Annotated in this window: 94 protein-coding genes, 1 tRNA gene and 2 rRNA genes; 47 read left to right on the top strand and 50 right to left on the bottom strand. The window is 65.3% G+C overall.

Going from position 1 to position 115,343, the window contains the following annotated elements; genetic code table 11:
• Positions 1-86 precede the first annotated feature (86 nt).
• The 6 genes from ACSBOB_RS10360 (at position 87) to ACSBOB_RS10335 (ending at position 7,595) form a co-directional block, all read left to right on the top strand.
• Positions 87-1,343, top strand: a complete 1,257-nt coding sequence (locus tag ACSBOB_RS10360; protein WP_442582314.1) for a phenylacetate--CoA ligase family protein — start codon at positions 87-89, stop codon at positions 1,341-1,343.
• A 189-nt stretch (positions 1,344-1,532) separates the two neighbouring features.
• Positions 1,533-3,590: a 5'-nucleotidase C-terminal domain-containing protein gene (locus ACSBOB_RS10355; protein ID WP_442582313.1), complete on the top strand. Its 2,058-nt coding sequence runs from the start codon at positions 1,533-1,535 to the stop codon at positions 3,588-3,590.
• A 167-nt stretch (positions 3,591-3,757) separates the two neighbouring features.
• On the top strand, positions 3,758-4,777 hold the full coding sequence (gene hemH / locus ACSBOB_RS10350; RefSeq protein ID WP_442582312.1) for a ferrochelatase: 1,020 nt from the start codon (positions 3,758-3,760) through the stop codon (positions 4,775-4,777).
• A gap of 73 nt (positions 4,778-4,850) precedes the next feature.
• A complete protein-coding gene (locus ACSBOB_RS10345) occupies positions 4,851-6,062 on the top strand; it encodes an NAD(P)/FAD-dependent oxidoreductase (RefSeq protein ID WP_442582311.1) in 1,212 nt (403 codons plus the stop codon).
• A gap of 113 nt (positions 6,063-6,175) precedes the next feature.
• Positions 6,176-7,126: an SPFH domain-containing protein gene (locus ACSBOB_RS10340; protein WP_442582310.1), complete on the top strand. Its 951-nt coding sequence runs from the start codon at positions 6,176-6,178 to the stop codon at positions 7,124-7,126.
• A gap of 10 nt (positions 7,127-7,136) precedes the next feature.
• Positions 7,137-7,595 (top strand): NfeD family protein, encoded by a 459-nt coding sequence (locus ACSBOB_RS10335; protein ID WP_442582309.1) that lies wholly within the window; start codon positions 7,137-7,139, stop codon positions 7,593-7,595.
• A gap of 6 nt (positions 7,596-7,601) precedes the next feature.
• Here ACSBOB_RS10335 and ACSBOB_RS10330 read toward each other — a convergent pair whose 3' ends face one another.
• A complete protein-coding gene (locus ACSBOB_RS10330) occupies positions 7,602-8,600 on the bottom strand; it encodes a KpsF/GutQ family sugar-phosphate isomerase (protein WP_442582308.1) in 999 nt (332 codons plus the stop codon).
• A gap of 146 nt (positions 8,601-8,746) precedes the next feature.
• On the opposite strand from ACSBOB_RS10330, the gene ACSBOB_RS10325 reads away from it, so the two are divergent.
• Complete coding sequence (locus ACSBOB_RS10325) at positions 8,747-10,435, top strand: outer membrane beta-barrel protein (protein WP_442582307.1); 1,689 nt, start codon at positions 8,747-8,749, stop codon at positions 10,433-10,435.
• A gap of 34 nt (positions 10,436-10,469) precedes the next feature.
• Here the strand turns inward: ACSBOB_RS10325 and galU are convergent, their stop codons facing one another.
• Positions 10,470-11,363 (bottom strand): UTP--glucose-1-phosphate uridylyltransferase GalU, encoded by an 894-nt coding sequence (gene galU, locus ACSBOB_RS10320; RefSeq protein WP_442582306.1) that lies wholly within the window; start codon positions 11,361-11,363, stop codon positions 10,470-10,472.
• Between the two features lie 212 nt (positions 11,364-11,575).
• Between galU and ACSBOB_RS10315 the strand changes: the two genes are divergently transcribed.
• Both ACSBOB_RS10315 and ACSBOB_RS10310 read left to right on the top strand, forming a co-directional pair.
• Positions 11,576-12,802 (top strand): lytic murein transglycosylase, encoded by a 1,227-nt coding sequence (locus ACSBOB_RS10315; RefSeq protein WP_442582305.1) that lies wholly within the window; start codon positions 11,576-11,578, stop codon positions 12,800-12,802.
• A 16-nt stretch (positions 12,803-12,818) separates the two neighbouring features.
• On the top strand, positions 12,819-14,078 hold the full coding sequence (locus tag ACSBOB_RS10310; RefSeq protein ID WP_442582304.1) for an SGNH/GDSL hydrolase family protein: 1,260 nt from the start codon (positions 12,819-12,821) through the stop codon (positions 14,076-14,078).
• Between the two features lie 10 nt (positions 14,079-14,088).
• Here ACSBOB_RS10310 and ACSBOB_RS10305 read toward each other — a convergent pair whose 3' ends face one another.
• The 4 genes from ACSBOB_RS10305 to gltB all read right to left on the bottom strand — a co-directional run bounded on the left by ACSBOB_RS10305 (position 14,089) and on the right by gltB (position 20,945).
• On the bottom strand, positions 14,089-15,543 hold the full coding sequence (locus tag ACSBOB_RS10305) for a glutamate synthase subunit beta (RefSeq protein ID WP_442582303.1): 1,455 nt from the start codon (positions 15,541-15,543) through the stop codon (positions 14,089-14,091).
• Position 15,544: 1 nt separating this feature from the next.
• Positions 15,545-15,886 (bottom strand): DUF5615 family PIN-like protein, encoded by a 342-nt coding sequence (locus ACSBOB_RS10300; RefSeq protein WP_442582302.1) that lies wholly within the window; start codon positions 15,884-15,886, stop codon positions 15,545-15,547.
• Between the two features lie 41 nt (positions 15,887-15,927).
• A complete protein-coding gene (locus ACSBOB_RS10295; RefSeq protein ID WP_442582301.1) occupies positions 15,928-16,173 on the bottom strand; it encodes a DUF433 domain-containing protein in 246 nt (81 codons plus the stop codon).
• Between the two features lie 68 nt (positions 16,174-16,241).
• The gene (gltB, locus tag ACSBOB_RS10290) at positions 16,242-20,945 is read right to left on the bottom strand and encodes a glutamate synthase large subunit (RefSeq protein ID WP_442582300.1); all 4,704 of its coding nucleotides are present in this window, start codon (positions 20,943-20,945) and stop codon (positions 16,242-16,244) included.
• A gap of 462 nt (positions 20,946-21,407) precedes the next feature.
• Here gltB and ACSBOB_RS10285 point away from each other — a divergent pair, with 462 nt between their 5' ends.
• A complete protein-coding gene (locus ACSBOB_RS10285; protein ID WP_442583704.1) occupies positions 21,408-22,460 on the top strand; it encodes a threonine aldolase family protein in 1,053 nt (350 codons plus the stop codon).
• 104 nt (positions 22,461-22,564) lie between these two features.
• Here ACSBOB_RS10285 and ACSBOB_RS10280 read toward each other — a convergent pair whose 3' ends face one another.
• From ACSBOB_RS10280 to ACSBOB_RS10270, 3 genes are all read right to left on the bottom strand, one after another.
• The gene (locus ACSBOB_RS10280) at positions 22,565-23,035 is read right to left on the bottom strand and encodes an Hsp20 family protein (protein WP_442582299.1); all 471 of its coding nucleotides are present in this window, start codon (positions 23,033-23,035) and stop codon (positions 22,565-22,567) included.
• 448 nt (positions 23,036-23,483) lie between these two features.
• Complete coding sequence (locus ACSBOB_RS10275) at positions 23,484-24,410, bottom strand: hypothetical protein (RefSeq protein WP_442582298.1); 927 nt, start codon at positions 24,408-24,410, stop codon at positions 23,484-23,486.
• A gap of 342 nt (positions 24,411-24,752) precedes the next feature.
• Positions 24,753-26,240: a winged helix-turn-helix domain-containing tetratricopeptide repeat protein gene (locus ACSBOB_RS10270; protein WP_442582297.1), complete on the bottom strand. Its 1,488-nt coding sequence runs from the start codon at positions 26,238-26,240 to the stop codon at positions 24,753-24,755.
• A gap of 135 nt (positions 26,241-26,375) precedes the next feature.
• Here ACSBOB_RS10270 and ACSBOB_RS10265 point away from each other — a divergent pair, with 135 nt between their 5' ends.
• The 4 genes from ACSBOB_RS10265 (at position 26,376) to ACSBOB_RS10250 (ending at position 28,595) form a co-directional block, all read left to right on the top strand.
• Positions 26,376-26,591 (top strand): hypothetical protein, encoded by a 216-nt coding sequence (locus tag ACSBOB_RS10265; RefSeq protein WP_442582296.1) that lies wholly within the window; start codon positions 26,376-26,378, stop codon positions 26,589-26,591.
• Between the two features lie 154 nt (positions 26,592-26,745).
• Entirely contained in the window at positions 26,746-27,750 is a 1,005-nt protein-coding gene (locus ACSBOB_RS10260; protein ID WP_442582295.1) for an alpha/beta fold hydrolase, read from the top strand.
• A gap of 136 nt (positions 27,751-27,886) precedes the next feature.
• Positions 27,887-28,144, top strand: coding sequence for a type II toxin-antitoxin system Phd/YefM family antitoxin (locus ACSBOB_RS10255; RefSeq protein WP_442582294.1), 258 nt, complete (start codon positions 27,887-27,889; stop codon positions 28,142-28,144).
• Between the two features lie 4 nt (positions 28,145-28,148).
• Entirely contained in the window at positions 28,149-28,595 is a 447-nt protein-coding gene (locus tag ACSBOB_RS10250; RefSeq protein WP_442582293.1) for a type II toxin-antitoxin system PemK/MazF family toxin, read from the top strand.
• Positions 28,596-28,614: 19 nt separating this feature from the next.
• Here the strand turns inward: ACSBOB_RS10250 and hisN are convergent, their stop codons facing one another.
• Positions 28,615-29,391: a histidinol-phosphatase gene (gene hisN / locus ACSBOB_RS10245; protein WP_442582292.1), complete on the bottom strand. Its 777-nt coding sequence runs from the start codon at positions 29,389-29,391 to the stop codon at positions 28,615-28,617.
• 265 nt (positions 29,392-29,656) lie between these two features.
• A complete protein-coding gene (locus ACSBOB_RS10240; RefSeq protein WP_442582291.1) occupies positions 29,657-30,598 on the bottom strand; it encodes an N-formylglutamate amidohydrolase in 942 nt (313 codons plus the stop codon).
• A 138-nt stretch (positions 30,599-30,736) separates the two neighbouring features.
• Here ACSBOB_RS10240 and cpdR point away from each other — a divergent pair, with 138 nt between their 5' ends.
• The 10 genes from cpdR to ACSBOB_RS10190 all read left to right on the top strand — a co-directional run bounded on the left by cpdR (position 30,737) and on the right by ACSBOB_RS10190 (position 49,397).
• A complete protein-coding gene (cpdR, locus tag ACSBOB_RS10235) occupies positions 30,737-31,099 on the top strand; it encodes a cell cycle two-component system response regulator CpdR (RefSeq protein WP_442582290.1) in 363 nt (120 codons plus the stop codon).
• A gap of 147 nt (positions 31,100-31,246) precedes the next feature.
• Positions 31,247-31,321 (top strand) — tRNA-Val (locus tag ACSBOB_RS10230).
• Positions 31,322-31,749: 428 nt separating this feature from the next.
• Positions 31,750-36,411 carry a DUF6603 domain-containing protein gene (locus ACSBOB_RS10225; protein WP_442582289.1) on the top strand — a complete coding sequence of 1,554 codons (4,662 nt, stop codon included), beginning with the start codon at positions 31,750-31,752 and terminating at the stop codon, positions 36,409-36,411.
• Positions 36,408-38,009 carry a hypothetical protein gene (locus tag ACSBOB_RS10220; RefSeq protein WP_442582288.1) on the top strand — a complete coding sequence of 534 codons (1,602 nt, stop codon included), beginning with the start codon at positions 36,408-36,410 and terminating at the stop codon, positions 38,007-38,009. Before ACSBOB_RS10225 ends, ACSBOB_RS10220 begins: the two co-directional genes overlap by 4 nt.
• Position 38,010: 1 nt before the next feature.
• A complete protein-coding gene (locus ACSBOB_RS10215) occupies positions 38,011-38,973 on the top strand; it encodes a hypothetical protein (protein ID WP_442582287.1) in 963 nt (320 codons plus the stop codon).
• Entirely contained in the window at positions 38,970-43,259 is a 4,290-nt protein-coding gene (locus ACSBOB_RS10210; RefSeq protein ID WP_442582286.1) for a hypothetical protein, read from the top strand. Before ACSBOB_RS10215 ends, ACSBOB_RS10210 begins: the two co-directional genes overlap by 4 nt.
• Positions 43,256-45,025 (top strand): FISUMP domain-containing protein, encoded by a 1,770-nt coding sequence (locus ACSBOB_RS10205; RefSeq protein WP_442582285.1) that lies wholly within the window; start codon positions 43,256-43,258, stop codon positions 45,023-45,025. Before ACSBOB_RS10210 ends, ACSBOB_RS10205 begins: the two co-directional genes overlap by 4 nt.
• A gap of 7 nt (positions 45,026-45,032) precedes the next feature.
• On the top strand, positions 45,033-46,925 hold the full coding sequence (locus tag ACSBOB_RS10200; RefSeq protein WP_442582284.1) for a glycosyltransferase: 1,893 nt from the start codon (positions 45,033-45,035) through the stop codon (positions 46,923-46,925).
• Entirely contained in the window at positions 46,916-48,217 is a 1,302-nt protein-coding gene (locus ACSBOB_RS10195) for a hypothetical protein (protein WP_442582283.1), read from the top strand. The genes ACSBOB_RS10200 and ACSBOB_RS10195 overlap by 10 nt, the downstream gene beginning before the upstream one ends.
• Positions 48,204-49,397, top strand: coding sequence for a hypothetical protein (locus ACSBOB_RS10190; RefSeq protein ID WP_442582282.1), 1,194 nt, complete (start codon positions 48,204-48,206; stop codon positions 49,395-49,397). The genes ACSBOB_RS10195 and ACSBOB_RS10190 overlap by 14 nt, the downstream gene beginning before the upstream one ends.
• A gap of 76 nt (positions 49,398-49,473) precedes the next feature.
• On the opposite strand, the gene ACSBOB_RS10185 is transcribed toward ACSBOB_RS10190, so the two are convergent.
• The 20 genes from ACSBOB_RS10185 to ACSBOB_RS10090 all read right to left on the bottom strand — a co-directional run bounded on the left by ACSBOB_RS10185 (position 49,474) and on the right by ACSBOB_RS10090 (position 76,076).
• On the bottom strand, positions 49,474-51,171 hold the full coding sequence (locus tag ACSBOB_RS10185) for a hypothetical protein (RefSeq protein ID WP_442582281.1): 1,698 nt from the start codon (positions 51,169-51,171) through the stop codon (positions 49,474-49,476).
• A 256-nt stretch (positions 51,172-51,427) separates the two neighbouring features.
• Complete coding sequence (locus tag ACSBOB_RS10180) at positions 51,428-58,084, bottom strand: autotransporter outer membrane beta-barrel domain-containing protein (RefSeq protein WP_442582280.1); 6,657 nt, start codon at positions 58,082-58,084, stop codon at positions 51,428-51,430.
• 501 nt (positions 58,085-58,585) lie between these two features.
• On the bottom strand, positions 58,586-59,728 hold the full coding sequence (locus tag ACSBOB_RS10175) for a tetratricopeptide repeat protein (RefSeq protein WP_442582279.1): 1,143 nt from the start codon (positions 59,726-59,728) through the stop codon (positions 58,586-58,588).
• Positions 59,729-59,816: 88 nt separating this feature from the next.
• Positions 59,817-60,110, bottom strand: a complete 294-nt coding sequence (locus ACSBOB_RS10170) for a hypothetical protein (protein WP_442582278.1) — start codon at positions 60,108-60,110, stop codon at positions 59,817-59,819.
• Positions 60,111-60,236: 126 nt separating this feature from the next.
• Entirely contained in the window at positions 60,237-60,926 is a 690-nt protein-coding gene (locus tag ACSBOB_RS10165; protein ID WP_442582277.1) for a response regulator transcription factor, read from the bottom strand.
• A complete protein-coding gene (locus tag ACSBOB_RS10160) occupies positions 60,923-63,625 on the bottom strand; it encodes a DUF4118 domain-containing protein (protein ID WP_442582276.1) in 2,703 nt (900 codons plus the stop codon). The genes ACSBOB_RS10165 and ACSBOB_RS10160 overlap by 4 nt, the downstream gene beginning before the upstream one ends.
• 200 nt (positions 63,626-63,825) lie before the next feature.
• Entirely contained in the window at positions 63,826-64,395 is a 570-nt protein-coding gene (gene kdpC / locus ACSBOB_RS10155; RefSeq protein ID WP_442582275.1) for a potassium-transporting ATPase subunit KdpC, read from the bottom strand.
• Between the two features lie 12 nt (positions 64,396-64,407).
• On the bottom strand, positions 64,408-66,480 hold the full coding sequence (gene kdpB, locus ACSBOB_RS10150) for a potassium-transporting ATPase subunit KdpB (RefSeq protein ID WP_442582274.1): 2,073 nt from the start codon (positions 66,478-66,480) through the stop codon (positions 64,408-64,410).
• A 42-nt stretch (positions 66,481-66,522) separates the two neighbouring features.
• Positions 66,523-66,690, bottom strand: coding sequence for a hypothetical protein (locus ACSBOB_RS10145; protein WP_442582273.1), 168 nt, complete (start codon positions 66,688-66,690; stop codon positions 66,523-66,525).
• A 10-nt stretch (positions 66,691-66,700) separates the two neighbouring features.
• Positions 66,701-68,404 carry a potassium-transporting ATPase subunit KdpA gene (kdpA, locus tag ACSBOB_RS10140; protein ID WP_442582272.1) on the bottom strand — a complete coding sequence of 568 codons (1,704 nt, stop codon included), beginning with the start codon at positions 68,402-68,404 and terminating at the stop codon, positions 66,701-66,703.
• A gap of 25 nt (positions 68,405-68,429) precedes the next feature.
• Complete coding sequence (gene kdpF, locus ACSBOB_RS10135; protein WP_308055878.1) at positions 68,430-68,519, bottom strand: K(+)-transporting ATPase subunit F; 90 nt, start codon at positions 68,517-68,519, stop codon at positions 68,430-68,432.
• Between the two features lie 786 nt (positions 68,520-69,305).
• Positions 69,306-71,840: a protein translocase subunit SecD gene (secD, locus tag ACSBOB_RS10130; RefSeq protein WP_442582271.1), complete on the bottom strand. Its 2,535-nt coding sequence runs from the start codon at positions 71,838-71,840 to the stop codon at positions 69,306-69,308.
• A 103-nt stretch (positions 71,841-71,943) separates the two neighbouring features.
• Positions 71,944-72,333, bottom strand: a complete 390-nt coding sequence (locus ACSBOB_RS10125; RefSeq protein WP_442582270.1) for a hypothetical protein — start codon at positions 72,331-72,333, stop codon at positions 71,944-71,946.
• Between the two features lie 156 nt (positions 72,334-72,489).
• Positions 72,490-73,407, bottom strand: coding sequence for a hypothetical protein (locus tag ACSBOB_RS10120; RefSeq protein ID WP_442582269.1), 918 nt, complete (start codon positions 73,405-73,407; stop codon positions 72,490-72,492).
• 146 nt (positions 73,408-73,553) lie between these two features.
• Positions 73,554-73,814: a hypothetical protein gene (locus ACSBOB_RS10115; protein WP_442582268.1), complete on the bottom strand. Its 261-nt coding sequence runs from the start codon at positions 73,812-73,814 to the stop codon at positions 73,554-73,556.
• 33 nt (positions 73,815-73,847) lie between these two features.
• Positions 73,848-74,045 carry a hypothetical protein gene (locus tag ACSBOB_RS10110; RefSeq protein ID WP_442582267.1) on the bottom strand — a complete coding sequence of 66 codons (198 nt, stop codon included), beginning with the start codon at positions 74,043-74,045 and terminating at the stop codon, positions 73,848-73,850.
• A gap of 223 nt (positions 74,046-74,268) precedes the next feature.
• Positions 74,269-75,189: a 4-hydroxy-tetrahydrodipicolinate synthase gene (gene dapA / locus ACSBOB_RS10105; RefSeq protein ID WP_442582266.1), complete on the bottom strand. Its 921-nt coding sequence runs from the start codon at positions 75,187-75,189 to the stop codon at positions 74,269-74,271.
• A complete protein-coding gene (locus tag ACSBOB_RS10100; RefSeq protein ID WP_442582265.1) occupies positions 75,186-75,611 on the bottom strand; it encodes a hypothetical protein in 426 nt (141 codons plus the stop codon). The genes dapA and ACSBOB_RS10100 overlap by 4 nt, the downstream gene beginning before the upstream one ends.
• A gap of 8 nt (positions 75,612-75,619) precedes the next feature.
• Entirely contained in the window at positions 75,620-75,889 is a 270-nt protein-coding gene (locus tag ACSBOB_RS10095) for a hypothetical protein (RefSeq protein ID WP_442582264.1), read from the bottom strand.
• A 13-nt stretch (positions 75,890-75,902) separates the two neighbouring features.
• Positions 75,903-76,076 carry a hypothetical protein gene (locus ACSBOB_RS10090; protein ID WP_442582263.1) on the bottom strand — a complete coding sequence of 58 codons (174 nt, stop codon included), beginning with the start codon at positions 76,074-76,076 and terminating at the stop codon, positions 75,903-75,905.
• 368 nt (positions 76,077-76,444) lie between these two features.
• Here ACSBOB_RS10090 and ACSBOB_RS10085 point away from each other — a divergent pair, with 368 nt between their 5' ends.
• The 3 genes from ACSBOB_RS10085 (at position 76,445) to ACSBOB_RS10075 (ending at position 79,132) form a co-directional block, all read left to right on the top strand.
• A complete protein-coding gene (locus tag ACSBOB_RS10085; protein ID WP_442582262.1) occupies positions 76,445-76,756 on the top strand; it encodes a zf-TFIIB domain-containing protein in 312 nt (103 codons plus the stop codon).
• Positions 76,757-76,882: 126 nt separating this feature from the next.
• Complete coding sequence (locus ACSBOB_RS10080; RefSeq protein ID WP_442582261.1) at positions 76,883-77,902, top strand: Tim44 domain-containing protein; 1,020 nt, start codon at positions 76,883-76,885, stop codon at positions 77,900-77,902.
• A 105-nt stretch (positions 77,903-78,007) separates the two neighbouring features.
• Complete coding sequence (locus tag ACSBOB_RS10075) at positions 78,008-79,132, top strand: DmpA family aminopeptidase (protein WP_442582260.1); 1,125 nt, start codon at positions 78,008-78,010, stop codon at positions 79,130-79,132.
• Between the two features lie 233 nt (positions 79,133-79,365).
• On the opposite strand, the gene ACSBOB_RS10070 is transcribed toward ACSBOB_RS10075, so the two are convergent.
• Positions 79,366-80,940 carry an alkaline phosphatase family protein gene (locus ACSBOB_RS10070; protein WP_442583703.1) on the bottom strand — a complete coding sequence of 525 codons (1,575 nt, stop codon included), beginning with the start codon at positions 80,938-80,940 and terminating at the stop codon, positions 79,366-79,368.
• Positions 80,941-81,082: 142 nt separating this feature from the next.
• On the opposite strand from ACSBOB_RS10070, the gene ACSBOB_RS10065 reads away from it, so the two are divergent.
• The 6 genes from ACSBOB_RS10065 (at position 81,083) to ACSBOB_RS10040 (ending at position 85,786) form a co-directional block, all read left to right on the top strand.
• The gene (locus ACSBOB_RS10065) at positions 81,083-82,015 is read left to right on the top strand and encodes a VOC family protein (RefSeq protein WP_442582259.1); all 933 of its coding nucleotides are present in this window, start codon (positions 81,083-81,085) and stop codon (positions 82,013-82,015) included.
• A gap of 13 nt (positions 82,016-82,028) precedes the next feature.
• Positions 82,029-82,661: an alpha/beta hydrolase gene (locus ACSBOB_RS10060; RefSeq protein ID WP_442582258.1), complete on the top strand. Its 633-nt coding sequence runs from the start codon at positions 82,029-82,031 to the stop codon at positions 82,659-82,661.
• Positions 82,654-82,950, top strand: coding sequence for a GNAT family N-acetyltransferase (locus ACSBOB_RS10055; protein WP_442582257.1), 297 nt, complete (start codon positions 82,654-82,656; stop codon positions 82,948-82,950). The genes ACSBOB_RS10060 and ACSBOB_RS10055 overlap by 8 nt, the downstream gene beginning before the upstream one ends.
• 70 nt (positions 82,951-83,020) lie before the next feature.
• Positions 83,021-84,010 (top strand): proline racemase family protein, encoded by a 990-nt coding sequence (locus ACSBOB_RS10050; protein WP_442583702.1) that lies wholly within the window; start codon positions 83,021-83,023, stop codon positions 84,008-84,010.
• 294 nt (positions 84,011-84,304) lie between these two features.
• Positions 84,305-84,754 carry an OsmC family protein gene (locus ACSBOB_RS10045; RefSeq protein ID WP_442582256.1) on the top strand — a complete coding sequence of 150 codons (450 nt, stop codon included), beginning with the start codon at positions 84,305-84,307 and terminating at the stop codon, positions 84,752-84,754.
• A 12-nt stretch (positions 84,755-84,766) separates the two neighbouring features.
• Positions 84,767-85,786: an NADP-dependent oxidoreductase gene (locus ACSBOB_RS10040; RefSeq protein ID WP_442582255.1), complete on the top strand. Its 1,020-nt coding sequence runs from the start codon at positions 84,767-84,769 to the stop codon at positions 85,784-85,786.
• 137 nt (positions 85,787-85,923) lie between these two features.
• Here the strand turns inward: ACSBOB_RS10040 and ACSBOB_RS10035 are convergent, their stop codons facing one another.
• Positions 85,924-86,847, bottom strand: a complete 924-nt coding sequence (locus tag ACSBOB_RS10035) for a PRC-barrel domain-containing protein (protein ID WP_442582254.1) — start codon at positions 86,845-86,847, stop codon at positions 85,924-85,926.
• Positions 86,848-87,101: 254 nt separating this feature from the next.
• On the opposite strand from ACSBOB_RS10035, the gene ACSBOB_RS10030 reads away from it, so the two are divergent.
• Positions 87,102-88,022 carry a diacylglycerol/lipid kinase family protein gene (locus tag ACSBOB_RS10030; protein WP_442582253.1) on the top strand — a complete coding sequence of 307 codons (921 nt, stop codon included), beginning with the start codon at positions 87,102-87,104 and terminating at the stop codon, positions 88,020-88,022.
• Positions 88,023-88,032: 10 nt separating this feature from the next.
• Here the strand turns inward: ACSBOB_RS10030 and ACSBOB_RS10025 are convergent, their stop codons facing one another.
• Positions 88,033-88,236: a hypothetical protein gene (locus ACSBOB_RS10025; protein ID WP_442582252.1), complete on the bottom strand. Its 204-nt coding sequence runs from the start codon at positions 88,234-88,236 to the stop codon at positions 88,033-88,035.
• 126 nt (positions 88,237-88,362) lie between these two features.
• Between ACSBOB_RS10025 and ACSBOB_RS10020 the strand changes: the two genes are divergently transcribed.
• The gene (locus ACSBOB_RS10020; protein ID WP_442582251.1) at positions 88,363-89,910 is read left to right on the top strand and encodes a sensor histidine kinase; all 1,548 of its coding nucleotides are present in this window, start codon (positions 88,363-88,365) and stop codon (positions 89,908-89,910) included.
• A 10-nt stretch (positions 89,911-89,920) separates the two neighbouring features.
• Here ACSBOB_RS10020 and ACSBOB_RS10015 read toward each other — a convergent pair whose 3' ends face one another.
• The gene (locus ACSBOB_RS10015; protein WP_442582250.1) at positions 89,921-90,364 is read right to left on the bottom strand and encodes a hypothetical protein; all 444 of its coding nucleotides are present in this window, start codon (positions 90,362-90,364) and stop codon (positions 89,921-89,923) included.
• Between the two features lie 21 nt (positions 90,365-90,385).
• The gene (locus ACSBOB_RS10010) at positions 90,386-90,727 is read right to left on the bottom strand and encodes a DUF883 family protein (protein WP_442582249.1); all 342 of its coding nucleotides are present in this window, start codon (positions 90,725-90,727) and stop codon (positions 90,386-90,388) included.
• Positions 90,728-90,843: 116 nt separating this feature from the next.
• On the opposite strand from ACSBOB_RS10010, the gene ACSBOB_RS10005 reads away from it, so the two are divergent.
• Positions 90,844-91,959 carry an AI-2E family transporter gene (locus ACSBOB_RS10005; protein WP_442582248.1) on the top strand — a complete coding sequence of 372 codons (1,116 nt, stop codon included), beginning with the start codon at positions 90,844-90,846 and terminating at the stop codon, positions 91,957-91,959.
• Positions 91,960-91,980: 21 nt separating this feature from the next.
• Here ACSBOB_RS10005 and ACSBOB_RS10000 read toward each other — a convergent pair whose 3' ends face one another.
• Positions 91,981-92,673: a Crp/Fnr family transcriptional regulator gene (locus ACSBOB_RS10000; protein ID WP_442583701.1), complete on the bottom strand. Its 693-nt coding sequence runs from the start codon at positions 92,671-92,673 to the stop codon at positions 91,981-91,983.
• Positions 92,674-92,883: 210 nt separating this feature from the next.
• Here ACSBOB_RS10000 and ACSBOB_RS09995 point away from each other — a divergent pair, with 210 nt between their 5' ends.
• The gene (locus tag ACSBOB_RS09995) at positions 92,884-93,258 is read left to right on the top strand and encodes a response regulator (RefSeq protein WP_442582247.1); all 375 of its coding nucleotides are present in this window, start codon (positions 92,884-92,886) and stop codon (positions 93,256-93,258) included.
• A gap of 22 nt (positions 93,259-93,280) precedes the next feature.
• On the opposite strand, the gene ACSBOB_RS09990 is transcribed toward ACSBOB_RS09995, so the two are convergent.
• On the bottom strand, positions 93,281-93,829 hold the full coding sequence (locus ACSBOB_RS09990; protein ID WP_442582246.1) for an RNA polymerase sigma factor: 549 nt from the start codon (positions 93,827-93,829) through the stop codon (positions 93,281-93,283).
• A 4-nt stretch (positions 93,830-93,833) separates the two neighbouring features.
• Complete coding sequence (locus ACSBOB_RS09985; protein WP_442583700.1) at positions 93,834-93,992, bottom strand: NepR family anti-sigma factor; 159 nt, start codon at positions 93,990-93,992, stop codon at positions 93,834-93,836.
• Positions 93,993-94,226: 234 nt separating this feature from the next.
• Here ACSBOB_RS09985 and ACSBOB_RS09980 point away from each other — a divergent pair, with 234 nt between their 5' ends.
• The 3 genes from ACSBOB_RS09980 (at position 94,227) to ACSBOB_RS09970 (ending at position 96,476) form a co-directional block, all read left to right on the top strand.
• Positions 94,227-95,021 (top strand): response regulator, encoded by a 795-nt coding sequence (locus tag ACSBOB_RS09980; RefSeq protein ID WP_442583699.1) that lies wholly within the window; start codon positions 94,227-94,229, stop codon positions 95,019-95,021.
• A 116-nt stretch (positions 95,022-95,137) separates the two neighbouring features.
• Positions 95,138-95,302: a DUF1328 domain-containing protein gene (locus ACSBOB_RS09975; RefSeq protein ID WP_442582245.1), complete on the top strand. Its 165-nt coding sequence runs from the start codon at positions 95,138-95,140 to the stop codon at positions 95,300-95,302.
• A 184-nt stretch (positions 95,303-95,486) separates the two neighbouring features.
• Positions 95,487-96,476: a sensor histidine kinase gene (locus tag ACSBOB_RS09970; RefSeq protein WP_442582244.1), complete on the top strand. Its 990-nt coding sequence runs from the start codon at positions 95,487-95,489 to the stop codon at positions 96,474-96,476.
• 85 nt (positions 96,477-96,561) lie between these two features.
• Here ACSBOB_RS09970 and ACSBOB_RS09965 read toward each other — a convergent pair whose 3' ends face one another.
• Positions 96,562-97,017 (bottom strand): hypothetical protein, encoded by a 456-nt coding sequence (locus ACSBOB_RS09965; protein WP_442582243.1) that lies wholly within the window; start codon positions 97,015-97,017, stop codon positions 96,562-96,564.
• A gap of 30 nt (positions 97,018-97,047) precedes the next feature.
• Here ACSBOB_RS09965 and ACSBOB_RS09960 point away from each other — a divergent pair, with 30 nt between their 5' ends.
• Together ACSBOB_RS09960 and ACSBOB_RS09955 are read left to right on the top strand one after the other, a co-directional pair.
• Complete coding sequence (locus ACSBOB_RS09960; RefSeq protein WP_442582242.1) at positions 97,048-97,266, top strand: hypothetical protein; 219 nt, start codon at positions 97,048-97,050, stop codon at positions 97,264-97,266.
• Between the two features lie 187 nt (positions 97,267-97,453).
• On the top strand, positions 97,454-98,461 hold the full coding sequence (locus ACSBOB_RS09955; RefSeq protein ID WP_442582241.1) for a serine hydrolase domain-containing protein: 1,008 nt from the start codon (positions 97,454-97,456) through the stop codon (positions 98,459-98,461).
• Positions 98,462-98,537: 76 nt separating this feature from the next.
• Here the strand turns inward: ACSBOB_RS09955 and ACSBOB_RS09950 are convergent, their stop codons facing one another.
• The 4 genes from ACSBOB_RS09950 to xylF form a co-directional block, all read right to left on the bottom strand.
• Positions 98,538-100,208, bottom strand: coding sequence for a CHASE domain-containing protein (locus tag ACSBOB_RS09950; protein ID WP_442582240.1), 1,671 nt, complete (start codon positions 100,206-100,208; stop codon positions 98,538-98,540).
• Between the two features lie 129 nt (positions 100,209-100,337).
• Complete coding sequence (locus ACSBOB_RS09945; RefSeq protein ID WP_442582239.1) at positions 100,338-101,144, bottom strand: ATP-binding cassette domain-containing protein; 807 nt, start codon at positions 101,142-101,144, stop codon at positions 100,338-100,340.
• A gap of 10 nt (positions 101,145-101,154) precedes the next feature.
• Complete coding sequence (locus ACSBOB_RS09940; RefSeq protein ID WP_442582238.1) at positions 101,155-102,510, bottom strand: sugar ABC transporter permease; 1,356 nt, start codon at positions 102,508-102,510, stop codon at positions 101,155-101,157.
• Positions 102,511-102,627: 117 nt separating this feature from the next.
• On the bottom strand, positions 102,628-103,668 hold the full coding sequence (xylF, locus tag ACSBOB_RS09935; protein ID WP_442582237.1) for a D-xylose ABC transporter substrate-binding protein: 1,041 nt from the start codon (positions 103,666-103,668) through the stop codon (positions 102,628-102,630).
• Positions 103,669-103,899: 231 nt separating this feature from the next.
• Between xylF and ACSBOB_RS09930 the strand changes: the two genes are divergently transcribed.
• The 4 genes from ACSBOB_RS09930 to ACSBOB_RS09915 all read left to right on the top strand — a co-directional run bounded on the left by ACSBOB_RS09930 (position 103,900) and on the right by ACSBOB_RS09915 (position 105,911).
• A complete protein-coding gene (locus tag ACSBOB_RS09930; protein ID WP_442582236.1) occupies positions 103,900-105,141 on the top strand; it encodes an ROK family protein in 1,242 nt (413 codons plus the stop codon).
• A gap of 203 nt (positions 105,142-105,344) precedes the next feature.
• The gene (locus ACSBOB_RS09925; RefSeq protein ID WP_442582235.1) at positions 105,345-105,599 is read left to right on the top strand and encodes a type II toxin-antitoxin system ParD family antitoxin; all 255 of its coding nucleotides are present in this window, start codon (positions 105,345-105,347) and stop codon (positions 105,597-105,599) included.
• A complete protein-coding gene (locus tag ACSBOB_RS09920; protein WP_442582234.1) occupies positions 105,600-105,722 on the top strand; it encodes a hypothetical protein in 123 nt (40 codons plus the stop codon). It abuts the gene before it with no gap.
• Positions 105,723-105,740: 18 nt separating this feature from the next.
• On the top strand, positions 105,741-105,911 hold the full coding sequence (locus ACSBOB_RS09915) for a type II toxin-antitoxin system RelE/ParE family toxin (protein WP_442582233.1): 171 nt from the start codon (positions 105,741-105,743) through the stop codon (positions 105,909-105,911).
• A gap of 71 nt (positions 105,912-105,982) precedes the next feature.
• Here ACSBOB_RS09915 and ACSBOB_RS09910 read toward each other — a convergent pair whose 3' ends face one another.
• From ACSBOB_RS09910 to exbB, 3 genes are read right to left on the bottom strand one after another with little or no spacing between them, the layout of a single operon-like run.
• Positions 105,983-107,080, bottom strand: a complete 1,098-nt coding sequence (locus ACSBOB_RS09910) for a TonB family protein (RefSeq protein WP_442582232.1) — start codon at positions 107,078-107,080, stop codon at positions 105,983-105,985.
• Positions 107,077-107,547 carry a TonB system transport protein ExbD gene (gene exbD / locus ACSBOB_RS09905; RefSeq protein WP_442582231.1) on the bottom strand — a complete coding sequence of 157 codons (471 nt, stop codon included), beginning with the start codon at positions 107,545-107,547 and terminating at the stop codon, positions 107,077-107,079. Before exbD ends, ACSBOB_RS09910 begins: the two co-directional genes overlap by 4 nt.
• Before the next feature lie 10 nt (positions 107,548-107,557).
• Entirely contained in the window at positions 107,558-108,541 is a 984-nt protein-coding gene (exbB, locus tag ACSBOB_RS09900) for a tonB-system energizer ExbB (RefSeq protein WP_442583698.1), read from the bottom strand.
• A 414-nt stretch (positions 108,542-108,955) separates the two neighbouring features.
• Here exbB and ACSBOB_RS09895 point away from each other — a divergent pair, with 414 nt between their 5' ends.
• The gene (locus ACSBOB_RS09895) at positions 108,956-109,708 is read left to right on the top strand and encodes an SDR family oxidoreductase (RefSeq protein WP_442582230.1); all 753 of its coding nucleotides are present in this window, start codon (positions 108,956-108,958) and stop codon (positions 109,706-109,708) included.
• Between the two features lie 10 nt (positions 109,709-109,718).
• On the opposite strand, the gene ACSBOB_RS09890 is transcribed toward ACSBOB_RS09895, so the two are convergent.
• The 3 genes from ACSBOB_RS09890 to ACSBOB_RS09880 all read right to left on the bottom strand — a co-directional run bounded on the left by ACSBOB_RS09890 (position 109,719) and on the right by ACSBOB_RS09880 (position 115,224).
• On the bottom strand, positions 109,719-111,572 hold the full coding sequence (locus ACSBOB_RS09890) for an ABC transporter ATP-binding protein/permease (RefSeq protein ID WP_442582229.1): 1,854 nt from the start codon (positions 111,570-111,572) through the stop codon (positions 109,719-109,721).
• Positions 111,573-112,028: 456 nt separating this feature from the next.
• Positions 112,029-112,143 (bottom strand): 5S ribosomal RNA (gene rrf / locus ACSBOB_RS09885).
• A gap of 283 nt (positions 112,144-112,426) precedes the next feature.
• Positions 112,427-115,224: ribosomal RNA gene (locus ACSBOB_RS09880) — 23S ribosomal RNA — on the bottom strand.
• Positions 115,225-115,343: the final 119 nt, after the last annotated feature.

Below are 115,343 nucleotides of genomic sequence, written 5' to 3'. Positions count from 1 at the left end.
AGGTGCCGGCAGGTGGATGAGGGGCGGAGCCGACGGTCAAGCAAAATGACCCTTGGCATAACACCCCCGATCCGGAGGAACGGCCGATGACGGAATTCTTCGACGCGCTTGAAACACGATCCCACGACCAACGTGAGGACGCGCTGTTTTCCGCATTGCCCGTCTTCCTTGCCGGGGCCAAGCAAGCCGCCCCTGCCTTCGCCAAACGGCTTGGCGGCATCGATCCCGCCACCATAGCCGACCGCGCGGCGCTGGCGAAACTCGCCGTCCTGCGCAAGTCGGACATCATGACGAGCCAGGCGAAGGACCCGCCCTTCGGCGGACTTGCCGACCCGGCCGCGCTCGCAGGCCGGCGCGTCTTCCAGTCGCCCGGCCCGATCTGGGTGCCGGAAGACGACCGCCCGGAGGCGGGGCGCGCTACGGCGCGCGCCTTTTTCGCGGCCGGCGTCCGGCGAGGCGACATCGTCCACAACACCTTCAGCCATCACATGACGCCCGGCGGTTTCCTGCTCGACGCCGGCGCCCGCGCGCTGGGCTGTTCCGTCTTCCCCGCCGGCGTCGGCAGCACCGACCTGCAGGTCGAGGCGGCCGCCGGGCTGAAGCCGTCGGTCTATTGCGGCACGCCAGATTTTCTGAAAGTGCTGCTCGACCGTGCCGCCGAGATGGGCAAGGACCTGTCCTCGTTCCGCAAGGCGCTGGTAACGGCGGGCGCCCTGTTCCCGTCGCTTAGAAGTGAATATCTGTCGCGTGGCGTCTCGGTCATGCAGTGCTACGCGACCGCCGAATTCGGCGTCATCGCCTACGAGGCCGCGGGGCCGAACGGCGCGCCCAATCCCGGAATGGTCGTCAACGAACACATCATCGTCGAGATCGTGCGGCCGGGCACCGGCGATCCCGTGCCCGAAGGCGAGGTCGGCGAGGTGGTGGTCACCGGCTTCAATCCCGCCTATCCGCTGGTCCGCCTCGGCACCGGCGACCTCTCGGCTGTGCTTGCCGGTCCCTCGCCTTGCGGCCGCACCAACACTCGCATCCGCGGCTGGATGGGCCGCGCCGACCAACGCACCAAGGTCAAGGGCATGTTCGTCGACCCCGCGCAGATCGCTGACGTAACGCGCCGGCAGCCCGGGATTGCCCGCGCCCGGCTGGTGGTGACCCGCAATGGCGAGATGGACGCGATGACGCTGCATGTCGAACCCAAGGCGGGACACGGGCTGGACGCCAACGCAGTAGCCATGGCCCTGCGCGACGCAACGCGCCTCGGCGGCAGCGTGACCGTGGTGAAGCCGGGCGCCTTGCCCAATGACGGCAAGGTGATTTCCGACGAGCGGGATTATGCAAAATAGGCCTGCCGTCGGGTCACCCGCACGGGACCGCTTCATTCCGGCAACAGGCCGGCGCCCATCACGCTTAGCGCCCTGATTCCGCTTGCATCCGCCGGACGCCGGTGAAAACATGCCCAGCATCGGCCGTGTCAGAAAACGGTCAAGGCGGCGCGCTATGAGCTTACCGCCAGCCGTATCCGGGAGACAAAAATGAAGAAACTCGCCGCCCTCGCCGCATTGTCGGCCTCGACGCTTGCGATGTCCGCCAGCGCCTCCTTTGCCGACTACACATTGAACATCCTCCACATCAACGACTGGCACAGCCGCATCGAGAGCAACAACAAATACGAATCGACCTGCTCGGCGGAGGAGGAGACGAAAGGCGAATGTTTCGGCGGCGCGGCGCGGCTGATCACAGCCATTGCCCAGGAGCGCGACAAGCTCAAGGACCAGAACGTCGTCCTGCTGTCAGCGGGCGACAATTTCCAGGGATCGCTTTTCTACACGACCTACAAGGGCAAGGCCGAGGAGGAGTTCCTCAACCAGATGGGCTTTGACGCCATGGCGCTCGGCAACCACGAATTCGACGATGGCGAGGACGCGCTGGTGCCCTTCATCGACAACGCGAAATTCCCGATCCTCGGCGTCAACATCAAGCCGAACAACCAGTCGAAGGCCAACGGCAAGATCAAGCCGTCCGTGGTGCTGGACGTCGGCGGCCAGAAGATCGGCATCATCGGCGCGGTGACCACCGACACCCCGGAGATCGCCTCGCCCGGCCCGAACATCCAGATCGAGGACGACGTCGCCAACATCGCGGCCGAGGTGAAGAAGCTGACGGACGAGGGCGTCGACAAGATCATCGCCCTCACCCACATCGGCTATCCCCGCGAGATGGAGATGATCGCCAAGATTCCGGGCGTCGACGTGGTGGTGGGCGGCCATTCGCACACGCTGCTGTCGAACAAGCCCGAGGACAAGGCGGCAGGCCCCTACCCGACCTGGGTCGACAATCCGCAGGGCTACAAGGTGCCCGTCGTCCAGGCAGCTTCCTACTCCAAGGTGCTGGGCGAGTTGCAGGTCACCTTCGACGATGCAGGCGTCGTCAAGGAAGCCAGGGGCGATCCGATCTGGCTCGACAAGTCGATCACGCCGGACGCAGCCACGCTGACGCGCATCGCCGAACTCGGCGCGCCGATCGAGGAACTGAAGAACAAGGAAGTCTCCGAGACGACCAAGGCGATCGACGGCAGCCGCGACAGCTGCCGCACCCGCGAATGCGAGATGGGCAACCTCGTCGCCGACGCCATCCTCGACCGCGTCAAGGGCCAGGGCGTGCAGATCGTCTTCCAGAATGGCGGCGGCCTGCGCGCCTCGATCGACCAGGGTGTGGTGACCATGGGCGAAGTGCTGACCGTCCTGCCCTTCCAGAATACGCTCGCCACCTTCCAGCTTCCCGGCAAGGACATCACCGCAGCACTTGAAAGCGGCCTCGGCCAGATCGAGGAAGGCGCCGGCCGCTTCCCGCAGGTCGCCGGCCTGAAATATGCCTTCGACAAGACGGCGCCGGCCGGCAGCCGCGTCAAGTCGGTCGAGGTCATGGAGAACGGCGCCTGGGGGCCGATCGACCCGAACAAGACCTACATCGCAGCCACCAACAACTATGTCCGCCAGGGCGGCGACGGCTACAAGATCTTCGCCACCGATGCCAAGAACGCCTATGACTACGGTCCGGGCCTCGAACAGGTGGTGGCCGACTACCTCGCCGCGCATCGCCCCTATACGCCGGCGATCGACGGCCGCATCACCGAGGTCGCCGCGGCCGCACCGGCCGATGCCGCCCAGCCCGCTCCTGCCGCGGAACCCGCTCCCGCGCAGCCGGCGCCGGCTGCCGAGCCTGCCCCCGCGGCAACGGCTCCGGCTGCTCCCGCCCCCGAAGTGAAGCTGCCGGAACTTCCGGCCGGATCGGCCGACATCACCAAGGCGCCGCCGGCCGCTGGCGAGCCCGCACCTGCCGATCCCGCCGAGGCCGCGACACCCGCCGCTCCCGCGGAGGCTCCGGCAACCGCCGCCGCGCCTGCCGAGACCACGCCTCCGGCCGCCAAGCCCGAGACCTCGCATGTGGTCGTTGCCGGCGACAACTACTGGGACATCGCCGAGAAGGTGTATGGCGACGGGGCCAAATGGCACCTGATCGGCGACGCCAATCCCTTCAAGCCGCGCTTCATTCCGGTTGGCGCAACGCTGACCATTCCGCCGGCGAACTGAGGTGGGATGAATGGAATGCCAACGGCCCGGCCTCCCGCCGGGCCGTTTTCATGTGCGGCCACAGGCTGCATTGAATTCGGCGGGTTTGCGGCTACGTATCGGCGGTCGGAGAGCACAGCCTTATGACTTCAGCCACTGCCGGACCGAGAGCAAGGCAACCGTCCGCCATGACAACGGGGGATGATGCGCGTCCCGTCGCTCCTTCGAAGATCGGCGTCATGCTGGTCAATCTCGGCACGCCGGACGGCACCGATTTCTGGCCGATGTGGCGCTATTTGCGCGAGTTCCTGTCCGACCCGCGCGTCATCGAACTGCCGCGTTTCGTCTGGTATCCGATCCTCTACGGCGCGGTGCTCACCACCCGCCCGCGCAAATCCGGCGCCAACTACGCGAAGATCTGGAACCGCGAGAGGAACGAGTCGCCGCTGCGAACCATCACCCGCGCCCAGGGCGAAAAGCTGGCGGCGGTCTTTGCCGGCGACGACCGGATCGTCGTCGACTGGGCAATGCGCTATGGCAATCCCTCGACCAAAAGCGTCGTCGACAAGCTGGTTGCGCAAGGCTGCGATCGTATCCTGACCTTCCCGCTCTATCCGCAATATTCGGCAACGACGACGGCGACGGCCAACGACAAGCTGTTCGACGCGCTGGCAAAAATGCGCAACGCGCCCGCAGTGCGCACGGTGCCGCCCTACTATCACGAGCCGGTCTATATCGAAGCCCTCGCCCGCTCCATCGAGGCGCATCTGAAAACGCTGCCGTTCGAACCGGAGGTTGTGCTCGCCTCCTTTCACGGCATCCCAAAACCCTATTCAGACAAGGGCGACCCCTATCGCGGCCATTGCCTGGAGACGATCCGGCTGCTGCGCGAAAAACTCGGGTGGAGCGAGCAGAAGATCGTCACCACTTTCCAGTCACGTTTCGGCGCGCAGGAATGGCTGCAGCCCTACACCGACAAGACAGTGGAGAAGCTGGCGCGCGACGGCGTGAAGTCCATCGCCGTCATCAATCCCGGCTTTTCCGCCGACTGCATCGAGACGCTGGAGGAGATCGCGGTCGAGGCGGCGGAGATTTTCCATCACGCCGGCGGGCAGAATTTTTCGCATATCCCATGCCTCAACGATTCCGTCGAAGGCATGCAGGTCGTCGAGACGATGGTCCGCCGCGAACTTTCCGGCTGGATCTGAGCACGCTTTCGAGCATTGCGGAACACCTGCGATGCTGCGCCGTTGACGCTTGCCTCCGACCTGGAACTTTCTCATGCAGCGCAAACTCGATCTTCGTACCGGACGTCCGGTCTGGTCCGCCTACCGCGCGCCGGGCGTTCCGGCGGGCAATCTGAGGCAGGACATCACGACGGATGTCGTGGTGGTCGGCATGGGCATCAGCGGCGCGATGATCGCCGAGGCGCTGACCGCCAACGGACACGACGTGGTTTGCATCGACCGGCGCGGGCCGCTGGTCGGCTCCACCGCCGCGACGACCGCGCTCGTGCAATACGAGATCGACCAGCCACTGTCGGTGCTGGCCGGCAAGATCGGGCGCGGCAAGGCCGAAACCGCCTGGCGCCGCTCCCGCCTCGCGGTCGCCAATTTGCAGGCGCGCATCGAGGACCTGCAGATCGACTGCCTGATGGAGCCGCGGCAGTCGCTGTTCCTCGACGGTAACGCCCTGTCGCCCACGCAATTGCGGGAAGAAGGTGAGACGCGCCGCCAGGCCGGGCTCCGCACAACCTACCTGAAGCCGCTGGAACTTGCCGAACGCTTCGGCATCAAGGGCCGTTCCGCGCTGCTCAGCCATGGCAACCTGGCGCTCGACCCGCGCAAGCTGACGGCGGGCCTCTTGAAGAAAGTGGTCGAACGCAAGGGGCGTCTCTACGCACCCGTCGAGGCGACGGGGATCACCGGGACAGCGGACGACCTGACGGTCGCAACCAGGGACGGCCCGGTCATTTCGGCGAAGAGCGTCGTTCTCGCCACCGGCTACGAACTGATGGACGCGGTACCGGCAACCAAGCACCAGGTCATCTCGACCTTTGCCATCGCGACCCGGCAGCAAAAGCAGAACGTCTGGCCCGGCGCGGCTTTCATCTGGGAGGCGTCGGATCCCTATCTCTACATGCGCTCCACGCATGACGGTCGCATTATCTGCGGCGGCGAGGACGAGGAATTCAGCGACGAGGCCCTGCGCGATTCGATGATCGAGGAAAAGACCGCGACAATCTCGCAAAAGCTCCGGCGCATGTTCCCGCATCTCGACACATCACCGGAATTCGCCTGGGCCGGGGCCTTCGGCACGACCGATACGGGGCTGCCGATGATCGGGACTCTCCCGCGCAAGCCAAACCTCTTCGCGGTGATGGGTTATGGCGGCAACGGCATCACCTATTCGCAGATCGCCTCGGAGCTGATCGCCACGGCGCTGGCCGGAAAGAACGACCCGGACACCGACATCTTCGCCTTTGCGCGCTGATCGCCCGGCTTTCGGACATAGGCCGATTGTATAGCTGTCAGAACCAACCTAAGTGATTCGCGGGGCCGGGCGGCACTGTTGGCGCGGCCGGCGCTGCAACTGGAGGGAATTGCGTGGATTTCACCGGCTTCGACATCACCATCTTCGCGCTTGCAGTCTTTGTCATCGCAATATTGTTCGCCGGTATCAGGACCGTCAGCCAGGGCTACAACTACACGGTGGAGCGCTTCGGCCGCTATACCAGGACCCTGACGCCAGGCCTCAACCTTATCGTCCCCTTCATGGACCGCATCGGCGCCAAGCTGAACATGATGGAGCAGGTGCTGGACGTGCCGACCCAGGAGGTGATCACCCGCGACAACGCCACCGTGGCGGTCGACGGCGTCGCCTTCTACCAGGTGCTGAACGCCGCGCAGGCCGCCTACCAGGTCTCCAACCTGCAGAACGCCATCCTGAACCTCACCATGACCAACATCCGCTCGGTCATGGGCTCGATGGATCTCGACGAGCTGCTCTCCAACCGCGACCAGATCAATGAGCGCCTGCTGCGCATCGTCGACGAGGCGGCGCATGTGTGGGGCATCAAGGTGACGCGCGTCGAGATCAAGGACATCAACCCGCCGGCGAACCTGGTGGAATCCATGGCCCGCCAGATGATGGCTGAGCGCAACAAGCGCGCCCAGATTCTTGAAGCCGAGGGCCTGAAGCAGGCGCAGGTGCTGGAAGCCGAGGGCCGCAAGGAAGCTGCCTTCCGCGACGCCGAGGCGCGCGAGCGCGCTGCCGAGGCCGAGGCCCGCGCCACGCAGGTGGTGTCGGAAGCCATCGCCAAGGGCGACGTCCAGGCGATCAACTACTTCGTCGCCCAGAAATACACCGAGGCGCTGTCGCACATCGCCTCGTCGAGCAACAGCAAGGTCGTGCTGATGCCGCTGGAGGCATCCTCGCTGATCGGCACGCTGGGCGGCATCGGGGCAATCGCCCGCGACGTGTTCGGGCATGACGGCGGCCCAGCTCCACGCTCGCCGGCCCGCCCGCCGGTGACGCGCGTGCCGGACCAGAGCTGAGGACGCGCGGATGATCGAATGGCTGGTCGACCAGCTCGGGCCATGGAACTGGATGGTGGTGGGCCTGGCCCTGCTTGCCATCGAAATACTGGTTCCCGGCTTCTTCCTGCTGTGGATCGGCCTTGCGGCCCTCGTCGTCGGCGCGCTCTCGCTGGCGCTGTGGAACACGGCGTTCTGGGGCTGGCAGGTGCAGGTGATCCTCTTCCTGGCGCTGTCGCTGTTCGCGGCCTATGCCGGCTACAAGCTCATGGGTGGGCGCAAGACCGAAAGCGACCAGCCGCTGCTCAACCGCCGCGGCGAACAGCTGATCGGCCGCACTGCGACGCTGACGGAGCCGATCCAGGAAGGCTACGGCCGCATACAGCTCGGCGATACGATGTGGCGTGTGTCGGGTCCCGACCTTCCGGTCGGATCCAGGGTGAAGGTCGTTTCGGTCGCCGACCTGGAACTGGTGGTGGTCGCGGCCTGACGCCGCCTAGGCGACGCCGACCTTGAGCAGGTCGTGCAGGTGGACGAAGCCCGCGACCTTGTTGTCTTCCACGACGATCAGCCCGGTGATCGACGATGTCTGGATGCGTTGCAGCGCGGTGGCGGCCAGTTCGTCAGGCTCGATCCACTTCGGATTGCGCGTCATCACCTCATCGACGATCTTCGACGGCAGGTCCTCGCCGATCTTGCGGCGCAGGTCGCCGTCCGTAATGATGCCGGCGAGGCCGCCCTCGGCATCGACGACCACGACGCAGCCGAAGCGTCTGCTCGACATGGCGACGATCGCCTCCTTCATGCCCGAACCGACGAGGATGGTCGGGATGCCGTCGCCCGTATGCATGATGTCGCTGATCTTCGTCAGGCTGGCGCCGAGCTGGCCGCCCGGGTGGAAGGTGCGGAAGTGATCGGGCGTAAAACCGCGCAATTCCAGCAAGGCGATCGCCATCGCATCGCCGATCACCAGTTGCTGCAGCGTCGACGTCGTCGGCGCCAACCCGTGCGGGCAGGCTTCAGGCGTCTTCGGCAAGTTGATGACGACATCGGCGGCCCGCGCCAGCGCCGACTCGGTTCCCGACGTGATAGCGATCAGCGGAATGGAGAAGCGCCGGGAATAGGCGATGATGCCCTTGAGCTCGGCTGTCTCGCCGGACCAGGACATCGCGATGATGGCATCGTTCTTGGCGATCATGCCAAGATCGCCATGGTTGGCTTCGGCGGGGTGCACGAAGAAGGCCGGCGTTCCGGTCGAGGCCATCGTCGCGGCGATCTTCGAGCCGATATGGCCGCTCTTGCCGACACCGGTGACGATGACGCGCCCCTGGATGCGGGAGATCAGCTCGACGGCGTTGGCGAAGGGTTCGGACAGGCCGTTGTTCAGGGCAGCAAGAAGCGCGGCGACGCCCGCCTGCTCAATCGACACCGTTCTTATCGCCGATGCAATCGAGAAGGAACGATCCGGCTGTATCTTCACGGACGCTAGAACCATGCGAATCCGATTAGCGCTTTGGCGCCGTCCTGTCCACCGCGAAGACGCGATTGCCCACCGCGCTCTGCGAGCAACACAACATTAACCATCCGCATTTACGGTTCGGTAAGCATGGCGCGCAGGCGTCACCGAGCCATTGGAAATTCATGCCGCGGGTCCGCACAAAACCAACGTACAGCCTGCGCGCGAAGGCGATCGGCCTTCTGCTTGCGTCGGCGAGCGTATGGGTGATGGCGGGCGCGGCATCCGCGCAGGATACAAGTGGCCTGCGGGGCGCCATACGGCCTGGTTCGGAGGCCACCGATCCACAGGCCACCGGTGCGACGCAGGCGCCGCCCGCCTATGTTCCCGTGAGCCCCGGCGCGGTTCCGGACGAGCCGCCGGCGGATACGCCGGGCCAGCCGCGCGGCTCATTGTTTCCGCAAGATGCGGGAGACACGGCAAGCTTCAACGGCGACCTGCCCGTCCCCGCGGCCCGCCCGCCCTCGACCGCGCGCGACCGCAAGCGGGCGCAGCAAGAAGCGCCGGCACGGGCTAATACGCGCGATACGAGAAGCGGAGAACCGGCCCAGGACCAGGGGAACGACACGACCGGAACCGTCCGTGCAGAGCCAATAGGGCCTGCCGAGCGGATCGGCGTCCCCGACGATGCCGGCCGGGTCGAGGCGATCGAGGTGCTCGACGGGCGCACCGAGCCGGAGAACCCTTACGCTCCTCTGGGCATCCGCGTCGGCACGTTCATCCTGCGCCCGACCATCGAGCAGGGGGTCACCGTCACCTCGAACGCCAACTACAGCGTCGACGGCAAGGGGGCCGTGCTTTCGGAGACCACGCTGCGGCTGAACGCCATTTCGGACTGGAGCCAGCATTCCGCGACGCTCGACGCCTATGGCGTCTTCCGCAGGTCGCTCTCGGGATACGAGCTGGAGGACTCGCGCATCGGCGCGGTTGCGGCGCTGAACCTCGACATCTCCGAAGAGCTTCAAGGGCGCGGCACGTTGGAATACCTGCGTTTGCCGGAGACCGCTTCGTCGCCGGTGGTAATCGAGGGAACCGCCTCGGATCCGATCCACCAGACCTTCAGCGGCAGCCTCGGCCTCGACAAGGATGTCGGCAAGGCGCGTTTCGGCATAACCGGCCGGGTCGTTCGCGATGTGTATGGCGACGCCGACCTCTCGGACGGCGAAACGCTCTCCCAGAAGGACCGCAACGCAACGCTTGTGACGGGTCTGCTGCGCGCCGGATACGAGATCTCGCCGGCGATCACACCCTTTGTCGAGATCGAGGGCGGCCGCCAGTTCTATGACGAGAAAGTCGACAGCGCCGGCTACCGCCGCTCCTCTGACCGCTACGGCGCGCGCGCCGGCGTCGAACTCGACCTCAGCGAGAAGCTGACCGGAGAATTTGCGGGCGGCTGGATTCGCGAGAAGTTCGATGACGACCGGCTCGTGCCGATCGAAGGGCCGACCCTCAGCGCCCTCCTCACCTGGTCGCCGGAGCGGGAGACCACCGTAAACATCGAGGCCGCCACGACCGTGGAGGGCACGACGACGGCAGGCGAAAGCGGTTCCATCCTGCATGCGGTGCAAGTCGGGGTCGAACGCCAGGTGCGCGCCAACCTGACCGCCAACGCCAAGCTGGGCGTCGGCTACCGCAACTATGCCGATTCGGATTCGCACGACGTGCTTTACAACGCGGAAGTCGGCGCGACCTGGTGGCTGAACCGCTATGCCGGCATCACCGGGCGGCTGCGCCATGACGGCCAGCAAAGCAACATCGAAGGCCGTGCCTACACGGCCAACAGCGTCTTCCTGGGCCTCAAGGTCCAGCGCTGATCCGACGGCCTTCGAGAGCGCGAGGATTTTCCGCTTACGCGTCGCTGCCGGGATCGAGGTCGGCGATGAGGCGTTCCAACATCGCCAGGACGCCGCTCCGCATCGCCGGCCGCGCCAGCGCGAAGGCGATGTTGGCTTCCACGAACCCTTCCGGCGACCCGCAATCGTAGGTGCTGCCCCGATAATGATAGCCGAAGAAGGGCTGGCGCTTCTCCAGCTTGAGCATCGCGTCGGTGAGCTGGATCTCGTTGCCCGCACCCCGCTCCTGGCTCGCCAGCACCTCGAATATCTCGGGTTGCAGGATGTAGCGGCCGTTGATGAAGAGGTTGGACGGCGCGGTGCCGGCCTTCGGCTTCTCGACCATCTGGGTGATCTCGAAGCCGTTGTGGATATCCTTGCCCTTGCCGACGATGCCGTATTTGTGCGCTTCGGCCGGATCGCATTCCTGCACGGCGATGATGTTGTTGCCAGTCTCGCCATAGAGCTCGACCATGTCCTTCAGGCAGCTCTTTTCCGATTGCATGATCATGTCGGGGAGCAGCAGCGCAAAGGGTTCGTCGCCGACGATGTCGCGCGCGCACCATACGGCGTGGCCGAGCCCGAGCGGCACCTGCTGCCGGGTGAAGCTGGTCTGGCCGGGTCCGGGCTGCAGTTTCTGCAGGTACTCCAGCTGCTCGGTCTTGCCGCGTTGTGCCAGCGTCTCGTTGAGCTCGAACTGCAGGTCGAAATGATCCTCGATCACACCCTTGTTGCGGCCCGTGACGAAGATGAAATGCTCGATGCCGGCTTCCCGCGCTTCATCGACGACATACTGGATCACCGGCCGGTCGACGACTGTGAGCATTTCCTTCGGGATCGATTTGGTCGCCGGAAGAAACCGGGTTCCAAGGCCCGCAACGGGGAAGACAGCTTTTCTGACTCGCTTCATCGCCTAGACTATCCATTCATGCTTTGAGGCTGCACCCAACCCGGAAGACATTGTCATGCCTGAATTTAGGAATAGTTCCCGTCGCAAGAAGGCGGGATGCTGCCAACAACCGATTTCGCAAATTTTGGTTCCGGCGAGCTCTATGGTAAACCAATTGATAACCGCCTTTGGCGATGAATGAGTCTTTCTGGTATATCGAACTGGAGGGAAACATGCTCGTTCGCACCACCGCTAGACGCCTCGCCGGCGCCGCGGCCGCTGCCGGCCTGTCGATCGCAATCTTCATGTCGGCCACGCCGGCCTTCGCCGATGCCGGCTTCGAGCGCTGGGTGGCGGGTTTCCGGGCCACGGCCGTGGAGAGCGGCGTTTCGGGTGCAACCTACGACCGGGCCTTTCGCGGCGTCAAATCCGCCGATCCGGAGGTGATCGAGAAGGCCCGCTTCCAGCCGGAATTCACGGCTCCCGTCTGGGACTATTTCGACAACCGCGTGCATGAGCAGTCGGTCGAGGTCGGCCGCGCCATGGCGAAGAAGTGGAAGCCCTGGCTCGACAAGATCGAGGCGCGCTACGGCGTCGACCGCAACATCCTGCTGGCGATCTGGTCGATGGAATCGAACTATGGCGAGATCCTCAAGAACGACAAGGTGATGCGCAATGTCGTGCGCTCGCTGGCGACGCTCGCCTATGCCGACCAGAAGCGCGCGAAGTTCGCCCGCACCCAGTTGATCGCCGCGCTGAAGATATTGCAGTCGGGCGACATCGACGAAAGCCACCTGATGGGGTCGTGGGCGGGCGCCATGGGGCATACCCAGTTCATCCCGACATCCTATCAGGCCTATGCCGTCGACATGGACGGCAACGGGCACAGGGACATCTGGAACTCGGTGCCCGACGCGCTCGCCACCGCCGCCAACCTTTTGAAGAAGAACGGCTGGCAGGCCGGCAAGACCTGGGGATACGAGGTGGCGCTGCCTGCGGGCGGCAAGTTCCCGAAAGGCTCGATGTCGCTGTCGAAGTGGCAGACGCTGGGCGTCACCCGCCCGAGCGGAAAACCCTTCCGCAACGGCGCCGACAAGGCCGAACTCAAGGTCCCCGACGGGCGCGGCGGCCCTGCCTTCCTGATGACGAAGAATTTCTACGTTCTCAAGCGCTACAACAATGCCGACAAATATGCGCTTGCCGTCGGCCTGCTCGCCGACCAGATCGCAGGCTATGGCGAGTTGGCGCAGGACTGGAACCGGCCGTTCACGAAACTGTCGTTCGCCGAGAAGCAGGAGCTTCAGGAGCGGCTGATGGCGCATGGCTATTACGACGGAAAGGCGGATGGCAAGATCGGCGAAGGGTCGCGTTCGGCGATCAAGGCGTTCCAGCTCCAGGCCGGCATGGAGGCAGACGGACATCCGAGCCTCGAAGTGCTGAAGAACTTGCGGAAGAACTAGGCTGCGGAGATGTTTCTTGCGTGCTAGGCGGCCTTGCTCGGCGCACCCGCATGTCCTGCCAGTGCTTCTTGGCGCCGTCGCGTTGCTCGCGGCAGGATTGTCGGCGCAGACGACCTCCGCTTTCGCGCAGGAAGGGACGCAGCCCTGGTCGCTGCGCGATCTTTTCGCACCACACGAGCCGCGACACGCCGATCCGCAGACCGGCGCGTCGCCGAGCATCGTGACGATACCGGCCGCCAAGGCGCCGGCCGCCCGGAAATCCATCATCCTGCGCGATCCGCAACCCGACGCCGTCATCCTGCCCAAGGCGCCCGACGCCAAGGTGGTGCTGGTGGTCGGGGACTTCGTTGCCGGCGGGCTGGCCGAAGGGCTGAACGCCATCTTCTCCGCCGACCCGCAGGTGCGCATCGCCGACCGCTCCAACGGATCGTCGGGCTTCGTGCGGGAGGACCATTTCGACTGGCCGGGCCAAGTCGCCGCCATCATAGAAGCCGAGAAGCCGGCCGCCATCATCGTCGTCATCGGCGCAAACGACCGGCAGCAGATGCGGATCGGCACGACAGGCCGGACGTTGCGGTCGGAGGCGTGGACACGGGAATATTCCGCCCGCGCCGCGAACTTCGCCAGCGCCGTCGCGCAGACGAACGTTCCGATGGTCTGGGTGGGCACGACGTCGTTCAAGTCGCCAAAGGCCTCTTCGGACATGCTGGCGCTCAACGAAATCTACCGCAAGGTCGCGGCCGATGCTGGCGCCCAGTTCATCGATGTCTGGGAAGGGTTCGTCGACGAGAAGGGAACCTTCGCAACGGTCGGCCCCGACATCAGCGGCCAGCCCGTCCGGCTGCGCGCCGACGACGGCATCAGCCTCACGGCCGCCGGCAAGCGCAAGCTGGCCTTCTACGCGGAAAAGACGCTGAAGCGGCTGATTGGCGAAGGCGGCGGTGCCGATCCGGCGCCATCGGCACCGGCGGCCCTTCCTACCGTTTCGGCCGGGCCTGGCCTGTCGGCCCCGACGGACCGAACGATGCCCGTCTCGCTCGACGATCCCAAGCTCGATGGAGGCGCGGAACTGCTCGGGGCAAGTGTGGCCTCCGGCCTGGTGACACGGCCGACAAGCAGACCCCTGGCGGTCCGGGGCGCCGCGACGGTGACAGGCAGGGCGGACGATTTTTCCTGGCCGCGCAGCGACGCGCCGGCTCCATCAGCCACGCCTCCGCCCCGATCGGCAACCGCCACCCCTCCGCCGGGGCAGCAGACGCCACAGGCAGCGAACTGACGGGATCGCCTCAGCGCGGCAGGACGGACACGCCCATCAGCGCCTCGTCGATAGACTGCGCCGCCTGCCGGCCCTCGCGGATCGCCCAGACGACCAGCGACTGGCCGCGCCGCACGTCGCCGGCGGCATAGAGCCTGTCGACGCTGGTGCGATAATCCTTGTCGTTGGCGGCGATGTTGGTCGACCGCCGCGTGTCCTTGATCACCTGCAGGCGTCCGTCGAGATCCTTGAGCACGCCCTGCGCCAGCGGGCCGGCAAAGCCGATGGCGATGAAGGCGAGATCGGCGCGGATGACGAATTCGGAACCGGCGATCGGCTGCCGCTTCTCGTCGACCTCGCAGCATTTTACGCCGGTCAGCGCGCCGTCCTCGCCGATGAACTCCAGCGTCGCCACCTGGAACTCGCGCTCGGCGCCTTCGGCCTGCGAGGAGGAGGTGCGCATCTTGGTCGCCCAATAGGGCCACACCGCGAGCTTGTTTTCCTTTTCAGGCGGCTGCGGCCGGATGTCGAGCTGCGTCACCCTAACAGCGCCCTGGCGGAATGCGGTGCCGACGCAGTCCGACGCCGTATCGCCGCCGCCGACGACGACGACATGCTTGCCGCCGGCGACGATCGGCTGCGACGGCCAGGCGACGGAATTGATGTCCTCGCGCCCGACACGCTTGTTCTGCTGCACCAGATACGGCATCGCGTCGTGCACGCCCTCGAAATCGTCGCCCGGAATGCCGGCGGCGCGCGGCGTCTCGGAGCCGCCGCAATAAAGCACCGCATCGTGTTCGGCGAGCAGGTCGTCGACGCTCTTGTCGACGCCGACATTGACGCCGCAATGGAAGGTGACGCCCTCGCCCTGCATCTGCTCGACGCGGCGGTCGATGAAATGCTTCTCCATCTTGAAGTCGGGAATGCCGAAGCGCATCAGCCCGCCGGGCTTCGACTCGCGCTCGTAGAGATGAACGTCGTGCCCGACGCGCGCCAATTGCTGGGCGGCGGCCATGCCGGCCGGACCGGAACCGATGACGGCGACGCTCTTGCCGGTCTTCTTCTCGGGCGGCTGCGGCCGGACCATGCCGAGTTCGTAGGCCTTGTCGGCCAGCGCCTGCTCGACCGTCTTGATGGCGACGGGAATGTCCTCGAGGTTCAGCGTGCAGGCTTCCTCGCAGGGCGCGGGGCAGATGCGGCCGGTGAACTCCGGGAAATTGTTGGTCGAATGGAGGTTGCGGATCGCGTTCTCCCAGTCGCCATTGTAGACGAGGTCGTTCCAGTCCGGGATTTGGTTGTGGATCGGGCAGCCGGTCGGCCCATGGCAGAACGGCACGCCGCAATCCATGCAGCGCGCTGCCTGTTTCTCGACCTCCTTGTCCGACATCGGCAAAGTGAATTCCTTGAAATGCCGGATGCGGTCGGAAGCCGGCTGGTACTTGTGCACCTGCCGGTCGATCTCGAGAAAACCCGTTACCTTGCCCATTCTAGTTCCTATCAACCACTTTGTTCGGCAACGCACGCTGCCGTGTCCGATTAGGCTCGATCGTCGTGAATTGTCCGATCAAACCGTCTCCTAATCTCACCATCCGCCCGGCCACGCCGGATGCCGTGTTTGTTTTCTCGCCTTGGAAGGCCGACAGGCGCACCCGAACGACACCATAAGCCTCCAGACCATCTCGAAAAATCAGGTCGCCGAAATCCGCGTCCTCGGTAACGATCAGGCAATTCCCCGACATCGAAAGCCTCACGATCTCCATGTCGGAAAGGCCTGGCGAAGTTTCGTGTATCCAATCTCCGTTCCAGCCGAGGTCCCGCAGGGCCTCCACGACGACTCGCCAAACGCATTGGTCGGCGAGAAACCTCACAATCACTCTGCCGCGTGAACAACCGGAGGCGCCGAGCCTGCCACCTGATCGGCGGCAAAGGAGATAGCGGCCTGGATATCCTCCTTCGTCAGCCAGGGATGCTGATCAATGATTTCCTCGATCGACCAACCCGCAGCCAGGCATCGAAGGACGTGCTCGACCGTGATCCGGGTTCCATCGATGCGCGGTTTCCCGAACATCGTGTCGGGAGTTGAAACGATCCTCGGATGCTTGTCAGCGTTTCTCATGGCCATCGTCCGTATACAGGTCACTCGTGTCGAAACAGGACGAAGTATAGCATAAGCTCGGCCGTCCCCTACTCAGCCGCGACGCTCATCCGCATGCGCTCCATTTCGATCAGGGCGCGGCGATACTCGACCGGCATGACCTTGCGGAATTTCGGCCGGTAGGTCGCCCAGTCCTCAAGGATCGCCTTGGCGCGCGTCGAGCCCGTATAGTGCGCGTGGTTGGAGATGAGTTGCACCAGCCGCTCCTCGTCGTGCTTGGTCATGTCGCCCGACACGTCGACCCGGCCCTTGTGGGCGATGTCGCCGCCGTGGTGATGCAGCTTCTCCAGCATGTCGTCCTCTTCCGGGACGGGCTCCAGTTCGACCATCGCCATGTTGCAGCGCTCGGCGAAGTCGCCCTCCTCGTCGAGCACATAGGCGACGCCGCCCGACATGCCGGCCGCGAAGTTGCGGCCGGTCTTGCCGATGACGACGACCACGCCGCCGGTCATGTATTCGCAGCCATGGTCGCCGACGCCCTCGACGACCGCCGCCGCGCCGGAGTTGCGAACTGCGAAGCGCTCGCCGGCGACGCCGCGGAAGTAGCATTCACCCTCGATCGCGCCGTAGAGCACGGTGTTGCCGACGATGATGGAGTCTTCGGCGACGATGTTGGAATCCTCCGGGGGGCGGATCACGATGCGACCGCCGGAAAGCCCCTTGGCCACATAGTCGTTGCCGTCGCCGACCAGTTCGAACGAGATGCCCCGCGCCAGGAAGGCACCGAACGACTGGCCCGCCGTTCCGACAAGTTTCACCGAGATCGTGTCGTCCTTCAGGCCCTTGTGCCGGAAGCGCTTGGCGACCTCGCCGGCAAGCATGGCGCCGGCCGAGCGGTCGACGTTGCGGATCGGCACTTCGATCTTGACCGGGATCCTGCTCTCCAAGGCGGGACGAGCAAGTTCGATCAGCTTGCGGTCGAGCACGTCGTCGATCGGGTGCTTCTGGCGCTCGGTCCAGTGCGTGGCTTCGGCCGGTGCATCCGGCTTGAAGAACATGCGGCTGAAATCCAGCCCCCTGGACTTCCAATGATCGATCACTTCCCGCTTCTCCAGCAGTTCGGAAGCGCCGACGATCTGGTCGATATGCGAAAAGCCCATCTCCGACAGCAGTTCGCGTACTTCTTCCGCGACATAGAAGAAGTAGTTGATGACATGCTCGGGCGTGCCCTTGAAGCGCTTGCGCAGCACCGGGTCCTGGGTGGCGACGCCAACCGGGCAAGTGTTCAAATGGCACTTGCGCATCATGATGCAGCCGGCAGCGATCAGCGGCGCCGTCGAGAAGCCGAACTCGTCGGCCCCCAGCAGCGCGCCGATGATCACGTCGCGGCCGGTGCGCAGGCCGCCGTCGACCTGCAGCGCCACGCGGCTGCGCAGGCCGTTCAACACCAGCGTCTGGTGCGTTTCCGCCAGCCCCATCTCCCAGGGAGACCCGGCATGCTTCAGCGACGTCAGCGGCGATGCGCCGGTGCCGCCGTCATAGCCGGAGATGGTGATGTGGTCGGCGCGCGCCTTGGCAACGCCAGCGGCGACCGTGCCGACGCCGACCTCCGAGACGAGCTTGACCGACACGTCGGCCGCCGGGTTGACGTTCTTCAGGTCGAAGATCAGCTGCGCCAGATCCTCGATCGAATAGATGTCGTGGTGGGGCGGCGGCGAGATCAGGCCGACGCCCGGCGTCGAATGCCGGGTCTTGGCGATGGTCGCGTCGACCTTGTGGCCAGGCAACTGCCCGCCTTCGCCGGGCTTGGCGCCCTGCGCGACCTTGATCTGCATCATGTCGGAGTTGACGAGATATTCCGCCGTGACGCCGAAGCGTCCGGAGGCCACCTGCTTGATCGCCGAGCGTTCCGGGTTGGCCCCGCCGCCCGGCAGCGGCAAGTAGCGATCCGGCTCCTCACCGCCCTCGCCGGTGTTCGACTTGCCGCCGATCCGGTTCATGGCGCGCGCCAGCGTCGAATGCGCCTCGCGGCTAATGGAACCGAACGACATGGCGCCGGTGGAGAACCGCCGGACGATATCGGCGGCCGGCATCACCGCGTCGAGGGGCACCTTCTTGCGGCCCGTCTCGTCGGCCAGCCTGATCGTGAACAGGCCGCGGATAGACTTCGCCCGCGCCGCATAGCTGTCGATCTGCGTGGAGAACTCCTTGAAGGTCTCCCAGGAGCCCTGGCGCACGGCATGCTGCAGCGACGCCACGGCGTCGGGCGACCAGATATGCGCCTCGCCGCGCATGCGGAATAGATACTCGCCGCCGACTTCCAGCGCGTTGCGCAGCACCGGGTCGTCGCCGAAGGCGTCGGCGTGGCGGCTCGTCGTCTCGGCCGCGATCTCGTCCAGCCCGACGCCTTCGATCAGCGTCGCCGTGCCGGTGAAATACTGCTCGACAAAATCGGTCTTAAGTCCGATCGCGTCGAATATCTGCGCGCCGCAATAGGACTGGTAGGTCGAGATGCCCATCTTGGACATCACCTTGAGGATGCCCTTGCCGATCGACTTGATGTAGCGCGCGACGATCTCGTAGGGGTCGACCTCCTTTGGCATCTCGCCGCGCTTGTGCATGTCGAGCAGCGTGTCGAAGGCGAGATAAGGGTTGATCGCCTCAGCGCCATAGCCGGCAAGGCAACAGAAATGATGCACCTCGCGCGGCTCGCCGGATTCGACGACGAGGCCGACGGACGTGCGCAGCCCCTTGCGAACCAGGTGGTGGTGCACGGCGGCCGTCGCCAGCAGCGCCGGGATGGCGATGCGGTCGGGGCCAACCTGCCGGTCGGACAGGATGATGATGTTGTAGCGGCCGGCGACAGCCGCCTCGGCGCGGTCGCACAGCCGCTCCAGCGCCCCGCGCATGCCCGCCGCTCCCTCGGTGGCGGAATAAGTGACGTCGATCGTCTTGGTGTCGAAGCTGTCCTCGGTGTGGCCGATGGAGCGGATCTTCTCGAGGTCGCCATTGGTCAGGATCGGCTGGCGCACCTCCAGCCGCTTGCGGCGCGAGGTGCCGACAAGGTCGAGGATGTTCGGCCGCGGCCCGATGAACGACACCAGGCTCATCACCAGTTCCTCGCGGATCGGATCGATCGGCGGGTTGGTGACCTGCGCAAAATTCTGCTTGAAGTAGGTGTAGAGCATCTTCGACTTGTCCGACATCGCCGAGATCGGCGTGTCGGTGCCCATCGAACCCACGGCCTCCTGGCCGGTGGTGGCCATCGGCGACATCAAGAGCTTGGTGTCTTCCTGCGTGTAACCGAACGCCTGCTGGCGGTCGAGCAGGGTCACGTCCTTGCGCAGCGCGCGCGGCTCGACCGGCTTCAACTCCTCCAGGATGAGTTGGGTGCGCCCCAGCCATTCCTTGTAGGGATGCCTGCCGGCGATCTCCGACTTGATCTCGTCGTCGGAGATGATGCGGCCCTTGTCGAGGTCGATCAGCAGCATCTTGCCGGGCTGCAGGCGCCACTTCTTGACGATGCTCTTTTCGTCGACCGGCAATACACCGGCCTCCGACGCCAGGATGACCCGGTCGTCGTCGGTGACGAGGTAACGCGCCGGCCGCAAACCATTGCGGTCAAGGGTGGCGCCGATCTGCCGGCCATCGGTGAAGGCAACAGCCGCCGGCCCGTCCCACGGCTCCATCAGCGCAGCGTGGTACTCGTAAAAAGCCTTGCGGTCCTTATCCATCGACTTGTTGCCGGCCCAGGCTTCCGGGATCAGCATCATCATCGCATGGGCAAGCTTGTAGCCGCCCTGGAACAGGAACTCGAGCGCGTTGTCGAAGCAGGCGGTGTCCGACTGCCCCTCATAGGAGATCGGCCACAGTTTTGAGATGTCGTTCCCGAACAATTCGGAATCAACCGATGCCTGGCGCGCCGCCATCCAGTTGTTGTTGCCGCGCACGGTGTTGATCTCGCCATTGTGGGCGACCATGCGATAGGGATGCGCCAGCTTCCACGACGGGAAAGTGTTGGTGGAGAAGCGCTGGTGAACGAGGATCAGCGCCGTCTCGAAGCGCGGGTCGGAAAGATCCTTGTAATAGGCGCCTACCTGGTAGGCCAGGAACATGCCCTTGTAGACGATGGTGCGCGCCGACAGCGACACGCAATAGGCGCCGATGTCCTTGTTGTTGTTCTCGGCGTAGATGCGGCCGGAAATCACCTTGCGCAGCAGATAGAGCCGCGCCTCGTATTCCTCATCATTGTCGATGTCGGGCGTACGGCCGATGAAAACCTGACGATGGAAGGGTTCGGCGGCCGCAATGTCCGGAGCCTTCGACAACGATGAATTGTCGACCGGCACATCGCGGAAACCCAGCAGCGGCAAACCCTCGGACTGCGCCGATTCGGCGATGATCTCGTTGACATGCTCGCGCAGTGCTGCGTCCTGCGGCATGAACCAGTGGCCGACGCCATATTGCCCGACGGGCGGCAGGTCGATGCCCTGCTTGGCCATCTCCTCGCGGAAGAACCTGTCGGGAATCTGCACGAGCACGCCGGCGCCGTCGCCCATCAGCGGATCGGAACCGACCGCGCCGCGATGCGTCAGGTTGTTCAGCATGAACAGCCCGTCCTTGACGATCTGGTGCGACTTGACGCCCTTCATCTGCGCGATGAAGCCGACGCCGCAGGCGTCATGCTCGTTGCGCGGATGATAGAGGCCCTGTTCGGTGGCGCGTTTGACGGCGGCGGCATTCGTCGTGGCGGCGGCAGCAGGCGCGCGCGTCGAAGATGTCATGTCCGTCATGGTCAGCCTCCGTTCGTTCCGGCTCCCTGCCTGCCGCGCCGCCGGAGGGCGCCGCGAAGGCAGGTGCGGGCGTTCGTATCGAAATTCACCGCTGGCGGCTCGCTGCCGGATAGCACCCGCGCGCCGGACCCGTGTCAATCCGGCATGCGGACGCATCTCACAGAACTGGCCGGAAACGAGACGTTTTCAACGCTCGATCCGGCGGCCACTGCGCGGATAAATAAGACAGCACTGCTGTCCTAAATTTGTTATGGCAGAAATCTCGCGAGGGCACAAGACCGAATCGAAAACAATCGAGAGGAGTCGCGAAATAATCTGTCGCGAAATACCGTCGATGACGCAACTTCCGGTCGCAGCATTCAGCAGCGCCTGGCCGAGCGATAGCACCCGCTGGCCCTTGAAACCGCCGGCCAAATCCGGTCTTGTCCCCGCTCCCGCCAGACAAGCTTCATGGGCCGCCTTATGTATTTTTCCTCCGACAACTGGGCCGGCGCCCACCCCAAGGTAGCCGAGAGTCTTTCGCGCCATGCCGGCGGGTTCGACGCCGCCTACGGCAACGGAACGCTCGACAAGAAGGTGGCGGAAAAGTTCAACGCGATTTTCGAACGCGAGGTGGAGGTCTTCTTCGTCGGCACCGGCACCGCGGCGAATTCGCTCTCGCTTACGCTGTTCAACCGTCCCGGAGGCATCTCCTTCTGCCACCGCGAGGCGCATGTGATGGACGACGAATGCGGCGCGCCCGAATTTTTTTCCGGCGGCTCCCGGCTCTTCGCCGTCGACGGCACCATGGGCCGCATGTCCGCCGACACTCTAGACCGCGCCATCGGCCGCTTCGTGCCGACCTTCGTCCATTCCGGCCGGCCGATCGCGGTCACCATGACACAAGCGACCGAGTCGGGAACCGTCTATTCGCTGGATGACATTTCGGCGCTTTCGGCGGTAGCCAAAAAATACGATCTGCCGCTGCATATGGACGGCGCGCGATTCGCCAACGCGCTGGTCTCGCTTGGGACGACGCCGGCCGAAATGACCTGGAAGCGCGGCGTCGACATCCTCTCCTTCGGCGGCACCAAGAATGGCTGCTGGTGCGCCGAGGCGGTCGTCCTGTTCGACAAGTCGAAATCGGAGGAGCTCGCCTTCATCCGCAAGCGCGGCGCGCAGCTCTTCTCGAAATCGCGCTTCATCGCGGCACAGTTCGACGCCTATTTCAGGGACGGGCTTTGGCTGGAGACAGCTGCGCACGCCAACGCAATGGCGTCGCGGCTGGCGGATGTGTTCAGGCGTTCGAACACGATGCGGCTGGCCTGGGAGCCGCAGGCCAACGAGGTGTTTCCGATCATGAAGAAGGAGACGATGGCCAAGGCCCTCGCCGCCGGCGCCGCCTTCTACGAATGGCGCCCGCCGCAGGGTTTTGCCGAACCGATCGCCGACGACGAGATGATGTGCCGGCTGGTCACCAGCTTTGCCACCACGGCGGATGACGTGGACAGGTTCGCCGCGTTGATCGGCGCCTGAGGCCGCGCCCCTTCGGATCGAAGGCCTGACCGGGGACGCGATAAGCCTCCGCAAACGCAAAGCGGCGCCCTAAGGCGCCGCTCGCGGGAGGATGCGAAGCCGGCTCAGTTGACGGTGTTCGCCTCGATCTGCTTGGCTTTGGCCGAGGTGCTGGTAATCGCGATCTTGCGCGGCTTCAGTTCCTCGGGAACGTTGCGCTTCAGATCGATGTGCAGAAGGCCGTTCTTGAGGGCGGCGCCGACGACTTCGACATGGTCGGCAAGCTGGAAGCGCCGTTCGAACGAGCGCGCGGCGATGCCGCGATAGATCACTTCGCTGCCTTCGCCATTGCCCTCTTCCTTGCGCTCGCCCTTCACGCTGAGCACGTTGCGGTGCGACTGGATCTCGATCTCGCTATCGGAGAAACCCGCCACCGCCATGGAGATGCGGTAGGAATCCTCGCCGGTGCGCTCGATGTTGTAGGGCGGATAGCTGGGCGATGCGCTCTCGGGCTGACCGAGCGAGTCCAGCATGGTGAAGAGCCGGTCGAAGCCGACGGTGGAACGATAGAGAGGGGAAAAATCAACATGACGCATGGTCTGTTCTCCTGTTGAGCAACATTTCTGGCGTTTGATCCGTCGCGAAACCCGTCTTCGGCCTTTCGCATGGACCAGCGGCCCCTTGATTGGCGACCGCAGGAAATATTTGGGTGGGCGAAATCCGCATTTCAAGGAATTTTCCAGCCCGCGCATCGTTCACCCGATGAACGGCGGATGAACCTTGCCTTCGGCCTGCGTTCAGCAAGGTCCGGCTATGGTCATCCCGCATCGAGAGAAAGCGATGCGCCTCGGCGCAACGCCAAGGAGCCGGACCGGGTGTAACGTCCCTTCCACCCGGATCGACAAAGGGCCGGAAGTCCGCGCGAGCGGCTTCCGGCCTGCTCCGTTTGTGTCGCGATGGATTTTACGGAACGCAGTTGTTCTCGCCAGGCCGCGAAAAACCGCGGTGGCCGCCGATCCCCAGCATGTCCAGAGCCGCAACTCATCAAGACGTGTCGAGCGCGTAGACGGCCAGCGCATGGGAGTGCGCCAAAATCTCGTCGATGTCGCGGATTTTTCGCGGATGATCGGCGCTCGGCTCGTAGCGGGACAGCCGGCCCCCGGGCGGGCGCCCGGGCCGCAGCGGCGAGATGCGACGGAATCGGCCGGCGTCAATCCCTCGCCTGTTTTGCGCGACCCCGGCGTCGCGGGCCTCCCGATCCCGCGCAAGCGCCGCATCGTTGCGCGCTTTCCAGCGGGCAAAGCGCCTTGCCTGTCCCGGCAGGTCGTTCAGTGCTTCGGACAGTGCGGCGAGCCGTTGGCCGAGGCGCAAGGCGTCGACCGGATCGTCAGGCGAGGGCGGCGCCGGAAAACAGGACGGCTCGCTGACGCCGGGAAAGAGGATGCGCGGTGCGACCCGGTCGGGCACAAGCGGGCGAAAACCGCGGAACGGGCGTTTCAGCGGATCGAACAGCGACAGGCTGACGGAGCGCGGGCGGGCGGCGGCTCTCTTCGCCGCGGCGGCCGTTGCCGCAAGATCGGCGCGCGACACGGTGACGGCGATGCCGAAGCGGCGCAGGAGGGGATCCATGGTCTTGGCTTTCGGCTGGCCTGGGCGCGGTGGCGGCAGGGTTATGACCATCCCGCGCGCCGCCGCGATGATCAGCCGCCGGGCGGCGGCTTCGGCCGGATGTAGCAGCTTCAGGATCGCGCGGTGGAGCCGGCGAGGCAGAGTAAGTGCCGGAGACAGTGCCGGTGTAAGTGCCGGGGACAGTTTACTTTTTTCGGCCCGCGCGACATCTGGAGCGCTGGGGCTTTTCTGCCGAAAGAAAGTAAACTGTCCCCCAGTGCTCAACCCGGCCATGGCCAGCAGCGAGACGAGGATGCGCTTCAGCGCCTCGCGGTTCCGCTCGATTGCCGCACTCCCGTCCATCGACGCCCCCTCCAGCCACCATGGCCAGCCCGACGAGTATGAGTCCGGCTTTTGGGGTGGGGAGGAAAATTGCGTTCGACAGCGCTTTGCATGTCGGGCGGAAGAAGACAGGTCCAGCAAAAACAAGGGCTTGTTGGTGCCTTCTGGCGTACACCCAGGAAAATTTTCCAGCGGGGTGAAAATTCCATCCCCTTTTCATGCTGAAATCCGGGGGAAATCCCAGGGACAGCTTGCTCAACACCGGTCGATGGATATCGATCGCTCATGCAGCCTGTGGCCCGGGAGATGCTTGACTTTGATCGCCCGAGTCGCGCGAACGGTCGAGATAGTCCGCCACTTGCCTTACTCCCGGCTGTCGACACGCTCCAGGATCGCGCGATAACGGCTGCATATGGCGGGATCCTGATAAAAATCCAGTTCCAGATCGACGATCTCGTCAAGGCTTAGGCGGGGATAATGTGCCTTGACCTTTGCCAACAGATCTTGCGCCCGGCTGATTTCGCCCAGTTCTGAATGGCAGATGACAAGTCGAACGAGCGACCACCGTGGCACGGCTGCCATTTTCGCGAAGCAGGCAATCGCCTCGCGATAGCGTCCAGCCGTGGTCAGTATGGTGCCGCGATAGTCCTCGTACCATCCCACGGCATAAGGGTCGCGGCGCTGGGCTTCGATGATTTCACCGAGCCCTTCCTCCGGCCTGTCCGTGTAGCTGAGGAAAAGAGCGCGGATGGTCAGAATGAACGGATCGTTCGGATTGAGCGCGACCGCCCGATCCAGACTGATTTCGGCTTGCCGGAATTGGCGCAACCACAAGTGGGCGAAGCCGATGGCGAGATGGCCGTACGCCTCGTCGGGGTCAAGCTGCAACGCGGTTGCCGCGATCTCCAGTCCGGAATGCAGATGGCCGGGACTGTCGTAGTCCCAGTAGAATTTGAAGGACTCCACGAAGCTCAGCATGGCGTGGGCGGCGGCAAACCGCGGATCGAGCTTGACCGCCTGGCGCAGGAAAGGTTCCGCGTCGTGCGCGGTCTCGTAGACGGCCGCGAGTTGCAGGGCTCTCAGGTAAAATTCATAGGCCGACATGTTGTCGGTCGGCCTGGCCCTGGCGCGCGACGCGATCGCCGTCCTGGCCTGCCGGGCCAGGCGCGCCGCGATCATCCGGGTGATCTCGTCCTGGATCGCGAAAATGTCGTCGAACTCGCGGTCGTAATGTTCGCCCCAGAGATGCGCCATCGAGGATGCATCGGTCAGCTGCACCGTGATCCGCACACGGTTGCCGATCTTGCGCACGCTGCCTTCGACGACATACTGGACGCCGAGTTTTGCCGCCACCTCGGCCAGGTCATGCGCCTTGCCGCGGAACCGGAAGGAGGAGTTGCGCGCAATGACCAGGAACTCCTTGTACTTGCCAAGCTCGGCGATGATGTCCTCGGTAATCCCGTCGCTGAAATAGTCCTGCTCCGGGTCGCCGCTCATATTGTCGAAGGGAAGGATCGCGATGGACGGCCTCACCGGCGCCGCGGTCCCTGCCGCAGCCATGGTGGGCCTGGGACCGGCATATTTATAGCCGCGGCCATGCACGGTTGCGATCATCTCGGCGGGCAGAAGCTTTCTGAGCGCCGAGATATGGACCTGCAGCGTGTTCTCCTCCACCACCACGCCCGGCCAGACCGCATCGAAGAGGTCGCTCTTGCCGACCACCTCGTCCGGCCTGTCGAGCAAAAGGGCGAGGATGTCGAAGGAACGAGCCGACAGCGCCACAGGCCCGTCCGGCCCCAGCAGCAGCCGTTCGGCACGTTTCAGACGATAGTTCCCGAACTCCAGGTCCATTGGGCCATCCCTCGCGGGCACGATAGTCGAAGACGACCCTGAAGGCGAACGTCAGGTCCGATCAGGAGTCTTCAGGCCCGCGCCAAGGACCTGAGCGGGACGCGGTGACATCCTCCTCATCAAAGGAGGACGCCCATGACCGACATCCCCGCCACCACGACGACCACCCGCCCCCTTGAGCCGCTACGGCCAGACTTTCCAAAGCCCGGAATTGGAGCATCGTTGGCAGCCATATGCAGTGTGATGGGCGACGCCTTCAAAATGGCCTATGTGAGGCCTTACGCCACTCACCGCCGCCGGCCGCAGGCCGTTGCGGACGACGATCTCCAAGGCCGCGACCCCGGTTGGTGACCTTCGGGCGTGGTCTGGCTCGCATCGATCCGCATGGCCCCGTGCCGATCCGTCCGCGCAATTGCGCGGACGGGACGATTTCTTTGCAATTGGCCGCTAAGCTCCTAACTTCCGACCAGACACTCCGCCGCGAACGGACGCCAGCCTCGCCTCGATGACCGATTTCTTCTTCGAAATCCCCGGCAATCCCGTTCCGGACAATGCCTCGGGCGGCTATATCAGGACGCCGGACGGTTTTCGCCTGCGCTATGCCTGCTTCGCCCCGGATGGCGGCGCGTCTCGCGGAACGGTGGTGATCCTCACCGGCCGCAATGAATGCATCGAGAAATATTTCGAGACCATTCGCGACCTGGCCAGCAAGGGGCTGGGCAGCGCGGTCATGGACTGGCGCGGCCAGGGCGCCTCGGACCGGCTGATCCGCGACCCGATGCGCGGCCACGTCGTCAGCTTCGACGACTATGTGACCGATCTCGTGCAATTCTTTACCGGGATCGTCGAGCGCGACTGTCCCGGCCCCTATTTCATCCTCGCCCATTCGACCGGATCGCTGATCGCCCTCATGGCTTCCGCCTCGCTTGCCGGCAAGGTGCGGCGCATGGTGCTGGTGGCGCCGTTCCTCGGCGCCCGCGGCCTGCCGCTTTCGACGAAGAACATCAAACGGCTGATGAACCTGTTCTACTGGGTCGGCATTCGCCGCCTCTACGCCTATGGCGGCAGGCGGCCGCCCGGCCCGCCGCTGTTTTCCACCAACAAGCTGACCACCGACGAGGCGCGGTTCCAGCGCAACACCTTGCTCTACCAGACGCATCCCGGGCTGGCGCTCGGCGGGCCGACCGTCTCCTGGGTACGGGCCGCGGCGATCGCCGCGGAAAAGGTCCAGGACCCCGCCTTCGTCGCCGGCTTCAGGATCCCGTCGCTGTTCATCTCCGCCGGCGCGGACGAGGTGGTCTCCACGCAAGCCATCGAGGACTATGCGCAAAGACTGAAGACCGCCTCGCTGGTCACCATCGACGGCGCCCGCCACGAGATTTTGCAGGAAGCCGATCTCTATCGCGAGCAGCTGCTCGCGGCGTTCAACGCCTTCGTGCCGGGATCGGGCGTGGAGCCGGCGGACGCCGCCGCCGTCCGCCCCGCTGCCGATACACAACGCAGGGCGTGAGGGATTGGGCTTCCAAGCCTATAAAAAGAGGCGTGAAATCAGGCAATTGCCCACCAAAGACCGGACCCGCGACTATGAAATTTGCCGATTGTGGAGAAATTCGCTATTATAGCGATAACTCCGAAGGAGGTGATACATGGTCACGATCACAGCCGCCGAACTGCAGAATCATTTCGGACGGTACCGCGATTTGGCACAGAAGGAGCCGGTCTCAGTCACGCACCACGGCCGCGAAAGCGTCGTCCTGATGTCGGCGGAGGAATTCAGGCGGCTTAAGGCGTTCGACACGCGGCAGGTTTTCTATCCGCAAGAACTTCCCGAGGACGTCCTCGCCGAACTCGAAAAAGGCTATCAGGGCGAGCCGACGCCGCAGCTTGACCACCTGATGAAATAGTGGCGTGGCGCTCGAACCAAAACCCGGCCTTGTCATACGCTATGATTTCCTGTGGAAGCAGGACCAGAGCGCCGGCGTCGAAAGCGGGAAAGACAGGCCGTGCGCGATTGTCCTGACCTCGGCCGAACGGCCTGACGGCTCCAGGGACGTTCTGCTTTGCGCGATAACGCACACGCCGCCCGGCAAGGGCGAAACCGCCGTAACGGTGCCGGCGGCCGTGGCGAACCATCTCGGCCTTGATGAAAGCCAGTCGTGGATCAAGACCGACCAGGTAAATAAGGTTGTGTGGGAAAAGGGCCGTATTCCCCACGGCATCAGTCGGACTGCGAAGGGCGAATGGACATTCGGCATGATCCCGCAAGGTCTCGGCCGGCAGGTTTTCGAGCAGGTACGGGACAAGGCGCGACAGCGGATATTGCAGACGGTGGACCGCGATACCGATTCACACTGACGCCGCCCCGTGCACGCTGCTACCCGGCAAGCGCCGCCAGCGCCGCCGCGTGCAATTCGGGCGTAGCCGCCGCGATGATGTCGCCGCCGCCCTCGGCCCGTCCTCCGTCGAAGGTTGTGACCACGCCGCCCGCCTGCTCGATGATCGGGATCAGCGCTGCTATGTCGTAAGATTGCAGGCCAGGATCGGCGACGACGTCCACCTGCCCGGCCGCGATCATGGCGAAGGCGTAGCAGTCGGTGCCGTAGCGCGACAGCCGCACGCTGGCCTCCAGCCGCTCGAATTTTGCACGCAACACCTCGCCTTTGAACAGCGCCGGCGTGGTGGTGAAGAAGATCGAATCGGCAAGCTGCGTCGTCTTGCGGGTCGACAGCCGGCGATCGCCGCCCGGACCCTCGTAGAACGAACCGGAGCCCGTGGCGTAGAAAAGCTCGCCGGTGAAGGGCTGCGACATCATCCCAGCCTCGGCCTTGCCGTCGACCGTCAGGCCGACCAGCGTGCCCCAGACCGGGATGCCGGAGATGAAGGCGCGGGTGCCGTCGATCGGGTCGATGATCCAGCGATGACGGCTGGAAACGTTTTCCGCCCCAAACTCCTCGCCGAGGATGCCGTGGTCCGGATATTCCGCGCGGATCAGGCCGCGGATGACGCGCTCGGCCTCCTGGTCGGCCTCGGTGACGGGGTCGAAACCGCCGGCCTCCTTGTTGGAGACGGCGCCCTGGCTGCGGAAGCGCGGCAGCGTCTCGGCCGCCGCGGCGCGTGCGATCTTGCGCAGGAAATCTGCGGAAACGGTCACGGGAAATCTGTCCTTTCTTGGGAATCGGCCGCCGATTCGTTGCAGGAATGTCACAAGGAGGCGGGCGTACGGATCAAAACATCACTCTGATTTAAGAATCTGTCACAGTCGCTTGACATTTGTGCGATGCACAATATTCTCGTTCTCGAACAGGTTTCCTGTTCATGCCCTCCTTGGGCGTTTCCTCCCTAGACTCAGACCGCGTTGTGCGAACAACGCGGTTTTTTTTGAGCCGCCGCGGCAATCGCCAGCCATATCCCGATTGCTATTCGGCCGCCAGCGGCAGGTCGACGAAGACGTCGTCCGGCAACGACATCAGGTCGGCGGAAAAGCGCGCGAGATCGTCGGCGAGCGCCTCGAAGCCGGCGGATTTCTGGAACGTGCGCTCGTTCATGTAAAGCCCGCGGTTGATCTCGATCTGCACCGCGTGCAACCCCCGCGCCGGGCGCCCATAGTGCTCGGTGATGAAACCGCCGGCATAGGGCTTGTTGTGGGCGACGGTGTAGCCTTTTGACGACAGCAGCGAGATCACGCTTTCCACGACCGCGGCCGCGGCTGACGCGCCGAACCGGTCGCCGACGATGAAGTCCGGGCGCATGCCGTTGTCTCCTACCCTTATGCTCGCCGGCATGGAGTGGCAGTCGACCAGCGCGGCGTAGCCAAAATGCGCATGCGTCTGCATCAGCATGCGTTTCAGCGTTTCGTGGTAGGGCTTGTAGATGCCGTCTATGCGTCCGATCGCCTCGGCCAGCGGCAGCCGCGACGGATAGATGTCGAGCCCTTCGCCGACAAGTTTCGGGATGGTGCCCAGCCCGCCCGCGACACGCGCCGAGCGGATGTTGGCGAAGGACGGCACGGGGTCCTGGAACATGCGCGGGTCGAGTTCCCACGGCTCCCGGTTGACGTCGATATAGGCGCGCGGGAAATTGGCGGCGAGCATCGGCGCGCCGAGCGCCACGGCGCCGGCGAAAAGTTCGTCGACATAGCTGTCCTCGGAACGCCGGATCGCCACAGCGTCCAGCCTGGTCATCGCCAGGAAGCGCTCGGGATAATAACGGCCGCTATGCGGCGAACTGAATACGAAAGGCACGCGCTGTTCGGCGGTCGAGCGAATCTCGAATGGGGCGACGCTGGAAAAATCGTCGGCCACCGTCACTTCAACTCCCTCCAGCACGCGACTCCATGTACCATGCCCCAAAACTGCCATTTGGCGCGGCGCATGTCCAGCTTCGGCGCATGGGCCGAAACGACGGCATTCACTTGATATTTACCCCCTGCACTTCATATACAGGAATGGTTAACGGGCGGCTGTGCCGGCCCGGCGATCCGATTGGAACGGGACAAGATGGCACGCATTCTCCTTGCGGAAGACGACCACGACATGCGCCGGTTTCTGGTCAAGGCGCTGGAGCGCGCCGGCTACGACGTCAGCGACTTCGACAACGGCGCCAGCGCCTATGAAAGGCTGCGCGAGGAGCCGTTTTCGCTGCTCTTGACCGATATCGTCATGCCCGAGATGGACGGCATCGAGCTTGCCCGCCGCGCCACCGAGATCGACCCCGACCTGAAGGTGATGTTCATCACCGGTTTCGCGGCGGTGGCGCTGAACCCCGATTCGAAGGCCCCGAAGGATGCAAAAATCCTGTCGAAGCCATTCCACCTGCGCGATCTCGTCAACGAGGTCGAGAAGATGCTGCACGCCGCCTGAGATCGTTTGGCGATCTGTCCTCGGCCGGCGGCGCCGCCCGCCGTGGTATCGGCCGACCAGCCGGCCACCGCTTCGCTGGATAAAAATAGCGGCGTCCGACGCTATTGACGCGCCGGACCAAAAATGGTGTATGCGGCCCATTCGAATGGGCGTGTAGCTCAGCGGGAGAGCACTGCATTGACATTGCAGGGGTCACAGGTTCAATCCCTGTCACGCCCACCATTCGACTGACGGCCCGGCGTTGATCCGCTGTTCGCACCCAAAAACAGCTTCGAGTCTTAGCCTGTGTCCCAGTCAGGGGGCGCCGATTCGCGGCTTGCTTTCTGGCCCTGCAGACTTGCGCCAAGAGGCGATGCCGGGTCGCCGCAGGCCGGTTCCGGATGGTTGCGCAGAAATATGCCAGCAAGAATCCTCGCCTGCGCAAGGGTGCCAAAGCGGACCTGACCGCGTTCGTTCGATTCCTTCCTTTCGCGCGTCAACCATAATTTTCTATTGAATAGACAATGGTCAATTTCACCCTTCCCTTACGTCAATCTTGGTGATCTACTGTAAAAACGTGAGCCACTTTTGTCCGCAGAAACGTTTCGGGTGCCAGCCCGGAGCGCATGTCGGGTTTTGGCTGCGGGAATCCGACGTGGGAGGGGGCGGCGATGGACCTTGCGGGCCTGAAGACCTATCTCGACGGCCTCGGCCCGACCTTCACGCTTGCCTCCACCGACGCGAAACTCCCGTCCGTGCTGCAGGACCTGCTGGCCGCGATGCCCGGCAAGACGATCGCGCTTACCCCCGCGCAAGGCGGAATCGTCATCGTCGGCAGCATGTTGACGATCACGGCGACCAGTTCCGACACATGGCCGGTCACGGGCCTCGGCTCGGCCAAGATCGCGCTCTCGACCGCCGTGCTGACCGTCACCGATGCGGCGACGCCAAGCGCCGGCGCGACCATCGGCGGACAGCTTCCGCTTGGCGCCGGCGCCTCGGCGGGGGTGACGGTCACGCCGTTCCAGGGCTCCACGACCTGGACGGTCGCACTCGCCGGCACGACCGGAAGCGTGACCCCGACGGAACTGATCGTGCTCGGCACCGGGAAGACGCTGCCCTTCCCGATACCGCCGAAACTCGACCTTTTCACCCAGATCGCAACCGTCGACCCCAAGGCGTTCGAGATCCGCTTCACGCCCGCCGGCGGCCAGCCCGCGGCCTACCGCTTCGGCGTCTCGGTCAAGGGCGCGAGCTGGAGCCTCATTCCCAAGGTCATCGACTTCGATGGCATGGACCTCGCCGCGCTGATCGGCGGCGGCGGCTGGGCGGTCACCACCATCGGCCACCTCAGCGTCGGAAATGTCGCGCTCGACATCGGTGTGCAGTTCAGCAACGCCCCGGTCTGGCAGGCCTTCGTGCGGCCGACGACGGGCGACACCTTCCCCGGCATCGTCGAATTCGCCGACTGGATCGTCAGCGGCAGCGGCTCGGGCACCTCGCAGGGCTTCGCCAACATCGGACTGAATCCCAATGCGTTCGACCTCGCGTTGTCGCGGGTGACGCTGAGCTTCGATCCGGCCAAGGCGGAGGTGAAGTCACTCCTCATCGCCAGCGAACTGACGATCGTCGGCCTGGTCCTCGACCTCGGCCTGATATTGCCGGACCTGACGCTGACCGGCACTCTCCACGACGGCAAGCCGGTCAAGGTCGTCGACATGCTGAGTGCGGCCGACCTGCCGACCGCGTCGGTGCCGCAGAGCCTGACCATCGCCGAAGCCAGTTTCTCGGCGGCGCCGAAGGCCGGCACCTATTCGGTGAACGTCGAGGTCGACGGCATCTGGACCGAAGGGCCGGTCAAGCTCGAGACGATCAAGGCCACCGTCGACTACGCCACGGTTCCCGGACCGCCGCCGTCCGGCCAGTTCACCGGCCGGTTCGAGGCGGTGATCGGCCTCGGCGAGGTGGCCGAGATCGACCTTGTTGCGGAATACGCCGGCGCCACCGCCGGCTGGACCTTCTCCGGCGGACTGCTCGCAGGCACCACGGTCAAGATGAAGGACGTCATCGACGAACTCGACACGACCTGGGGCATCGGCAGCGTCCCCGGCCCGCTGAACAGCCTGACGCTGACGGCGCTCTCGGTGTCCTACCAGACCGGCACCAAGGCCTTCTCGTTCAATTGCGCTGGCGGCTTCACCGTCGACACGACCGACGTGACGGTGGTCTTCTCGATCGACCTCGCGCCGACCCCGGCCAAGGGCGCGGGCGACGGCGAGATCGCCGGAACCAAGGGCTATACGGCAAAGTTCGGCGGCTCGGTCTCGTTCGGAGGCAATACGTTCGACATCGTCTTCGACACCGAGAGCACCGGCACCGACATTTTCGTCGCCGACTACGTCCATACCGGCGATCCGGTGGCGCTCGCCGCGCTGATCGCCGACGTGTCGACGACGATCGCCGACGGCATTCCGGCCGGCATCGAGATCGACCTGAAGGAGGTCAAGTTCGTCTTCCTGGCGCAGACGGGCAATCCCAACGTCTGGGCCTTCGGCCTGCGCCTCGGCAGCAGCTTCGCGCTGAACGACATCCCGGTGATCGGGTCGAAGCTGCCCCCGGAGCTGACGCTGTCGGTCGACAATCTGCAGATCCTCTACGCCGCGGCCGCGATCGACGACAAGCAGGCCGGCACGATCAACGCCGTCCTGCCGAAGAACGTGACGCCGCTGCCCGCGGCCGGCGCCGGCCAGGGCATCGCCTTCGAGGCCGACCTGGCGGTGGGGTCGTTCAAGAAGCATCTCCAGGCCGGCGTGACGCCACCCGCGAAGACCAAGGCGGCAGCGGCCCTGCCGGCGCCGGCTGGCGCCGGAGCGGGAACCGCGCTCGCCGCGACGGGGTCGAACGTTCCGGCGAGCGGCACCGATCCGATCCAGTGGTTCGACCTGCAGAAGCAGATCGGGGTCTTCAACTTCCAGCGCGTCGGCGTCGGCTACGTCGACAACAACCTCGAAATCGCGCTCGACGCCTCGCTCGCGGTCGGCCCCCTCGCCTTCTCGGTCGACGGGCTGACGGTCGGTTCGCCGCTGACCGAGTTCAAGCCGAACTTCTCGTTCAACGGCCTGTCGCTGTCGTTCGACAAGCCGCCGATCGACGTCGGCGGCAGCTTCCTCAAAGCCACGGACACGGTGAACGACAAGGATGTGACCTCGTTCTACGGCGAGTTGAACGTCCAGGTCTCGTCGTTCGGGCTGAAGGCGGTTGGCGGCTGGACGCCCGATACGGGATCGTTCTTCATCTATCTCAGCATCGACGCGCCGATCGGCGGGCCGCCGGCGCTGTTCGTCACCGGCATCGCCGGCGGGCTCGGGCTGAACACCAGCCTCACCCTGCCGACGGTCGACAAAGTCGGCACCTACATCCTGCTTCCCGGCTCCGCCCCGAAGCCCGCGGACAGCCCGCGCGAGACCATCGCCAACGTGCTGACCGCGCTGCGCGACACCATCCACCCCGAGGTGGGGCAATACTGGGTGGCGGCCGGCATTTCGTTCACCTCGTTCGAGATGATCAAGGCGCGCGCCGTCATCTCGGTCTCCTTCGGGGTCGAGACGCAGATCGGCGTCGTCGGGACCGTGGCGATGACCTTCCCGACCGGCGCGCCGAACCCGGTCGCCTACATCGAGGTCGACATTTTAGCGTCGTTCACGCCATCGACCGGACTGCTGTCGGTGGACGGGCGGATCAACCCCGCCTCCAACCTCTTCGCCGGCTTCGTCAAGCTTTCGGGCGGCTTCGCCTTCTACATCTGGTTCTCAGGCCCGGATTCCGGCAACTTCGTGGTCACGCTCGGCGGTTATCACCCAGCCTTCGACAAGCCGCCGATCTACCCGGTCGTGCCGCGCCTCGGCCTGAGCTTCGCGCTGGGGCCGTTCAAGGTGGTGGGCGAGGCGTATTTCGCGCTGACCCCCGGCGCGTTCATGGCGGGCCTGCGGATCAGCGCGACCTGGTCGCTCGGGCCGATCAAGGCCTGGTTCGACGCCGGCGTCGACTTCCTCATCGCCTGGGCGCCGTTCCACTACGAGGCGGACGCCTTCGTCGGCATCGGCTGCTCGGTCGACCTCGGCCTGTTCACCATCAACATCCATATCGGCGCCGACCTCTACATCTGGGGCCCGGAGTTCGGCGGGCGCGCCGATGTCGACCTCGACGTGGTGTCCTTCTCCATCGAGTTCGGCGCCGCGCGGCAGGCGCCGCCGCCGGTCGGCTGGCAGACCTTCTCCGAAAAATTCCTGCCCGCGCCCTCGGACGCGCCAGTCAAGCAGGCCGCGATGCTCGCCGCCGCCGTGCCCGGCGCCGCGCCATCGCCAAAACCTATCCTGACCAACGTGCTCCGCGCGACGGTCGAGGCGGGCAAGCTCGCCGACGGCGGCGGGACGGTGGACTGGATCGTCGACCCCGACGCCTTCCGCATCCTGACGGCAAGCACGATCCCGGCCAACCGGGCGACCTGGGCGACCAAACCCACGACCAATAAACCCCCGATCAATCAGGAACTGCCGAACATCCTGGCCGACTACCGCCTCACCGACCCGGTGCCGGCTCTGCTCACGCCGGCGGAAGGACTTGCCCTGCGCACCGCGGCGCCACCGCCGCCGCCGCCCACAGCGCCGCCCGGAATGGCGCTGATCCTGTCGAGGGGCGTCGAGACGGCGGACCCGCCCGCGGTCTGGGAACCCGACCTGCACATCGGCCCGATGGACGAGAGCGACGTTATCTCGACCCACGCCATCACGCTGACCAAGGCCGACAACACGGGCAAATTCACCGACTATGTCACGACCTTCAGCGTCGAGCCGGTGCTTGCGCCTTCGAGCACCGCGCTGTGGGGCAAGAAGAAGGACAAGCCGAAGCCCAACGACGACCGGCTGATCGACCACACGCTGACCGGGTTCCGCATCTCGGCGGTGCCGCGCACGCCGGCCCAGGTCAGCGGCATCCCGCTGCTCGACCTGATCTTCGGGCAGGCGTACAGCGTCGGCTACACCGCCGAGACGGCGAAGGTGGACACCGGATCCACCGTAACCTCGGTCGCGAAGGACGACGACCTCACCATCACCGTCACCGGCGCCGTGTCCGAGACGCTGCCGAACAAGGGTTTCGTGTTGAACGCCATCGGCGATGCCGCGGTCGCCGGTCGACGCGCGACGATCCTTGACGACCTCGTCGCCAACCACTTCGGGACGACACCGTCGGCGAAGATCAACGTGACGCTGTTTGCGACCGACACCGCCCTGACCGACTGGCCGCGCGCGGCCCTCCTGGGAGCCGCCGCATGAGTGACGCCCCGAACTTCGCCCCGCCCGCCGGAACGCCAACGGTCGCCGACGAATATGTGACCTTCATCCAGCACCGCCTTCCGGGGCTGGATGACGGAACCTACAAGATCACCGTGGAGCAGACGGTGACGGACACCGCTGGCAAGGCCATTGCCGGCGACGGGCTGTCGCGCACCTACAGCTTCGCCGTGCAGGGCGACCGGTTCAGCATCCGCAATCCCGCCGCGACGGTGGCGAGCGTCTTTCCGTCGAACAACGCGACGGGCGAGTTCGACACGGTGTTCGCCCATGCCGTCTTCAACCTCCCGGCCTTTCCCTGGTCCCGTTATCCGACGACCAAACCGCCAGCGGCGACGCCCTCGGGAAAGGATGTCGCCGACGACGTTCCGACCTGGCTGGCGGTGCTGATCCTCGACGACGACGACCTGGCGCCCTATCCCAAGTCGGCCTATCCCAACCTGTCGTTGGAGCCGGTGACGGCGCAGGTCCTCGACCTGTTTCCGCAGAAGGCCCTGCCGCCGAAAAGCCGCGAGAGCACGCTCGGCACCGCCTATTCCTATTTCGACGGGGCGACCGACACCAAGGGACTCGAGACGGGCGAGAGCCTGAACGATCCGATCCAGCATATCGACCTGCCGATGCCGCTCTTCCTCGGCATCGCGCCGACGATCGCCGACATGAAGCTCACCGCCCATGTCCGCGAGCTCAGCATCGAGAACAAGCCGCTGCTTGCCGGCGCCACCCAGCCCGAAGACCCGATCGGCACCTTCGCCATCGTCGTCGGCACCCGCCTGCCACAGGCGAACCGAAGGACCCGCGCCTACCTCGTGTCGCTGGAGGAGCTGCAGCGCTTCCTGCCCAAGGACGAGGAAGGGACGACCCCGACCGGCCCGAAGGTCGACATGACCCGCTCGATCCGCCTCGCGGTGCTGCAGGCCTGGACCTTCTTCTCGACCGGGGATTCGGCGACGTTCACCGACCGGCTGATGGCGCTCAACATCACGAAGCCCAGCACGAAGCCGGGCAAGAAGCCTGTCCCTGTCCCGCCCCCGGTCACCGGCGTGCGGCTCACCCGCGAGGGTGCGAGCACGCTCGTTCAGAACGCGCTCGCCATGGGCTACGTGCCGATGAACCACGCGCTGCGCGACGGCGGCAACACCGTCTCGTGGTATCGCGGCCCGCTGGCGCCGACCACGACGGTCTGGGGAGACATCCCGCTGCCTGTCTCCTCGCCCGACCAGGTGACGATCTTCGACCCGACGACGGGACTGCTCGACGCCTCGCTCGCCGCGGCCTGGACGCTCGGACGCCTCGTCGCTTTGCAGGACAAGACCTTCTCGGCCTCGCTCTACAGCTGGAAGAAAGGGCTGACGCGCAAGGTGGTGAACGCGGCGGAGCAGGAGATCATCGGCGACATCTTCGGGTCGCTTTTCGCCGCCGCGCCGACGCCGCCCGTCCTGCTCGCCGCCAAGCCGCCGCCGGGGCCGGAACTCCTGCATCGCGCGGTCGGCCTGTTTTCCGCGCTCAGCCCCGCCGCGCGCGGCGGCGCAGCCGAGCCGCTACCGCCGGCCCAAGCCCGCCCCGAGCAGGACCAGTGAGATGAGAACGACTGTCCGCACCCGCCTCCAGGCAAGCATCGCGCTGTCCTTCGCCTCGCCCGCCGCCGTCAGCGCACGCCTTGGCGCGACCGAGGTGCCGGCCGACATAGCCGGCTGGCTCGGCCGGTTGCACGCGCTGATCGGCGTGCCCTTCCCCTACCTGGTTCCCGACGAAGGGATGCTGCCGCCGGAATCGATCCGCTTCTTCCAGCTCGACAAGGCCTGGGTCGAGGCGCTGGTCGACGGCGCCTTCAGCATCGGGCGCAACCTCGCCCCCGCCGCCGATACCGCGGCGACGGTTCCCGCGGCGCTCAACCCCAGCCTCGTGCTCGACCAGGTGCTGCATCCGCAAGTGACGGCGGACTCGAGGGTCGCGGCGCCGCTGCGGCGCCGGCGCGCCGCGACGATGCAGGCAGGGCCGCTTTCCGTCGCCGGTGGGCCGCCGGCGCCGCAGCCCTGGTACGGCTTCGTGCTGCGCTCGTCAGTCGTGACGGACTATCCGGGCCTCGGCGTCAACATCTACCCCAAGGGCCACACGCCCAGCGACCCCGGGGCCACGATCATCCTGCTGCCGGTGCGCAGGTTCGACCTTCTGGGCGAGAAATCCGACACGCTGATCTGCCTGGTCGAAGGCGAGCCCTATCACATCGACATCCACGAGGCGCCCGAGGTGCTGCACTACGGCATCGACACCTACGTGCCCGGCGCCACGCCGACGGCGACCAAGGTCCTGCGGACCTTCACGGTCTCCGGCGGCAAGATTACGTGGACCGGGATTACCGACCCCCCCGTCCAGATCGGCGACACGTTCCGCAGCGCGCAGCCACGGGTGGTCAAGATGGCGGCGCTCGCCGCGAAAGTTGCAGCCGCAAACGGGATAAAGTCCGTCAATTCCGCCGAGATGGGATTCGAGATGACCGAAGGCGTCGGCAAGGTCACCTTCGTGAACCGGAGCGCGACATGAGTGCCATCGTCCCGCTGAACGTCGCCGCGATCCGGGTCAGCGGCATCGACCAGAGCAACGTGACGCCGACCTTCAAGGGCCGCACCGCCGCCTTCGACCTGCTGCCGCACACTGCCAGCTCAAGGGTCGCGAGCACCGGCGACACCGTCGTCCGCCCGCTGGCCGACAACACGGCGACCGACCGGCTTGGAGCCGGCATCCATCTGCATTGGGAACTGCCCGACCGCTTCAAGCGCGGCGTACAAGGCCCGGCCGACGGGCGCATCACATTTCCGGCCGCGCCGAACCGCTGGCTCGTGATCCGCTCGCTGAGCCTCTACGACCCCGCGACCAAGACCTGGGGCGCCGTCACGCAAACGGGCTGGATCGTCGAGAGCGACTTCGTCAGCGCAACCCCCACGGCCGGACCCCGGGGCGAAGACCGGTATCCGATCGCCATTCCCGTAGGGATCGGCACCACGCCGTTCAGCTATATGGGCCGTGTCCTCAATGCCGCCGGCTGGGACCCGGCGAAGGAGAACCCCGCCGACTACCTGCCGCACTACAAGGGGCCGGGCGGCGAGGCGCTCTATCTCACCTGCATCGGCTTCGTCGGGGCGGCCTTCTCGTCCTATTATCCCGATTGCCGCAGCGTGTTCGGTTTCTGGGACGATTTCGGCGACAAGAAGGAAGTGGCCGACGCCATCACCGGCAGCACGCAACTGCGCTTCCGGGCGAGCTATCAGGTCGTGGGCTGGCTCTCGGACCCGACGCTCGACCCGCTCGCCGGCATGGCCGCGACGGTAACGAAGAATTATGCGACCTACCTCGCCCAGACGGTGGCCGAGAAGGTGCCGGTCAAGCGCACGCCGGCCGATATCTTCGTCACGCTGGCCGGGCAGCAGCTCGGCTGGACCTTCGACCCGGCGGCCATCGACTATACGCTCGGCAAGAACGACGTCCTCGTATCGCTCGACGCGCCGCAGACCAGCATCGTCTCCGGCATCGTGCAGGAGATCGACTGGAACCAGCTCGTCCCCGGCACGGATACGCCGTTCCTGACGGCGCCGGGCGGCGGCACATCGTGGAGCGACGAGGTCGACCTCGCCATCGGCAACACCACGACCGAGGCGATTTCGGCACTCGTGCGGAGCCAGCTTCCGACCCCTGCCGGCAGCGGCATCGACGCCGATTACGAATTCCTGCTCGACGCGCTGCAACTCGGCATCCTGCGGGACATCGAGGAGGGCGGCAACACGGTGACGGGGCTGGTGGAATCGCTCCACACCCGCGCCTTCGCACAGCAGTCGGGCGGCCAGCTCTGGTCCATCTCGGCCCGCACGCAGCCCTCGGCCGACGGCCAGCCGCCGACGCAGCCGGTCGAGGTGACGCTTCCCTTGCCGCTCGCCCAAAAGCTCGAAACGCTGAATCTCGCCCAACAGGCCTACGACCAGGGGCGCGACCGGCTGGCGACGCTTCGGCGCCAGTTGTTCATGGACTGGGTGATCTTCGTCAAGCAGTACGTACGCGGCAACACCCCGCAGCCGGTCGTCAGCACCAACGATCTGTCGGCCTTCCTCGCCACCTCGACCGGCGGCGAACTGGGAGCGGTGCTGGCCGAACAGACAGCAGTCGGCCTCGCCGCGTTTCCGCTCGACGCCGAGGGACGGCAGGTCATCGGCGTCACCACCACCGACACCGGAGACACCGCCGCGACGCGCCTCGTCGCCGCGTTCAAGGCGGTGCAGGCGGCGCTTCAGCAGGTCAACTCCGCCGCCGCTGCCGCCGTCACGACGATCAATGCCGCACGCAGGCCCGGCGCCGTGCCGCCGCCGCCGGAATGGCTGCTCGAGGCGACAAGCGCGGCGCCCTACTGGCTGCCCACAGACACGGTCGTCGCCATGGAAGGCGACCGCATCGAGCCGGTGCGGCGCAACGGCGCGACATCGGCCATCGCGGTACGCACGTCGGCGCAGATCATCGACCAACTGACGCTGGCCGCCGGCGGCGGGTCGTGGACGGTGACGGGAGCCCAGTTGGCGGGCCTGATGTCGTTGCCCGCCGCCGCGCCGGACGTTGCGACGCTGGGCGCGCTGGCCGCCGAGGCCGCATTGCTGATGCCGATGGCCGCCCCGCTCGTCGCCACGGCGCTCGCCGCCCAGGGCGGCGCCGGCAACCCGGCCGTCGCCGACGCCACCGCCTTCGCCACGGCGCTCGCCACCGCGCAGGGCGGAGCTGCGCCGCTCTCCGGCGCGCCCGCCTCCGGGCTCTATGCTGCCGTCCGGGCGACCGGATACAAGCCTGTCGCCGATCCGGTGCAGAACGTCACCGCACCGATAGCACTTGACGTCACCTTCACCACCGCCAAGGGCGGCGCCTTTCCGCCCGATCCGGTCGGCTGGCACACACCGACGCTGCTGCCGGAATTCACGCCCACCCGCGTGGATCCGTTCCTGCCGGTCTGGCTGGTCTGGAGCGCCTCGATCGATCCTCTGGCCTATGGCCAAGGCACGGACTATGCGCCGACCACCATCTCCGACCGCTTCATCCTCGACGCCGACGCGGTGGATTATCGCTACCGCCTTGGCAGCGGCGCGCCGGTGCCGGGCTTCACCACCGGCAAGCCGGTCACCTATGCGGGAGCAGTGGTGCTGAACAAGCGCCCGACCGAAGGGCTGACGACGCAGATCGACGCCTATATCGCGGATTATCCGCCCGATCCGACCAATCCGGCCGACACGGTCGATGCAGAACTGAAGGCGGCGCGGGCCGACCTGGCCGGACGGCGGATCATGTCGCAGGCCCTCAGCGGGCTGTCCATGCAGCAGACCTTGCAGACCCCGATGCCGCAGATCGAGGTTGCCAACCTCGTCGCCGGCCCCCGCGACGCCGTGACCGGCGCCATCGCCCGCGCGGCGCGCGCCACGGCCAACGACACCTGGTATGCGACCGCGTTCAACTCGGTCGCGCCGATTTCCACGGGCGTGCTCGCCGACTACAATTACGGCCCGGTACGGTCCGGCTTCATGGAGGTGCAGTCGCTCACCATCGTCGACGTGTTCGGCCAGGTGATGACGCTCGAGACGAAACCCACGGCCTCCGGCGCGATGAGCGTCGCGCCCTCGGCCGATTTCCGGCCCGAACCCGGCGATAGCGCCAATGCCGAGAAGATCTACCTGCCGCCACGGCCGCTGGTGCCGACCCGGCTCGACTTCCACTGGCTCTCGGCCACGCAGAACATGGTGCTGATGAACGACCATCCCGCGACCTCGCCGGTCTGCGGCTGGATCCTGCCCAACCATCTCGACGTGACGCTGGTCTTCTACCAATCGGACGGGTCGGCGGTCGGCTCGTTCGGGATCGAGCACGGGCAACGGAAATACCGCACGCGCGCCGGCAACATGGCCAACCCGACGGACAATCTGGCGCTCGACGTCGGCCCCGTCGGAAAACCCTCGGTCAACCCGCACCTGGCCGACCTGATGTGGTTCATCGCCGGCGAGACGGCCGGTTTCCTCGACGACCTGATGACGACCATCCAGGCGACCGACGCCTACATCGCCCCGGCAAGCTACGCGCAGGACGTGTCGCTTTCGATCCTGATGGGGCGGGCGCTGGCGATCACGCGGGCGGTGCTCGGCCTCTCGACCGCCGGCGGGGCCTTGCCGATCAGCCAGGCCAACATCTCGACCTCGGGGCCGCTCGCCCAGGCGGTGGCCAATGGCTGGACCGACTATGCGACGCGCCAGGCGCATACGAGCGCGGGGCTTGCCAACATGATCTTCCCGCTGCGGCTGGGCGATCTGTCGGACATCGACGACGGCCTCGTGGCATTCCTGCCCGAAGGACCGGCGGGCAAGCCCTATTCGACTGTCTATTCGTCCGCCGCGCCGAAGGCAGGCGCCAACGACGTCAAGCAGCCGCTGCCCGATACGATGCAATTGAAGCTCAACGCGGGGCTGACGCCGGTCACGCTCATCGTCGATCCGCGCTCGCCGGTCCATGCCACGACGGGCATCCTGCCGGTCGGCGTCGCGCAGATCCCACCTGACCAGTACGCCGCCGCGCTCGAAGGGCTTTCGCTGACCTTCGTCACCCACCCCGTGCTGGTCCGTTCCGGCGGCCTTTCGCTGCCGCTGCCGGACGAAAGCGGATTCTCCTGGTCCTGGATCGCACCAGGCCAGGCGCCCACGCCGCTGCCGGCCGACACCGCATCGGACCTCGCCGTCTGGGGCTACAGCCCGCAGCATCTCGCCGAAGGCTGGCTCGGCCTCGTGCCCCAACCCAAAACCGGAGGACGTTCATGACCGGCGCCCCGCTCGTCCCGGTCGCGATCGTCAATCCCGCCAATGGGGAGGCGTCGATCGACGTCGGAGTGGCCGCGTCGCTGAAGGTGACGCTGACCAACAACACCGGCGACCGCATCGGCATCACGGCCGCGAACCCGGCTTCGACCCTGACGATCTACGGCGACCCCGGCACTCTCTTCACGGCGGCGCAGTTCGCCGCGATGACCGCGACGCTTGCGGACTGGACCGCTTCGGTCGACGCGAACGGCCCCGCGCTGGTGCTGACCGCCAGCAAGGACCAGAACTGGGAGGACGGGACCGACCTCGTCCTGACCCTCGACGGCGTGATCTCCACCGACGCGCCGGGCGCCAACGGCCTGCAGATAAATCCGGTCGGCCTGACCGGCAACGTGCCGTTCAGCCTGTCCGCGCCCTTGATGCTCAAGCAGCCTCACAAGCCCGGCAATGCCTCGCTGACCGACGTGCTGCAGGTCAACCTCGACAATCAGGGCCTTGTCTACCGCTCGGCGGCGGGCGATCCGATAACCAACATCCTCTTCCTCAACATCAAGAACACCGCCGCCGAGCCGATCTACCGCGGCAAGACCGCCGCGGGGAGCCCGCAGGTCGCGGTGCGCTTCGTCTACGGCAGCACCGCCGGCGCGCTCGCCCCCGCCACGAACAATGGCGGCACCATCCCGCAGGGCTCGGCGTGGAACATCCGCGCCGACCCGAAGGTGGTGACGATCGGCTGGTCGGCAACCAACCCGGATGTCGCCGGCAGCGAGCCCGCGCCGGTCTGGACGCTGACGCCCTCGACCATGGCCGTCCTCGGGACCGGCGACCTCGCCAACGTGACCTTCACATTCTCGGGCATCGTCTCGTTCACGCCGGTCGGCCACACGCAGATGTATCTGCTGTTCACCGGCTTCATGCAGGACGAGACGACCCGGTACGACGACCATGTCTTCGTCCTCGACATGCCGAAGGTCGATCCGCCGCCGACCCGCGGCCTGGTGGCGTTCAATGCCGGATCGCCCCTGGCGGAGACGCGCGATCCCAACGCAGCAATCCCCATCTCGCTGCGCTGGACGATGTTCAACGTGGCGCATGTGCAGCTTCTCGCCTCGACCCCGACGGTACAACCGAAGGTGGTGCGCTATCCCGAGCCGAAACCCCTCGGCTATGACGACCTCGCGCTGAGCGTGCCGGCGGTGGCGCGGAGCGAGCCGGTCTTCTTCAGCCTGCAGAGTTTTGACGGCAATGGCGGGTTCCTGAACGCATTGCAGTTCACCGTCTATGTGCAGGTGTCGTGGGTGAGCGACCCGACCGGGCGGCCCTATCCCGTCGCGCTGTTCGGCAACACGTTCTGGATGATCGAGAACTACGCCTACGACACCCACGGCTCCTTCGCCTACAGCACGCAGCAGCTCACCGATGCCTATGGCCGGCTCTATTCGTGGGATGCGGCGAACGCCAACGCGCCCGACGGCTGGCAACTTCCAAGCGTCGCCGACTGGCAGGCGCTCTTCGCGCGCTGGGCTTCGCCCGCAGCAGCCTTCGCGGAGCTGATCGACGGCGGCAATTCGGGCTTCGCGGCCGGCCTCGGCGGACAGCAGGACAATACGCAGACGCTGAGCGGACTGCTGTCGCGCGGCGTCTACTGGACAGCGAGCGAACCGCAGACGGCGCAGTTCTCCACCGGCTCGGGCACCGGCCTGGTCTCCGTCGGGACGCCGCTCGCGGGTTATGCCGTCTCGACCCGCTATATCAGACATGTCTGAGGCAGCGATGATCCGACATCCGGCCGAGGCGCCGGTCCGTCGCCCGACGATCTGCCTGTGCATGATCGTGCGCGACGAGGCGCATGTGATCGAGCGGGCGCTGGAGTCGGTACGGCCGTGGATCGACGCCTGGGCGATCTGCGACACCGGCTCGACCGACGGCACGCCCGAGCGCGTGGCGGCCGCGCTCGAGGGCATTCCGGGCATGGTCCATCACCACCCCTGGGTCGATTTCGGCAAAAACCGCAGCCGCGCCATCGCGCTGGCGCGGCGCCTCGCCGACTACGTGCTCATCCTCGACGCCGATATGACGGTCCGGGTCGCCGACCCCGACTTCAAGGCCGGCCTCGTCGCCGACCGCTACTGGCTCCGCTACGACGACCCCGAACTCGACTATTCGCAGGTCATGCTGGTGTCGAGCCGGCACGACTGGCGTTTCGTCGGCGTGACGCACGAATACGTCCACACCGACGCCGAGACCATCGACGGCGTGCTTCCGGCGCTGGCGCTGGTGCATCACGGCGACGGCGGCAACCGCGCGTCCAAGTACATCCGCGACGTGGCGCTGCTGACCCGGTCACTGGAAGCCGACCCCGCCGATACGAGGGCGATGTTCTACCTCGCCGAGAGCTTCGCCCAGCTCGGCCGCCACGCCGAGGCGCGCGACTGGTTTCGCACCCGCGCCGCCGACGGCGGCTGGGAGGAGGAGCGCTGGTTCGCGAGTTACCGAGCCGCCGTGATGGACGGCGAGGCCGGCGCGCCATGGCCAGAAGTCTCGGCCGCGCTCCTCGATGCCTGGGCGGTGCGGCCGCAGCGGATCGAGCCGCTGTACGACATCGTCCGCCACCATCGTCTGCTCGGCGAATATGCGCAGGGTTATGCCTTCGCCGCGATGGCAGGACACGGGCTCGGCTATCCCGACGATCACCTCTTCGTCGCCCGGGCCGTGCACACCCACCTCTTCGCCTTCGAATACGGGCTCTGCGCGCTGGCGCTCGGGCGACTGTCCGAGGCGATCGTGGCCTTCAACGCCGTCCTCGGCGGCCCCGACACGCCCGCGACTGACGTGGCGGCGACCGCGCGCGAGGGGCGGAGGGTCGCCGCGCTCGCCCTGCATCCCGCTCCGGCACGGCCAGCGTCGCGGACCGCCCGCCTCGTCGTCGCGGCGCCGTTCCGCAATGCTGGGCCGTTCCTCGCGCGGCACCTCGCCTCGGTCCGCGAACAGACGGGTGTCGACGTCCGCGCGATCTATGTCGACGACGCCTCGACCGACGGCGCAGCGTCCGTGCTGCCTGATAGCGACCCGCGGATCGAGGTGATCAACCGCGCGGAACGCATGGGCGCCGCCTTCAACCTCCACGACATCGTGGCGAACCGCTGCGATCCCGACGAGATCGTCGTCTGCCTCGACGGCGACGACTGGCTGGCGGCGCCCGACGCCTTGTCCGCTGTCGCGGCACTTTACGACGATCCCGGCTGCTGGCTGAGCTGGGGCCAGTTCGAGACGCCGGACGGACGGATGGGTTTCGCCCAGCCCTTCGCATCCGAGACGGATTTCCGCGGCCTCAGGCTCGGCGCGCGGGTGACGCATCTCAGGACCTTCCGCGCCGGGCTGTTCCAGGCCATTGCCGGCCAGGACCCCGGCTTCGACTGCCTCAAGGACGCCGCCGGGCGCTGGCTGACCACAGCCACCGGTGTCGCGGCGACGTTTCCGCTGCTCGAACTCGCCGGCTTCCACCGGGTGCGGTTCAACGACCGGGTCGTCGTTGTCTGCAACGACGCCAACCCGCTGTCCCACCACGCCCAGCCGGCGACGCGCGCCGCGCAGGCCGCAGCCTTCGCCGAGGTACAGGGGAAGCGCCCCTTCGCGCGCCTGACCGAGGTGCCAGCATGGGCCTGACAGCGACCGAGACCAGCGCCTTCCTGGCGCACGCCAAAGCCCTCGGGCACGATGCCGCGCGGCTGCTCGCGGGGGCGGAGGAATTGCGCGACTTCGGTCTTCCCGCGCTCGACCACGGCCGGGTGTTCTCGACCGCCGACGACGCCTCACGGGCGCGGCGGGCAGACCATTTCTTCAACCCGACCATCGCGGCGCGCCGCCGCCTCGGCCAGGGCGTGCACGACCGCTGCGAAGCCGGGGTGTTCGCCGGCATGCCGGTGGCGCAGTCCGATCTCGACGGCATGGCGGGCCACCTGCCGTTCCCGGTCCGGGCGTCGAGCGAACTCGTCCGCCGCATCCCCGCCGGGACCGAATGGGACGTCAGCGCCCGGCCCCACGACTGGGGCCGTGAATATCGCGACGACGTGGTACGCGTGGTCAACATCGGCACGCTGATCCTCGAGCCGGGGGCGCGGCTCGTGGTGCAGGGCAACCTGTTCTTCCTGCTCTGCCAGCGCGTGATCCGTCTGGGCGAGGACGATCCGGAAGGCTGGCAGATCGGCGTGCTCGCCACGCCGTTTTCGGTCGATCCCGGGATCGGCCCCGACGACGGAGCACCAGGCCAGGACGGCCGCCACGGCGGCGCCGGCACGGACGGCCTGGCGCGGCAGGCGGTGCCGACGCTCCTCGGACCAATGCTGGTCCGTGACGTCGCGGAGGACGCGGTCGACGGCACGCCGGGCGGCGGCGGGACCGACGCGACCAATGGCGGGCCGGGACGCACCGGAGGCGCGGCGAAAATCGCCGAGATCACACTCCGCTCCATAGAGGGCAACGTCACCATCCTCGCCGCCGGCGGCGACGGCGGCCATGGCGGGGCCGGCGGCCGGGGCGGCGACGGGGGGCAAGGCGGCAATGGCGCCCCGGCGCTCCGGACATTTCGCGGCGAACTCCCGGCCGGCGCTGGCGGGCGCGGCGGCGCAGGCGGCGCCGGTGGCGTCGGCGGGCGCGGCGGCCATGGCGGCCTCGCCTCGAACGTCTATGTCAGCGTGCCGGAAGCCTTCGTCCCCCAGGTCCGGCTCCGGCCGCTGCCGTCGCGCGGCGGCGCGGGCGGACGCGGCGGACCGGGCGGCAGGGCTGGCGCCAGCGGTGTTGGTGCTCCGCCGGGCATTCCGGGGCGCACCGGCGAGGACGGCGCGCCCGGCCGCGATCGCCCGGCACCGCCGATGTTCCTGAACGACCGGCCGGTCGAACCACCGGCCGATTTCCCCTTCGACCCCGCAACCAGAGGAGTGAGCCATGCTGAGCAATGAGGAACGACTGCAGAGATTTGGACTGGCCAGCAGCTATAGCGCGCCGGGCGTGCAGGAACACGTCGTCACCGTCAAGGACATCGACCAGTTGCGACACGTCCTCGACCTTGGCCACAGTGCGGAGGGCCGGGCCGCGCATTTCTCGTCGCTGTTCGGCGAGGTCGCCGTCGAGGGCGATCCGCTGATCCAGCGCGTGCAGGAATATGTGCTCGGCAACGGCACCCTGACAGACGCGGACCGCGCCGCGACCGCGACCGCTTTCCCGCTCAAGATCTATGTAAGCACCGACCCCGCGGGGCCGCTGACCATCGACGCGCCGTACGACCTGTCGACGAGCGACGGCAGCACCCGCGTCGCGATCTTCACCGATGTGACCATGAACCAGGGCGGCTATTTCATCTGTTCGGCGACGCCCTTGCAGTTCACCTGCTCCACCTTGACACGCGTCGGCAGCGGCGGCGCCGCAGGCGACTTCAACATCCTCGGCAAGACCGGCGCCGACATTCCGGCGCCGGGCGGCCAGGCCGCGCCGGGACAGGCGCAGAACGGAGCCTCGGGACAATGCTCGTCGGCGGGCATCGCCGGTTCCGGCGGCGGCAACGGCAGCACCGGCGCGGCGGGTGCGACCGGAGCGCAGGGCGGGCGCGGCAATGACGGCATCCCGAGCCAGATGGCGACGATCACCATCACCGGCACCGTCACCACGCCGCAAGGCCAGCAGATCCTCATCGCCTCGCGCTCGGGCACCGGCGGCAACGGCCAGCCCGGCGGGCCGGGACAGCCGGGCGGCCAGGGCGGCAATGGCGGCAACGGGGTGAGTTGCGGCTGCACCGGCAATGGCGGCGGCACCGGTGGTCCAGGGGGGCCGGGAGGAAATGGCGGCGCCGGCGGCCCGGGCGGCAACGGCGTCAACGCCAGCGCCAATGTCGTCGTCAGCGCGCTGTCGACCGAGATTCCGAAAATCCTGCAGGGCGGCGTGACGGCGGACGTGCCGTTCGGCAATGGCGGCGCGGGCGGACCTCCGGCCGCCGGCGGTACGGGCGGCGGCGGCAGCAGCGGCGGCAAGAACAACAATGGCGGATCGGGCGGAGGTGCAGGCGGCACTGGCGCCACCGGAGCTCCAGGCGGCCCCGGCACGACCAGGGGCACTGCGGCCAAGGTGATCGTCCAGCCGCTCTGAGCGGTGACGGGAGAGGCGGGCGCCGGAGCGCCCGCCTCTCATACCAGCGGACGGTCAATGCCAAAGGCCGTTGATATCAGAATGTCTGGGCGACGGTTGTCGCACCCAGCGGCCCAAAGCCATAATCATCGTCGTCGAAATAGGTAATATCGAAGGTTCGCGCGGGGCCCGGGCCGGCGGTGGCGTTGGCCTGCGTCACTTCGATCACGATATCGCCACGCGGGCGCCCCGGTGTGCGATTTGCCAGCCCATTGTCACCGGCGACACGTGACTTGTTCGGAGCGTAGGGCGGATAGACTGGTGGCGGGGTTGGCGCCCCGGGCGGCGGAAAGATCTGGGTTTTGCCGAATGACGACGGGATGTATCCCCTCAGGTCTTCGCAGTTCGTCAGGTAGAAATTCGCTATGTTGCCGTTGTTGTGCAGCCGACTGACTGCCGCGGGGCCTGGATGGGTGACCCCGTTGAAGATACCGCCGCCGACGGAAATGATCGCGACCGGCGCGGCGAGCGAATTTATGAACGGCGTCGAGGTCGAACTGTCGGCGCCGTGATGCCCACATTTGAACGCTGAGAACGAAGCCGGCGCGGCAAACGCCGCGCCGCCCTGCGGATCCGGCAATGTCTGCGCCATCACCGTCACGCCGAGCGCATCCTCGCCCGCGGTCGGCAGGTCGCCGCCGGTGTAGAAGTAAAAATGGTCAAAGCGGAAGACGAGCCCGATGCTGAGGCCGTTTCCGTCGTTGCCGCCGGGGATCGGCGCCTGCGCGGCCGGCACCTCCCAGATCCAGCCGCCTGCGGCCACAACAAAGGCGGCAGGCGCGCCCGCCGGCGCGAGCGCTCCCCCGCCGCCGCCGAGCGTGTCCCAGAGAACTTCGTCGGTCAGTTGGGCCTGGCCGAGCGCGCGATTTCCATGCGCGGCGGTAGGCACCGTTATGGCGCCGCCGCCGCCGATGAAGGTAGCCGTGGCGTTGACGGCGTTGACATAGTCGGCGGGAATGTTCGGCGTCCAGCCGACATCGACAAGGGCAGCGTTGCGATAGATGCCGTTGGTCACAAAGTTTGCGTTGGGCGGGATGCCCGTGCGCATCGCCGTAAAGGCTGACCCGGTCGCTCCCGCGCTGCGTGGCCCGAGTGTGGTCGGCACCGGCAGTGTCCCGGCGAGCACCGCAGCCGCGGCCGCGGTGCTGTTGCGCCTTGTCGTGCCCTGGACGATAATCGGATTGAAGGCGCCCAGCGTGATCGCCTTCCGGTTGATGCCGTACCGGAATGCCCAGCGCGCGACCTGATCGTTGCTTTTCGCGAGGGGTATGGCGACGGCGTGGGTATCGGCACCGGCGAGGTCGGCGATGTTGGCGCGCATCGGTCCGCCTGGCGCATCGTAGGCGCCGAGGGCCGCAGCAATGGCGGCGGCCGCGGACGCGGCGATTACTTCCTGTCCCACGCGCCCCGCCGCGATCGCCGCGAGTGCCGCCCGCGCCGCCGCGGCGCCGACGATCTGGGCCGCGGCCTCGAAGATATCGGCTTCGAGCAGTGCGATGATACCGCCCGAATGGTCGTCGTCGTAATGCGTAGTCAAGATGACGTCGACATGCGCAAGGCCGTGGAGCGCAAGGCGCCCGGCAACGAAGTTGTGCACGGTCGCGGCATAGCCCGACTCGCCGCCGTCTATAAGCATGGTCCGGCTGGCTCCGCCGGGAGCTGTATCGCGGGCAATGATCAGGGAACTTTCGCCCTGGCCGACGTCTATGGTCGAGATATCGAGAATCCAGGGCAACGGCGTCTCCCGTCGAGCAAGGGGACTATGGGAAGGCTGCCGCTTCGACTTCGTCCTCGCCCCGTTTCGGGCGCGGGGAGGACGATGCGGGACCGCGAAACACCTTCCCTTACGTCAACCGAACAATAGCGCAAAACCCATCTTCGAGTCGCGTCCAAAATGCAGCCGGATCGCAGGAAGATCGCATGGGTTGCGTGCCTTAGCGCCCTTCGATCCTGGTTTATTCCACACCCCGGCCAGCCACCGGGGCACCGTCTCAGAACGGCACGTTGAGGCGCAGCATGCCGGAGTTGCTGGCGGTGTCGCCAGAGAACGCGCCTGCATATTGCAGTTCGACATCCATGCCGCCGACCTTGCTGAGATGCAGCCCCGCGCCGACCTTGAACATCGTCTGATCGATCGGCAGCGACGCCTCGAACATGCCGACGCCCGCCGGCGCGCCGGCAAGCCTTGCATCCGCCGTCCAGTCGTCCGCCGTCGAGAAGCTGGCGCCGACATAGGCGTAGGGCCGCAGCATGTAGCTGTCGCCCAGGGGCATGCTGCCGCCGATCTCGATCATCGGCGAGGCGACGAAGGCGAACTGGTCGCTTTCGTCGACCTGCAGGCCGGCCACGCCGCCGCCGCTTTCGGTATAGCCGGACATGCGGGCATAGACGGCGTCGAGGTCGAGATACGGCTTCACGTAATAGTCGGCGCCGGCAAAGGTGCGGGCGACGCGGAAGCGCAGCGCGCCGCCATAGACGTCGGGCGAGCTTTCGGCGTCGGGGAAGCCGGCTATGCCGGTGCGCCGGCGCATGTCGAAATTGCCGTAGCTGCCGCTGATGACACCGGCGAACAGCCAGGGGCCGACCTCGCGCTTCAGTGCCGCCCCGAGGAAACCGGCGTCGCCGGAGCCGCTGACCAGTCCGTCGTCGCCGTCTATGCGGCTATGCTCGTAGGCGCCGGCGAGACCGAGGAACCAGCCGGGCGCCAGATCAACCTGCGTGCCCATGCGGTAGCTGATCGTGTCGTCGCTGTAGCCCGACGAGCCGTTCTGGTCGAAGCGGCCGCCGCTGATGTCGGCCCAGACGCAGCTTGTCTCGCCGAGCATCAGGTCGCCGGCGGAGGTTTTCGGGCAACTCATCAGCGAATCGTTGAAGCCGATGATCGTCTGCTGAAAGCGGGCGGCCGGCGCGAGGCTGACGCCGGGCAGCAGCCCGGCCAGCATCGTCTTGTAGGCATCCGCGCCCTCGCCGGCGCCGTCATAGAGGTCGGCGAACAGGCCGCCGAAATCGTCATTGCCGTCGGCCTCCCAGATGTCCTGGAGATGCTCGGCAATCGCGTCGGTGCGTTTGTCGAGGCCGACGCGGTCGAAGTCGGCCGAGGCCGAAAGGCGATAATCCTGCCCGGCCCTGGCAATATCGAAGTCGAAGGCGAGGTTGTCGGCGGTCTCCAACTCGCCCGTCGCAGCACCTTCGACGGTAAGGAAGACGAGATCTTTCCCCGGCAGCAGGCTTGTCGCATCGATGTCCAGCGTGCCGCCGAGCGCCGCATCGCCGCGCACCACTAAACGGTCCGATTTGCCGGACGCCATATCGAGATCGAGTTGAAGCGATCCCCCCGTCGACTGGGCAAAATCGCCGGTGATCTCGGTGCTGTCGATCTTGCCGCCATGTCCGACGATGAGGGTCCCGCCATTGACGACGTTCGCCTCGTAGAGCGAGGCCCCGACCAGCGTGCCGGCGGTGGCGGGCGCGGCAGCGACGGCCGACGCGGCTGTAGCGGAAGCCGCGGCCGGATTGATCGTGCCAGAATTGTTGATGGTGCCGGCGTTGTTGCCATCCGTGTTGTTCAGCAGCATGTTGCCGGTGATGGTCCCGGAGTTGTTGACGGTCAGCAGGCTGCCGTAGGAAGTCGAAGCATCGCCGTCAAAACGGATTGCGGTGCCGGAGGCCGCCGAGACGCTGCCGCCTGTGCTCACCGTCACCACGTTGTTCTTGCCGGCCGCGATCCAGATGCCGGCGCCGAGGTCGCCGCTGCCGCCGGCAACCGCGCCATTGACATTCACGGTCACCGCTTGCTGGTCTATTGTGCCCTGGCTCTGCGCGAAAATGCCGACCGAGCCCGCGCCGGTCGCATCGATCGTACCGGTCTGGCTTACGGTCACCGTGCTGCCCGTCCCGTCAGCGTTTGACGACGTGTTGCCGGCGAAGCCGCCCGACTGGTCGCCGCCGAAGCCGCCGCCGCCGCCGATCGATTGCGCCAGGATGCCGAAGGCGTTGGCGCCGCTGGTGGTGATGTTGGCGTCGACCGAGACGTCGACCAGGTTACCGTTGCCGCTATTCCCGCCGGGCGCATTCATGATCGGCGACGTCGACAGAATGCCGCCCGAAGCATCGCCGCCGATGCCGCCGCCGCCGCCGATGGACTGCGCGACGATCGCATGGGCGCCGGCGCCCCGCGTGTTCAGGGAACTGCCGGCGGCAATGTCCACCGACACCGAACTGCCGTTGCCGGAGACACCTCCCTGGCCGCCAAGCACCACGCTGGCGAGATTGTCGGCCGACCCTGCGCCGCCGATGCCGCCGCCGCCGCCGATCGACTGGGCAAGGATGCCATAGGCCCGGTCGCCATAAGTATTCATGGCGGTGCCGGTGCTCAGGCCGATGGTGCCGCCGTCGCCCGATACGCCGCCCTGGCCGCCGACGACCACGGCGATGTCATAGCTGTCGACTTCCGCCTGCCCGCTGCTGTTGCCGGCGCCGCCGATGCCACCGCCGCCGCCGATCGACTGGGCGAGAATACCGATCGAATCGTCCCCCTTGGTCTGCGCCGTGAGCCAGCTTGCGGACTTGACATTGATCGTGCCGCCGTCGCCGGCCGTGCCTCCCGTGCCGCCGGCCGAGCCGCCAACGGTGATGGTGCCGCTGGACTTGTCGGATCCGTCGCCCCCGGTACCGCCGCCGCCGCCGATCGACTGGAGGACGACGGCGTTTGCCGAGTAGCCGGCGGTGTTGATATGATTGTCGTCATCCCCGTCAAAATTTACGTCGATTTCCCCGCCGTCGCCGCCGGATCCGCCCTTACCGCCGACGCTGACGGCTATGGTGGCGGTGACCTTGCTGCCGGATGCGCTGGAGGAGCCGCCGGCGCCACCGCCGCCGCCGATCGACTGGGCCACGATGCCGTCGGCCCAGTCGCCGCTGGTGTCGATCTGGCCGATGTGATCGAGATTGATCGCGCCGCCATGGCCGCCGCTGCCGCCATGGCCGCCGACATCGACGGTCAAGGTGTAGGCGCCGCCATCGCCGAGCCGGTTCTTGTTGTCCTCGAAGAGGCCGATGCGGTCGAGGATCGCGTGCGACGAGGCGTCGGCTCCCAGCGATCCGCCGAGCCCGCCGCCGCCGCCGATCGCCTGAAGAAGCACGCCGTCGGCATCGCCGCCCGTGGTCACAATCGTTCCGGCCGTGGTCGCGGTCACGCCGCCGCTGTCACCGCCCGAACCGCCGGTCATGCCGACGCCGACGGTGAGCCGCCCGTCATATCCTTCAACGCCGCCCGCCAGATACAGCGTGCCGCCCTGCGACGTACCGCCGCCACCGCCGATCGACTGCGCGACGATGCCGCGCGAGCCTGAGCCGTAGGTCTCGATCGCGTGGCCGCGGTTCTGGGTGACGGTGACAAGACTGCTCCCGCCGCCCGGCCCGCCAACCCCGCCGAGCCCGATCGACGCCTTGATGCTGACGACGCCGCCCTGCGAATAGACGTTGCTGGCGCCGATGCCGGCATTGCCGCCGCCGCCGCCGATCGACTGCGCCACCACGCCGTTGGCGTAGTCGCCATAGGTGCGGATGGTGGAAGGCGGCGCTTCCAGCGAGGGCGGGGAACTCACCGCCGTGCCGTCGGGATCGCCGAGCGTGACGTTGACCACGCCGGCCCAGCCGCCGTTCGAGCTGGAAAAATCGTAGCCCGGCAGCAGATTGCCGACACCGCCGCCCAGCGAGACGCCAGCGGTCAGTTCGACCGTGTCCTTGTCGCCGAGCGTGGTCGAGAGCACGGAGGAATCGCCACCGTTGCCGCCGCCGCCACCGATCGCCTGGGCCACCACCGCATGGGAGCCGTCGCCCAGCGTGGTGACGGACGTGCCGTCCGTCAGCGACACCGATACCGCGCACGGCGTGGAGAGATAGCAACCGCCGCCGCCATTGCCGCCATTGCCGCCGACGGCCGCCTGGTAGTTGAAGGCCACAGGCACGCCGGTGCCGGTCGGTGCCGCGACAACGAAATCCTTGGCGCTGGTGCTGCCGCCGTTGCCGCCACCGCCGCCGATGGACTGCGCCAGGATGCCGAAGGAATCGTTGGGAGCGAAGGTCGCGGGGTCGCTGCCGTCCGGCGCTCCGGTGATGATCGTCGAATTGGCGAGATCTATCGTCGCGTTACCGCTGAAGCCGCCGCTGCCGCCGCCGCCGCCGACGATCACCGCGGCATTGAAGCCGATGGTGGCGTCGAAGTAGGAGGCATCGCCGCCATTGCCGCCGCCGCCGCCGATCGCCTGCGCCAGCACCCCGATGGCATGGGCGCCGCTGGTGGCGAGCGTCAGGTCGTTCTGGCGTATGGTCACGTCGTTGCCGAACCCTCCACCGCCGCCGTTGCCGCCGACCTGCAGCGCCAGGAACGAGGCCAGGCTGTAATTCTGGACGCTGCCGCCATTGCCGCCGCCGCCGCCCACCGATTGCGCGATCATGCCAGCGGCGTAGTCCCCATGCGTGACGACCGTCGCGGGGGCGCCGGCCGGTCCGCTGGTGTCGCTGCAACTGGTCCCGGTGTTGTCGATGCACACGCCGCCGCCAGCGCCACCGCCGGCGGCGCTGCCGCCCACGCCGATCGAGGCGATGGTGGAAATCGTCAGGACGTCGCCGCCATTGCCGCCGCCACCGCCCACCGACTGGGCGAGAACGCCGTAAGCAAAATCCCCGGCGGTTTCGATGGCGCCGAGATCGGTAATCTTGACGGTCGAGCCGTCGCCCCCGGCAGAACCTTTGCCGCCAACACCGGCGATGCCGTCGCTGTCGCCGCCGGTGCCGCCGCCGCCGCCGATCGACTGCGCCAGCAGGCCGATCGCCGCGTCGCCCGAAGTCAGGATGGTGCCGATGTTGGATGCGACGATCTCGCCGCCGTTCGATGTGGTGGTACCGGCGGCGTCGCCGCCGACGCTCATCAGGCCGCTGGCCGATCCCGCAGCACCACCGCCGCCGCCGATCGACTGGACGACGATGCCGTGGGCGCTGTAGCCGTCGGTGGTGATGTCGCCGCTGTTGCGGACAATCGCCTCGCCGGCCGTGCCGCCGCCGGCGCCGTCGCCGCCGAGCGCGACCACGCCGCCGGTTTCGACGCCGCCGGTGCCGCCGCTGCCGGCGATCGACTGGGCCAGCACGCCATAGGCATGATCTCCGGAGGTCGTGATGGTGCCGGCGCTGGTTATGGTCGCGGTCCCGGCGTTGCCGCCATTGCCGCCATTGCCGGCCTGGCCGCCGAGCACGCTGGTGAAGTCGCCCCCCGTGCCGCCACCTCCGCCGACCGAATGCGCGACAATGCCGGCGGAATAGTCGCCGGTCGTGGTGATGAAGGTGCCGGCGTCGGTGGTAACCGTCACCGCGCCGCCATTGCCGCCGAAACCGCCGCCGCCGCCCGTACCGGCCAATGCCGTGTCATCGCTGCCATCACCGCCCTGGCCGCCCAGGCTCTGGGTCAGGATGCCATAGAGATTGTTGCCGTTGGTCGTGATGCTGCCGTTCGGGCCCTGCAACGTGACCGTGGCCGAGCCGCCGGATCCGCCATTGCCGCCGGAATGATCATCGGGAGGACCGTCTCCTCCCTTTTCGCCCACGCTCCTAGCCGCGATGGCCGCGCCGCCGCCCGTAAAATCGCCGCTGACATCCAGCAGGATGCCGCCGGTCGCCGTGACTGTCACCGTCGAGGCGCTCCCGCCCTGGCCGCCGTCATCGCTGTTGTCGATGGAAGCCGTGCCGATGCCGCCGATGCTGCGCGCGTGGATTCCAAAAATATCGCCGCCGCCCTGCGTCGTGTTCCAGACGTTGTTGATCTGGCCATAATGCTGGACGGTCACCGAAGCGCCGCTGCCGGCGCCGCCATTGTGGACGCCGCCGGCGCCGCCGCCCGAATCGGCGTAGATGCCGGCGCCCGAGGCATTGCCCGTCATGCGGCTCGACGTGCTGCCGATGTTGATCGTGCCCGAGTTGGTGACGGTGACGGAGCCCGACGACCCGCCATCTCCGCCGACCTGATCGCCAAGGCCCGAAGCAGAATTGTTCTGCTCGCCGCCGGTGCCGCCGCCGCTCACCGCGTTGATGCCATACATGCCGCTGCTCAGGGGCGAAACCGTTCCGTCGATGGTCAACGTGCCGTAGTTAATGACGTTTATCGTATTGCCCGCGCCACCGTTGCCGCCATCCGAATCGTTGTTGTCATTGTCGGAATCGCCATTGCCGCCCCAGGAGTAGGCGGAGATCATGCTGCCGAGGTAGCCGGAATTCCCCGTGCCGCTGACGGTGATGCTGTTGTGGCTGACGACCGACACGCTGCCGCCGTAACCCGCGTTGCCCTCGTCGACCCCGTCGCCACCGCGGCTGTAGGTCATGATGACGCCGCCGACAGCGTCTCCTGGCAGGCTGTAAGGAGGAACGCCGGCACTGGTCGCGTAGGTTCCCTCGGTGGTGACGTTTATGGTGTCTCCGCCTGCGCCGTCTTTCTCGCCGCTGCTGTCGGTGCCGGCGGCGCCATTGCAGATGGACCATGTATATCCATAGCTGCCCTCCCCAAGGTCCTGGCTTGCCGCGCCGCTGCAGCTTGCCTGCGCCTGGCTGGCCATGGCCGCGCCGCAAAGGCCGAGGGCCGATACGATCAGGACGTGCAAGGCATTGCGGCCGGTGAGTGTTGTGGCCTCGCCGTTCGCGGATGAACGGTTTTTTGCATCACCGGCTTCGTCTCGATGGCAGACACCAGAACCGTGTGCGCCCGAAAATGGCAACCATGCTGGGTGGACGACATCGCGAAGGATGTCCCGGAGCGCAGGCCTCCACGACGGACCCGCTCCGCGCAGGTCGATTTCCTTGGCCATGTCCGCCTCCCCGCCTCGAGTCCATGCGCACGGCAACGCCGCATATGCTATTACGTGTGCAACCTCGTGAAGATCACGCGCTACTCGATGAATCTGCCGATTCGGTCGATGAAACGATGCGGCTAGATGAACAATTCGATAACGGACGAGGCCGGAATTCAGGCGACATCGCCAACGCCTGGCGCGTCAAGGCGGGCGATTCGGCCAGCCGTGCGAAGCTTTCCGGCGACCAGCGCCACCCGAGGGGAGCGCTGTCATTCTCGTCCTCAGGCACAGGATCATTCAATTGCCGAAGCGCTACCGGGCGGGCGCGAGCCGGCTTCTTACACTTTCGAGCAGAGACTTGAAGTTCGGCCGATGAGGCTCGAACTCGACGGCGCGCTCAAGGCAGCGAACCGCCGCCCTCAAACTGTTCTTGCGCGCGTAGATCCGGCCGAGGCCATGATGGGACAGTCCGTACTCCGGCCAACGTGCCAGGATGGCCTTGTGAATGGCCACCGCGCTGCCGAGGTCGCCCGACTTTTCGAGGGCGGAGGCAAGAAGAAACCGCGCCTTGCGGAATTCCGGGTCGAGGGCAACCGCCCTGGCCAGCACCTCCAGCGCAGTCTTCACCTGCCGGCGCTGGAGCAGCGCCTTGCCGACAAGCATCGTGGCGTACTCCGATGCCGGGTAGAGTTCGACGGCCGTGTTGGCGATCCGCTCCATGTCTGCCCATCGCCGTTCCTTGTCGGCGCAATACGCCGCGTAGAGCACGTCCGGAAATCCCGACAGCAGCCCCTTACCTGCGTTGGGCAATTCCGGCATGGGCTGGTCGTTCAGGAACGCGTCGAAGACGGCATCCAGCAGTCCGTGATCGCTGAGATATGCGGGCGGGCCATGCGCGACGCCGCGCATCGTGGTCGTCTCGACCATCGGCAGATCGGCGATGTGGGCGGCGGCGGCAAGATCGACCGGCTCGCTCTCGCCGGCGTAGACGACGATGCGCCGACTGGCCTCTGCCGCGAGGGGCCGGAAATCCGTGAAGTCCGGGGTAAAATCCCGCACCATCAGCCGCTGGACGTTGCTCCACGGAAAGTTCAGGTGCGTTTCGAACCCCAGGCCCAGCACGCGCGCGCAGAGCGGTACGCCGTATAGCAGCGCCCCTGAGCCACCCATAGAGCCGCCGCATGTGTAGATGTCGGTCGCTCCCAGCGCATCGGCCCAGGCGCGGAAACCGGCGACCGTCTCCTCATAGGAGCCGCCGAGGCCGGGGACGCCTCGCATGTACCATTCGTTGCGGCCGTTGTTCACATGGATGACGTTTGCCGCGATACGCTGGCCCATGTTCCACCAGTGGAAGACGTGGTCCTCGACCCCGGTGCCGGAAAAGAAGATGACGAGTTTTTGGGAATCGCGAGGGATCACCCGGTAGCGGGGATGGTCGAGCGGCCCTGGTTGCATGCGACGAAAAGCCCGTTGAACGCTGCCTGCGCACATACCGCCTAACGCGCGGCGATGCCAGCGCGCGGCCTTTCAAGCGCCTCCGGTATCAGCCCCTCGGCAGGAACGCCCGCACCAGTTCTTCCCATTCGCCGTCAAGGGACTGGGTCGACGGCGGGGTTTTGGCGCGGCGATACCAGTATTCGGCATTCGACTGGTCGCCCTCCTTGCGGTGGAGGTAGGCGTGAACGCGGGTGCCCGGCTGGTCGTCATGTTCCTGGGCGTGCTCGTGCGCCTTGTGCCAGTCGCCCTTCGCATCCCACCATAGCGCCCGCAGGGCGGCGGTCAGACCATCCGGCGGCTCCGCTTTCGCGGTCGAATCCTTGAAGGTCAGAAAGTCCATGTCGCACCTCCCGGCTGCTGGATGGCGATCATAACGGTGCCGGGGGCGGGCCGATAGTCTGCGTGACTATTGTGCATCGCCCCAGGACGCTCCGATTGCCCCGGATCGGCTTCGAACCCACCGGCATCAATCGACGCGCAACCGGTAGCCGACGCCAGTCTCGGTGGTGATGTATTGCGGCTGGTCGGGCGTCTTCTCGATCTTCTGCCTGAGCTGCCGGACATAGACGCGCAGATATTGTACGTCGGTCGAGCCGCCCCACACATGCTCCAGCAGGAAGCGGTGCGTCAGCACTTTTCCCGCATGCTGAACCAGCACCCGCAATATGTCGTATTCCTTCGGCGACAATTTGATCTCGTTGCCGGCCACCTTGACGATGCGCTTGACCAGGTCGACGGAAAGCTCGCCTGTCTGGAACACCGGCCGCTCGCCATGCTGCTGGAGCTTGTGGCGCAAGGCGACGCGGATTCGCGCGATCAGTTCCTTCATGCCGAACGGTTTCGTCACATAGTCGTCGGCGCCGAGTTCCAATGCCCGGACAATGCCGGCCTCGTCGGTGCGGCTGGAGAGCACGACGATCGGCAGGTCCAGCATCTCCGCCCGCCATTTCTCCAGCAGCGCGTGGCCCGGCATGTCGGGCAGGCCGAGGTCGAGCAGGATCAGGTCGGGGTGCTCGTCGCGGGCAAGATCGGCCGCGTCGCGCGCATTGGCGGCTTCGATGACCGTATAGCCCTCGGTGCCGAACCCGACGCGCAGCAGTTTCCTGATCGGCGGTTCGTCGTCGACGACCAATATCTTGACGGTGGAACTGGTCATTTCAGCCCTTTAAGGGTTTGCGCCTCGGCCGGCACGGGCATCCTGATCGTGAACACGGCCCCCGTGCGGTCGCTCCTGTTGGCGGCGGAGATCGTTCCACCCATCGCCTCGACGAAACCCCGGCAGATCGACAGGCCGAGCCCGGTTCCGGCCCGCAATTGATCGGTTTTGCGGACGCGGTAGAACGTGTCGAACACCCGCTCCAGATCGTCGGGCGGGATGCCCGGTCCCTCGTCGGCGATCTGCAGCATCACCGATGCACCATCGGTCCAGCCCCGGATGCGGATCACCGACTCCGCCGGAGCGTATTTGGCGGCGTTGTCGACCAGGTTGAACAGCACCTGCTCGAACAGCACCGGGTCGAGCCTCAGCATCGGCAGGTCGGGCCGCAGGTCGACTTCGGTCCGGTGATGCGCCGTGATTTTTGCTGCCCGGCGCAGAGCGCTGCCGACGATGTCGCCGACATAGTGAAGCGCGCGGTTCGGCTCGATCGCGCCGGATTCAATCCTGGTCATGTCGAGCAGATTGGCGATGAAGCGGTTCAGCCGTTCCGATTCGTCTAGGACTGTCGAAAGCAGTTCCGCGCTATCCTTCTCGTCAAGCGACGGTGAAAACTCGCGCAGCGTGCCAGCCGCGCCCATGATCGCCGCGAGCGGCGTCTTCAGATCGTGCGAGATCGAGGTCAGAAGCGCCGAGCGCAATCGGTCGGCCTCTGCCGCGAGCCGCGCCCGGTCGACGTCCGCCACGAGCTGGACCCGCTCGATAGCTAGTGCGGCTTGGTCGGCCAGCGCATCGAACAGGCGCTGCTGCTCCGGCGTCAGCAGCGGGCCCTGCCTGTCGTTGTCGAGGCCGACGACGCCGATCGGGGTGCGGCCGGTCTTCAGGGGAAGGTAAAGCCGTTTTGCCCCCGGCAGCGTATCGGCGCCCCGCCCGGCGGGACGGTCATGCTCCCACGCCCAGCGCGCCGCCGCGATGTCGGCGTCGACCAGCGTGTCGTCGGGCGGATAGCCGGCCTTGACCGCGATGGTGCCGGCCTCGGGCAGCAGCAGAACCACCCTCACCTTCAGCATGGACGCGATCTGGAAGGCCGTAGCCCACAGCACATCGTCGAGCGTACCGGTTCCCGCCAGCTTCTTCGAGAACAGATAAAGGTCCTCTGTCATTCGGGCGCGAAGCCGGGCCGTCGCCGCCTGGCGCTGGACACGCGCCGTCAGGTTGCTGGCGACGACCGCCACGCAGAGGAAGAAGACGAAGGCGACGACGCTTTCAGGGTCGCCGATATCCAGCGTGTAGAGCGGGTCCAGGAAGAAGAAATTATAGGCCAGCGCCCCGACGACCGAAGCGAACAGCGCCGGCCACAGGCCCGCCGTGACCGCGGAAGTCAGCACCGCCATCAAGAAGACCAGCGCGATATTGCGGACGTCGAGCACCCGGTGCAGCAGCGCTCCGAAACCAATGGCGCCCGCCACATAGACGAGGCTGTGGATATAGGGCTCGATCTGGAACTGGCGCTCGTCGGCCAGTGCGATCCCCCGCCCGCCCGGCGCGTCCCGTTCGTTGCCGGAAATCACATGCACGCTGATGTCGCCGGCCTGGCGGATAAGATCGTGCGCGATCGACCCTTCGAACACTTCCCGCCAGCGCGGCTTGTTCGGCTTGCCGACGACGATGTGGGTGAAATTGTTGGCTTCCGCGTAGCGCACGATGTCGGCCGCGACATGCTGGCCGGGCAGCGTGACGGCCTCACCGCTCAACTGTTCGGCGAGGCGCAGCGTTTCCGCCAGCCTGTCCTTGTCGGCCTCGGACAGGCCCGCCGATCGCGACGTCTCGATATGCAGCGCCGTCCACGGTGCGCGCAGGCGATCCGCCTGCCGGCGCGCGTAACGTACGAGCGACGGGCCGCGCCGGTGTTCGTCGATGCAGACCAGAACCCGGTCCCCCGCCGCCCAGGGACCCTGGATGGCGTGCGTCTGCATGTGGCTGAGCAGTTGCTCGTCGACGCGCTGCGCGGTGCGCCGCAGCGCCAGTTCGCGCAGCGCCGTCAGATTGCCGGGCGAAAAATAGTTCTCAATCGCATGCTTGGCCGTCGTCGGCAGATAGACCTTGCCTTCGTTCAGCCGTCGGATCAGGTCACCCGGCGTCAGGTCGATCACCTCGACGTCGTCGGCCATGTCGATGATCGAGTCGGGCACGGTCTCGCGCACCCTGACCCGCGTGATCTGCGCCACCACGTCGTTCAGGCTCTCGACATGCTGGATGTTCAGCGTCGTGTAGACGTCGATGCCGCGCGACAGCAGTTCCTGAACGTCGAGATAACGTTTGGGATGGCGGCTGCCCGTGGCGTTGGTGTGCGCCAGTTCATCGACCAGCACGAGCGCCGGCCGGCGCGCCAGGATGGCGTCTATGTCCATCTCGTCGAGCGCATGGCCCTTGTGGTCGATCGTCTTGCGGGGGACGACCTCGAAACCTTCGACGAGCGCCCCGGTCTCCTTGCGGCCGTGCGTCTCGACGACGCCGATCACAACGTCGACGCCGTCGGCCTTGCGCGCCCGGCCGGACATCAGCATTTCGTAGGTCTTGCCGACGCCGGGCGCGGCGCCGAGGAAGATCTTCAGCCGGCCGCGCGCCTCGCGCTCGGCGTTTTCCAGCAGCGCATCCGGCGACGGTCTTGCCTCGCTATCGCGGCTGTCGTCAGGCATGAGAGGGCTCCGGCCCGGCGCCCGTGAGGAACGCCCCCTCCACCACGCTGCGCGTGGTCCCCCTCCCCCGCTTCGCAGGGGAGGATCCGAGGTCGCGGCCGGCCACAGGGCTGATCCTCCCCCGTTTACGGGGAGTCCGAAGGACGACCGCCGAAGGCGGTGGAGGGGGCGAAAGACGCGAACTAGTCAACCTTGATCTTTCAGGAATTGCTCGCACCATCGAGTGCTAGATTCAACTCCAGCACATTTACGACGGGCTCACCCATGAAGCCAAGCTCCGGCCCCTGCACATGGCTTTCAACCAGCGCCTTCACCGCGGCCTCGTCAATCCCCCGCGCCTTGGCGACACGCGGCACCTGGAAATAGGCAGCTTCCGGCGAGATGTGCGGGTCGAGACCGCTGCCGGAGGTCGTGACCAGATCCATCGGCACCGGGGCGCCCGGATTCTCGGCCTTGAGCTTCTCGGCGTCAGCCTTGATGCGGTCGATCAGTTTCGGGTTGGTCGGCCCGAGGTTGGAGCCGCTGGAAGCGGCGGCGTTGTAGCCATCACCGGCAGCGGAAGGCCGGCCGTGGAAATACTTGTCGCCGGTAAAGGCCTGGCCGATCAGTTCCGAGCCGATCACCTGGCCGTTCTTTTCGATCAGGCTGCCATTGGCCTGTTTCGGAAAGATCGCCTGGGCGACACCGGTCATGCCGAGGGGATAGACGAGGCCCGTTATGACCGTAAGCATGACGATCATGACGATGGCAGGTCTCAATTGTTTCAACATGGGAGTTGTTCCTTAAGCAAGGCCGAGGGCGGTGATGGCGATGTCGATCGCCTTGATGCCGACGAAGGGCACGATGATGCCGCCCAGCCCGTAGACGAGGAGGTTGCGAGACAGCAGCGCGCCGGCGCCGATCGCCCGGTATTTGACGCCTTTCAGCGACAGTGGGATCAGCGCCACGATGATCAGCGCATTGAAGATGATCGCCGACAGGATGGCGCTTTGCGGCGTGGCGAGGCCCATGATGTTGAGCGCGCCGAGCTGCGGATAGAAGGCCAAAAACATCGCCGGGATGATGGCGAAATATTTGGCGATGTCGTTGGCGATGGAGAACGTCGTCAGCGCGCCGCGGGTCATCAGCAATTGCTTGCCGATCTCGACGATCTCGATCAGCTTCGTCGGGTCGCTGTCCAGATCCACCATGTTGCCGGCCTCTCGCGCAGCCACCGTGCCGGTGTTCATGGCGACGCCGACATCGGCTTGAGCCAGAGCTGGAGCGTCGTTGGTGCCGTCGCCGCACATCGCGACCAGCTTGCCCTTGGCCTGCTCCTCGCGGATCAGCGACAGCTTGTTCTCGGGTGTCGCCTGGGCGAGGAAATCGTCGACGCCGGCTTCGGCCGCGATAGCCGCCGCCGTCATCGGATTGTCGCCGGTGATCATCACCGTGCGGATGCCCATGCGGCGCAGTTCGGCGAAGCGCTCCTTGATGCCGCCCTTGACGATGTCCTTGAGATGCACGACGCCGAGCAGCCGGCCGTCGCGCACCACCGCCAGCGGCGTACCGCCCGCCTTGGCGATCTCGTCGGCGATGGACTGGATCTCGCGGATCGTTTCGGCGCTCGCCCTGGCGCTGCCGGTAGCGATGGTCGTCTCGTCGACATATTTGAGGACGGCATCGACGGCGCCCTTGCGGATGACCGAACCGTCGAAGTCGACGCCGCTCATGCGGCTCTGCGCGGTGAACGGCACAAAAATCGCGTGCAGGCTTTGCATGTCACGGGCGCGGATGCCGTATTTTTCCTTCGCCAGCACGACGATGGAGCGGCCTTCCGGCGTCTCGTCGGCAAGCGAGGCAAGCTGCGCGGCGTCAGCCAGTTCCTGTTCCTGGACGCCTTTCACAGGCCGCAGTTCCGTCGCTTGGCGGTTGCCGAGCGTGATCGTGCCGGTCTTGTCGAGCAGCAGCGTATCGACGTCGCCCGCCGCCTCGACGGCGCGGCCCGACATGGCGAGCACATTAAAGCGCACCAGCCGGTCCATGCCGGCGATACCGATGGCCGACAGCAGCGCGCCGATGGTGGTCGGGATCAGCGTGACGAACAGCGCCACCAGCACGATGACCGGAATGTAGCCGCCGGCATAGGAGGCAAAGCTCGGGATGGTCGCCGTGGCGAGCACGAAGATCAGCGTCATGCCGGCAAGCAGGATGTTGAGCGCGATCTCGTTCGGGGTCTTCTGCCGCTCGGCGCCTTCGACGAGCGCGATCATGCGGTCGATGAAGGTCGAGCCAGCCGCCGCCGTGATGCGCACGCGGATCCAGTCGGACAGAACCTGCGTGCCGCCCGTGACGGCCGAACGGTCGCCGCCGGATTCGCGGATGACCGGCGCGGATTCACCGGTGATCGCCGCCTCGTTGACGGAGGCCACGCCCTCGATCACCTCGCCATCCGACGGAATGATGTCGCCGGCCTCGACCAGGACAACGTCGCCGACCTTGAGGCTCGTGCCGGGCACCAGCTTGAAGCTGGCGCGGTCGCCGTTGGGCAACAGCTTGGCCTGGGTCTCGGTACGCGTCTTGCGCAGCGATTCGGCCTGCGCCTTGCCGCGGCCCTCGGCCACGGCTTCGGCGAAATTGGCGAAAAGAACCGTGAACCACAGCCACAGCACGATCTGGAAGGAGAAGCCGAGGCTGGCGCCGCCGGTGACGAGGTCGCGCAGGAACAGGACCGTCGTCAGGGCCGACACGACGGCGACGACGAACATGACCGGGTTTCTGGCGAGGCTCCTCGGGTCGAGCTTCTTGAAAGCGTCGCCGAGGGCGGGAACGAGGATGCGGGCATCTATGATGCTCACGGATTTTGACTGGCTCATGGGAGTCTCCAGCGGGGTGTCTGCCTGCCGCGCTTCGGCCGGTCAGGCCGCCGCGAACAGGTTTGTGAGGACAAGGGCGGCGAGCCCGACCGACAGCAAGACCAGCGTCATGCCGAGGATAACGTCGGAGGCACGCGGTGGCTTGCCGACGCCCCGCGCCATGAAGGCGGCGCGAGGATGGATGTGCATACGAAGCATTCGCAGGGACATGACGCGCTCCTCAGAACGTCTGGCCGAGCGTCATAGCGAGATGCTCGACGATCGGGCCGACCGCCAACGCCGGAAAGAAGGTCAGGCCGCCGACGATCAGGATGACGCCGACCAAGAGCCCGACGAACAGCGTACCATCGGTCGGGAACGTGCCCGCCGAGGCCGGCACGCTCTTCTTCATAACCAGCGACCCGGCAATGGCCAGCGCCGGGATGATGACCAGGAACCGGCCCATCAGCATGGCGAGGCCGATGGTGATGTTGTACCAGGGCGTGTTGCCGGTGAGGCCGCCGAAGGCCGAGCCGTTGTTGGCCGCGCCCGACGTGTAGGCGTACAGGATCTCGGAAAAACCGTGCGGTCCCGGGTTGCCGATGGAGGCGACGCCGGTCGGCAGCACCACGGCGATGGCCGTGAAGACCAGCATGGCGAGCGGCAGGCACAGGATGGCGAGCACGGCCATCTTGACCTCCTTGGCCTCGATCTTCTTGCCGAGATATTCCGGCGTGCGGCCGACCATCAGGCCGGCAACGAAGATCGCCAGCACGACGAACATGACGATGCCGTAGAACCCGGCGCCGACACCGCCGACGATGACCTCGCCAAGCTCCATGTTGATCAGCGGGATCAGGCCGCCGAGCGCCGTGAAGGAGCCGTGCATGGCGTTGACCGCGCCGCAGGAGGCGGCGGTGGTGACCACCGCGAACAGCGCCGACATGGCAATGCCGAAGCGGGTCTCCTTGCCCTCCATGTTGCCGCCGTCGATGCCGAGGGCATGCACCAGCGGGTTGCCGGCGGCCTCGGCCCAATAGCAGACGACGACGCCGGCCACGAACAGCACGCCCATGGTGGCGAGGATCGCCCAGCCCTGGCGCTGGTTGCCGACCATGCGGCCGAACACATTGGTCATGGCCGCGCCGATGGCGAAAATCGCAACCATCTGGATCATGTTCGAGATTGCGTCAGGGTTTTCAAAGGGATGCGCGGCATTGACGTTGAAGAAGCCGCCGCCATTGGTGCCCAGCATCTTGATGGCGATCTGCGAAGCGACCGGCCCAAGCGCGATGGTCTGCCTGGCGCCTTCCAGCGTGGTGGCGTCGACATAGGGACCGAGCGTCTGCGGCATGCCCAGCCAGACGAAGACCAGGGTCAGCACGATGCAGATGGGCAGGAGCACGTAGAGCGTGGCGCGGGTCAGGTCGACCCAGAAATTGCCGATCGACTTTCCGGAAGCCCGCGCGAAACCGCGGATCAGCGCCACTGCGATGGCCATGCCGGTCGCGGCAGAGACGAAATTCTGGACGGTCAGGCCGGCCATCTGCACGAGATAGGACATCGTGCTTTCGCCGCCATAGTTCTGCCAGTTGGTGTTGGTGACGAAACTGGTGGCGGTGTTGAAGGCGAGTTCCGGCGGAACGGCCGTCATGCCGGCCGGGTTGAACGGCAGAACACCCTGGAATCGCTGCATGAAATAGAGCAGGATGAAACCGGCAAGATTGAACATCAGCATGGCGGCGGCATAGGTCGTCCAGTGCTGCTCCTCCTGCTCGCCGGTGCCGGCGATGCGGTAGAGGCCGCGCTCCAGCGGGCCAAGAACGGGTGAGAGCAATGTGCGCTCGCCCGAGAAAACGCGGGTCATGTAGCCGCCGAGCGGCTTTACGAGAACAATGACGAGCCCGCAGAAAAGCAGGATCTGGATCCATCCGATGAGGGTCATGGAAGTGGCTTTCCGGGCGTGACGGTCAGAACCGTTCGGGGCGAACGAGTGCGTAGATGAGGTAGGCGAGCAGGAACAAGGTCACCGCGCCGCCAATGAGATATTCGAACAGCATTTTCGTGGTCCTTGGACTACAGACGGTCGCAGGCAGTGATGTAGGCAAAGCATATGCCGAAGAAAGCCAGACCGATGACAATCAGGGCGATGTCCATTTTGATATCTCCGTATCGATTCAGGCCGGCTCGTCCGTTCGATGTTGCAGCTTTTCAACAGGCTGTATTTCGAAACGGCACGTATACCGGCGCCAAAACACCATCGCCGCACGGTCGGTGCGGTGACGGCTTTGTTGAATTTGACAAGGGAGATATGCGCCCGGAGGCCGTTAAGGTTCGAGACGGACGCAGCCGGAAAGATATAAAAATCCTATAAAGATTTTTGCGACCGGATTTCCGGTGAAGTCCGGAATATCACTTAATTTCAATGCTTTGCCGTGTCAGATTGGCCGGAACCGCGCAATGGCCTTCACGCTGACGCTAAAAATGGGGGTGAAGCATAGAGTTTCGACCTATCGGCGATGCGAACGGATGCCGAAACCATTCATCGCATTGTCATAGCACTCCGTCCAGCACCCCTCATCCGACCTCGCTTCGCGAGGCCACCTTCTCCCACAAGGGGAGAAGGTGGAGTTTCGCGCCAACCTCACCGCTAATCGCCAGCGTTGGAGATTGGCTGAGACGAAGCGGCCGTGCTCCACCTTCTCCCCTTGTGGGAGAAGGTGGCCTCGCGAAGCGAGGTCGGATGAGGGGTGTTGGACAGAGTGACGCGTCGCCAAAAGCAACTCGACCGCTCCCGGAGCCGTTCCAAAAGGAACGGCTCCGCTTGCGTTAGGTCGACCCGACCGTCACGCCTTGGCGGGCGTGCCCGTCGGGGCCGGCAGTTCTCCCGAAGCATGCCGGCGCTTCCACCAGTCGCCGAGCAGCAGCAGGATCGGCGCTGCGATGAAGATCGACGAGGTGGTCGCGACCACGACGCCGAACACCATGGGGATGGCAAAGTTCTCGACCGCGCTGCCGCCCCAGATCGCCATGGGCAGCATCGACAGCAGGATCGCCACCGACGTGTAGATGCAGCGCGCGAACACCTGGTTGATGCTCATGTCGATGAGTTCGCGCAACGGCATCTTCTTGTAGAGCCGCAAATTCTCGCGCATCCGGTCATAGACCACCACCTTGTCGTTCACCGAATAGCCGATGATGGTCAAGAGCGCGGCGATCGCCGTCAGGTTGAAGTCGAGCCCGAGCAGCGCGAAGAAGCCGATCGTCTTGGTGGTGTCCAGCACCAGCGTGGCGATGGCGCCGATGGCGAAATTCCACTCGAACCGCCACCAGATGTAGAGCAGCATCGCCGCCGCCGCGAAGACCACGGCAAGCACGCCCGATTGCGCCAGTTCGCCGCTGACCTTCGGCCCGACGACCTCGGTGCGCTCGAACTTGACCGATGGATCGAGCTTCTGAACGGCCTCCTTGACGGCGGTGACCGCGGTCGTCTGCGCCTGCTCGCCGCCGTCCTGGCGCTGGACGCGGATCAGCACATGATCGCTGTCGCCGATGTTCTGGAGCGCGATCTCGCCGAGGTTCAGGTTGGATAGCGTGCTGCGAAGCACGGCAAGGTCGGTCGGCTGCGAGGTCGCGATCTCGACCTGGATGCCGCCCTTGAAGTCGATGCCGTAATTGAGGCCGGGCTTGAAGAACAGGCCGATCGAGGCCAGCGACAGCAGGGCCGACAGCGCGATGCCGAGGAAGCGAGCGTTCATGAACTGGAACGACGTCTTCTCCGGGAAGAAGTGGACCAGCGGCTCGACGCGGATGGTCTTCATCTTGCGGCGGCGCACCACCTCGGTCATCAGCACACGCACCACCGCCACCGCCGTGAACATCGACAGCACCGTGCCGATCATCATGGTCAGCGCAAAGCCGCGCACCGGGCCGGAGCCGAACATGAACAGCAGGCTGGTGGCGATGAGCGAGGTGACGTTGGCGTCGACGATGGTCGAATAGGCGCGCTTGAAGCCGTTGTCCAAAGCCGCGAAGGCCCCCAGCCCGCGCCGTGTCTCCTCGCGTATCCGCTCGTTGATCAGGATGTTGGCGTCGACGCCGAAGCCGATGCCGAGGATGATGCCGGCGATGCCGGGCAAGGTCAGTGTTCCGCCGATCAGCGTCAGTGCGCTGAAGGTCAGGATCAGGTGGAGCAGCAGCGCGAAATTGGCGATCATGCCCCAGGCGCCGTAGAGCAGGACCATGAACACCACCACCGCCAGGAAGCCGGCGACGCCAGTGTAGATGCCCATCTTGATGACGTCGCCGCCGAGATCCGGACCGACGGTGCGCTCCTCGATGACGGTGAGCGGCGCAGGCAGCGCGCCGGCGCGCAGAAGCGCCGAGAGGACAACCGTGTCCTCGACTTTAAAACTGCCGCTGATCTGGCCCGACCCGCCGGTGATCGGCTCGCGGATGACCGGCGCCGACAGCACCTTGCCATCAAGCACGATGGCGAAGGGTTTTCCGACATTGGCGCTGGTGATCTCGGCGAACTGCCGGGCGCCAAGACTGTCGAAGCGGAAAGAGACGATGGGCTCCTGCGTGCGCTGGTCGAAACCGGCGCGGGCGTCGGTCAGCCTTTCGCCGTCGAGCGCCACCCGGTCTTCGATCGCATAGGTCTGGCCGGACTTGGCGTCGGGAAGCATCGACACGCCCGGCGGCAGGCGATCGCCCTGCTGCACGTTTGCGACCATGTGGAACGTCATCTTCGCCGTGCTGCCGAGCAGTTCACGCAGCCGCGTCGGGTCCTGCAGGCCGGGAAGCTGGACGAGCATGCGGTCGGAGCCGACACGCTGGATGGTCGGCTCGGCGACACCGACCTGGTCGACGCGCTGGCGCACGATCTCCAGGCTCTGCTGGATGGCCGAGTCGAGCCGGGCGTTCAGGCCAGCCTCGGTCGGCGTCAGCTTTATCTGGCTGTCCGTGGCGACGACATCGATATCGGCGCGACCGGCGCCGAAGGCAAGCCCGCCAACCGGCTGGGACAGGCCCTTGAGGATGTCGAGCGCCTTGGCGCGCTGCGTTTCATCGGGCACCACGGCGACGACGGAATCGCCGACCAGGCGCACCGACTGCGTCTGGACACGATCCTTGCGCAGCGAATCGCGCGCCTGGTCGAGCAGGGCGCGCAGCCGGTCCTTGCGGACGGCATCGGCATCGACCTCGAGCACGAGGTGCGACCCGCCCTGCAGGTCGAGGCCGAGCGTCACCTGCTTGTGGGGAAGCCAGCTTGGCAGGGCCGCCAGTTGCTGCTGGGTGAAGAGATTGGGAAGCGCGACAAGAATGCCGGCCAGAATGATGATGGCGTAGGTCACCACCAACCAACGGGATGTTCGCATTGTTCTGATACCATGACGGGCAATCGCCGGCGCTCTTCTCGCGCACGGACGATCGCTGTTTCGAAAACGCCGCTCCGCAAGGAGCAGCGCCGTTCAGGGCTGATCAGGACAGGGCTGGAGGCGCGCGAGCGGCATAGGCGCGCGGCAGCGCGACGGAGGACGGCGCGGACGCAGCGGCGGCGTCGCCGATTTCGGCGAAAACTTCCGGGAGGGTTTTGAGCTCCGGGGGTAGAAGAGCCTTGCCGCCGCCGTCGCCTTGCGGCACGGCAGCGCTGAATTCGCGGCTCTCAAAGGAAACGGATGGCCGCAGATGGCCGGCGGCGCGCGGATCGCGCGCATCCATGCCGCCCGCCGCGGTCCGCGACTGCGACGCGGGCGAGGTCGTCTCCGTGGAGAGCGGTCCGTAGGCTCCGGCGACCGCCGCCGCCAGATACAGGAACAGCGCCGACAGGAAGCCTGTCGCCTTCGTTCCGTATAGCCTGGCCCGGTTCATGCCGCCTCAAAGTCCTCGCGACTGCCGCTGAACATATGTGTTGATCACCAATCGCCTGCCACCGCAAGGGCGCAGATGAACGGGAAATGTGGTGACGTTGGGTCGGACGGCGACGTTCGACGTAACGTGTAAGCCCCCCGCGACGGCTTGGGGACGCTACATCTCCGTCAGATAGGGCAAGTCCGGGTATAGCCGCTCGACCAATGCACGCCGCATTGCAATGGCAAGGGGGTCATGAAAAACTTCCAGGGCTCTTTTCGCTTCCTCGACCGTCAACCAACTGTCGCCGAGACGCCAGCGTCGGATGAACAGCCAATCGAGACTGTGCCGTCGACCGGCTTCGACACTCCTGCGCGCCCGTTCGTTTGTTGACGCACGGATCAACGCCTTCGGACCGTATTTGGCGCGCGCCTCTTCGTTCCATAGCTTCATGCTTGCCAGGGCTGCCGCGACATCACTTTCGGTAATCGCTGCAAGCCGATCCATCTCGTCTCGGATGTCGCCAGGCATTGAGAGCGCCGCCCGCTCAACGGCGACAACAAACCTTCGATCCGACGCAAAATCGATGCTCCACTCTCTCGGTTGATCCCGCCAACAGATGGTTTCGGCAATCGTCGTCCACATTCCATCGCTTACCAACCCCAGTACCTGCAACACGGATTGGACGTCCGGCGTCGCGTATGCGGGTCCAAGACCTTTGACTGGATTGATATTGGCTGCCGGTGGAGGCGGGGCTCCGCGGATGCTCAAAGCCAGCCCCTTTGGAGGACGCACTGTGCCATCTTGAAGCCGATACTGCAGTTGCCCTCGTTGACCGGCCAGCTTGAGAACAACAACGCAGACATCGTCCCAGCGCGGCAGAATCTCAGGTAGTGTGGGGTTTTTCAGAGGTATGGCTCCCCTGCCGTTTTCTTCGGCGTAGCCGAGAGCCACCAACGCCTCGCAACTCATTTGGTAAGCCGACGTGAATGAATGGTCCCAAGACTTGCCGTCGTCGCTCAACTGCTGGTTTCGAGCCAGATAGTTGGCCGCCACAGCCGGCCAAACGGAAGACGGGCCATTTTCCGCGAACATCACATTTGTTCCATCGTTCCTTTCGCTGTTCTTGGAAGTGGCTTCCCGGAACGCTGTGCCATCATCTCACACAGGGGAGCAATCAACTCAAGCCGGCGCATCGGGGGACTCGGGCAGGACGCCCGCTCCCCCGGCGCTGGCGCCGGTCAATGCCGCCATACGCGCGAAGGGCGATCAAAGGCAGGGCCGAAGTCGACGATCGTGTCGTCGGGCGCGCAGGATACGGCGCCCGGAACACGGTCGCTCTCGACCATGGCGAAATGCACGGCGGCCTCACGGTCGGTAAACAGGCCGCCGACGAGGCCCTTGCGGTCACGAACCACCCAGCACCCCTGCGCGTCGCGGCCGACGAGGAATCGGCTCCGCAGCGAAGGAGGCTCGGACTTGCGAATGATTGCTCTTTCCATGACTGTTTCCTTTCGATTGCGACTTTGGCGCGTTCAGGTCGTCGCCCACATGATCAGGGCCGCCAGCGCCAGAGCGCCGGCCACGACCGTGCCAAGACGGAAGAACATCGCCAGTTCATTCGGATGGGCTGCCGGACGCGAATTGGGCATGTCCGCCCGCGGCGGTGTCGCGGCGGGTGTTGCCTGCCGCGCCTGCCGCGCGATGTGATAGACGCCTAGCCGGGAATACATTGCCGTCGCTCCATGTCTGTCCGCGCCTCGCCAGCCAATAAGGCCGTTCTTCCTGGGATTTGCCCGACCAGAGCGGCCGGAACAGAAGCGAGGCGTATTGGTAAGATAAAAACAGAGACGTATGTTTTCGATTTGATGCCATTACTGCCGAAATAGTTTTGTCATATATTCCGGAGCGCATTCGGATATCTTCTGGGCGCCCATCGACAACTGCCGGCCGGCATCATGCCGCCCGCGACCGCGGCGAGGAGATATCCGCCACCGGCCGCAGCGCTTCCTCGATGGCGGCGGCGGTCTCCGGCAGGACCGGAACCAGCGGCAGGCGCACATCCGGACGAATGAGGCCGAGGAGGTGGAGCGCGTATTTGACCGGCACGGGGTTTGTTTCCAGTTCCAGCGCGGCGACCAGCGGGCGTAGCGTCTTGTGGATCGCCCTCGCGGCATGCACATCACCGCGCCGGCAGGCGTCGTGCATATCGACGCAAAGCCGCGGCGCGACATTCGACACCACCGAGATCGTGCCGCTGCCGCCCATCGTGTTGAATCCGAAGGCGGTGGCGTCGTGGCCCGAAAGCTGGATGAAACGCTCGCCGAACTGACTGGTCACGGCCATCGGGCGGGCAAGATCGCCGGTCGCATCCTTGATGCCGACGATCGCCGGGATCGCGGCGAGACGCTCCAGCGTTGCCGGCGCGACGTCGACGGCGGTGCGCGCCGGCACGTTGTAGACGATGATCGGAAGATCGACCTGCCGCGCCACCGACTGGAAGTGCCGGAAAATCCCCTCCTGGCTCGGCCGGCTGTAATAGGGCGTCACGATCAGCGCCGCATCCGCGCCGAAAGACCTCGCCGCCGCCGTCAGGGCGACGGTCGATTGCGTGCAGTTGGTGCAGGTTCCCGCTATGACCGGCACACGGCCGGCGGCCGCCTCGACGCAGACCCGGATGACGGCCACCCGCTCGTCGAAGGACAGTGTGGGCGCTTCGCCCGTGGTGCCGCAGGGAACGACAGCGGCGATGCCCTGCCCGACCTGCCATTCGATCAGCGCCCGCAGCGCTTCACGGTCGACGGCGCCGTCATTGAAGGGCGTGACAAGCGCCGTCATCGCGCCGCGCAGGCGGCCGCGCAATTCGTCGGTATTCATGATGCTGAAAACTCCGTTGGATGCCGGCCCTGGACCGCGCCCGATCTCTCCCGGGCAGGTGCGCAGGACCGGATGAAGGCCGCGAGGACGGCGGCCGGAAGGTCGGCATGTCGCGCCGTGAACCGGTCGCCGGCGTTGCCGGGGGCTCTCTCGATGACGCAGGTCCAGCGCCCGCCGCTGCGCCTCATGCTGCGGACCGACCGCTTCGGCTCGGCCCGGTCGAGCAGAAGCAGCACGGAATCGACCAAGGCGTTCGCCGCCATCAGCCCTGCGAAGCGGCTGCTGGCCCGGCCGGGCGATCCGCTTGCTCCGGTGAGCGGCAGGGCGGCGGCAGCCTCCCACAGATGGTGCTCGCGCAGCACGCGGGCAGCTTCTATGCGGCAGGCAAGGTCAGCCAGGCCGCGATTAAGGGCAGCGTCCATGGCAGGCTTCAGTCCAGCGCCTTGTGGAGGACGCGCAGGCCGAGCGACAGCGCCACGAACCACAGCGCCTCGTCCCAATGGTTGAAGGACTTTGTCGGGAACCGCTCGCCGGCGATCATGGCGAAGACGGCGGCGCAGATCGAATAGATCGACAGCCAGGCAGCGGTCGTCAAGACATAGCCGGTCTTGCCCATCATGCCGATGAAAAGGGCCACGCAGAGTTTCAGGCCGAAGCGGCCGATCGTGACGCGGGAACCCTGGTCGAGCTGGATATGCATGGTGGACGACCGGCTATTGCAGGTGCCGCCAGACGCCGGCCACCACCGGCAGCGCGGCGACGGCCGCGGCCAGCACCAGCAGGACGCAAAGGACCGCGGCCTCCAGCGCCACCGCCTTGAGGGAATATCCGCTGCCCGGCCGGCCCCGGCGGGCAGCGGGAAACTTGAGGGTCGTAACCTGTCGCATCGAATGCACCTTCGTCGAAGGCGTGAACAGCAAACCGCCAACGCTGCGGCACACCTGGCCGGGCTGATCGGGATAAACGGCTCCGGAAATTCACGCCGGATGGGTGCTTTATTAGGATCGCCCCTCATAGGAATTCGAGGCGGGACGGGCTGCGACGGCATAAGGAAAGCATGATGCCGGACCGACAAGGGCGTAGAGATTGTAGTGATTCCGTAGGAAAGGACTTGAAACCCGCCGGTTTTATCGCCAGATCAGGGGGGCGGACCGGGCCCCTCTGGCTGTTGCGTCAAGCGGCAGCGATGTCGGACCGTATTTTTTGGGCCCGCCTAGCGACAATCGAAGCGGGTGCCGGAACAACGGAGAACCGCATGTCGACCCCCATTCTGGGCCTTGTCTGTCCTTCCTGCCGCATCGCGCTGGTCATGAGCGAGCGCCAGGGCATCGAGATCGACTATTGCCCGCAATGCCGCGGCGTGTGGCTCGACCGGGGCGAACTCGACAAGATCATCGAACGCGGCGGCAGGGAAGCGGCGGCGGCCGCCCCGACGCAATCGGCGTCCCAGCAGCCCGCCCAACAGCCCCGGCCTCAGCATGACCGGGACCACGACGACGGATACAAGCGCTCGCACGGACATTTCCCCAAGCGCAAGAAGTCGTTCTTCGAGGAATTGTTCGACTGACCGCCGGGTTCACGACGCCCGGCCCTTCCGCCTCATCGGCGAGGTCTCGGACGTGGCGGGCAATAAATTCGACAGACATCGGCGCGGCGCAGCCGTCCGCAGCAATAGCATCCAGGAGGAAATGACATGTTGAATTCGAAGGCCGGCCGGGGTTTTGCCTTGATGGCCGCGCTGTTCATGGCGTTCTCGCTGTTCAGCGTCGACTACGCCGAGGCCCGGCGTGGCGGCAGCTTCGGCAGCCGCGGCGCGCGCACGTCCCAGTCGGCGCCGGCGACAAACACGGCACCGCAGCCGGCGGCCCCGGTCGAGCGCTCGATGACGCCGAGCACCGGCACCAACCAGGCCGCCCGCCAGCCGCAGGCCGGCACGCAGCGGCCCGGCTTCATGAACGGCCTCGGCGGTTCGCTGATGAAGGGCCTGTTGATCGGCGGCCTGATCGGCTTGCTGCTCGGCCAAGGGTTTGGCGGGCTGGCCGGCATGTTCGGCCTGCTCATCCAGGCGGCGCTGATCGGCGGCCTGATCTTCCTGGTACTGCGTTTCTTCCGGTCGCAGCAGGCGCGTTCGCCGGCTCCGGCAACGGCCGGCGGACCGTCGGGCGGCTTCGGGCGTGGCGCGAGCGGCTTCAGGCGTGACGACAATGCGGCGCGTCAATCGGAAAACGCCGGCTCGTTCCAGATGCCGCGCTTCGGCGGCTCGTCCGCCATGGGCGGGGGCGCGTCGATTGACGTGTCCGAGGACATCACGCTCGGCCAGGACGACCTCAATGCCTTCCAGCAGCGGCTGACCGAGGTGCAGGAGGCGTTCGGGCGCGAGGACCATGCCGCGCTGCGCCGGCTGGTGACGCCGGAAATGGTTTCTTATCTCTCGGAAGAACTGGCCGACAACGCCAAGAACGGCTTGCGCAACGAGGTGTCGGACGTGCATCTCGTTCAGGCCGACGTCGCCGAAGCGTGGCGCGAGGGCGATCGCGATTATGCGACGGCGGCCCTTCGCTACGAATCGATCGACGTGATGCGCGATCGGACCACCGGCGCGGTCGTCGAGGGCGATCCCGACGAGGCGACCGAGACGACGGAACTTTGGACCTTCACCCGCCGGCGCGGGACGGACTGGCAATTGTCGGCGATCCAGGAAGTGCAAGCCTAAGCTGCATGACTCTCATTGCCCTCGCCGGCTACGGCGGGGGCATGGCGCGAAGCCGTACTCCCGCATAGACTTCGCCGATATCGCGCGAATCCATGAGGGGTGGAAATGACCGCCGAACACCATCTTGAGACGCCCGGCGGAAAACCCCGGGCGCGGTCATTCGGTATCCTGTTTGCAGGCGAGCCGGGACGCTGGAACGCCATCACCGACGTGCCGGGCGTGTCGGTGGGTCTTGTCACGCTGATCTCGGGTGACGGGCCGCTGGAAATCGGCATGGGGCCTGTCCGCACCGGCGTCACCGCCATCCTGCCGCGCCCCCTGCCGGATCTCGCCACGCCGGTGTTCGCCGGCATCTTCAGCGCCAACGGCAATGGCGAACTGACCGGTTCGCACCTGATCGAGGAAGTCGGCGCGTTCAACTTTCCGGTCACCATCACCAACACCCATTCCTGCGGCGTGACCCGCGACGGCACGCTGCGCTGGCTGTCCAAGGCGCTGCCCGAGGCGATCGAGAGCGCCTGGGGCCTGCCGGTGGCGGCGGAGACCTATGACGGGTTCCTGAACGACATCAACGGCCACCATGTGACCTTCGAGCATGTGGCGCAGGCGCTGGACGCGGCCGCGTCGGGACCGGTCGAGGAAGGCAGCGTCGGCGGCGGCACCGGCATGATCACTTTCGGCTTCAAGGCAGGCTCCGGCACCGCCTCGCGGCTGGTCGAATGGCAGGACAGAAAATTCACGCTCGGCGTGTTCGTGCAGTCGAATTTCGGAAAACGCCGCAATCTTACGATCAAGGGGCGGCGGGCCGGCGAGGAACTCGCAGAGCCGAAGATCGTCGAGGGGACGCCGCGCGCCGAAAAGGGCTCGATCATCGCCGTCGTCGCCACCGATGCCCCGTTCCTGCCGCACCAGCTGAAGCGGCTGGCGCGGCGCGTGCCGCTCGGCGTGGCGATGACCGGCGGGCTGGGCTACCACAGTTCCGGCGACATCTTCCTCGCCTTCTCCACCGCCAATCCGGAGGCGGCGGCCGCGGCGTCCGGAAAACTGGCGCGGGCCGACTACGTGCCGGACACGGACATCGACCCGTTCTTCGACGCAGTGGTGCGCGTGACCGAGGAAGCGATCCTCAACAGCATGGTCGCCAACGAGGACATGACCGGCCGCGACGGCAATTTTGTACCGGCGCTGCCGAAGGATTTCCTGGCGAGGGCGTTTCCGCCGGCTTATTGAGGTCGGGTGAGCCGCCCTACTCCGCCGCCGCGATCCGCGCATGCGTCCGGCCGGCAAGGGCGGCGCCGACCTCCTCGACCGCCTGGGCGGCGCGCGAATGCGCGTGGAGCACAAAAAACGCGGATAATTTTTTCGCCTTCGCCCGAGATACGGAGCGGAAATACCGAGGTTTCGGGCGGGAAAGGTCAACGCATTGAAAGCACTCGAAGGACGACGGCTGGCCCGGCGCCGCCCTACGGATCGAACTCGATCGGACCCTCGCCGGTAAGCTCGACCAGCGCCAGCGACTGGTCGAGGTGCTCGGCCCGCCAGTCCAGCAGCCGCTCGGCATATTCCAGCCGTACGCCCCGATAGGCAGGATCGCCTGCCCTGTCGCGCAATTCGCTGGGATCGTTTTCGAGGTCGAACAGCAGCGGCGGCAGTCCGCCGCCGAAATGCACGTATTTGAATTTTTCGGAGCGGATGACGGCGAGGTTGCATTGCTGCGGACGGATGCCGAAATGCGTCTCCGCCGTTGCTTTCGAGATCGAGCGGAAGTCGAACTCCCAATGAGCGGCGTCGCGCCAATCCTTCACCTTGCGGCCTTCGACGAAAGGCGCCAGCGAACGCCCGTCCAGCCAGTTCGGCGGCGCAGATCCGACCAGCTCCATCATCGTCGGCGCGACATCCACCGCTTCCGTGAAGGCATCGACCACCCTGCCCTGGCTCTTGCCCGGCTGGCGGATGACCAGCGGGACATGATAGCTCTGGTCGAAATAGCCGCCCTTGCCGAGCATGAAATGGTCGCCCATCATCTCGGCGTGGTCGGAGGTCAGCACGATCAGCGTGTCGTCCCATGCACCGGCCTTTTGCAAGGCGTCCCAGACGCGGCCGAGCTGGAAATCCACCTCCGAGACCATGCCGTAATAGATCGACCGGATGGTGCGGAATTCATCCTCGCTCCAGTCGCGCACCTTTCCCCTGGCGCCCGGAATGAACTTGGTCTTGCGCTGGCGTTCGAGCTCGTAGTCCAGCCATGGGTGGCCTTGCGCCTCGTCGTGCCAGCGCTTCGCGCGGTTGAAGCCTGGGCCGTCCGCCGGGTCGTACAGCGCATTGAACGGCGCAGGCACGATGAAGGGCGGATGTGGGCTGATAAAGGATATGTGGGCGAACCACGGTGCGCCGGCATCCTGCTCGCCCAGCCACCGGATGAACTCGCCGGCCAGGAAAGCGGTCGGCGTCTCGTCGCGCGAATAGACGGGCGGCGCGCGCGACACCTCGTCGTGGCGCTTTCCGGCGGAACGATGGATTTTCGGATAGCCGGCGCCAGCATCGACGCCGCGCGCGCTGAGCCATGACAGCCACTGCTTCTGGTGCTCCGGCAGGAGCTGGCGCGGCGTGAAGCCCGGCAGGATGCCTTCATAGCTGCGCAGGACAGGATCGCCCGTGGCGTGGTCGCGCGGGTCCGGCGCCACGTCGGTATAGCCGAACAGCGTCGGATCGTAGCCCAGCGCGCGGGCAGCACGCGCAACGTTCCAGCGCCCGCCATCCATCGGCGTGCCATTGCGGCAGACGCGGTTGGTCATCTGGTAGAGGCCGGTATAGAGGCAGGCGCGGGCCGGCGAGCAGGGTGCCGCGCCGGCGAAATGGTTCCGGAACAGCACCCCCTCGCGCGCAAGCCGGTCGACATTCGGCGTCCTGACGACCGGATGTCCCGCGGCCGACAGGCAATCGCCGCGCCACTGGTCGCATGTTATGAAAAGAACGTTCGGCCGCCTGGTATCGTCGGCCCGTTCATCCGGAACCGAGCCGGGATAGCGCCGGCGCATTTTCCTGAACGACTTTCGATTGTCGTCTTCAGATTGTGAACGATCCATCCTGTGTTCCGTATCTTTCCGGGCCGGCTGTTTTGCCCGACATAGGGTCCATCCAAGCGGCATCGACCGCAATTCGAAAAGAAAGGTCAAGACGATGATCGACCAGATCAAGGGCCTGCACCACGTCACCTCCATGGCGCGGGACGCTCGCGAGAACAACCAGTTCTTTACCCACAAGCTCGGCCTGCGCCGGGTCAAGAAGACCGTCAATTTCGACGCGCCGGATGTCTACCACCTCTACTACGGCGACGAGAACGGCACGCCGGGCTCGGTGATGACCTATTTCCCGTTCCCCAACATCGGCAAGGGCCGTCCCGGCGCTGGCGAGGTCGGAACGACGGTGTTCGCTGTTCCGGAAGGCACCCTTCCCTATTGGGAAAAGCGGCTTGTCGACCAGAGCGTGACCGGGCTTTCCCGCGAGACCAGCTTTGGCCAGGACCGGCTGCATTTCGACGGGCCTGACAGCGACAGTTTCGCGCTGGTCGAGGTTGCCGGCGACGGCCGCGCGCCTTGGGCCGAGGGCGGCGTGCCGGCCGACGAGGCGATCCGCGGGTTCCATTCCGCGTCGCTCAGAGTGCGCGACGGCGGCGCCACCGAGGACCTGTTGAAATACATGGGCTACGAGGTGGTCGACACGTCCGCGAATGTCCGGCGGATGGCGATCAAGGACGGCAACGGCGCCGACACGATCGACATCGAGACGGTACCCGGCGCCAACCTGGCCGACCTCGGCGCGGGTTCGGTGCACCACATCGCCTTCGCGGTGGAGAACAGGGCGAAGCAGCTCGAGGTCCGCAAGGCGCTGATCGATACCGGTTACCACGTCACCCCGGTCATCGACCGCGACTACTTCTGGGCGATCTATTTCCGCACGCCGGGCGGCGTGCTGTTCGAGGTCGCCACCAACGAACCGGGTTTCGACCGCGACGAGGACACGGCGCATCTCGGCGAGGCGCTGCGGCTGCCGACCCAGCATGCGCACCTGCGCTCCTACCTGGAAAAGCACCTGCAGCCGCTCGACGCCTGAAGGAGACAAGACGATGTCGACGAACGCCTACACCCACAAGCGCCTGCCCGGGGAACCGGGCGGGCCCCTGCTCTTCACCTTCCACGGCACGGGCGGCGACGAGAGCCAGCTCATGTCGCTCGGCCGCGAGTTGCTGCCGTCCGCGACGATCGTCTCGCCGCGCGGCGACGTGTCCGAGTTCGGCGCGGCGCGTTTCTTCCGCCGCACCGGCGAAGGCGTCTACGACATGGACGACCTTTTCCGCGCGACCGCGAAGATGACCGGCTTCGTCGCCGCCCATGTCGAGGCCGAAAAGCCGTCGAAGGTAATCGGCATCGGCTATTCGAACGGCGCCAACATCCTGGCCTCGGTCCTGTTCGCGCGGCCAAAACTGTTCGACGCGACGGTGCTGATGCATCCGCTGATCCCGTTCGAACCGGAGGTCGACGGCAGCCTGGCCGAACGCCGCATCCTGATCACGGCCGGTCGCCGCGATCCGATCTGCCCGCCCGACCTGACGAACCGTCTCGCCGGCTATTTGCGCGCCGGGGGAGGCGATGTAACACTGGAATGGCATGAAGGCGGGCACGAAGTGCGACCAGGCGAGATAGAGGCGGCGAAACGTTTTCTCGCCGGAGCAAGGACAGGGGAGACGACCGATGCCTGACACGAAACCTGACATCGAACTCGACGATCTCGGATCGAAGGGCCGCTACGTCTTCAGGGACGCGGGCGCCGTGGCCGAGATGACCTTCTCCAAGGCCGGGGAACACATGATCATCATCGACCACACCGAAGTGCCCGACGCCTTTCGCGGACAGGGCGTCGGCCTGCGGCTGGTGACGCGGGCGGTGGAAGACGCCCGCGCCGCCGGCAAGAAGATCATCCCGCTCTGCCCGTTTGCCAACGCGCAGTTCCGGCGTCACCCGGAATGGGCGGATGTGCTGAAGTCGTAGGGTCCGGGCTCTCAGGGGAGGGACGCAGTTGCCGAAGTCGGGGTCGGGCGTGGCGATTGATACGGTCGAGATGCACACCGGCGGCGAGCCGGTGCGCATCGTCACGGGCGGCTATCCGGGCATCCCCGGCGCGACGATCCTGGAAAAGCGACGTTACGCCCGTGAAAACCTCGATCCTCTGCGAAAATTGCTGATCTTCGAGCCGCGCGGCCACTACGACATGTATGGCGTCATCCCGGTCGAGCCCGACCTGCCGGGCGCCGACATGGCCGTGCTGTTCATCCACAATGAAGGTTATTCGACCATGTGCGGGCACGCGGTGGTCGCGCTCGGCCGCTATGCGGTCGACCACGGCCTCGTGCCGCCGCAGACGCCGTTCACCGAGGTCGCGATCCAATGCCCCTGCGGGCTGGTGCAGGCACGGGTCGAGGTGGCGGAAAAAGATGGCGGTTTCGTCACCGGAGGGGTTTCGTTCGAGAGCGTGTCGTCCTTCGCTTTCGCGCTTGACCAAATGGTCGACGTGCAGGGGATGGGGCCGGTAACACTCGACATCGGTTATGGCGGCGCCTTCTACGCGATCCTGCCCGCGCAATCAGTCGGGCTCGATGTGCGCACCTCGCCGATCGCGGCCCTCGTCGAAGCGGCCGACCGCATCACCAAGGCGACGGCCGCAGCCATTCCGCTCGACCATCCCGACGATCCCGACCTCGCTTTCCTTTACGGCACGATCCTGACCGACGGCCGGGACGGCTTCTCCGAAGAACCCACCCGCAACATCTGCGTCTTCGCCGAACGCGAGGTCGACCGAAGCCCGACCGGAAGCGGCGTCTCGGCGCGGATCGCCGTGCAGGTTGCCAAGGGCCAGATCGGCCTTGGCCAGTCGAGGCGCTTCGAAAGCGTTACCGGCGCGGTGTTTTCCGGCAAGGCGGTTCGCGGCGAAAAATGCGGTCGCTTCGATGCGGTGCGCGTCGAGGTCGGAGGGCGGGCGTATTATTCCGGCCGCTCGCATTTCACGCTGGAGGACGGCGACGAACTCGGGCGGGGTTTTCTGCTGCGGTGAGCGAGGCTTGCTGCCACGACAAAGGTATGGATTCGTCCTCGGTCGCTGCTTTGATCTGTTGCACCCCCCACTCGCAGGTGGAGGTTTTGGGGTGCGGTAGCGATCTGATGGGTGCCGCCGACATGGTGGTCGATAGCCAAGCGCCATAACCATGAAGGAACAGAATTCCCTTTCCGCCAAGTCTGCCGCAAAATCCGTCGATGGCGTCAACCGATCCTTGCGCTAGACTGACGGTGAGCAGGCGAGGCCGGCGCCCGCCGCGCGCCACCTCACGAAAAACAGGAACGACCCGCCATGTCCGCAGCATCCAAGCACCCTGTCCGCCCCACCGGCGCCACCGCAAAGCTGCGTCCACGGCAAAGCCCGGTGGTGACTTCCGCGACAGGCGGCGAATTCACGCTGTCGTCACATGTCAGCGCGCCTGGGTTCAGCCCGGTGGACATGCTTTATGGCGCGTTGGCCGGATGCCTCGTGCTGAGTGCACGCGCGGCGGCGGCAAAGCTCGGCGTGCTGGATAGGCTGGGCGATGTCAGCGCCCGTGTCACCGGGCGCAAGGCGGCGGAAGGGCCGTCGCGCGTCGAAGCTTTCCACGTCGAGATCGAGATCGGCGGCGACATCGATGCAGCAGTGAAGAAAGAAATCGCCGAGGCGGCCGAAGGCGAGATCTGCACCGTCAGCAACACGCTGCGCGGACATCCGTCGATCGAGGCGGTGCTTGTCGACAGCACCGCCGTCCCGGCCTGAGGAGAAAAATCCATGACCGCCGAAAGCAATCTGCGCATCCTGCTCGCTGCGCGGCCCGAGGGCCGGCCAAAACCTGCGGATTTTCGTCTGGAGCGAGCGCCCGTGCCGGAGCCGGCCGATGGGCAGGTGCTGCTGAGGACGCTGTACCTTTCGCTCGATCCCTATATGCGCGGCCGCATGAACGCGGCCAGATCGTATGCCAAGCCGGTCGAGATCGGCGAGTTGATGGAAGGCGGCACGGTCGCCCGCGTCGAGCAATCGCGACATCCGGATTTTTCGGAGGGCGACATCGTGCTTGCCCATTCCGGCTGGCAGGCTTTCGCGCTGTCGGACGGCGCCGGCCTGCGAAAACTTGATCCGAAGGCAGCCCCCGTGTCGACGGCGCTGGGCGTGCTCGGCATGCCGGGCTTCACCGCCTATGCCGGGCTGCTGACCATCGGCCGCCCGAAACCCGGCGAGACCGTGGTCGTGGCAGCGGCCAGCGGCGCCGTGGGATCTGCGGTCGGGCAGATCGCCCGCATCAAGGGCGCACGCGCCGTGGGCATCGCCGGCGGGGCCGACAAATGCCGCTTCGTCCGCGACGAACTCGGTTTCGCCGCGGTGGTCGATCATCGCGCGCCGGATTTTTCCGACCAGTTGAAGGCGGCATGCCCGGACGGCGTCGACGTCTATTTCGAGAATGTCGGCGGGCCTGTGTGGGACGCGGTGTTCCCGCTGCTCAACGATTTCGCCCGCATTCCGGTCTGCGGCCTCATCGCCCAATACAACAAGATCGACCATCAAGGCGCCGACAGGCTTCCAGTGGTGATGCGCGAAGTGCTCAGCCGCAGCCTGACCATCCGCGGCTTCATCCAGCGCGAATTCGCCGACCAGCGCCCCGCCTTCTACACGGACATGGCTGGCTGGATCGCCGACGGCAGCGTGCGCTACCGCGAGGACATCGTCGACGGGCTGGAGAATGCGCCCGAAGCCTTCATCGGGCTGCTGGAGGGCAAGAATTTCGGAAAGCTGGTTATTCGCGTGGCGTCTTAGCGCCCGCATCATGATCGCAGCGATCCGCAAAGACGAATGAGGGCACATTCGCGACCGCGCAAGATGTGTGGCCGCATGAAAAGGCCCGCGCCGTTGCCGGCGCGGGCCTTAGCCTTAAGGATCGATCGACGGAAAAACTACTGCAGCATGATCCGCTGTTCGTCACGCTTCTCGGCCCATGTGCTCTTGTCATAGGCCGCGGCAGCGTCGAGCTGCTCCTTGGTGAAGGTCGTGTACAGATACTTCTTGCCGTCCTTGTCGGTCATGAAGGCAAGCTTGTCCATGCCGACCGCGACCTCCTTCTCGCCGATGCCGAGGAAGCCGCCGACATCGATGATCACGGCGTCCACCTTGCCGTCCTGGGTCAGGACAACGTCGCCGATCTCGCCGAGATTGGCATCGTTGGCGCCATAGACCGTGGTGCCTACCAGTTCTTCGGCACGGATGTCGCCGGCCGGCATTTCCGTGAGCGTCGACTTGTCGATCGCCGCCGTCGTCGTGGTGTCGGTCGCGGCCGGGGCCGTCGCGTCGGCAGGCGCAGCCGGCGCCATCGCGGTGTCAGCCGGAGCCGGAGCGGTTGTCGTATCGGCCGGCGCCGGCGCCATGGCCGTGGTGTCCCCGGCAGGGGCCGCGGCCGGATCATACGGACGGCGGTCGAACTCGGCCTGCGCCTGCAACTGATCCTTCGTGGCGTTCACGACGATCCAGCGGTCGCCGTCCTTCTCGGCCCATTTGATGTCGCCGTAGTTCATGGCAACGTTTTTCTCGCCAAGGCCGAGGAAGCCGCCGACGCCGATGATCACGGATTCGACCGCGCCGTTGGAGCCTATGACCACGTCGTTGACGCTGCCGATGTTTTCCGCATCGTCGCCGGTGCCGTTATAGACGGTCTCGCCGATCAGATTGGTGGCCAGGAAGCCGTCGGACTTCACGACCGGTGTCGCGGCGGGCGCTTCGGCTGCCGGAGCCGTCGCAGCCGGCGGCGTGGTGGCCTCCTGGGCATAGACGGCGCCTGTCAGAAGGGTGACCAAAGCGGTGGTAGCCAAAAGTTTGCGGACCATGATATTCTCTCCTTGTGCGTGGAACTGCATGCACCGACACGCCCGGTAGAACCGTCGCTGGGGAAGCCGGGCGTGGCGTGCTGGTTGGAGAACGTCGCCACCCTCCATCGGTTCCGCATTTTTCTGGCCGACACCACCCGCTCCCGCCGTAAAAACGATTTGCCGCCAAGGCCTTGCACGAACGGAACCTTTTCGGCGCAGGGCCGTTTTGCGAAGCCGTGCCTATTGCGCGGGCGCAGGGGAGTTCAGGAAAAATGCGGTTTATCGCCGTTCTCAATCGCGACGGCGGCACATTGCGCACGACGGACCTGGATTCGTTTTCCGATCGTCTGACCGCAGTTCTCACGGCCGCCAGGCACACGGTCGATATAAATCTTGTCGATGGCAAGGATATCGTCTCCGCGCTCAAGAAAGCGGCCGGGAGGAAGGGGGCCGACGTGATCCTTGCCGGCGGCGGCGATGGCACAGTCTCCGCCGCAGCCGCAGCGCTGATGAATTCGGACAAGGCGCTGGCGGTGCTGCCGGCCGGGACGATGAACCTGTTCGCACGCGGGCTGGGCATCCCGCAGCAGTTGGACGCTGCCTTGCTGGCCTTTGCCGAAGGCGATGTGAAGGCGGTGGACCTGGCCAGCGCCGATGGCCGTCCCTTCGTTCACCAATTCTCCATCGGTCTGCACGCCAAGATGGTGGTGCTGCGCGAGAAGATGGAATTCGCCTCGCGGCTGGGCAAGATCGGCGCCTCGGTGAAGGCCGCCTACAGGACCGTGATGAAGCCGCCGTCGATGCGCGTGCAACTGACCATCGGCGGCACGGAGATCGTAACCAAAACTTCGGGCATCGGCATCAGCAACAATCTGTTCGGCGAGGGCCACCTGCCCTATGCCGACGAGCCGGACGGCGGAGTTCTTGGCATCTATGTCACCGTGGCGCAGGAGCGCGGCGAACTGATCCGCATGGCCGCCAACATGGCGCGCGGCAAATGGCGCGACAACGATCAGGTGGAAATCCACGAGGCCGAGGAGGCCGAACTCAAGCTGCTGTCGAAAAACCGGAAATTTCGCTGCGTCATCGACGGCGAGCTTTTTCCGCTACGCGACACGACCCGCATCCGCATCCACAAGAAAGCACTGAAAGTGCTGGTTCCGAGAGCCGAGAAAAATGCCAAGGCGGCTTGAAGCGCCAGCGTCAGCCGCCGGACGAATCCTTGCCGCTGGCGGGCGCCGTCACGCCGCCCGGATTGTCGGCGGCTGGTGCTTCGATCTTCTCGCCCCATATCTCCAGTCCCGCCCAAACCACCATCGCCAGCAGCAATCCGGCGATCAGGACCACCAGCACTGGGCGTCCCCAGCCGGCCTGCCGTGCCTTGTCGGTGGGTATGGTCTTTTGCATGACGGGTCTCCCGATGCGTGGCGCGCCTGGTCGGCTTTTCCCCTCGTCAATGTCCGGTCGGGACCAAAGTTCCCGGCGGTTCGCCCCTTTCAGGTTGGGTAAGGTTTTCATGGGTATAACCTGGCGGTGAGTTTCGGCACGGTGCAGAACAGGAAAGACGAAAATCCCGGCTTGCCGGATCAGGTCTGGCAGGCCGTGCGCTCGCCAGCGCGTCAGGCTGTGCTGAACAGGCTGCCTTATGCCGATCTCGTGGACGATGCGGATTTCGGCAGGCTGACGACCTTGGCTGCCGCCGCCTTCGGCGCGCCGGTCGCCTTGCTCAGCCTCGTCGACAGCGAACGGCAGCGCTTCCCTGCCCGCATCGGCGTCGAGGACCGCGAGACGCCGGTCAGTCTTTCCTTCTGCGCCCACGCCATCGCCTCGGGAAGCGAGGTCATGGTGGTTCCGGATGCGACGACGGATTCGCGCTTTGCCGGAAACGCGCTGGTGACCGGGCCGCACAATGTGCGTTTTTATGTCGGCGCGCCGCTGGTCGTCGATGGCGAGCGTATCGGCACGCTGTGCGTTCTCGATCGCCTGCCGCGCGCCGAGCCGGATGCGCAGCCGATCGAGCAGTTGAAGCTGCTTGCCGGTCTTGCCTCCAGCCTGTTCGCCCTCAAGGAAGGAACGCGCAGCGGCACGCTCGCGCAGATGGCGCTGGATCGCGAGGAAAAGCGGCGTGCAGTGGCGCTGGAAGCCGCGTCTCTGTCCAGCTGGATATGGGATGTGAGAAGCGGACGGGTCGAATGCGACTACAGCCTGCCGCAACTGTTCGGCCTGCCGCCTGCCAACATGCTGCGGGCCAGAAAATTCTTCCACGCCATCGACAGGCGCGACGTGCGGTCGGCCGACACGAAGTTTCGGCGGACGCTGGAGGTATCGGACGACTATTTTGGCGAATACCGTGTCCGCCATGCCGAACCGACGCGCTGGCTGGCGGCGCGCGGACGGGTGGTCGAGCGCGACGCGGAGGGCAGGCCGCTGCTCGTCTTCGGCGTGAACTACGACATCACCGAGCGAAAGACCGGCGAGGAGCGCCAGCGCCTGCTGCTGCGCGAACTCAACCACCGCGTCAAGAACACGCTGGCGACCGTGCAGGCCCTGGCCTCGCAGACGGTGCGCCATGCCCGCGATCCGCGCGAATTCCTGGCAGCCTTCAGTTCGCGGCTGCAGGCGCTGGGCGTCGCCCACGGCCTGCTTTCGGACCGCGAATGGCGGGGCATCGCGCTTCGCGACCTGCTGCGGCTCGAGATCACGCCGTTCGACGACGAGAGGAGCCCGCGCGTCAGGCTGGACGGGGCGGACACGTATCTGTCGCCCGACCAGGCGCTAGGCCTCGGCATGATCACGCATGAACTTGCCAGCAACGCGGTGAAGTACGGCGCCTTGTCGGTGCCGAAGGGCGCGGTGGACCTGTCCTGGACGATAGAGGGCCGCGAGGAGGCGCGGCGGCTGCGGCTTGCCTGGCGTGAGGTTGGCGGCCCCTCGGTCAGCCGTCCCGAACGGGAAGGTTTCGGCATGATCCTGATCCGCCGCGGGCTCGACAAGGTGATGTCGAGCGAGGTTCGGCACGAGTTCGGGAGCGATGGCGTCGTCGCCGAAATTTCGCTTCCGCTGGAGACGAACGCCGCCTGAGCCGCGGCCGCTACTCGCGGTCCGGCGCGGGCGGCTTGCTGTTTTCGCGGTAGATCGCGTAGGCGACCGCCGCGATCGCCGGAGCCAGCAGCGCGGCCTTGCCGGCGCGGCCGCTGAGCAGCGCGGGAGCGACGGCGATGCCGGCGGCAACCGCCGCTTTCGCGAAGTCGCGGTTTCGCTGGCGCACCGCAGCCTTGGCGCGGACCCTCGAAGTCATCTTGTGGACAAGGACGATGACGACGGCGAGCGCGACGAACGCGCCGCCGATGCCCAGCGTCGCATGGATCGCTCCATAGCGCTGCGAGGCCCAGATCGTCGCCGCCACCAGCAGGAAGACAATGCCGAAGGCGGCAAGGATTCCCGCGAGCAAATAGGCGATAGCGGCGCGTTTGGCCCTGCGCAGCGCCGCCAGTGTCTCTCCGGTCGCCAGACCGGCAATCAATGAAGCGAGCATCCCCTCTCCCGCGGGCGCCGGCTAGCGGCGCGACAGAAGGGCAAGGAAATAGCCGACGCCGGCTGCGATCGCCAGCGCGGTGATCGGCTTCTCGCGAACAGCCGTCGTCAACTGGTCCTCGAGGTCCTGGGCGTTGGTCTTCAGGCTCTCTACCGCAGCCTCGCCCTGCGCCTTCAACTGTTCGACCCCTTCGGCCGCGGCGCGGCGTGCCGTGCCATAGGAGTGCTGGCCTGTCTTGGCGAGCTGCTCGGTCAGCCTGGCGATGTCCTCCCGCAACTGGCGGATATCCGCTTCCAGATCCGGCGGAACCGGGGTTTCCATATCCGAATCCGACTTTGCGGTCTTTCCGGTTGCTGCAGCCATAATGTTACTCCTGTGCATGAACGGAGCCAAACGCTCCGGTGGGGGCGTGGTTCCGGAGGGGCGGAACGAAAGCTACGAAATTGTGTTCTGGATGGCGAGAGGAACTGGAAAACCTGATGTCGGATCGGAAAGCAGCAGTGGCGCTGTCCGCGAAAAAAGCACCGATCGTGCGCCTGCCGCCGAAATCCAACCTGGAAATCCTTCTTGCGCGCGGCTCGCAGACCGCCGTAATCCTCATCGGCCTCGTCGTCTTCGTCTTCGCGCTGTCGGCCGCTGAATACATCCTGATGCCGATCTGCCTCGGCGTGGTGCTGGGCCTGATGCTCGGCCCGATAGCCTCGCGGCTTGAGGCCCGCAACATGCCGCCCGGCATCTCCGCCACGATCGTGGTCCTGCTGTTCATCATCGGGCTCTGCCTGTTCGCTGTGGCTGTCGCCGCGCCACTGTCGTTCTGGATCGAGCGGTTGCCGCAGATCTGGGCGAACCTCAAGGTGCAACTGGCCGAACTGAAAGGTCCGCTGGAAGCGCTGCGCGGGGTGCGCGACCAGTTGCGCGAGATCACCGGCAGCGAAGGCATCGCCGTATCCGTCGACCAAGGCGTCGGGGTCGAAAGCATGGCGACGCTGGCTCCTGCCGTGATCGGCCAGGTGCTGATTTTCTTCGCCAGCCTGTATTTCTTCGTGGCGACCCGCCACCAGACGCGCATTGCCATCCTGCGCCTTTGCTTCAATCGCCGATTGCGCTGGCGCGTCGCCCATGTGTTCCGCGATGTCGAGCGGCTGGTCTCGGACTATCTGATCTCGATCTCGATCATCAACATACTGGAGGGCGTCGCCGTCGGCATCGGCCTTTGGATCGTCGGTGTGCCATCGGCAGCGATGTGGGGCGCACTGGCGATCCTCACCAACTTCATCGTCTTCATCGGCCCGGCGGTGATGGTGGTGGTGCTTTTCGTCATCGGGCTGGCGGAGTTCGACACGCTGGGCGGCAGCCTGCTGCCCGTCGCCATCTACCTGACGATCAACATGATCGAGGCACAGTTCGTCACGCCGATTGTGATCGGCAAGCGCATGACGCTGAACCCCTTCGTCGTGCTCCTGTCGCTGGTCTTCTGGATCTGGCTGTGGGGTCCGCTCGGCGGCTTCATCGCCGTGCCAGCGCTGCTCGTCGTTTTCGCATTGGCCCGCAACATCATTCCCGGCATGGGGTGGGGCGAGACGCAGTCGCGGTGAAGAGCAAAACTCGTGCCGACCTCACACCAGCGGGCGGAGCGTGTCGGGCAGGCCTTCCCAGCGCGCCAGCGTCTTCAGCCCATCCATGTCTCTGATCTCGCAGGCGCCGTCCCGCCATGCGATCAGCTTGCGGTCGGCCAGCTTGCGGATCGTCTTGTTGGTGTGCACCAGCGACAGACCCAACGTGTCGGCCAGATGCTGCTGCGTAATCGGAATCTGCTGCGGCTGCATTCCGTTGAGACCAACCACATGGGCGCGGCTGCCGATGAAGGAGATCAGGTAGGCGGCTCGCTCGATCGCGCTCCGGCGGCCGAGGCTGAGCAGGTTCTCGTCGAGGATCTGCTCCTCGCGCGAGGCGATCCAGGTGATGTCGAAGGCGAGACCGGGATGGTTACGATAGAGTTCGCTCAATTGGTCGCGCTCGAACACGCAGAGAAGCATCGGCGACAGCGCCTCCACCGAATGCTGCATCTCGCCAAGCAGGCTGCCCTGCAACCCGACAAGGTCACCGGGCATCATGTAGTTCAGGATCTGCCGCCGTCCGTCGGGAAGCAGCTTGTAGCGGAAAGCCCAGCCGGACAGCACCGTGTAGAGATGGGCGCTGTGGTGCCCCTCCATGAGCACCGTCGCGCCCCTGTCGACGGCGAGTTCGCCACGCTTGAAGCGGCTGACGAAGGCCAGTTCCTCCTTGGTGAAATCGCGAAACGTCTTCATGCCCCTGAGCGGGCATTTCTCGCACGGTATGTTGGTACCCGCCGCGGCTTTCAGGTCCTTTGCAGGCACTTGATCTCCCACCTTCTTAAGAGCCAGGCGGACCTGGATGCCGCATGGTAACACCTCGGCCCGCCCGATACGGTGTCTTTTTTAAATGACAGACTTCTTAATTACCGGCATGAGTCGCGGCCTTCACGGGAGTCATACCGAGTGGCCGGGTTGCTGGACGGACTGCGTATACTGGTGCTGGAAGACGAGATCCTGATCGCCATGGACGTCGAGCAGATTTGCCGTGACGACGGCGCTGCCCACGTCGTGATCGCCCGCACGCTCGAGGAGGCCGAGGCGGCGGCATCCGACTCCAGTTTCGACGCCGCCATCATCGACCTGCGATTGGGCAGTGTCTCGACCTTGCCCTTCGCAGCCAGGCTTCGCGATCGCGGGGTGCCCTTCGTCTTCGCATCCGGGTACACGTCCCTGGGCGAGATCGGGGTTTCGTTTCCCGGCGCCAAGATCGTCGGCAAGCCGTATGCAGGAGACGACATTCTCGCCGCCCTCGCCGAAGCCCGCGCGCAGATCGTTTAGGCGGGAGATTCTGAAACTGCCGTCAGGCGGCGTTCGAGCCCATCACCTGCGAGGAGATCGCGTCAGGCCCGTAGTCCGCCTCGCCGGATATCTTCAGTATGTCCTGCAGCCTCGTCCGCGCACGGCTGACGCGGCTCTTGATCGTGCCGACCGCGCAGTTGCAGATCTCAGCCGCTTCCTCGTAGGAGAAGCCCGATGCGCCGATCAGGATGATCGCTTCGCGCTGGTCCTCCGGCAACTGCTCCAGAGCGCCGCGGAAATCGGCGAGGTCGAGCTTGCCGTGCTGGCTGGGATGCACCGCCAGGCGTTCCGTCATGATGCCTTCGGAATCCTGGACCTCGCGCCCGCGCTTGCGCATCTGCGAGTAGAACTCGTTGCGCAGGATGGTGAACAGCCACGCCTTGAGGTTGGTGCCCATCTGGAAGCTGGCATGCTTGTCCCACGCCTTGACCAGCGTTTCCTGCACCAGATCGTCCGCCTTGTCGGAATTCTGCGTCAGCGACACCGCGAAAGCCCGAAGGCTGGGTATTGTGGAAAGCAGATCTTTCTTGAACTCAGGCGTCACGGCCATGGGCTCAGTCCTCCTTCTGCGCCGTTTCGGCCGCCTCGAGCTGGCTCAGCAGCTGCGAAAAGCGATCCGGCACTTCGTCGGACACGAGTTCGTCGTAATATTGCTTGAGCTTGCGGCCGATTTCGGAACTCACTCCGAGCAGATCGGTCGACTCTTGCCCCAGCGGCGCTGGGCCGCTGGAAGCGAAGTTGTCTTTGGTTGATATCACAATGTTGCCCTGTTCTCGTTTGTTACCGGGATGGCGCGGCCCCGCACCGCGCAAAATCCTGCCCACATCCGCTCCCAAACGCGATATGGTGAACTAGGTTCCAGACAGCGGAACTTTTTCCGCTCGGCCTCGTTGTGGGCGTGGATTGTTCATGCCAATTCGTCAAGCACACCCAAGAGGGAATCCCATATGAGTTTGTCAGCAAGCATTGCGCCGCACCTTCCTTATCTGCGCCGTTTCTCCCGGGCCGTGTCGGGTTCGCAGCAGAGCGGCGACGCGCTGGTGGCGGCCATGCTGGAGGCCATCGTCGCGGATGTAAGCATTTTCCCGGACGCATCGAACGCGCGCATCGCGCTCTACAAGATTTTTGCCAAGCTCTTCACGTCCATTGTCATCCGCGTACCGGAAGATCATGCCGCGACGGGCTGGGAACGCCATGCGGCGGCGAATCTGACGGCTCTGTCGCCTCGCCCCCGCCAAGCCTTCCTCCTCGTGTCGGTCGAAGGGTTCAGCGACGAAGAGGCCGCGGAAATCCTCGACGTCAACGCGCAGGAGTTCGGCAGGCTGCTGGCGCAGGCCAGCAACGAGATTTCGCGCCAGGTCGCAACGGACATCATGATCATAGAGGACGAACCGCTGATCGCGATGGATATCGAGCAGATGGTGGAAAGCCTCGGACATCGCGTCGTCGGCACGGCGCGCACCCATTCCGAAGCGACGGCGCTGTTTGGCAAGACACATCCGAGGATGATCCTCGCCGACATTCAGCTCGCCGACGGTTCATCCGGCATCGACGCTGTGAACGAAATCCTGAGCTCGACATCGCTGCCGGTCATCTTCATCACAGCCTTCCCGGAACGGCTGCTGACCGGCGAGCGCCCGGAGCCCGCCTTCCTCGTCACCAAGCCGTTCAACCCCGAGATGGTCAAGGCGCTGATCAGCCAAGCGCTTTTCTTCGATCGGCAGGCGAAGGCCGCGGCCTGAGGTCTGTCATGTCCTGATGACGGCCGCCGGATGGCGGCCGTTTCTTTTTGGGAACCAGGCTCTGGAACCATCCCGTCAGGCCGGCGTTCTCGTTCAGCAATCCAGGAGATCAAGCCATGTTGTACTGGGCACTCGTCTTTCTCGTCGTCGCCATCATCGCGGGCGCTCTGGGTTTCGGCGGCATCGCTGGAACATCCGCCGGTATCGCGCAGATTCTGTTCTTCATCTTCCTGGCGTTCCTGGTCATTTCGCTGATCGCCGGTTTCGTCCGCCGCGCCTGATGCTTGAGGCAGGGTATCTGCAAACTGGAAGCCGCACCCCTCAAACGGTTTCCAGCGGCCGCCGGGCCGTGCTCGCCAAAAGCGGCGTGGTCCGGCGGATCCCTGCTCCGGAGCGAAGTGGCTCTGCTATCTGAAAGGCGGGGGTGTACCAGGTCATAGGCATTGACCAGAGTTTGGGCGGGCAATGAAACTGCATCCCACATCGTCGACGCCCGACCGGGACGGCAGCCTGCTCAAGGCGCTCTCCAACACCGGGATTTCGATCACCTATTGCGATCTCGACCTGCGCGTCGTCTGGGCCGAGAACATACCTTCGGCGTGGTCAGAACATCCTGTCGAGGGTTTGCAGCTAAGGGATTTTCTCCCGCTCAACATTGCCTCCGATCTTGCCCGCGCCAAACACGAGGTGATTTCCACCAGCGTGTCCCGAAAGCTGGAAATCGGCATCCCGGCTGAAGGGGGTGCAAGCTGGTTTTCCGTATGGCTGGATGCCGACCGCTCGCCCGACGGCAAAATTCTCGGCATCATGACCACCGCCGTCGACATCAGCGACCAGAAACGCCGAGAACAGACGCTGCGCACCTTGCTGCGCGAAGTCGCGCACCGCTCCAAGAACCTGCTGGCTATCATCCAGAGCATCGCAACCCAGACAGGCCGCCATTCCGACACCGTCGACGGATTCCTTTCCCGCTTCCGCGGACGGCTTCAGTCGCTTGCGTCTACGCAGGATCTGGTGACCTCGTCCAACTGGCGGGGAGCCTCGTTGCACGAACTGATCCTCGGCCAGGTCGGCCGATACACCGCCGACGCAAGCCAGAGCATTCGGCTCGAAGGCGACAGGCCCGATCTCAACCCGAACGCCGCGCTCCACATCGGGCTCGCGCTGCATGAACTTGCCGTCAATTCCGTCAGCTACGGTGCGCTCGCGCGCCCCGACGGCTACGTGACGATCACGAGCCATGTCCAGTCCGGCCCATCGGCACCCGGCCTGTCCCTGGTGTGGGTCGAGACGATCAGCGTCGCAAATCATGCGATCGGCCAGAAGCGCTTCGGCAGCGTCGCCCTTGAGCGCGTCGTTCCCGCCGCGCTGAACGGATCGGCCACGCTCGAGCTGACCGACACCCGGCTAACCTATTCGCTGCTGATTCCGGAAGGCAATTTCGAAACCGAGTAGCCGGTTCGAAAAACAGCCTACGTCGAGGCCGCTACAAGGTTTCCGTCACAACAGAGGCCGGCTTCCAAGGCATGTAACGTCTCCGTCATCGTGGAACCCTCCCGTGGCCGACCTCGTTATTGGCGAAAGGAACTTCGTCATGGAACACATAGCCGCCCTTCTTTTGATCGTTGGTTGCTCCGGTGACCTGAAGCAGTGCAGCGAACTGCCTTCCCCCGTCACGGTCTACGAGACCTACGAGGAATGCCAGTCCGAACTCCCCCCTGTGCTTTCCTCTTTCCGGGGCAAGACCGACAAACTCTTCGGGCAATGCGTTTATGTAGACCCCGCCGTGGAAGAGGAAGACGCCGAGTTGGTTTGGGAGATCGGCCACGACGGAAAGCTCCATGCTTCCGTCGAGGCGTATGGCGCAGAGATTGCGTCCACCGTCGACCACTCCACCAAGACGTCCAGCGTAAGCCGCTGACGCGAGAACAGTGACGGCCCGGCGGCGCGTTGCGCCGTCAGCCTCAAATTCGGCGAGCACGAAAGTCCTGCCCATGCTATGCGTCTCCTCCGCATGGAGGACAGAATGCGCACGACGGCAACGACGAAGATTTCCCTGGCTTTCGCTGCGGGCGTGATGCTCGCCAGTTGCACGACAGCCCCTGCCCCTCCCGACACCACCGCCGCAGCGATCGCCGCCAGCAAGGTCGAAACCGCCGGCGCCACCAAGGTTGGACCGGCCTCACGCCCGGGCTTCTGCACCTTCAAGACCGCCGCGGGCGGCCTCTACGAGGCGAAGTGCTAGAACGTAGACTCGCTATCGCGTAGCCAGATGCGGACTGCGGCGAGCTTGAGAGCGGCGCGATGGTTTTCCGCCGGCCTGTCGTAGGTGTCGTGATGCGACGGGATTGCGTGGCTTTGTCAAAGAGGCGCTCCACCGGCGCCGTGCCCTGGCCAACATCCTTCAAGAGCCACAATGGCGAAGAGGCTTGATGTTCAAGATTCGGCTCGCATTCCTGCTGGTCATCGGCGTGTTGATAGCGGGAAACGCCAGCGCTCAAGCTTGGCAAGAGGTCGATCCGACCACATTGGGTTGGTCCGCGGACCGGCTGGAAGCTGCCAGGCGTCAGTCTGCTGCTCTCAAGCCGACAGCGGTAATGATCGTCCAGGACGGAAGGGTCATCGCCAGTTGGGGTGATACGTCCCGTAAAGTGAATGTTGCTTCCGTCCGAAAGAGTCTTCTCAGTGCACTATACGGCATTGCCGTTGCTGAACGCAGGATCGACCTTTCCAGCAGCCTGGCCGACCTCGGTATTGACGACAATGCACCCAGTCTGACCGCAACCGAGAAGACGGCAACCGTCCGTGATCTCTTGATGGCGCGTTCTGGCGTCTACCATCCCGCCGCCCATGAGACAGGAGACATCAAGCGCAAGCGGCCTAAGCGTGGAAGCCATCCACCCGGATCGTTCTGGTTTTACAACAACTGGGATTTCAATGCGCTTGGAACGATCTATCGACAGCAGACCGGCGAAGACATCTTCCAAAGCTTTGAGCAGAGAATTGCCCAACCGCTCGCCATGGACGATTTTTCGACCAAGGATGGCCGCTACGCTGCCGAGGAGCTTTCCGAGCACCCAGCCTATCCCTTCAAACTCAGCGCCAGAGACGCGGCACGCTTCGGCCTGTTGTACCTGAACGGCGGACGCTGGGGCGAAAAGCAGATCATTCCCGCCTCGTGGGTCAGGGAATCGACTACCCCTCATTCCTGGGCAAAGCGAATACGGCAGGGCTATGGTTACATGTGGTGGACGCTGCCCCCCGACACCTGGGGTCCAGACGCATTTTATGCCTCTGGCTACGGCGGCCAGGTCATCGCCGTTATACCGTCGAAACGACTGGTCGTGGTTCAAACCGTCGATCTGAAACAGAACGCGAGTGGTATCAGGACAAGCGCGTTCATTGATCTGCTGAAAGGGATCGCCTCGGCTTCGCCGTGAGCGTCAATTTCCCGGATATCTCGGCCGTCACTCCCTTTTATGAGTTCACGGGCTCTGCAAGACGCCCTGAGTCCAATTACTGGCCGGCGCGCTCGTTGCCCGCGGCAATTTCCGGTGAACTGCGCTCGAACTCCCTGTCGAGCGGGACGTCAATGTCGATCGACAGGCCCGTATCGGTGAAATCGCGTGAAATGTTTCCGTTCAGCTCGCGCGTGATATTCATCTCGATAAGCTTCGTGCCGAAACCGGACCGCCGCGTCGTTTCCTGATGCTTCGACCCGCGCTCCTGCCAGCGCAGCAGCAGCCGCCTTTCGGATGCCGTGCGCTCTACCGACCAGCTTACCGCGAGCGCCGACATCGAACTGGCGACGGCTCCGTATTTGAGCGCATTGGTGGCGAGTTCGTGGAACGTCAGCCCCAGCGCCTGGGTGGTCTGCTCGTTGAGGAGCACCTTCGGTCCGTTCAGCGCGTCCTCCGGCATCGTCTTGCCGAACACCTGCTCCAGTTCCATGCGCAGCAGGTCGCCGAGTTCCACCTTTTGCCAGCGCGAACGGGTCAGCATGTCCTGCGAGGCAGCCATGGATTGCAGCCGCGCGGCGAAGGAAGCGGAGAACTCCTTGAGATCGGCGGAGTTGGCCGCGGTCTGCCGCGCCATGGCAAGCACCCGGGTGATCGAGTTCTTGATGCGATGCTTCATCTCCTGGAGCATTAGGTCCTTCTCGGCGAGACTGCGCTCGGTGGCGTCGTGCAGCCGGGATTTTGCTTCGTAGGTCCGCTCCTGATAGCGGGCGAGCGCCGCCACCGCAGCGGCCAGCATGAGGCCGGCCAGCCCGAGCAGGATCGGCAGGGCGCGCGACGACGGCCGCTGGAATCCGCTGGTCGGTCGGAATTCGAGCGTCCATTCCCTGCCAGCCACCGTCAGTTTCCGGGTCACCAGGAAATCGTCCGAAAACCGCGTGTCAGGCGGTGCCTCGGAGCGGAACAGCAACGTGTCCGGCGAGGACGGCCCGTCATGCACCTCGACATTGACCGGCAGGATCGGCGGCTTGGACAGTGCGGAGTAGAACAGCTCCGCGGTTCGGAAGGCCACGTAGACCAAGCCGACCGGGCGGTTGTCGGCGTCGCCCGGACCGGAGGTCCTGGCCCTCAATGCCGAATAGACGAAGATGCCGGGCGCCGGCTGGGTGCTGCCTGTGTTCTCGCCAAGGATGACGCGGCCGCTGGCCCGCGCCATGCCGCTGGCCAGCGCCGCCTCGATCGCCTCGCGGCGGACAGGCTCAGAATACATGTCGAAGCCGATAGCCGACCGCGTATTGTCGTCGAACGGCTCGAAAAGCGTGACCGGCGTGCGCCAGACCTCGCCGGAGATCGGAAAAATCTTACGGGCGACGCCGTGTTCCGCGGCGATGCGCTCCTCAAGCGCGGATTCGGCCCCCTTGCGGACCAGGCTCAAGAACCCGACGCCGCGCAACCCCGGAAAATTGTCGTTGGCGTCGAGCGAGTCGAAATAGCTCTTGAATTCCGGCTTGCTGACATTGCCGAAGCGCGCCTCGAAGAAGGCCTGCGTGGTGACCAGAAGCGACAGATCGAGATCGAGCCGGCTTGCCAGCCGGCCGAGGGCATCGTCGGCCGACGCCTCGAATTTGAAGCGCGCGGCCTCCTCGCCGGTTCGATACGCGAAGCCGGCAGTGACCAGGCTGGCGATCGCGACGGCCGCGAACGCCAGAAACGGAAGCAGCTTCTTCAATGCCGACTTTGCCCTCTCGGAGGTAGCCACTTTATGAGGGCAGGCAGATCAGAATGCAATGCGCGCGCCAATGGCTGGCCCAGCGGGTAGCCCGATCATTGGACCTGGATCGGCGCGGCGGCAGCGGCCTCAAGCGGCAGCCGCGACCTTGAGCGCGCCCGGCCCGGGAATGGCGCCAGGCGGACATTTGCCGAGGATGATCATGCCAAGCACCTCGTCCTGGGTCACATCCCGGGTGTGCGCCGTGCCGACCACCTGGCCGTTCTTCATCACGCAGACACGGTCCGCAAGGTCGAAGACGTCGTGGATGTCGTGGCTGATCAGGAAGATGCCGATGCCGTCGGCCTTCAGCTGCTTCACCAGTTCTCCGACCTGCGCCGTCTCCTGCGGACCCAGCGCCGCCGTCGGCTCGTCCATGATCAGGATGCGCGCGTTGAACAGGATGGCGCGGGCGATCGCCACCGACTGCCGCTGGCCGCCGGAGAGTTTTACCACCGGCTCCTTGAAGCGCTGGAAGCGCGGATTTAGCCGGCCCATCACCTTGCGGGCTTCCGATTCCATCGCGGCATCGTCAAGCGTACCGTATTTCGTCATGAGTTCGCGGCCGAGGAACAGGTTGGCGGCGGCGTCTACGTTATCGGCCAGAGCCAGCGTCTGGTAGATCGTCTCGATCCCGTATTTCTTGGCGTCGCGGGGGTTGGAGATCGACGCCTCCTCGCCATTGACGAAAATCTGCCCGTGGTCGCGCTTGTAGGCGCCGGACAGGATCTTGATCAGCGTCGACTTGCCGGCGCCGTTGTGGCCGAGCAGCGCCACGACCTCACCCGGATAAAGATCGACCGAGGCGTCGTCGACGGCGCGGATGCCGCCGAAGGCGATGGAGATGTTGCGCATGTCGATGAGAGGTGTGCGGGTGTTCGTGTCCGTGCCGGCCATGTCCGCCTCCTCAGTGCACACGCTTGCGGTAGGATATGTCGATCCACACCGCGAGCACCAGGACGATGCCGACCACGATGTTCTGCAGCGGCGTGTCGATGTTGAGCATGACCATGCCCGATTGCAGCGACTGCATCAGCAGCGCGCCGAGCATGGCGCCGACGACCGTTCCCGACCCGCCGGCGAGCGACGTTCCGCCGATGACGGCCGCCGCGATCACCATCAGTTCGTCGAACAGGCCGAGCGAATTCGTCGCCGAGTTGAGGCGCGCCGTCGATATCGCCGCGCTGATCGTGGCCAGCACGCCCATGATCATGAACACCTTCATGGTCACCCAGCGCGTGTTGATGCCGGCAAGGCTCGCCGCCTCCGGATTGCCGCCGATGGCGAAGACATAGCGGCCGAAGCGGGTGCGGTTGGTGACGAAGGTCATGACGATGCCGACGGCGATCGCCATCAGCACGGGAACGGCAATGCCATGGGCAATGAACAGGCCGCCCTCCGGCACGGTTATGCCGTTCAGCTCGGCATATCTCTTCACGATGCCGGCCGGCCAGGGGTAGGAATTGGCGAGCTTCACCGCGCCGAGGATAACGGCACAGGCGACCGCGCCGAGGAACATTTCCGCCCAGACCGGCCGCAGCGGGAACCGGAAACGCTTGCGCTGCGCGCGCCCGTTGACCAGCAGCAGCACGACCGCCACGCAGGCGGCAGCGCCGATCACCCAGCTCCAGGTCGAGCCGACCGCGCCCTGCGGCCCGCCGCCCATCAACTGGAACGTCGCATCCAGCGGCGCGATCGTCTGGCCGCTGGTGACCCACCAGGCAGCGCCGCGCCAGATGAGGAAGCCGCCCAGCGTCACGATGAAGGCCGGCACTTCCAGATAGGCGATGACATAGCCTTGCAGCGCGCCGATCATCAGCCCCAGCACGACGCCGGCGACCAGCGCGAGGATCCAGATCAGCGGGTTGCCGGCGCCCAGGCCGATGACCTGGATGAGGAAATGCGCCTGGGCAAACCCCATGACCATGCCGATCACACCCTCGGCCGAGCCGACCGACAGGTCCACATTGCGCATGACGATGACCAGCACCATGCCCGTCGCCATGATCGCCACGGCCGAGGCCTGCACCGAGAGGTTCCAGAGATTGCGCGGCGTGAGGAAGGTGCGGCTGTCGAATTCGAACGGATTGACGCCGAGGCGCAAGCTGGACACGACCTGCAGACCGATCCAGATGATCAGCAGCGCGGCGACCATGCCGAGCATGCGGGTGTCGAGTTCGGTCGCCTTGAGGAAACGGCCGACGCCTGACAGCTCGGACGCGCGGGCGCGGTCGGGCGCCACGCTGGATGCGGCATCGGTCATCACGATCTCCTCCCCTCCGGTCTTCCGTCTGACGCGGTGCGCCGAAGCTTGGTCAACTTAGAAAAACGCCGCGGTTTTCGCAAACCGCGGCGCATGGACTGATTGTACCGGGATCGCTCAGTTGCAGGCGGCGACCGAACCGGCGGCGACGCCGGCGCAGGCGGCATCCTTGGAGATCCAGCCGGCGTCGATGACGACGTTGAGATTGTCCTTGGTGATCGCGACAGGGGTCAGGAACACCGACTTGACGGTGTTGCCGCCCGGCGTCGTGAAGTCGACGGCGCCGGCAATGTCGCCCGTCTTCTTGCCGTCGGCCAGTTGCGCCGCGATCTCGGCGGCGTTCTTGCCGAGTTCGCGCGCATCTTTCCACACCGACACGGTCTGCGTGCCGAGCGCGATGCGGTTGAGTGCGGCATGGTCGCCGTCCTGGCCGGACACCGGCACGGAGCCGGCAAGGCCCTGCGCGGTGAGCGCCGCGATGGCGCCGCCGGCCGTGCCGTCATTGGAGGCGACGACCGCGTCGACCTTGTTGTCGTTGGCGGTCAGGAACTGCTCCATGTTCTTCTGGGCGTTGGCCGGCAGCCAGCCGTCGGTGTAGGCCTCGCCGACATTCTTGATCTTGCCGGCATCGACGGCCTCCTTGAGCACTTCCATCTGTCCGGCGAACAGGAAGTCGGCGTTCGGATCGGCGCCCGAGCCCTTGATGAACACGTAGTTGCCTTCCGGCTTGGCGGCGAACACGCCCTTGGCCTGCAGGCGGCCGACTTCCTTGTTGTCGAAGGTCAGGTAGAAGACGTCCTTGTTCTCGATCAGGCGGTCGTAGCCGACGACCGGAATGCCCTCGTCGACCGCCTTTTGCACGGCGGGGCCGATGGCCGACGCGTCCTGGGCCAGGATGATGAGCGCGTTGGCGCCCTGGCTGATCAGGCTTTCGACGTCGGTCAATTGCTTGGTCGGGTTCGACTGCGCGTCGGCGGAGATGTATTTGTCGCCGGCGGCCTCGATGGCTGCCTTCATCGCGGCTTCGTCCGTCTTCCAGCGCTCCTCCTGGAAATTCGACCAAGAAACACCGATAACCTTGTCCTTGGCGCTGGCGACTGTCGCAAGCGAAAAGGACAGCGCAACGCCCGCCAGCATGGCGGCTGCAAACTTCTTCATGATTTCCTCCCTGCGCCGTGTTTGGCGCGACATTTCGGCCAAAGCCCTCGAGGCTTTTTTTCGAGCCTCGAAAAAACATGTCCCGGCCCGTCGACACTGTCAATACAGATTTTCTGCGACCCTCCCATTTTTTCGAGAGCCGAACTAATGATGACAGTTCCTCACGCTTCTGACACTATCGCGTGAAGCCGGCCGCAAACATGAGCCGGCGCACAGGGAGGAATGCTTACGATGTCGGTCGGCATCCGTCACGACGATCTGAGGAAGCGCAACCGCGCCATGGTCATCTCGGCCATCCGTCGCGCCGGCCAGGCGTCGCGCACCGGCATCGCCGCGACGACCGGCCTCAGCCACTCCACCATCTCCGCGATCTCCGCCGACCTGATCGCCGAGGGCATCCTTGCCGAGGCGAAGAACGGCGAAACCAATGCGCTGAAGCGCGGCCGCCCGCAGGTCGCGATCGGCCTCGACCCGGAAGCAGCGACAGTCGTCACCATCGTCCTGCTGTTCAATTTCCTGATGGTTTCCGTCGTCGATTTTGCCGGACGCACGATCGTCGAGCAGCGCAAGAAACTGTCCACCTTCGATCTTTCGGCGGACGATCTGGTCGGCGAATGCATCGCGACGGTCAGGAGCCAGTTGGCCAGGCGCGGCCAATTCGGCAGGCCCGTGAGGCGGATCGTCCTTGCCGTGCAAGGCACCACCGATGCCGACCACCACACCTTGCTATGGTCGCCGATCACCCCGTCTGAAGGCATCGACTTCGGCGGACGCCTGGAAAGCGCCTTCGGCGCGCCGGTGACGGTCGAGAACGACTGCAACATGATCGCCATGGCGTTGCGCTGGCGCGATCCGGAACGCTACCGCAACGACTTCATCGCCATCCTGCTGTCGCATGGCATCGGCATGGGGCTGGTGCTCAAGGGCGACCTGTTCACCGGGACGCAGTCTTCAGGCGGCGAATTCGGCCATATGGTGCATCGGCCGGACGGAGCGCTCTGCCGCTGCGGCCGGCGCGGCTGCGTCGAGGCCTACGCCGGCAACTATGCGATCTGGCGCAAGGCCCGAGGCGCGAGCGAGGATGAGGCGCCGGTCTCCGACATCGGCGCGGCCGACATGGCGGCGCTGGCCGCAGCCGCCCGCGACCATGACGGGCCGGAACGCGAGGCCTATCGCCGGGCCGGCGAAGCGCTGGGCTACGGCCTCGGCAGCCTGTTCGCGCTGATCGACCCGGCGCCGGTGGCCATGGTCGGCATCGGCGCCGGCGCTTTCGACCTGATCGAACCGGCGCTGCGCACCGCCATCGCGCTGACCGCCGGCGGCCAGCATTCCAAGGCGATCTCGTTTGCCACCGACAGCGACGAGATTCCGCTGATCGCCCTCGGCTGCGCCATGCGCGCGCTGACCTTCATCGACCAGGAAGTGCTGGCGGCGGGCAGTGCAGCCATGGCGCGCGGCAGGGACGTGGGATAGCGCCTGAAAGACAAGGATTTTTCAGCGGCCTCGTCCGCTTCGCGCGCAGCCTGTCGATTTCGCCCGCAGCCTGTCGATACGGAAAACAGGCACTCCTGTTCGTTTCCGCCCGCGCGAGCTATCCCGAACAGCAAGGGAGCATCGTAACAATATTTGCCTAATCAATGTTATCCGTTACGATAACGATAGCAGGAAGGCGCATCATGAACGTGTCGATCGGAAAACGCTGGGAAGAGTTCGTCAACGATATGGTGAAGGAGGGGCGCTACGGTTCGCAAAGCGAAATCGTGCGCGAAGGCCTTCGCCTGGTCGAGGAGCGCGAGGCGAAGCTGAAAGCCCTGCGGGAAACCATCGATGCCTCGATCGCGCGCGGCGGCGGCAATACGACAGAGCAAGCCAGAAAGGCGGTGAAAAAGCGGCTTGAATCCCTCGAACTCGCCGCCGACCGGAATGGTTAGGTGCCGACCCTACGATACACGGACGCCGCGCTGGACGATGTCGCGGCGATCGCCGCCTATATCGCGAAGGTAAGCAACAGCGTTCGCGTCGGCGAGCGTTTTACCGATCAGATTTTTGACTGATGCGAGCACCTTGCCAGCTTGCCGGGCAGGAGGGGACGGTTGCGGCCTGAGTTGAGGCCGGACCTACGCAGCGTCGCATTCAAAGGTCATGTGATTTTCTTCCGCTACCAAGATCATGTTCTCGAGGTGGTAAACGTCCTCGAAGGACATCGCGATATCGCATCGTACTTTGACGACAACGACACATAGCCAACCACCGAGCTTTTCCGGCGGCGACCCTGCTCACCAATCGGTGAGCCATCGCTCGCGACGGAAAAGCGTCATTCCACATTTATCGGTGCGGTGAGCGTTCTGCTCACTCCAGCCGGTGGTGCTGGTATAGGCGAGCGGCGAAGCACCATGGCGACGGCGCTTTGTTCCAGCTTGGGATCTCCCGACGATCCCACCACCGAGGCCGCAAGCACGTTGCCGCTATTGTCGAAGGAGAACTTCACCACGACCTCGCTGCCACGACGCCCCTTCAGAGATCGCTTGCCGCGCGCAATATGCGCGTACACGCGAGATTTCCAAGTCGCCGGCGACATGGTGGAACCCTTGGACCCCTGATTGCCTGAGGCCGCAGAGGCCTTCGGCGAGGCCTGTCCCGACTTGGTTCTTGCAACGGTCGCCTTCGGCGATGGCTGCTTCTTCGGCGGCGCCTTGGTGACTTCCTTCGATTTCTCGGCGGGCTTGGCTTTCTCGACCGGTTTCGCCTTCGCAACGGGCTTCGCATCCTCGGCCGGCTTGCGCTTGGCGGCCGGCGGCTTGGGTTCCGCCTCTTCCTCGACCGGACGCGGCTCCGGCACGGCAACCGCCACCTCGGGCAGCGGAGCCTCGACGATGTCCGGAATGACCTCCTCGGCTTCGGCGGTGGTCGGCTCCGCCGTCGGCTCGACCGTTTCGGGCACGACCTCCGACGTCTCCGTCACCGTTTCCGGAACGCCCTCCGCCGCCTCCGCCTGTTCCGTCAGGGCCGGGTCAATCGGCTCCGCGGTTTGCGGCGTGATCTCCTCGACCACCGTTTCCCGAAGCGGATCGACCTCGTCGAATTCCACGACCTGCTCCACCCGCGTGTCGGTGACAGGAACAGTTTCGGCGATCTCGACGGGTTCGTCAGCCGCCATCGACTCCTCGCTGTCGACGGTGTCCGGCGTGTCGGACGGCACCGATTCCGGCGAGACCGTCGCGGGGGCGAGGTCGATCATCATCGCAGCCGGGGCAGCATCGGCGGGCGGCGGCTCGGCGCCCCCCCACCGATAGGCCTGCCACCCGGTTCCCAGATGCGCGGCAAGCGCCACGATCGCCGCCGCCGACCACAGGACGATCTCACGGCGCTCGAAGCGTCGCCCGATCAGGCCAGGCTCGGCCTGGACACTCATTCGGCCGGCTCGCCGGACGGCACCGCACCCTCGCTTGCAGCGGCCGGAAAGGTCTCCAGCCCGACCAGCGCGATCTTGAGATATCCGGCGCCGCGCAGCGCGTTCATCACATCCATCAACTCGCCATAGTCGACGGCCCGGTCGGCGCGGAGGAAGATGCGCTGCTGCTTGTCGCCGGCGGTGATGCGGTCGAGCGCGGCGCCCAGGGCCTGCCGCGCCACGGTGTCGTTGCCGAGCGACAGCGAAAGGTCTTCCTTCACCGTCACATAGAGCGGCTTGTCGGGCCGCGGCGATGCGGCAGCCGTCGATGCGGGGAGGTCGACATTGACATCGACGGTCGCCAGCGGCGCCGCGACCATGAAAATGATCAGCAGGACGAGCATCACGTCGATGAACGGCGTGACGTTGATCTCATGGTTCTCCTGGAGATCGTCGCCGTCAAACGATTCGCGGACACCGCCGGCCATGGCGCTACTCCTATTCCGCCGCGGCGCGCGCCAGTTCGGCGGCGACGCGCGGCCGCGCGAACATAGGCTCTCGCGACACGACATGCCTGAAGTCGAGATCGCGGCTGACCAGCCGCTCGACGCCGGCAGCCGCATCCGCCAGCGCCTGCCGGTAGGCGACGATGGATCGCGCGAAGACATTGTAGATGACGACGGCGGGAATGGCGGCGACAAGGCCGATCGCCGTCGCCAGCAAGGCTTCCGCAATACCCGGCGCGACGACGGCAAGGTTGGTCGTCTGCGCTTCGGATATGCCGATGAAGGAGTTCATGATGCCCCACACCGTACCGAACAGGCCGACGAAAGGCGCCGTGGAGCCGATCGTCGCCAGCACGCCGGTGCCCTTGCCGAGCCTGCGCCCCGCCTGCGCCTGGATGCGCGACAGGCGCAACTCGATCCGCTCCTTCAAGCCGTCCGGGGAAGCGTGATCCAGCGCCTCGGCGGAAAGGCCGACCTCGTCGGCCGCCGCCCTAACCAGTTCAGCGCCCGGCCCGGCGCGTCGGCCGATCTGCTGGACCGCATCGTCGAGCGCCCGCGCCGAACCCAGTATGCGCAGCACGCCGCGCAGCCGGGTCTTTGCACCGGCGATCTCGAGGGTCTTCGCCAGCCACACGGTCCAGGTGACAAGCGAGGCGAAAGCAAGCCCGATCATCACGGCCTTGACCACCCAGTCGGCGGCCAGGAACATTCCCCATGGCGACAGATTGTGCGGCAGCGTCGAGCGGTCCGCACCTTCGCCAGGTTGTTGCGGCTGCCCCTGCGGCATGCCGGCAGCGGCGCCAAGCGGCTCGGATGCCGGCAAAGCGGGTGGCTGTGCGTCGGTGGGCGGCGAGGCGGCAGTGGCAGGCTCCGCCATCGGCGCAGCCTGCGTCACGACGGGCGAAGCAGGCGCGACCGGCGTTTCCACCGCATCTTGCTGCGCCGCGGCCGGACCGCAAACGAAGATCAGGACCAGAACAACCGGCGCGGAACACCAAAAATTCCAAATGTTGCGGTTCCGGCTGGAAAAACTCGGCTTGGTTCCCAAACTCGACTCCCGCTTTCGCCTTCCGGCAGGCCTGCCAGGAGGAAGATCCCATGGTCAGGCCGATCACACGCCCGCCCGCCGGGCCCGACCGGAAATATCCTGATCGCGCCTTCGTCGCGAAGCCACGAAGTGACCCGCGCCACGCATAAGTCACAGACCGGGCACCTAACATTCTTGACTATTTCATTCAACAATAATTTGACTGAAATGCGTCGCAGCCACCCCGAACGCGCGATCCGCTGAGGCGCGAAACTCCGGGGCTTGAAAGCAGGCCTGAACTGGTCTCTGCTGCCAGTCCGGGCCGGAGGAGCCGGGTCGGGGAAAGCCATTTGGGGGGGAAGCATGAATCTGTTCAACCTGTCCGGCGAGGTGGCGTTGGTCACCGGCGCCGGCAGCGGTATCGGTCAGGCGATCGCCATCGGACTGGCGCAGGCGGGCGCCGACGTCGCGTGCTTCGGACACGACTCCAGGGGCGGGCTGGAAGAGACGGCGGGAAGGATAGAGGCGCTCGGCCGCAGATCGCTGGCGCTGACCGGAACAGTCACCTCGGAAGCCGATCTTTCGGCTGCGATCAGCCGTATCGAGAAGCAGCTGGGGCCGCTCACCATCGCCGTCAACAATGCCGGCATCGGCGGCTCCGATCCGGCCGAGACCATGCCGGTCGAAAAATGGGACCGTATCTACGACGTCAACGTCAAGGGCGTGTTCCTCTCCTGCCAGGCCGAGGCGCGGGTCATGCTGGCGCGCAAAAAGGGCTCGATCATCAACATCGCCTCGATCTCGGGATCGATCGTCAACCGCGACCTCACCCAGGCGCACTACAATTCATCGAAAGCAGCGGTCATCCATCTGTCGAAGAGCCTCGCCATGGAATGGTCCCGACGCGGCGTCCGGGTCAATGTCGTCAGCCCCGGCTACACGCTGACACCAATGAACCAGGGCGAACGCAACAAAGTCTTCGCCGCCGGCACGCCGATGGGCCGGCTGGCCGAGCCGGAAGAGATGGTCGGCCCGACCGTCTTCCTGGCAAGCCGCGCCTCCTCCTTCGTCACCGGCCTCGACGTGATCGTCGATGGCGGGTTCGTCTGCTGGTAGGCGCACTCTTCTAGGGATGCCTGGCCCGGCGGGCATCTGCCCTGGCAGCCCGCCGCTCGGTCGCCGCCGGCTTGCCCTTCAGGGCGCCACCGACCTTAACCTTCTTCAGCGCGTGGCCCTTCGGATCGATCTCGAGTTGCAGGGTCCGCGAGAAGAAGCCGCCGCCTATGTCGGCGCGGCCGATATTGATGATCGCGGTGTCCGCTGCGCCTTCCCTAAGCACCGTGAAGACGCGCGCCCGCGTGTCGGCGTCCAGCGTGTCCAAGGCTTCGTCAACCACCGCCCAGCGCGGCCTGTGCAGGGCGAGCCGGGCAAAGGCCAGCAGCCGCAATTCCTCGTCGTTGAGTTCGCGCTCCCAGCGGGCGGCCGTGTCGAGCCGCGAAGCGAGCTTGCCGAGACCGATCTTCGTCAGAGCCTCCACGAGTTCCGCATCCGAGAAAGTCTTGGCTCCATCGGCCGGGTAGGACAGCAGATCGCGCAGCGAGCCCGGCGAAAAATACGGCGTGCGCGGAATGAACGTCACATTCCGGCCTTTCGGCAGGCCGACGCGGCCGCCGCCCCAGGGCCAGAGCCCGGCCAGCGCGCGGAAGAACAGCGTCTTGCCCGCCCCCGGCAAGCCGGTAACCAGCACGCGCTCCCCCGGCGCGATCTCCACATGCTTCTGCGACAGCCGCGTGCAGCCGTCGGGCGACGAAACCTCGAGGTCGTCCATGGTGATGCGATCGCCTTCGGCCTCGACGAAGTCGATCCGCCTCTCCACATCATGGATATCGTCGATCCTCAGCATCGCCGAGCGGAAGGAAGCGACGCGCAGCAAGGTGGCGCGCCAGTCGGCAATGCCGCCTATATTGTCGATGAACCAGCGCAGCGAGGCATGCACCTGCGTGAACGCCGCCGCCGCCATCATCAGCCCGCCGAAGCTGATGTCGCCGGCGAAATACACCGGCGAGGCGATCACGATCGGCACCACCACCGTGATCCATCCGTATCCCGCCGTCACCCAGGTGAGCCGCACCGTGGCCAGCGCGATGCGTTTCGTTGCCGCAAGCACGGTGGCCAGGTCGAGTTCCAGCCGCCGCCGCTCCTCGCCCTCGCCGGCTGCCAGCGAGATGGCGTCGATATGCTCGTTGACCCGCATCAGCGAGAACCGCAGCTCTGCCTCGCGCGCATAACGCTCGCTGTTCAGGTTGATCAGCGGCCGGCCCGCCAGCCAGCTCAGGAATGACGCGATGCCGGCATAGAGCACCGCCGCCCAGACCATGTAGCCCGGTATCTCGAACGAGCGGCCGGAGACATGGAAGACGAATCCGGTCGACAGCGACCACAGCACGCCGACGAAACTGACCAGCAGGATCGTCGCCTGCAGCAGGCCGACGCCGAGATCGGTGGACAGGTCGGTGAGGTGATGCGCGTCCTCATGCAGCCGCTGGTCGGGATTGACGCCGATGGCGCCGGCCTTGGCCAGCCGGAACGCCCGCCTCGGCCGCATCCATTCGCCGATCAGGTCGCGCGTCAGCCCCTCGCGCAGCTTGATGCGCAGCATCTGGTTCAGCCAGGTCTGGGTGATGTTGAAGACCAGGAGCACGCCGGCGATCTCGGCGAAGACCACCAGTTGGTGGAAGAACGCCTGCAGGTCGCGGCGCTCGATCGCATCGTAGAACGGCCGGTTCCAGCGGTTGAGCAGCACCTGGCCCAGCGCCGTCGCCACGATGACGGCGAAGATGCCGACCATCAGCCACAGGATGGTGTTGCGCACCGGCGAAGCCATGAACGCCCGCCACATCATCACAAGCTGGTCGCGAAAGCTTTCGTCGCCGACCGTGACTGCCGACTGCTCGTCCGTCTTCCCGTTCATCCGACCCATCCCGGCGCGCAGGACACCGCCGTCCCGCGACGGTCTCCGTCATGCGCGGAGAGTTGGTGCCGCCACCTTCATAAACAAGATCGGCGCAAAACGCATGCCGGCAATCGGCGACGAGATACGGTCCAGCCACAAGATCCGGCGGCCCGGATATCCTTGAGATGCGGCCTAGACGCAAAAAGCCCGCGCGGGGCGGGCATGGATATCTGGATGGCGGGAAAAATAAAACCTGCAGCCCGGCAGACCACAATGAACTCGCGCAAGGCTGTCGACAAGGCGGCCACGCCTTCGCCAGGAAGCGGGTTCAGAAAAAGAAAAAGCCCGCACAAGCGGATCTTCAATACAACTACCTACAGAGACAGCCATGCAAGGCAGCTTGTACCTTGCCGACATTACTTTTGCTGTCAGCTATCGTTTCCGCCATCTTACGTATCTGAGAAGATTTCATGCATTTAGCAGACCTGGCAGCGACTTACTCTCCCGCGTCTTGAGACGAAGTACCATCAGCGCTGGAGCGTTTCACGGCCGAGTTCGGAATGGGATCGGGTGCAGCCGCTCCGCCATAACCACCAGGTCGGCGAAAAGCATGTTGATTTTCGAGAAGCTGTTTTGAGCGAATAGCCAATAGAGAGCAGCGAATAGGGGTTTCCTGTTTGATGCCTCTCGGGCTGTTTGCCTGTCTTTCCGTGCCTTTGTCCGCGATAGTCTGCCCCGAAGCGAAGCTTCGCAAGCGCGACTGCGCGTCGCGGCGTATGCCGCGCCCCGTCCGGAGGCCAGGCTGGCGTGAGCCAGCCGATGCGGCCGTGAGGACAGGAGATCAACCATCCGACTTCGTCGGATGGGCATTGAGAATGAGAACGATCAAGCCGATCGAGCTATTAGTACCGGTAAGCTTCACACATTGCTGCGCTTCCACACCCGGCCTATCAACGTGGTCGTCTTCCACGGCTCTCAGGGAATACTCGTTTTAAGGTGGGTTTCCCGCTTAGATGCCTTCAGCGGTTATCCCGTCCGTATATAGCTACCCTGCTATGCGGCTGGCGCCACAACAGGTCCACCAGAGATACGTCCATCCCGGTCCTCTCGTACTAGGGACAGATCCTTTCAATATTCCTACACCCACGGCAGATAGGGACCGAACTGTCTCACGACGTTCTGAACCCAACTCACGTACCGCTTTAAATGGCGAACAGCCATACCCTTGGGACCTGCTCCAGCCCCAGGATGCGATGAGTCGACATCGAGGTGCCAAACAACCCCGTCGATATGGACTCTTGGGGGTCATCAGCCTGTTATCCCCGGCGTACCTTTTATCCGTTGAGCGATGGCCCTTCCACGCGGGACCACCGGATCACTATGACCGACTTTCGTCTCTGCTCGACTTGTCAGTCTCGCAGTCAGGCAGGCTTATGCCATTGCACTCAGCGAACGATTTCCGACCGTTCTGAGCCCACCATCGCGCGCCTCCGTTACTCTTTAGGAGGCGACCGCCCCAGTCAAACTACCCACCATACATTGTCCCGGACCCGGATGACGGGCCGCGGTTAGACATCCATAGAGATAAGGGTGGTATTTCAAGGGTGGCTCCACAGAAACTGGCGTCCCTGCTTCAAAGCCTACCACCTATCCTACACATGCCACTACGAATGCCAATGTAAAGCTATAGTAAAGGTGCACGGGGTCTTTCCGTCTAACCGCAGGAACCCCGCATCTTCACGGGGAATTCAATTTCACTGAGTCTATGCTGGAGACAGCGGGGAAGTCGTTACGCCATTCGTGCAGGTCGGAACTTACCCGACAAGGAATTTCGCTACCTTAGGACCGTTATAGTTACGGCCGCCGTTTACTGGGGCTTCGATTCAAAGCTTGCACCTCTCCTCTTAACCTTCCAGCACCGGGCAGGCGTCAGACCCTATACGTCGTCTTGCGACTTCGCAGAGCCCTGTGTTTTTGATAAACAGTCGCTACCCCCTGGTCTGTGCCACCCCCATACACTTGCGTGCAAAGGGGTCACGCTTCTTCCGAAGTTACGCGTGCAATTTGCCGAGTTCCTTCAGCATAGTTCTCTCAAGCGCCTTGGTATACTCTACCAGACCACCAGTGTCGGTTTCGGGTACGGACTATAAGCAGGAGCTATTTCCTGGAACCACGCAGCAGCCCAATCAATCCGATAAGATTGAACTACCTTGATGATCCGTCACTACCTGCAGGCTCACGAATATTAACGTGATTCCCATCGACTACGCCTTTCGGCCTCGCCTTAGGGTCCGGCTAACCCTGCTCAGATTAACTTTAAGCAGGAACCCTTGGTCTTTCGGCGGGGGAGTCTCTCACTCCCCTTACGTTACTCATGTCAGCATTCGCACTTCTGATACCTCCAGGATGCCTCACGGCTGTCCCTTCGCAGGCTTACAGAACGCTCCGCTACCGCTCAGCTTGCGCTGAACCCAAAGCTTCGGTGCATGGCTTTAGCCCCGTTACATTTTCGGCGCAAAGACCCTTATTTAGACCAGTGAGCTGTTACGCTTTCTTTAAATGATGGCTGCTTCTAAGCCAACATCCTGGTTGTTTTGGGATCCTCACATCCTTTCCCACTTAGCCATGACTTGGGGACCTTAGCTGTTGGTCAGGGTTGTTTCCCTTTTCACGACGGACGTTAGCACCCGCCGTGTGTCTGCCGACTAGTACTCCTCGGTATTCAGAGTTTGCTTAGGTTTGGTAATCCGGTGAGGACCCCTAGCCCATGCAGTGCTTTACCCCCGAGGGTATTCGGTCGACGCTCTACCTAAATAGATTTCGCGGAGAACCAGCTATTTCCGAGTTTGATTGGCCTTTCACCCCTAGCCACAAGTCATCCCGAACTATTGCAACAGTTATGGGTTCGGACCTCCAGTAAGTGTTACCTTACCTTCATCCTGCTCATGGCTAGATCACTCGGTTTCGGGTCTAATGCGACGAACTGAACGCCCTGTTCAGACTCGCTTTCGCTGCGCCTACACCTACCGGTTTAAGCTTGCTCGTCACACTAAGTCGCTGACCCATTATACAAAAGGTACGATGTCACCCTTGCGGGCTCCATCTGTTTGTAGGCAACCGGTTTCAGGTACTTTTTCACTCCCCTTGTCGGGGTGCTTTTCACCTTTCCCTCACGGTACTAGTTCGCTATCGGTCATGCACGAGTACTTAGGCTTGGAGAGTGGTCTCCCCATGTTCAGACAGGATTTCACGTGTCCCGCCTTACTCAAGGACTTTTGCTCGCATTACGCGTACGGGGCTGTCACCCGCTATGGCCACACTTTCCAGAGTGTTCCGCTTGTCTCGCAAAAGCCGCTGGCCTGGTCCGGGTTCGCTCGCCACTACTTCCGGAGTCTCTGTTGATGTCCTTTCCTACGGGTACTTAGATGTTTCAGTTCCCCGCGTTCGCCACTTTACCCCTATGTATTCAGGGTAAGTTACCTATTATCGATACTTGGAAACCACAGCAGCAGGTTGCCCTGCTGCTCTGATTCTCCAAGCACCTTAGGTGGGTTTCCCCATTCGGAAATCGTCGGATCAAAGGGTATTCGCACCTCCCCGACGCTTATCGCAGCGTATCACGTCCTTCATCGCCTGTGCATGCCAAGGCATCCACCAATTGCCCTTAAGACACTTGATCGTTCTCATTGCCAATGCCCACCGCGCAATCCGAAGGATTGTCGCGCCTGCGCAATCTCGAAGAGATTGTCGCCTGCGCAACCCAATTGGAATTGCATAGATGGCATTGGCACAAAAAGA

This window comes from Mesorhizobium sp. KACC 23794 (assembly GCF_052180275.1).
Taxonomy (GTDB): domain Bacteria; phylum Pseudomonadota; class Alphaproteobacteria; order Rhizobiales; family Rhizobiaceae; genus Kumtagia.
This window is presented reverse-complemented; position numbering and strand designations above follow the sequence as displayed.

What these genes read in the sequence shown, in the direction of transcription:
- ACSBOB_RS10360 (WP_442582314.1), top strand. Translation starts at nt 87, where the DNA reads ATGACGGAATTCTTCGACGCGCTTGAAACACGATCCCACGACCAACGT.
- ACSBOB_RS10355 (WP_442582313.1), top strand. Translation starts at nt 1,533, where the DNA reads ATGAAGAAACTCGCCGCCCTCGCCGCATTGTCGGCCTCGACGCTTGCG.
- hemH (WP_442582312.1), top strand. Translation starts at nt 3,758, where the DNA reads ATGACAACGGGGGATGATGCGCGTCCCGTCGCTCCTTCGAAGATCGGC.
- ACSBOB_RS10345 (WP_442582311.1), top strand. Translation starts at nt 4,851, where the DNA reads ATGCAGCGCAAACTCGATCTTCGTACCGGACGTCCGGTCTGGTCCGCC.
- ACSBOB_RS10335 (WP_442582309.1), top strand. Translation starts at nt 7,137, where the DNA reads ATGATCGAATGGCTGGTCGACCAGCTCGGGCCATGGAACTGGATGGTG.
- ACSBOB_RS10330 (WP_442582308.1), bottom strand. Translation starts at nt 8,600, where the DNA reads ATGGTTCTAGCGTCCGTGAAGATACAGCCGGATCGTTCCTTCTCGATT.
- ACSBOB_RS10325 (WP_442582307.1), top strand. Translation starts at nt 8,747, where the DNA reads ATGCCGCGGGTCCGCACAAAACCAACGTACAGCCTGCGCGCGAAGGCG.
- galU (WP_442582306.1), bottom strand. Translation starts at nt 11,363, where the DNA reads ATGAAGCGAGTCAGAAAAGCTGTCTTCCCCGTTGCGGGCCTTGGAACC.
- ACSBOB_RS10315 (WP_442582305.1), top strand. Translation starts at nt 11,576, where the DNA reads ATGCTCGTTCGCACCACCGCTAGACGCCTCGCCGGCGCCGCGGCCGCT.
- ACSBOB_RS10305 (WP_442582303.1), bottom strand. Translation starts at nt 15,543, where the DNA reads ATGGGCAAGGTAACGGGTTTTCTCGAGATCGACCGGCAGGTGCACAAG.
- ACSBOB_RS10295 (WP_442582301.1), bottom strand. Translation starts at nt 16,173, where the DNA reads ATGAGAAACGCTGACAAGCATCCGAGGATCGTTTCAACTCCCGACACG.
- gltB (WP_442582300.1), bottom strand. Translation starts at nt 20,945, where the DNA reads ATGACGGACATGACATCTTCGACGCGCGCGCCTGCTGCCGCCGCCACG.
- ACSBOB_RS10285 (WP_442583704.1), top strand. Translation starts at nt 21,408, where the DNA reads ATGTATTTTTCCTCCGACAACTGGGCCGGCGCCCACCCCAAGGTAGCC.
- ACSBOB_RS10280 (WP_442582299.1), bottom strand. Translation starts at nt 23,035, where the DNA reads ATGCGTCATGTTGATTTTTCCCCTCTCTATCGTTCCACCGTCGGCTTC.
- ACSBOB_RS10275 (WP_442582298.1), bottom strand. Translation starts at nt 24,410, where the DNA reads ATGGACGGGAGTGCGGCAATCGAGCGGAACCGCGAGGCGCTGAAGCGC.
- ACSBOB_RS10270 (WP_442582297.1), bottom strand. Translation starts at nt 26,240, where the DNA reads ATGGACCTGGAGTTCGGGAACTATCGTCTGAAACGTGCCGAACGGCTG.
- ACSBOB_RS10265 (WP_442582296.1), top strand. Translation starts at nt 26,376, where the DNA reads ATGACCGACATCCCCGCCACCACGACGACCACCCGCCCCCTTGAGCCG.
- ACSBOB_RS10260 (WP_442582295.1), top strand. Translation starts at nt 26,746, where the DNA reads ATGACCGATTTCTTCTTCGAAATCCCCGGCAATCCCGTTCCGGACAAT.
- ACSBOB_RS10255 (WP_442582294.1), top strand. Translation starts at nt 27,887, where the DNA reads ATGGTCACGATCACAGCCGCCGAACTGCAGAATCATTTCGGACGGTAC.
- ACSBOB_RS10240 (WP_442582291.1), bottom strand. Translation starts at nt 30,598, where the DNA reads ATGGCAGTTTTGGGGCATGGTACATGGAGTCGCGTGCTGGAGGGAGTT.
- cpdR (WP_442582290.1), top strand. Translation starts at nt 30,737, where the DNA reads ATGGCACGCATTCTCCTTGCGGAAGACGACCACGACATGCGCCGGTTT.
- ACSBOB_RS10225 (WP_442582289.1), top strand. Translation starts at nt 31,750, where the DNA reads ATGGACCTTGCGGGCCTGAAGACCTATCTCGACGGCCTCGGCCCGACC.
- ACSBOB_RS10220 (WP_442582288.1), top strand. Translation starts at nt 36,408, where the DNA reads ATGAGTGACGCCCCGAACTTCGCCCCGCCCGCCGGAACGCCAACGGTC.
- ACSBOB_RS10215 (WP_442582287.1), top strand. Translation starts at nt 38,011, where the DNA reads ATGAGAACGACTGTCCGCACCCGCCTCCAGGCAAGCATCGCGCTGTCC.
- ACSBOB_RS10210 (WP_442582286.1), top strand. Translation starts at nt 38,970, where the DNA reads ATGAGTGCCATCGTCCCGCTGAACGTCGCCGCGATCCGGGTCAGCGGC.
- ACSBOB_RS10205 (WP_442582285.1), top strand. Translation starts at nt 43,256, where the DNA reads ATGACCGGCGCCCCGCTCGTCCCGGTCGCGATCGTCAATCCCGCCAAT.
- ACSBOB_RS10200 (WP_442582284.1), top strand. Translation starts at nt 45,033, where the DNA reads ATGATCCGACATCCGGCCGAGGCGCCGGTCCGTCGCCCGACGATCTGC.
- ACSBOB_RS10195 (WP_442582283.1), top strand. Translation starts at nt 46,916, where the DNA reads ATGGGCCTGACAGCGACCGAGACCAGCGCCTTCCTGGCGCACGCCAAA.
- ACSBOB_RS10190 (WP_442582282.1), top strand. Translation starts at nt 48,204, where the DNA reads ATGCTGAGCAATGAGGAACGACTGCAGAGATTTGGACTGGCCAGCAGC.
- ACSBOB_RS10175 (WP_442582279.1), bottom strand. Translation starts at nt 59,728, where the DNA reads ATGCAACCAGGGCCGCTCGACCATCCCCGCTACCGGGTGATCCCTCGC.
- ACSBOB_RS10170 (WP_442582278.1), bottom strand. Translation starts at nt 60,110, where the DNA reads ATGGACTTTCTGACCTTCAAGGATTCGACCGCGAAAGCGGAGCCGCCG.
- ACSBOB_RS10165 (WP_442582277.1), bottom strand. Translation starts at nt 60,926, where the DNA reads ATGACCAGTTCCACCGTCAAGATATTGGTCGTCGACGACGAACCGCCG.
- ACSBOB_RS10160 (WP_442582276.1), bottom strand. Translation starts at nt 63,625, where the DNA reads ATGCCTGACGACAGCCGCGATAGCGAGGCAAGACCGTCGCCGGATGCG.
- kdpC (WP_442582275.1), bottom strand. Translation starts at nt 64,395, where the DNA reads ATGTTGAAACAATTGAGACCTGCCATCGTCATGATCGTCATGCTTACG.
- kdpB (WP_442582274.1), bottom strand. Translation starts at nt 66,480, where the DNA reads ATGAGCCAGTCAAAATCCGTGAGCATCATAGATGCCCGCATCCTCGTT.
- ACSBOB_RS10145 (WP_442582273.1), bottom strand. Translation starts at nt 66,690, where the DNA reads ATGTCCCTGCGAATGCTTCGTATGCACATCCATCCTCGCGCCGCCTTC.
- kdpA (WP_442582272.1), bottom strand. Translation starts at nt 68,404, where the DNA reads ATGACCCTCATCGGATGGATCCAGATCCTGCTTTTCTGCGGGCTCGTC.
- kdpF (WP_308055878.1), bottom strand. Translation starts at nt 68,519, where the DNA reads ATGCTGTTCGAATATCTCATTGGCGGCGCGGTGACCTTGTTCCTGCTC.
- secD (WP_442582271.1), bottom strand. Translation starts at nt 71,840, where the DNA reads ATGCGAACATCCCGTTGGTTGGTGGTGACCTACGCCATCATCATTCTG.
- ACSBOB_RS10125 (WP_442582270.1), bottom strand. Translation starts at nt 72,333, where the DNA reads ATGAACCGGGCCAGGCTATACGGAACGAAGGCGACAGGCTTCCTGTCG.
- ACSBOB_RS10120 (WP_442582269.1), bottom strand. Translation starts at nt 73,407, where the DNA reads ATGTTCGCGGAAAATGGCCCGTCTTCCGTTTGGCCGGCTGTGGCGGCC.
- ACSBOB_RS10115 (WP_442582268.1), bottom strand. Translation starts at nt 73,814, where the DNA reads ATGGAAAGAGCAATCATTCGCAAGTCCGAGCCTCCTTCGCTGCGGAGC.
- ACSBOB_RS10110 (WP_442582267.1), bottom strand. Translation starts at nt 74,045, where the DNA reads ATGTATTCCCGGCTAGGCGTCTATCACATCGCGCGGCAGGCGCGGCAG.
- dapA (WP_442582266.1), bottom strand. Translation starts at nt 75,189, where the DNA reads ATGAATACCGACGAATTGCGCGGCCGCCTGCGCGGCGCGATGACGGCG.
- ACSBOB_RS10100 (WP_442582265.1), bottom strand. Translation starts at nt 75,611, where the DNA reads ATGGACGCTGCCCTTAATCGCGGCCTGGCTGACCTTGCCTGCCGCATA.
- ACSBOB_RS10095 (WP_442582264.1), bottom strand. Translation starts at nt 75,889, where the DNA reads ATGCATATCCAGCTCGACCAGGGTTCCCGCGTCACGATCGGCCGCTTC.
- ACSBOB_RS10090 (WP_442582263.1), bottom strand. Translation starts at nt 76,076, where the DNA reads ATGCGACAGGTTACGACCCTCAAGTTTCCCGCTGCCCGCCGGGGCCGG.
- ACSBOB_RS10085 (WP_442582262.1), top strand. Translation starts at nt 76,445, where the DNA reads ATGTCGACCCCCATTCTGGGCCTTGTCTGTCCTTCCTGCCGCATCGCG.
- ACSBOB_RS10080 (WP_442582261.1), top strand. Translation starts at nt 76,883, where the DNA reads ATGTTGAATTCGAAGGCCGGCCGGGGTTTTGCCTTGATGGCCGCGCTG.
- ACSBOB_RS10075 (WP_442582260.1), top strand. Translation starts at nt 78,008, where the DNA reads ATGACCGCCGAACACCATCTTGAGACGCCCGGCGGAAAACCCCGGGCG.
- ACSBOB_RS10070 (WP_442583703.1), bottom strand. Translation starts at nt 80,940, where the DNA reads ATGCGCCGGCGCTATCCCGGCTCGGTTCCGGATGAACGGGCCGACGAT.
- ACSBOB_RS10065 (WP_442582259.1), top strand. Translation starts at nt 81,083, where the DNA reads ATGATCGACCAGATCAAGGGCCTGCACCACGTCACCTCCATGGCGCGG.
- ACSBOB_RS10060 (WP_442582258.1), top strand. Translation starts at nt 82,029, where the DNA reads ATGTCGACGAACGCCTACACCCACAAGCGCCTGCCCGGGGAACCGGGC.
- ACSBOB_RS10055 (WP_442582257.1), top strand. Translation starts at nt 82,654, where the DNA reads ATGCCTGACACGAAACCTGACATCGAACTCGACGATCTCGGATCGAAG.
- ACSBOB_RS10050 (WP_442583702.1), top strand. Translation starts at nt 83,021, where the DNA reads ATGCACACCGGCGGCGAGCCGGTGCGCATCGTCACGGGCGGCTATCCG.
- ACSBOB_RS10045 (WP_442582256.1), top strand. Translation starts at nt 84,305, where the DNA reads ATGTCCGCAGCATCCAAGCACCCTGTCCGCCCCACCGGCGCCACCGCA.
- ACSBOB_RS10040 (WP_442582255.1), top strand. Translation starts at nt 84,767, where the DNA reads ATGACCGCCGAAAGCAATCTGCGCATCCTGCTCGCTGCGCGGCCCGAG.
- ACSBOB_RS10035 (WP_442582254.1), bottom strand. Translation starts at nt 86,847, where the DNA reads ATGGTCCGCAAACTTTTGGCTACCACCGCTTTGGTCACCCTTCTGACA.
- ACSBOB_RS10030 (WP_442582253.1), top strand. Translation starts at nt 87,102, where the DNA reads ATGCGGTTTATCGCCGTTCTCAATCGCGACGGCGGCACATTGCGCACG.
- ACSBOB_RS10025 (WP_442582252.1), bottom strand. Translation starts at nt 88,236, where the DNA reads ATGCAAAAGACCATACCCACCGACAAGGCACGGCAGGCCGGCTGGGGA.
- ACSBOB_RS10015 (WP_442582250.1), bottom strand. Translation starts at nt 90,364, where the DNA reads ATGCTCGCTTCATTGATTGCCGGTCTGGCGACCGGAGAGACACTGGCG.
- ACSBOB_RS10010 (WP_442582249.1), bottom strand. Translation starts at nt 90,727, where the DNA reads ATGGCTGCAGCAACCGGAAAGACCGCAAAGTCGGATTCGGATATGGAA.
- ACSBOB_RS10005 (WP_442582248.1), top strand. Translation starts at nt 90,844, where the DNA reads ATGTCGGATCGGAAAGCAGCAGTGGCGCTGTCCGCGAAAAAAGCACCG.
- ACSBOB_RS10000 (WP_442583701.1), bottom strand. Translation starts at nt 92,673, where the DNA reads ATGAAGACGTTTCGCGATTTCACCAAGGAGGAACTGGCCTTCGTCAGC.
- ACSBOB_RS09990 (WP_442582246.1), bottom strand. Translation starts at nt 93,829, where the DNA reads ATGGCCGTGACGCCTGAGTTCAAGAAAGATCTGCTTTCCACAATACCC.
- ACSBOB_RS09980 (WP_442583699.1), top strand. Translation starts at nt 94,227, where the DNA reads ATGAGTTTGTCAGCAAGCATTGCGCCGCACCTTCCTTATCTGCGCCGT.
- ACSBOB_RS09975 (WP_442582245.1), top strand. Translation starts at nt 95,138, where the DNA reads ATGTTGTACTGGGCACTCGTCTTTCTCGTCGTCGCCATCATCGCGGGC.
- ACSBOB_RS09970 (WP_442582244.1), top strand. Translation starts at nt 95,487, where the DNA reads ATGAAACTGCATCCCACATCGTCGACGCCCGACCGGGACGGCAGCCTG.
- ACSBOB_RS09965 (WP_442582243.1), bottom strand. Translation starts at nt 97,017, where the DNA reads ATGGGCAGGACTTTCGTGCTCGCCGAATTTGAGGCTGACGGCGCAACG.
- ACSBOB_RS09960 (WP_442582242.1), top strand. Translation starts at nt 97,048, where the DNA reads ATGCGCACGACGGCAACGACGAAGATTTCCCTGGCTTTCGCTGCGGGC.
- ACSBOB_RS09955 (WP_442582241.1), top strand. Translation starts at nt 97,454, where the DNA reads ATGTTCAAGATTCGGCTCGCATTCCTGCTGGTCATCGGCGTGTTGATA.
- ACSBOB_RS09945 (WP_442582239.1), bottom strand. Translation starts at nt 101,144, where the DNA reads ATGGCCGGCACGGACACGAACACCCGCACACCTCTCATCGACATGCGC.
- ACSBOB_RS09940 (WP_442582238.1), bottom strand. Translation starts at nt 102,510, where the DNA reads ATGACCGATGCCGCATCCAGCGTGGCGCCCGACCGCGCCCGCGCGTCC.
- xylF (WP_442582237.1), bottom strand. Translation starts at nt 103,668, where the DNA reads ATGAAGAAGTTTGCAGCCGCCATGCTGGCGGGCGTTGCGCTGTCCTTT.
- ACSBOB_RS09930 (WP_442582236.1), top strand. Translation starts at nt 103,900, where the DNA reads ATGTCGGTCGGCATCCGTCACGACGATCTGAGGAAGCGCAACCGCGCC.
- ACSBOB_RS09925 (WP_442582235.1), top strand. Translation starts at nt 105,345, where the DNA reads ATGAACGTGTCGATCGGAAAACGCTGGGAAGAGTTCGTCAACGATATG.
- ACSBOB_RS09910 (WP_442582232.1), bottom strand. Translation starts at nt 107,080, where the DNA reads ATGAGTGTCCAGGCCGAGCCTGGCCTGATCGGGCGACGCTTCGAGCGC.
- exbD (WP_442582231.1), bottom strand. Translation starts at nt 107,547, where the DNA reads ATGGCCGGCGGTGTCCGCGAATCGTTTGACGGCGACGATCTCCAGGAG.
- ACSBOB_RS09895 (WP_442582230.1), top strand. Translation starts at nt 108,956, where the DNA reads ATGAATCTGTTCAACCTGTCCGGCGAGGTGGCGTTGGTCACCGGCGCC.
- ACSBOB_RS09890 (WP_442582229.1), bottom strand. Translation starts at nt 111,572, where the DNA reads ATGGGTCGGATGAACGGGAAGACGGACGAGCAGTCGGCAGTCACGGTC.